The organism is Shewanella halifaxensis HAW-EB4 (assembly GCF_000019185.1).
GTDB lineage: Bacteria > Pseudomonadota > Gammaproteobacteria > Enterobacterales > Shewanellaceae > Shewanella > Shewanella halifaxensis.
In genome coordinates this window covers 1,441,785-1,557,127 of sequence record NC_010334.1, presented here as the reverse complement: position 1 = coordinate 1,557,127, position 115,343 = coordinate 1,441,785, and the positions used below count along the sequence as shown (strand labels likewise).

Genomic DNA, 115,343 nt, shown 5'->3' with positions numbered 1-115,343 from the left:
CAACACCCAGTAGGTTAAAATAACGGTCATCACCACATGAGCTACAAAATAGACCTGCAGCTTTTGAAACTCATCAAAGTCCATGGTGCCAGCGGTGGCCGCCGTCATGGCAAAAATGCCTATAGGCATCAACTTAACGATACTTTGAGTCACCTTATTAAACGACTCACCCAAGAGTTGCATCGGCTTCATTAGCGATTCTTTATTATCGATAGAGATAAGTGCTATACCGGTCGCTACACAAAACAGCACAATCGCGGGAATATAGCTGTTAGAGAGTGAGAAAAAAGGATTTGACGGAATATAGATATCGAGCAGGTTCACAGAATTTGGATCTTCCAGAGCGGTAAGGCTAAAGAACTCCCCCGCCTGCCAGTCAGGAAAAGTGTATTTGATAAGGTACATCGTCAGTAGACCAAATATCCAGATCACCAGCATTAGCTTGCCGACCTTCACCCCCAAGGATTTGGCTTGTTCCATGGTTAAGCTACCAAGGCTAGAAACCAGTGAGACGATGATGTAGGGAATAATGGTCATCTGTAACAGTTTAATGAAGGCATCGCCAATCACAGACATCCACGCCAACATCTCCCCAAAAAACAGTCCGGCCGCAATACCCGCCGCAAATGACAGTAAAACCAACGTCGACATACTCATCTTTTGTTTGGGCTTATCTTGTTCAGCAAGCTTAGCTTCAGACTCTACGTTACTCGTTTCACTGCTCATTCGTGCCTCCTTGCAACGCTGGTTCTGATGAACACTTACTGCAGCAATCATCAATGGCCTCAAGATAGCAAGCTAAATATTGGGCAATCTTATCCTTTGGGTTAAATAAGTTAGCAGCCCGCTGCCTGCCAGCCTGCCCCATCTTAGTTTTCTTTTGCGGTTCAGTTAGAATTTGTGTCATCGCCTTTGCCATTCCGATGGCATCATCGGGATCGAACATAAATCCAGTTTTAGCATTGTCGACCACCTCGGGGATGCCATCGACGTTACTGCTCACCGTTGGTACAGCGCAGGCCATCGCCTCTAGCAATACCATACTAAATGACTCTCGATAGCTAGGTTGGATCATACAATCGGCATTGGGGAGATAATGTTCAACATGGGTTACATCCCCCATAAAGGTGACATGCTTTAAAATTCCTAGCTTTTCACACTGTTGCTTAATGCCATCGATATCCGGGCCACTGCCGAGCAGCACCAAGCGCGCCTTCACCTTTTTGCGTAAAATATAAAATGCTCGGATAACCGTATCGCTATTTTTTAGTGGCCTGAAGTTCGATACATGCATGACGATTTTTTCATCATCAAAAGCCATCTTCCTACGAGTATGAATATTGGCGAACTCTGGTGAAAAAACAGCTAAATCGATGAAGTTATGAATAACATCTATCGCCTTTGTCTTATCGAAATGACTATAAATATAGTTACGCTGATAATTAGATACCGTAGTGACTTTAGTACTTTTATGAATACTAAAACGATTTAGAGGATAGAGCGGCTTATCTTGGCCAACAATGGTGACATCTGTACCATGAATCGTAGTGATTGTGGGAAATTTATGTTCAGTGATCTCACCGGCTAAATAAGCACATAGTGAGTGAGGAATAGAGTAATGTGCGTGGACAATATCGAGCTTAAATTGCTCCACCACCTCAACTATTTTTGCAGTTAGTGCGAATGTATAAAGAGGATCGGAGAACAGAGGGTAATTAATTGCCTCTACGGAGTGAAAAAAAAGATGATTAGAATCTTCTATTAACTTAAAAGGACGCACACTCGAAATAAAGTGCACCTCATGTCCTAACTGAGCCAGTCCTAACCCTAGCTCAGTTGCAACCAAGCCTGAACCACCTATACTGGGGTGGCACACTATCCCTATGCGCATCCTAGACATACACTCCCCTTGCTTAGATGGTTAACAAAATGTTACAGCAAAGAAACTTAACACTGTTAAGCACTTGCTCCAAGTCATTCTTAATAATGCAGTGCAACAAGTATGGTCTATCGAACGTAATACCAACCATTATGTAATCCATCTTGAATTAGTTTGCCAAAAAACACTCCGAGCAGATTAACTTCTTATGCTGATTAGTATAAGAGGCCTACTCGCCCAAGAAGTATTTAACGATTTAGCGTAGAACGGCGGATAAGAAGAGCACTATTTATCCGTTACAAATAACCTTCATAAGTATAATTCTAGCCCATTATGGCTCTCTAGAGTTGAGTCCTCATTGCTTGACTTCGAGCTCAATTAATATTCGCAAAATGCAAAAAAAAATATCTTCGAGTCAAAGAGGGAATATAACCAACTTAAGCTAACATTTTGAAATAAAACGACAATAGCCAGCGGCACATCTTATGCATTATCTCATCACAACAGATAATATAACCGTGAGAGATGCATTATGAGAATATCCAAACCCATTCCATTTAGCTGCAGCTTAGCCTTACTCTTCGGGCTCTTCATTTCAGAAAATGTTAGTGCATCCGACCCATTTAGTGCATGCCCTACTGAGGCTTTCGTTATTCAAAAGCAATCAAACACACCTAAGAGCTATGGCGTGAATCTCGCGACCGGTAGCTATGTTGTGTTATCGGAGGATATGGGGACAGGTAACGGATATAACGGCGTAGGTTTTAACTATCATGACAATTATCTCTACGGTTGGGATTACGCTAGTGGTTCTTTAGGCCGGACCGGTATCGACTATCAGATAGCTGCGCTATCGGTCGTGAAAGACTCCTCTGCTTCAACTGCTGGCAACTTCTTTGTGGGCGATATCGCCATCAATGAGAATGTTTGGTATGGCTATAGGAAAGGTAAGGGGCTATTTAAAATCCCATTGGATAACCCTGCAAGTTACTCCATGACCGTCATTCCAGGGAGTATCAACTTCGCCACCTACAATATTACCGACTTTGCCTTTCATCCTAGCGATGGCTATATGTACAGTATCAGTAATGGCTCAATAGGTAAGCTGTTAAAAATAGACCCCGCCACGGGTGAGGCATCAAACCTAGGTACCGTCATTACATCGGATTCCGGCAGCTTTACCTTTGGTGCGCAGTTCTTCGATCCTAATGGTAATCTCTATTTCAGTAATAACAGCAATGGTTATATCTACAAACTCAACGTGAATTCCCCCTCACCTAGTGCAGTACTGTTCGCCTATGGCCCAGCCTCCTCAAGTAATGATGGTGCCCGCTGTGCTTTAGCCGAAGTCATTATTGGCGATGATGTCGACTTTGGTGATGCCCCTGACAGCTATGGCACCCTCTTAGACTCCAACGGAGCAAGGCACACCATGAGCGAGGACCTATATTTAGGTGCCAGCGTCGATAATGAGTCCAACGGCTACCCATCACCATTGAGTGATGACACGAGTGATAACTCTGACGATGAAGATGGTGTCTCTATGCCGACGGGGTTCGAAGTAGGCGAAAGCGCTATTTTACTGATCACCGCCAAAGGTAGTGACGGCTACCTAAATGCTTGGTTCGACTGGGACAGGGACGGCAGCTTTAGCTCCGATGAGCAGGTCATTACGGGTGAAAGCCTCAATGATGGACAAAACACCCTTAGTATCGATGTGCCGAGCTGGGCAAAGGCTGGCTCAACTTGGGCACGCTTTCGTTTAAGTACTCAACAAGTGATTAACCCAACAGGTGGTGTCGGTGACGGCGAGGTCGAGGATTATGCCGTCACAATAACAGAAACCGGAGTGACCATTAATTACTACCCCTCGTCTTCCACTTATACCACCCTTGCCTATGAGGATCTCTATCCAGATCAGGGGGATTTCGATATGAATGATGTGGTGATTCAGCTACGTCTTATCGAATATGTCAAAAACAATCAAGTAAGACGCATCGGCTTTGAGGCCCAACTGGCCGCGATGGGAGCCGCCTACCATAATGGTTTTGCCGTTCACCTACCCGGTGTCGAACGCAGCAAAATAAAAGAATCTGTCATCAGCTGGTCGATAGATGGCATTGAACAAATGGACTCCCCCCTCGAAACAGGACAGTCTAATGCGGTATTTGTCTTCACCCAAGATCTAAAACAGTACGTCACACTAGAGCAAGGTTGCCAGTACCTTAGAACCGAAACGGGTTGTGAGACCGCCTACAGAACCACTTGGTCATTCGAGATCCCCTTTGAAAGCCCAGTGGATGAGAACCTTGTACCTGCATTTCCCTATGATCCATTTATCTTTGCCACGCCCAATACCGATCATGGTCTGGCTGCGAAAAATGTCGTCGGTGCCAATCCTGGTCGTCAATTAGAGATCCACCTGAAGAATCAGGCTCCTACAGACAAGTTCTCGACTAACTACTTTGGTGCCCGAGATGATGCATCGACCCCTAGCGCTTCTCAATACTTCCAAGATGAAAACGGCATGGCTTGGGCTATCGAGATCCCAGTAACTTGGAAGCACCCGAAGGAGAAAGTTCGTCTGGACGATGCTTATAGCGAGTTCGTCGATTTTGCAGCAGATAGTAGCGGTGCTACCAACCCAACTTGGTATGAAAATGCCACTGAATCATTAACCTTTAACGACTAATGGAGCATGCCATGAAAATCCGATTCGAGAAAATCATCAATATCCCATATGGCTTGATGGTATGTTGCGCGCTGCTTATCACAGCTTGTGGCGGAGGGGGCGATGACGCCGCTCCCGAGACTCCGGTTCCAGTTGAAACAACAACGACAACGACAACGACAACCACGACTACCACAACCGAAGATCCCGCTCCGGACCCAACCTCACTGGACGATCTGGTGGTTGATGCCGATAACAAGCTTGAGTCAGCTTATATGTTGACGATAGATGTCGATAAAGACAGCATTCAAAGAGGTTACTTTTCACTGTGTGATGATTACCAAGCGCAAGGTGATGGCTACTCGGTTAACTTTGATTCCTGTCTTTTTAGAGGGCCACTAACTCAAGGTAAACTCAGCAAAGAGGTCAAAGTAGCCAATCATGAAAGCCAGCTCATTGCCGTTATTTGGTTCTATGAGGGCCAAGCTCCGCAGTATTCTGAATGGCAATATATACAAGACTCAAGCACTCAGGTACTAACCATGAATTAGCGATGAGTTTACTTTTAACCTGAGGTAAACACAGCCTCAGTGGAAACACTAAATGCACCTTAAATCAGCTTTTGCTGCGATGGGATCTCTGGACCATCGCAGTTTTTTTAGCATCAGTCTGCTTCAATTAAAATCCTTACTCATGCCTCACAACATCATAGTTATGATCGCGGCGATACAGTAACCACTCCTCCATAATCTGCCCATCAGGTAACTTACAGACTCCTATCTGCCCGTCTTTGCCTTTCTTTATGGCTAACTCACCACCAAGTGACACACAATAGTCAGATGCGGGGTTGGACATACTTGCCTTAGAATTGGCGCTTCGCTGACTGCAGCCAAAAATCAAAATTAATAGCACGACTAAAACAGCCGCTACACCGAGATGCTTGTTCATCTGTAAACTCCAATTAAGCAAAAGAGCGCCCTTAGGCGCCCTTACAATGTCATATTTAAAAATGCAATTAGAAGCGGTAACCGACTGTAAACATCCAAGTACCAAAATCTTTATTTTCTAAGTCATTCTTTGCTCGCCCTAAGGAGACAGCCTCTGGCTTACTATTGTTATAACCGCTTGCCGAGTACTTCATATCTCTTGCGCCATTTTGGAAGGTGTAATGCACATTAAAGTTAAGCCCATTATCCAAGTAATAGCCCACTCCCACCATTGGGCTGACTACTGTATTGCTTTTGGCTTCTAATCCCATACCAGCTTTATTTAAAGTTCCACCTTGGTTGTATTCAATAACATCAAACCCTGCGTTAGCGCTATATTTGGAAAAATCGGCACCCGCTTTAACGGCTAGGTGGCCAGGGCCTACAGCAAACTGATAACCGACATATAAAGTATGCGCTTTATATTTTTCTGTGGTGTATAAAGATGCATCAAAGCTACGCCAATCAGGGGCAGTATCTCCGTCATCAAATCCAAAACTCTCTGTATTGCTGCGCTTATCTGTTTCACTGGTATAGGTATAACCTAGGATAAAATCTTTATAACCGGCCTCTAGACCCGCAGCCACATTAGTGCCCATAGCCTTGTTTTTTGAGGCACCAACCATTGGGTTGATAGTAAAATCGCTAGCACTTGCTGTGTGTGAAACGGCCATTGCAGAAACAGCTAAAACCGAAGATAACACGCTTGTTAGTAAAACTTTTTTCATGATTCATTCTCTCTATGTAAATAAACTAAGGCTTCTTGCCTGAGTTACCACCTCATCCGTTGTCAGTGGCGATTAATGTCAGTTGAAATTGATGACGTTCTCTTGGTCAAACTGACTTTAAGGTCACTTAACAAACCTGTGATAACTGCGTTCGTAATCACCGATGTCGTTAAGATGAGCACATGGTAAAGAATGATGATTTACCAAACATCACTAAGAAAACTGGTAAAAACTAGAAATCTAAATTGGCCAAAGAGTGGCACGATAGAAAGCTGCTTTTGAGAGCATAAGTTAACGCACATAAATTAGAGTGCATCAGTTAAAAAGCCGGAAAATACCGCTGCAACGGTTAATACAAACTCCTAAGACGTGAAAAATCTAGGCATACAAAATCAGGGATAATAAGAGGGGTACAATTTCATGCCGTTATTCACACAAGTATTAACCCACTGACTTTACACATCGAGAACAAGTTGAGCTTTGAGGCGTGAGGCTTTGGACTTAATAGTCGGAATTAGGAGTTAGGAATAACGTTTTAGTCGTTACAATTTTGTAGTTTTATAGCTCGCACACAGTGCTCATATCATCAAACAGGCTAGAAACCGCTTAACAAGCAAAAGCTCACGGTTTATTTATTACCGAGCCGTGGCAACCACATTCGTTTCAGATCCAAAAAAGCCGCTAATTAATAGCAGCTTGCGCATCTCAGCAGAGTCAAGAGTGAGAAACCAAATAACAGCAGGACTCACAAAAATATAGGGGGCCATCCTTGGCTAGAGAGTCCATGAAACACCTATCTAGTTAACTTATGCCTGTAAGACTCATACCTACTCTAATCACCCCCTGTGACTGACATGGCATCTAGAATCGCTGGAATGATCTGCTTAAAGATCATCAAGGCCATTCTTGGCGGCTCCATATCACCAAAGCCCGAGTTCATCGCAATCACGGTTTGGCTCTCTAAGTCCATTGCCAGAATTTGTCCATGAATGCCGACCATTGCCAAGAACTTATAGGTTTTTCCTTTACCATTAGTAATATGCAGCACTCTAAACTGATCTTGATACCAGCCTTTAGCAAGCTTGGACTCCTTGCCCTGTAACCATGCGTGACGGACCTTGTTGTTGCCTTGCATCAGTGACTCAATAAACGCTATAGGGATCACCTGCTCACCCGCAAAGTTCTTACCGCCGTTGAGAATCACTTGCCCAACTCTGGCTAGATCTCGAGTCGTGATATTTAACCCACCAGATGCCACCACTTCACCATTTCGATTGGCCATCCAACGTACTGGATTTTCCACATCGATTCTATGCCATAATTTTTCAGCAAAAACCTCGGCTAATGGCTTACCCTGCACCTTTTCAACGACCTTACCCAGCAGTTCAGTATTGATATCCAAATAATCATAAACTTTGCCTATCGGGCGATGATTATCTAAGGTCTTGGCATAATCCATAATGTGGCGCATATTTGGATATTTACTATCGCCATTCCAGTCCTGCGCTTCGGTCATGCGATCATCCCAAAGTTTACCTTGAGTAAATTTAACCCCAATTCCCGAGCGCATATCGGCAACCTCTTGCACCGTCGCATCTTCAAAGCCACTATCGATAAGCTCAGGTAGGTAACTCACTATCGGCCGGCTCATATCAAGCTTTCTCTCTGCAACCGATATTGCCGCTAAGATTGCGGTAAATGACTTTGTCACTGACATCTGAAGGTGTGTTTGATTTGAGTCGTAACCATTGAAGAAATGTTGATGTACTAACTTGCCTCGATTTAACACCACCATAGAGTGATTCTTTAATCGGTCTCTGAGTAAAACCTCTAGGCTATGCTCACCGTCCAGATCGTTTGCTTTTAGCGACAATAATTCAATCGGTGTCGACTTCCATGGCTCTGCTGTACGTAGCTTTAAAGGCGTGATATGCATATAAGGTGTGAATCGATATGCATGGGGAAATGTCACCGCGGCATTAGCGGCTTGATCCCAATTATCCTGAGTCACAGCAAAGGCTGTAGCTTGTGTTACAAATCTTGTATCAACAGGCTTAAACTCAACGGCTTGAGTGGGAATAGCTTGGGCTAAAATAAACACACCAACGAGTGTATTGATAAGTAATGTTTTCATAATCACTCCGACTACGGCTAATGGTTAGTGGTTAATCACGGTTTCAAACTCAAAACAAACATGGCCATTATGGTCAAAGAACTCTGAAGAAGTGGTGATCCTGTGAGGTAACTTGGTTTTTAGATACGCGTTAGCCACCTTTCTTGCAGAGTTCTCGCTGGTATCGGCAAATAGACCCGTAGTGGTGAAGCAAGTCAGAAGCTTTGTCCTATCCGCCGATCTCGGCTTAGGAAACGTCATGCGCATCTCTTCGAAGGAAAATTCTGGCGCAGCGGTGCCCATCACCTCATAATTTGCCATCGCTTTTGCCGCCTTATATGCATGTCCTATTGAGCAGCCGCTCACCAGAGCAATGAGCATCATTATCGATAATTTTCTTTTCACAATCAGTCTCCATTTAATTTGATAACCGCAATGTGCCAAGCTATCGATTACTAGAAAACTACTCAGCTCTTAGTATTGCTTAGTAGTCCTTGGAAATTAGTCTGAAATAGGTAATATAGATCCACCGATTAGCCCCAAATGGATCCCACATGGAAGTTAAACTTTCACAAAAGGCACAAGCTGAACTTGGTACCTTAATGGTCAATACACCGGACCTGATTCACCTTCTTTCACTGCTGCCTAAAGAAAACTTAAGCGAATATCCGTTATTGCAAAAAGAGCTAACTAGCAAGCACCCAAATAGCCGAAGCTACAATAAGGCACTAAAAAATAAGACGTTTACTAAAGAAGAGTTTAGAGACCGCATCTTTGCAAGACTGGATGTTTTTGCCTATGAAATGGCAGTTAACCTCAATACAGACTACTTGGTTGAACGAGTGAGCTTGATCGTGGGTGCAGATATCGCTCGCATCGATGAGCTGGAGATCAATGAAATCGGCGCAGATGTGTTACAGCGAATTTTGACCGACTTAAGCACCGATGTTTGCAAACAAATTCAGCCCAAAGGGGATCATCCTTTTCTGGCTGAGCGGGGACGGATTGACCATGGGTTTTGGCGCCATGCCGACAAGGCCTATAATGCATACATCGATGGATATAATACCCAAGCTTCATTAGATGCTTGGTGCCAACTTAACTTACATACACGCTGCCCTCAAAGTTTCATTCGCTGGTTGAAAACCTACGGCAACCCTAAAGAGATTGCCGAATGGATGAGCTATGTAGCTTAAGTCTATCTGTATGACTCTATAAATTTTTAGCTATATAACCACACTTTCATAGTGTGGTTATTTCATTAAAATACTAATCATAAAATATTAGCCATAAAATGCTAACCACATTGAAATGTGAAAGCAGCCACAGTTCTATGACGATTTAAAATGCAAAAGTGGCCTTGTGACTAAGGAGTTGCTAAATTACCCGTTAACGCATAGCGCAAGTCCAACGGCACTCAAGTGTTAGACATAATCGCGCGACTATCGATAATTCAATAACTTAAATATTAATGGAGAATTTGATGATTGTTGTAACCCCTTACTGGGCAACTGTAGCACTTTAACCTCATACCTCTTGCTAGCCGCAGGAGTATGTTTAGCGTAAGCCTCTGATTTAAAATGAGCGGTAATCTCTATTACGCCTTTTAAACCTTGGTAGCAATAAAGCGCTTTGCCCGGTAGTGACAAACACTTTACCGGGGTCTTATCTATCAAGAGTCCCCCAGAATTAATATTCAGGCGCTTTGCGCTGGGGTTTATATGACAAAATCAAACCGTTTTAACCACCTAAAATCCAGTACATTTTCACGTACGGCTTCTTCAGCTAATACGTCATCACCGTTCTGTTCGGCTACGAGTTCGGTTACCAGTGTAGAAAACGCTCCAAGCGTGCCTACGCCGCTAGACAGTGGCTCTTTTTATAGCTTAAAGCAACTTGGCTGGAATCCGTTTTTTCAGCAACAGCTTCTTATTGAAACTCAAGAGTACGCGACTATAGCAAGGGTTAGTGCTCATCACCGTAGCCAGTATCAATTACTCACTGAAAACGGAGAGTCGACACTGGAAATCCATCAAAACATGCCAGATATGACGGTCGGTGACTGGTTACTGTTAGACAGTCAGCAGCATTTTGTCTCAGTACTGGAACGCAGTACATTGTTTAGTCGAAAGGCGGCGGGCTCTAAGGTCGAGCAGCAACTTATCGCTGCTAATCTTGATTGGGTATTTATCGTATCGTCACTCAATGATGACTTTAATATTAACCGCATCGAGCGCTACTTGGCATTGGTTCACGAAGCGAAAGTCACTCCGGTAATCGTGCTGACAAAAGTCGATTTATGTGATGATCTTACGCCCTATATAGAAGCGCTCAGAGAGTTAGATTCGAGTCTATTAATCGAAACCGTTAACGGTCTAGATGAGCAAAGCACTCGGGCACTCTCGAGTTATTGCGTTGACGGTAAAACCGTGGCTTTTATCGGTTCTTCTGGTGTGGGTAAGTCCACCCTAGTTAACGCACTATTAGGCGACAGCAGTCAGTTAACATCGGCAATACGCCAAGACGATAGTAAGGGACGACATACCACCACGAGCCGTTCACTGCATTTGACTCGCAGCGGCGGGCTATTGCTCGACACTCCCGGTATGCGCGAGCTACAACTGGCCGATTGCGAAGAGGGCTTAAATGAAACCTTTGCCGATCTTGTTGAATACGCGCAGCAATGCCGTTTTATCGACTGTCAGCATGAGAATGAGCCCGGCTGCGCTGTTCAGGCGGCAATTGAAAATGGCCAACTAACCGAGCGACGCTTACAAAGCTTTCAAAAGCTGATGCGGGAGCAGGCGTTAAACGGCGCCAGTATTGCCGAGAAACGAGCAAAAGATAAAAACTTAAGCAAGATGTACAAGCGAGTTCAGGGCGAGGCTCGAGTACATAAACGAGGTTAATAGGCCTAATACCTAGACCTAGAACCTAATAACAGGCGTACTTAAACCAAACATAAACAAGGGCGATATCGCCCTTGTTTTATTTTTGCCGTTTCCATGATTAAGCTCCTCTAATACCAACTCAGTATAACAAGCCATCTACCATCTCTATTGCTGCCTCAATTAAGTCATTATCACCATTGCAATAAAGTCATATCACTAAAAAATAATTTCATTCGAGCGTACAGCCGTAAGCTTATGAAATTTTTACCGTAAACAACCAAAACCGAACAAAACCTCAATAAAAATCCAAACAAGCGTTTAAATTTGTTGTTTGAAAGTTTGATCTACAGCTCATTTTGTGACGTAATGTGAACCATACTTCTGGTCGGACGAGCATATAATATGAGCATAAGAACACAATTTAGAAAAATATTGCCAACCATATCAACCACAGAGCAAGAAGCACTCGATGCCGGAGATGTGTGGTTAGAAGGTTCGATTTATCAAGGCGTTCCTGACTTTGCCGCCCTTCGCGAGATCCCAGTTGCAACACTATCAAACGATGAGCAAGCCTTCCTCGATGGCCCTGTTGCCACCTTACTTGATATGGTGGATGACTTTGAAATTCAGCAAAATAAGCACCTACCAGATAACATTCTTAACTTCTTAAAAGAGAACAAATTTTTCTCTCTTATTATCCCGAAATCTTTCGGTGGCCTCGAGTTTAGCCCTTATGCTAACTCCACCATTGTGGCAACCATCGCCGCTAAAAGCTCCGCTGTTGCGGTAACGGTCATGGTACCTAACTCACTCGGCCCAGGTGAGCTACTGATGCACTACGGCACCTCTGAGCAGCAAGATTACTGGCTACCACGTCTGGCTAACGGTCGTGAGATCCCCTGTTTTGCACTCACAAGCCCCGAGGCCGGTTCAGATGCAGGTAGCATTCCAGATATCGGTATCGTCACTATGGGTGAATACCAAGGTGAGCAGGTACTGGGTATGAATGTGACTTGGGATAAGCGTTACATCACGCTATCTTCTATTGCGACAGTATTGGGCCTCGCATTTAAAGTCGAAGATCCGAACGGTCTACTCGGTGGCAAAGAAGACTTAGGGATCACCTGTGCGCTCATTCCAAGATCGCATCAAGGTGTTCAGCTAGGTAATCGTCATGATCCAATGGGCATTCGCTTCTACAACGGTACGACCCGTGGTGAAAATGTGTTTATCCCTATGGACTTCATTATTGGCGGACAGAAGAATATCGGTCGCGGCTGGTCTATGCTCGTTGCCTGTCTGGGGGCTGGACGAGGGATCTCACTACCCGCCCTTGGTGCATCGGTCAGTCAGGCCTCTTTCAAGTCTTCGGCTGAGTATGCCGCTGTACGAGAGCAGTTTGGTTTGTCGATTGGTAAGTTTGAAGGTATTCAAGAAAAACTCGCCGATATCGCTGGTAAAACTTACCTACAAGAAGCGATGCGCGTACTGACCACAGAAGGCTTAGGTCTCGGTTTAAAGCCATCGGTGGTTACCGCTATCGCTAAATACCATATGACCGAGCTTGGTCGTAACATCCTAGAATCGGCGATGGATATTCAAGCAGGTAAGGCGATTCAGTGTGGTCCTCAAAATACCTTGGCCTCTGCTTATGTGGCGCAGCCCATTGCCATCACGGTTGAAGGTGCAAATATTCTGACTCGTAACCTGATGATTTTTGGCCAAGGTGTGATGCGTTGTCACCCACACTTGCAGAGTATGGTCGAGACCATCCACTCAAACGATAAGGGTGCCGATAAAAAGTTTAACAGTATCTTAAGTAAAACGATCGGCTACAGCGTGGGTAATAGTTTACGTGGATTTAAGCTAGGGCTACTGCCTTTTACCGCCGCTGCCAGCTCTAATCTTGCAGAGGTTAAACCTTACGAGCAATCGGTGAATAAGCTTGCCTCAAAGCTTGCAGTCTATGCTGATTTCTCACTATTAGTGCTTGGCGGTAAACTCAAGCAAGCAGAAATGCTTTCAGCGCGCCTAGGTGATGTGATGAGTTACCTGTATGCGGCAATGGCCTCTATCCGTTACTACGAAAAGAAACTTAGCGCAGAGCAGCGAAAAGAAGCGGCGCCTTACTTCCACTACGCCACGCGCTGGTCACTATGCCAGGCAGAGAAAGCCCTGTTGGAGTTCTTAGATAACTTCCCATCATCGGCAACACGCAAGTTTATGCGTTTAATCACCGTCACTTACTCGGCTAAGATGCCAAAAGTCAATGATGATCTTGTTCGTGAGCTCGCTAAGCAAGCTCAGCTCAATACTGAGTTTAAGAAGAACCTGACTCACCTTATTAAGCCTGTGGCTGGTGATGGTAACGATATCAACGAGCAAGCTTATCTTGCAAAAATGGCATGTTTACCACTACTTGCTAAGGTTAAGAAGGCCCTTAGGGCACGAACCTTTAAGGCTGGGGTTAAATTCTCGCTGACCTTAGATGCGGCGCTCGAAGCTAAGGTGATTACTGGCGATGAGCACAAGCAGCTACAAGATTATAATCTTAAACGTGAACGTGCGATTCGTGTCGATGAGTTTGATTTTGATATGAACTTAATTAGCGACAAGCCAGATTTAAAGATCGCTAACTAGTCGTTAGCTAATCGATAGCAGTTTGATAGCTGCTCAGTAATCAGTTATAGACTGTCACTAAAAAGCCACCGCAAGGTGGTTTTTTTAGCTTCGAAATAAGCTAATTGGATTTTTGTTTTTACTAGGTGTTCTATGGTTGTGAGTATTAAATCGATGCTCTAGAGTTATTAATCGCCTGCAGCGGGCACATGTGCAGATACTGCCGTGACACGCTGCAAGTCCATCCTTGGAATGAGGGCTGATTACATTTATTTTGGGATTGGTGTTACAAAGTAGCGCATTTGAACTTGTAGCTTCATAGCTATCAATCGCCTGCAGCGGAGTATGTGCAGACACTGCTGAAGCACGCCTCGAGTACGTCCATGTAGGCTCAACGAAAACATCCATGTGTTCGACGGCTTCAGCCGTATCTACACTTGATAATTGGTGTACTCATTCGGCTGAGAGGTTTGGTTTCTAACTTGAAAATGCCCCAAAGTGTGTTTACCTTTGAGTAAAGGTGTACCTAATCGCCTCCAGCGGGGTATGTGCAGATACTGCTGTGACACGCAGCAAGTCCGTCCTTGGAAGCTCGACCATGACGTCCATGTCATGGACGGTCACGGCCGCATCTACACTGGATAATTGGTGCATTTATTTAGCCGTGGTGGTTCGATTTCTAAATTGAAAATGTCCAAAAACGAGTTAGGGCTTTAGTCATAACTCAAAACCCTAGTAGCGCATTTAGGCCTGCAGAAAACACCCTCTCCCCATCGAAGTTGCCGAAGTATGTTGAAGAAATAGTCGTAATGCCCACACGGATGTGGGCATAGCTTTCGCGGGGCAGGATGCCCCATCGGAAGCGTTAGACTATTTCAATTAAGTATGAGGCTCGTATCTAATGCATGTAACTTCGTCGGGGCGTCATGGTGGATGCAACAGCAAAGGGGTCGGAGCGAATTAACTGGTGAGATGAATAATCAGATGTCGCTGCAGCTGTGGGCTTCGGTTTCAGGGATGAAACCGCAGAGCGGCCATGGATGGCTTTATAGCGTCCCACAGAAGTAGCGACATGTGAACTGACTCATTACTCGCTAAGCTCTTGCTAAGGAGTCACAATATTAAACACACCTTTGGGTTTATCTAACGATGAGAAAAAGCTGACTAAATCAAGCTTACTGCCCTCGATGGTTAACTCATCTGAAAATAGCACCTCTTTTACGCCAGCGTTGCCTATGATTAGGTCGACAAACAGCTCATGGCTGATGTTAAGTGTTGCGTTAGCACTCGCGGACTTAGGCGCAAGCTTGTGATGTAACACGGCATTTTTAAGGCTTAACAGGTAGTTTTTATCGAGATCGATAAAGTTAATATTAAACACAAACTCCTCACCAAAAACCTCTGGACCGATCACCCTCGTTGCCATCGACTGCATAAAGTTATCGAGAGGAGATTGCAGTAAAATCTGCTTCATCGAGGCCAGTTCAATCCCCTTTTCAGGGCTGCCATGTCGCAGCTCATAGGCAGCAGTTAGATATACATCTCGCCACGGTGCCGATTCTGCTTGATAGCCTAACTGATCATAAACCAGCGCCAACAAGGCTTTTGCCCTATCGTTATCATCGTCACTAACCACCAGATGATTAATCAGCTCTGCGGCCCAACGGTACTCTCCAGAGTCCACGGCCACTTGCGTTGCCGCCATAACCTTATCTGCTCCCCCCATCAGTTCAACATACTTAATGGCGGTTTTGGTCGCTGGCAGCGGATCTAAGTTAACTGGGTTGGCGTCATACCAACCTAGATAGGCTTGATACACTGCCTTGGCATTGTGCTTGGCCGTGCCGTAATAGCCGCGCGATACAAATGTGTTAGATAGCGCAGGTGGCATCTGGATCTGCTCGGCAATCTCTTCCGGCGTCAGTCCTGCATTGAGCATACGTACAGCTTGATCGTGGATATATTTATAAGTATCACGCTGCTTCTCCAAGAACTCATTGACTCTCTCTTGGCCCCAAATGGGCCAATGGTGGCTACCAAAATACACCTTGGTATCTCGCTGGGCCATTAGCGCCTCATCAATAGCCCGACTCAAAGTTAAGGCATCTCTCACCTTAGCGCCTCGCAAGGTATAGAGATTATGCATATTCTTCGAGACTAACTCGGCGCCGCAATAAGCTTGCTGCTCAGGCAGATAGAAAGTAAATTCTGCTGGCGCTTCTGAGCCTGAAACAATATGGAACTCGAACGGTACGCCATCTATCGTCATAGAGGCATCTTGCTCTACTATTAAGTTAGGATTCAAGATCCCAAATTGGCCAAATGCAGGTTCTTTACCTAGGCCAGAATCGATATGCCCCCGCTCCGAACGCGGTAGCTGCTTACCATACATATACATGGCGCGGCGACTCATGGCGGTACCTGCAATGACATTCTCGCTGGTCGCCTCATGCATAAAGCCTGCTGGGGCGATGATATCGACTTCCTCAGTAAAGGCCTCTCCCTCAGCCAACAAACCGAGTGCGCCGCCAAAGTGGTCCATATGACTGTGGGTGAATATAATCGCAGAAATCGGCCTTTTCCTTAATCTCTTATTGAGAAAATCAAAGGCGACTTTTGCCGTTTCTGCTGTGGTTAACGGGTCGACAATAATCCAGCCCTTCTCTCCCTCTATCACCGTCATATTGGCTAAATCAAAGCCTCGCAGTTGATAGACGTCCTTTGTCACTTCAAATAAGCCGTCAATATTATTAAGGCTCGCTTGGCGCCAAAGGCTTGGGTTAACACTGGCCGGCGCTTCTCCCTCAATAAAATCATAAGCGCTTCTATCCCAGACAATGCTGCCGCTCGCATCGAACACACTTAGATCTGGCATTCTCGCGATAAAGCCGCGATTAGCATCGTCAAAGTCCTCAACATTATCGAAAGGAAGCAGAGATAATAGCCGTTGATTAGCTTCTATGGTGTGGGAGCTCGCGGCAGTGAAACCTGCGCTATCAGGCTTGTCATCATAATTAGCTGACGCCTTAAATTCTGGTTGGCAGCCAACCAGTAAAAGCGTCGTTAATCCCGCAAGCAGATAGGGTTGCAAAGCCTGTTTTATCGTTATTGTTAGCATATGACCTGATCCGATGGTTAATCCATACGGACAAGCTATTACATTAACGCAACATTGTGGTTATCATTTTTCGCCAACTATCATCCGAAACCTTAGGCAAATCTCAATAGCTGAATTAAGCAATAGGCAATAGAGCGAAAACTTAGCTGAACTCTTGGGCTCTTTGCGAGTTTACTGTTCACGATGCTTTTCACGGTACAGTGAAGGACTGCTTCCCTGCCAAGATCGGAAAGAGCGGGTGAAATTACTCACGTTACTATAGCCTAAAGTGTCGGACAGTAAGCTAATGGGCATATCGGTGTTAATGAGATAATGCAGCGCTAACTCTTGGCGCTTAAGTTTAAGTAACTCTCTAAAACCTGTTCCTTCAAGTTGTAGGTAGCGACCTAAACTACGTTCGCTAATATTGTACATCTGGGCGATTTTCGCCGCCGTAGGCTCTTGGTTAAGCAAGGTAGCATGGATCCCTTGGCTAATTTTCTGTCGCCAACTCAATGCCTGCATATCATGCAGATATTGACGTACAGCCAGTTCATTAGACTCAGCCAATTGAGAGTCCTTGGTCAGCGCCGTCTGCTCCAGAATACTTCTGTCCATCCACATACAATTATCAGTGGCATTCATCACCACAGGGCAACCGAAACAGTCTTGCCATGCTTGATTTGATTTAGGCGCACTACGCATTAATTCAACTCTGCGCACAAAGTGACGATGACCTACCATCTGCTTACCCTGCTGCATCAAGCTGCTAAAAAACGCATCGATAGCTAACTCGCTAATCTCTACCCCTTTTAGAGGACTAATGGTAAACCCAAGCCACTGTGGTGTACGTTGCAAGCGGATCTGGCCACTGTTACTCACCAGTGCGGAATAATCGGGGAGTGCTTCGAAGGCTTGCGCTAATGAGTCAGTACTCATCATAAGTTTCCCCAAAGAGTGAAAATGCATGGGGAACGCATATTGGCCAACGGTTAGACCAAAGGCATCCGATGTTGACGCCTGCTCAGCCGCTCGCCAGAGCCGAGTCATTTTATCTATTTCGACTCGCTCGTAGGGCTGCGCTTCCAATGCATCAAGATCTAACCCGACTCGATGAAATAGCGCCTTAGGCTCGATATTGCTAACACTTAATGCTCTAGCAATCGCCAGAGACCAAGCCGCAATTGTGGTGTAGTTACCAGATCCTAAGTTAGCAGGGTCTAAGCTAGCAGGATTTATGTTAGCCGAGCTCAAGTTAGCGCCTTGCCATGAAATAAGTAACGGGTAAATAAACCAAAATCACAGCGTCTCACCATGACGACGAATATGACTGATACGCCCTTGCTTATCAAACTCTAAGCTAATCACACTGAGGCGGTCGATATCCAGCGACTGGCTCTGACCTGTGGGTTTAATTTTGCCTTTTTCTCGCAGCTTTAGTACCACGACGTTAGGCCCGACTATCATCTGCTGGATCTGCACTTGATTCTCTAGGGTTTGCTGTTTCATTTTCTCAATCAAGCGGGCGCGTAACTTGGTTTTATCGGCAGAAAAAGTCACCTTATAATGGACATACTCATCGATAAAACTCTCTGATAACAAGCTGAGGTAATGGTCGATATCCTCAACCCCGCTATCGAGCCTCTGCCTCGCATTCTTCGCCGCAACAAACTCCAGCCCTTTCTGCTTAAGCTGTGCTTCGCTCAAATTATCTAGAGCAAAGCTAGCCGTTGAAAAAAAGAGACTTAAAAAGCAGAGGGATAACTTGAAAACCAACATATTACGCATACCATGTCCTTATCGTTAGCTGCAGTTATTTTAACTGCACCTCTACTCTGTACAAATTTAACCAGATTATCAGCTTTAATAGATCCCTGTCATCTAGGAATGGGGATGATAAAAAAAGGCTCAAAGGAGAACCTTTGAGCCTTTAAAGCGAGTCACTAACTTAAGTCATGTTAGCCAAGCGATTAGTAACCGTAACGTGTCACTTCAGACCAGTTTTTATCGACCTCTTGCTTAATAAACTGCTGCTTCTCTTGAGTTAGCTTATCAAGTTTAATTCCGACAGCGGCTTGGGCCGACTCTTTGCTGCTAATGTCAGGGTAATCAACCTTAGTCACAGCGAACATCTTCAAGATTTCAGCTAGCGACTCTCGAGCATAGTTAACCTGTTTAATCGACATATCGAGCAGCGCGTTCCCTTCTTTAGGGTTGTGGGCATATAAACCATGAGACGCCATGGCAAAGTCCCAGCGCCACTGTGAGTGACGAATAGCCATAATCGCATCATTCATCAATGGCCACGTTGCACCCGCCTCCCACGCCGCTGCGGCCTCATAATGAGCTTTAACTAACAAGCCTTCGACTTCTCGAGCCTTGGCATCAATTGCCGCCTTACTGTTTTCAAGAGACTTGATGATGGTTTTTTCACTCTTATGGCAGTTTTGGCAAACCGAATCGAAATGATCCAGCGCTTTACTCACCTTATGACTGGTAAAGGTATTACCTTGTTTGTCTGTCTCTTCGGGCATATGACAGGTAATACAAGTCACTCCCGCCTCGGCATGTTCACTTCTCACCCAATGTTCAAACTCAGGATGACGCGCCTTTAGGATCGGTGTTTTCGAGATGGGATGGATCCACTCATAGAAACGGCGGGTATCGTAATACTTCTCGATATCGTCGACATTGTTACCAAAGATCCATGGGATATTGACCTTGTCACTGCGCTCAGGTTGAAAATAGTAAGTCACATGACACTGACCACAAACCTGTGCCCCTTGCATATTGGCATCTTGCTTATCGAACGGTAGATGCACCTTGGCCATCGCATCTTGGGCATGGGGGCGCGGCAGCGCCAACTCAGCCTTGCCATCCACATGACAATCGGTGCAGTACACCACGCTATTAACTTCAGTCCCAACATCAGTAAAGTTTTTGGCAGAAAAACCTTCAATACCTAGCTCTTTCATTAACCTTGGAGCATCGGGTGTTTTGCAGGTCCAGCAGCTAGCCGACAACCCCTTTTCTCCCGCAGCTGGCGGCACGCCGGTACGTAGCGTGTGGGTCACATCCGCCACCGCAAAATGGTGGCCACGGGGGCTGTTGTACTCTTTTGCAAATGAGGAGCCCGCCCATAAAATAATGGCCGCAGGGTAACTGGCGAGCATATCTTCACGCTCGGTTTGCTCAGAGGTCTCCTGCCAACTTTCATACTGCACAGGAAACTTAGCCCGTAGCGCTTTATCTATTTGCTGTTGCGCTTTGGCGCCTGCCGTCTGTGCATTGGCGTTTTCTTCTGCCTGTACACTGGTTATCGGCATTAGCAAGGCTAAAGATATCGACCCGGCGATTTTTATCAGATTTTTTACTGTCATTTGTTTTTCTATCAACCTTATCTGCTTTGTTCTTAACTGTTTTTTATTAAGTTTATTATTAAGCCGTTTTCTTTTAATAATAAAAATTATCCGGGTCGACCATCAATACGCGGTTTAGAGAGGATCGAGGCGTAATTGAATACAAACATAGCAAAAGCTAACGACCAAAAGCCGCCCGAGAGCCATAGCCATAGCTGGTAATGCTCTGGTGCGACAATCGGCATCACAGCACGTAATATTGCAGCGATAGGCAAACAGAGAAAGGCTAACACCATATTAGGGCCTTCGTAGATGTTACGACTGGTGTGGCCTAGGGAGACTCTGGAAATCATTGACAGACAAATCCCGGCCAACGAGCCAATGGCGAACAGGTGCAACAGATGGCGATAGGCCATGGTGTCATCGATGCTCCAAGCCATCGCCAATAATGTAATTGGCAATAGTAAGTATGAGATTTGTAGAGACCAAAGCATCGGCTCTTTGAGTGTCTTAAAGGGGTGCCAACGCGACCAACGCACTAGGTGTAATCCACCAGCAAGGTACAGTAACACTTGCTCCACCTCTTTAGGCATCACCTGAGTAATCGCCTGCACAACTAAGGCCACCATAATAATGATTAAGCTTCTATCAACCAGTGCAATAGGCTCAGGTTTGGTCTCCTTTATGCGAATTGCGGTAAAGAAGGGAATAACACGTCCACCGACTATAGTGATCAGCAGGCCTAACCACCACAACATGGATTGCCAGATCTGCTGACTCAGAGAGAAATCCCGCTCACTCAGGGCGTAGTAACTTAAAAGATTTATCAGCATCGCCACAAATAGCATGATAGGAAAGCCAATATTGTGCCACTGCTTCACTTTATAGATGCTGCGCCACAGCTTAATGGCGGTAAGGCCCAAGAACAGCGAATCCAGCAGCGCCGGAAGCCACAATGGAATAGATACGGGTAGCAGTAAGGCTAATCGCGCCAATAACCAGCAAGCGAACGTGAGCGCTAAAGCCCAGCCTTTCATGCCCGGCTGATTAGTCCAAGTTTGAACAGCCGTGAGCAGGAAACCACACACGATTGCCAGCGCAAAACCAAATAACATCTCGTGAGGATGCCACCATAGGGGAACCACTTTTACCCAAAAGTCTGTCTGAAACAAACTGTATTGAGGATAAAACCAAGTCAGTAACCATAAGGGTACAAATAACATAGCAACAATCGCGCCGCCTAAGAAAAAAGGCCGAAACCCTAAACGAAAAATAGCCGGGATTTTTTCAGTTGCAGCAGGATCGTCAATATTTAGCATCGTTATACCTCACTCATAACACACATTTTAAATACACCTTATCCAGCGTAGTGTATCTGCGTCCATTTATGATAACAATTGAAATTCGATAACATTGCAACTTATGTGAACTTTGTTGCTATCTGACTGTTTTACTTTATATCTTTATAGGTAATAGAGCGAGCAATTATCAAACAATTCATAGTCACTCCATTCTGGCACCTTATTGATCTCAATAAAGATAATGCATAAACAGTATTATAAATGATCAACGCCGACGACGATTTGGCGCTGACACTCTTTTTCAGCAGCAACACTCAGCAGGTTTCCCCCTAAAAACCCTTAGCGCATCTCCTTGTCTATGCTAGATTTAATAGCAATCGATTATGAAAGAACTGGGTAAAAAATGGCACAAGTGGCAAAAAAAATTCTCGTACTGTATGCACACCCCTCCCAAGAACGATCCGAAATCAATACTCCTCTATTTAAAACGACCCAGTTGCAGCCAAACGTAACCGCCGTTGATCTCTATGGTGAGTACCCCACCTTTAGGATCAATATTGACAGGGAACAACAAAGACTCAGAGACCACGATATCGTGGTTTTTATGTTTCCACTGTATTGGTACTCCACACCTGCGATTTTAAAAGAGTGGCAAGATCTGGTTTTAGAGTACAACTTTGCCTACGGTGCTAAAGGTAAAACCCTATGTGGAAAAACCTTTCTGTGCGCCCTTAGCGCAGGAGGGAGTGAGTCAGCATACTGCGAGGAGGGTTATAACCACTTTTCTCTAAGAGAACTACTGCGGCCTCTAGAGCAGATGGCCAACTTAACTGGCATGAACTTCTTAGCCCCATTCGCACTGTTCTGCGCCCGAACCGCCTCAGAGGAAAACCGAGTCGATACTCATGTTCAAAAATGGATTAGAACACTCAGGGCACTCAGTGAGGACAGATTCGATATCGAGTTCGCGCAATCGCTCGAAAAACTCAATGGCCATCTAGACCAACTGATCAGGGAGCACTAATGACAGCTTATTTTATTCAAGCTTTTATCTATTTATGCGCCGCAGTTATCGCTGTACCCATCGCCAAAAGACTCGGCCTAGGCTCAGTACTGGGCTACTTAATGGCAGGCGTTGTAATAGGCCCTATTATTGGCCTAGTCGGTGCTGAAACCAACACACTGCAACATTTTGCCGAGTTTGGTGTGGTGATGATGCTATTCCTTGTGGGCCTTGAGCTTGAGCCTAAAATGCTGTGGAATATGCGCAATAAACTGATCGGATTAGGTGGCCTGCAGGTGGGTCTATCTACGCTTGTGGTTATGGGGATAGCCCTGAGTTTCAACTATGGCTGGAGTATCGCCCTAACCGTGGGAATGATTTTTTCGCTGTCATCGACCGCCATCGTACTGCAGACCTTTAATGAAAAGAGTCTTACCAAAACAGAAGGTGGCAAAAACGCTTTCTCAGTACTGCTGTTTCAAGATATCGCCGTCATTCCTATGCTGGCATTTATCCCGCTGCTAGCTTTACCCGAGTTAGTCGAAAAGGCGCAGTCCGTTACACAAAGCGCCGCCGAGCACCACGATGAGCTGTCGTTAGTAGCGGGGCTACCGGGATGGGCATACGGTATTGTTGTATTAATGGCTATTGCCAGCGTTGTGGTTGGCGGCCACTACTTAAGTCGTCCGCTATTTCGCTATGTTGCCAGTTCGGGACTGAGAGAGATCTTTACCGCAACCGCACTGATGCTCGTTATCGGCATTGCCGCGCTCATGAGCCTTGTGGGTTTGTCTCCCGCGCTAGGCACCTTTCTTGCAGGCGTTGTGCTGGCTAACAGTGAGTTTAGGCACGAGCTTGAGTCCAATATCGAACCATTTAAGGGGCTATTACTCGGGCTATTTTTTATCACCGTGGGCGCAGGCATAAACTTTGACGTACTCCTTAGTCATATCGGCCCGGTGATGGCTATGACGTCTGGCGTGATATTAATAAAGGCTTCCGTACTGTTAGTGCTGGCCTTTATTTTTAAGATCAGGGGCAGCGACCGTTGGCTATTTGCCCTGAGCCTAGCGCAAGCCGGTGAATTTGGCTTCGTGCTACTTAGCTATACCGTGCAAAACCATGTTATCACCAATGAACTCGCGCAGTTGCTGTCACTGGTTGTGGCCATCTCTATGTTCCTCACACCGGGGCTATTTATTCTATTCGATAAAGTCATACTGCCTCGCTATGAAAAAAACGAGAATACTCGCGAGCCCGATGATATTGATGAAAAAGGCACCGTGATTATTGCGGGTGTTGGCCGCTTTGGGCAGATAGTTAATCGTTTATTAGTGACCAATGGTGTGAAAACCATAGTACTGGATCATGAAGTTCAGCAAGTCGAAAACTTAAGGAAAATTAACACCAAGAGCTATTATGGTGACGCCACCCAGCCCGACTTGCTCCATACCGCAGGCATTGAACAGGCTAAGATGTTAGTCATCGCCATAGATGATCCTGAGCGCGCTGTTGGCTTAGTTGAATATATCAAACATACCTATCCTCACATTATTATCATGGCTCGTGCTTTTGACCGAAGGCACCTCTATCGCCTGCGTAACGCAGGAGCTGATTTTATGGTGAGTGAGACCTTCCATTCGGCGCTCAACCTAGGTAAGCATGCGCTGATAAGATTAGGTGTACATCCGTTCAAGGCCGAGCAGCAGCGGGCAACCTTTTATGAGACGGAAACCACCCATAAAGACACCCTGTATGAGGCATGGAAACAGTTTACTGAAGACGATAAGTATCTAGTCCATTACCGTGATATGTTCATTCAACTTGAAGAAACGCTAAGTGCAGCGATGAAAGATGAGCGCTATCGCAGTTTCTCAAAAGTGGAGCGTAGCTGGACTCCACCGCCTAAAGAAAATCATACTGAGTTTTCAAAGGCGGAAAGCGATTAGCGTCGCGCTAACAAGAAGCGGCATAGTCATCAAGCTGTGCCTTTTCGACTAGCAATGGTTCCAGATATTGAACTACTACATTGTTGAAACTAGAAATCGGTAGTTAAAAAAAAGCCCTCGTTACCGCTTGGTAATGAGAGCTTTATCTCTATTGTCGAGTGACAAAAATCTTAGATTTTGGGATTAGACTAAGTTCATCTCTTGAACTTTCTCATGTGCAATCTCAGGTGTCGTCACAACAGGCTTAGAATGTAGATCAGCCTTCAGTTGACCTTTACGATGCTTTAGTGCCGCATCGAGTTTTTTGGCTGCGTTGGTAATCGCTGGATACATAACGGGATCATTACCAGACGCCGAAATACGGCTTCCTTCATAATTGGTTCTGATTTCAACCTGGAATTCGCCATGCTCTTTCGAGATGATAATATCGAGTGCGATCAGGGTTGGAAAATGACTCTCTATCTTCGAAAACTTCTCTTGGACATGCTGCCTTACAACGTCAGTAACTTCAACGTGGTGACCAGAAAGATTTATTTTCATAGGGTTTCCTTTTTACAATGACTTCTTATCTAATACATTTGAGGCTTTCGCTTTAAATTACAAGCTTTATTAAAAATAATTTATACAAAATTTTGAGAAAATCATCCTTAAAAATCGCTGTAGCCCAGTCTGTATAGGGGAAGTACACATTTTGTTATATTAATAGTTTTAATCAAGCAATCACTTAACCATGGTTAAAACATAAGCTAATTGTGGCATTCATCAGGATACAATGCATTAGCAAACAGCAATCTAATCTCGTTGTTCCTCTACTAATTTAGACAAAAAAATTTGCTTTAGCTTGATTTTTATCACTCTTTACTCAAATAAAACTAATTTTATTTTGATGTCTACTTCTAATCAGACACTTACAAGCAAAAATCGTCATATCCGTTAGGATAAAAATCGCTCTGGTTTAAGCAATACTCGCCCCCTTAAGGCCCTTGAATAAACAACACATTTGAGAGCTATATCGCAGTTTGTAATCCCAAGCATTAAACACGAATGGAAACGGTTCTCAATTACACCTTTTAATGTAGAATGCAGTTAACTTTTTAGCGGCTTTTAAACTTACAAGTTAAATTAGGTGTACCTAGAAGTGCAAACAACAAAATTAACCTTACCTAAAACACTGGATTCGGACAGGCTAAAGATAGGCTTTCGCGCATTTTCCGCAATTTTTGCTGGCTATCTTTTAGCCGCCACAGTATCAGGTCTGCTTGCCATAACTCTTCCTTTCTCGGCGATAGACAACGTATTAACGGCCATGATGCTATCGTTTACGGTCTATGCAACAGCTGGGATATGGGCATTTAGTGTGCAAAATCACTGGCGCGCATTAAGCGATCTGCTTCTACTTAGCGGCCTTTTTTACCTGCTTATTCGGCTGATAGGTTAAACCATGAAAGAGACATTTTTTCGCAGCATGACTTGGCTGCACACTTGGGTAGGTTTGCTTGTTTGTTGGGTACTGCTGCTGGTCTTTTTTGCAGGGACATTAAGTTACTATCGTTATGAAATAACACTATGGAGCAAGCCTGAACTTCATAAAAATGTCATCCAGCAATATGACGCTAGCCAAGTTGCCAATGAGCTTGAGCGTGCTCAAAACTATCTAACAGAGCATGCGCCAGATGCACGTGACTGGCGAATCAACTTCCCGACAGACCGTAAACCCTATATGAGCTACAGCTGGCAAACACAGCCAGAAGAGGGCCAACGTCGTGGTAAATTTATTGAACATATCGCGCCAATTGAAGGTAATGACTTGATCAGCGATGTGCGAGAGTCAAAAGGCGGACACTTCTTCTATCGCCTGCATTTCGACCTACATTACATGCCCGCTAAGATTGCTCGCTGGATAGTCGGATTCTGCACCATGTTTATGCTGATAGCCCTCATTAGCGGTATTGTGATCCATAAACGTATTTTTAAGGACTTCTTCAGCTTTAGGCGCAACAAAGGCAGTCGTTCATGGCTAGATGCCCATAATGTAAGCTCAGTGCTTGCCCTGCCGTATCATCTAATGATCACCTACACCGGATTAGTGACCTTGATGATGATGTATATGCCATGGGGAGTGATGACGGCATACGATGGCGACTTTAAATCTTTTAGCAAAGAGTTACGTCCTAGCCGAGTACAAGTGAAACCTGTTGGGATTGAGGCGCAAACCGTCTCAATTAGCGCATTGCTACCACAAGTTAAAGCTATTTGGGCTCAGGATCCTATCAAGCAAGTCGTGATAAATAACCCAAGCGATCAAAATAGCAAAATCAATTTTTATCGAGATACAGGCGAAGCCGTCACTGATAGAAGGACTGCGATTATCTTTGATGGTAGCAACGGCGAACGACTCAACTCTGGTATCGAACCAAATTCTGGTGCGCAAAATACTCACGATACATTAATCGCCCTGCATACAGGACGATTTGCCGAGCCTCTACTACGAGCGCTATTCTTCATCTGTGGTATTTTGGGCTGCGCCATGATCACAACAGGAACCTTACTTTGGGCCGTTAAAATTCGTCAAAAACAACAGAAGCAGCTAAAGCAAGGCGCTAAAGCCAGCCTAGGGTTACGTTTAGTTGAAGGATTAAACTTAACATTCATCACAGGCCTTCCACTGGCTACAGCCAGTTTTTTCTATGCCAATAGATTACTCCCAACCAATCTTGCAGAACGGGCACAATCGGAAATCAACATCTTCTTTATTGCGCTTGTGACCGTAGCACTATTAGCTTGCTTTAATCGCTCTTTGGCGGCCTGGCGTGCAGTGATGATGCTCTCGGCAACAGCTTTAGTTGCCATACCCGTTCTCAATGCCGCCACCTCTAACAGCAACCTACTGGACAACATAAGCCAACGTCAATGGTCGCTGGTCGGCTTTGACGTAATGTGTGTATTTTTCGGCTTAGTACTGTTTTTCGCTCGAACGAAACTAATCAGTAAACAGGGTGTCTTTACTAAGAAAGCAGCTAATGCACGCATTGCAAACCATGAGGTTATGCTCCATACCTCATCAGCAACAAAAGAAGGAATATAGCCGTGATCTTAAGTCTTTTGGGGTTTAGCTATCTTGCATTTGGGTTATTAGCGCTGGCTATGTTTTCTCACTATCGAGATTCATTTGGTAAAGCGCCAAGCCCACAGCAAGCTAAATTACTGCATATTGCTGGTTGGGTAGGTATTACTGGTACGTATTGGGGCTGTATTACCAGCCAAGGCGCCACATATGGCAGCATCCTGTTTTTCGGTTTATTATCATTTGCAGGCCTGTTAGTCATATTAATGCTGAGTTATCGTGCTAAATTTCTGCCTTATTCAATGGCTATCAGTAGCCTATTTAGCACAATTTTGGTGTTAATAAACTAGTCGACAATTTGATTAGCGCAAGCATGATGTATAAAAGCCTTTTACTGTTCAGTAAAAGGCTTTTTATTATTTGTATTAGTAGCAAGCCTATTGATTATCAGCTCATCGCTTCGAAGATGGTTCAGCTTATGTACAGTAAAATGGCTTTAGAATATTAGTCAGATAAATCCAATCTATGACTGAGGTTCTATGCTTGTTTCACACTCTAATCCACTACCATTCAGTACCGAACAGACTCAAGTAAACCAGTCACAATCAAGCCTGTCGCAATCAAGCAAGGCCCCACAAGTTAGCAATGAGTCGCAGCTAACGAGTGTAAAGAGTCTCAACCCTACTCGGCAAACCTTACAACAAGATACTGTAACCCTTAGTCCTAGAGCGATAGAGCTTGCGAAGAAAAACCCTAATACTGATGATGTACAAATGCTACCGGCTGTCCCCGCATTACCAAATGAGGGCGAAAAAATTGAAGTCTATATAGAGTATAAAAAAGCAAAAATGCAGTATCAGATCTATTCAGACATGGCTAACATTGCCACTGGTAATAGCAATGCTGTATCTCCGACAACCGCATACTATCTATCAAATAACGAAGATGCACGTGCAGCAACGGTAAACGGAAAAGCTCAACAACAGCAAGTGGCAACTATGCAAACTTATGTTGATACCACTCAAAGCCTTAATGAATTGAATTAATAAAAGCTAGTCATATAAAATACTTGATGAACTACTTGCAAAAATAACGTTTAGAAACGCTTATTTAAAGTGATGATTCCCCCTAAAAAATGCTGTACCAAGAATCGATAAAATGGTCCCTATCATGCGTACCGCTTTCAGCACTTCTCAACCTTTCTGTCGCCAACTCCAAGATTAAGCCAATCACCTACTGTTGATTAAAATCAAATATCTATAGGCTTACCAAGAGTATGCTCCACGTTAGTTATTTGCATTTGCAACTTATTGACTTAAAGAGTTAGCTTAAACCGCTTCCCCCGAGTCATTAGTCATGCATTTGCATATTCATCTATTAGAAGAGTTAACAGTATGACTTTTAATATCAACCTCAGTTGGAGAGCCTCTGAGGAGCCTATTGCCGATCCCCAAAGCTTTTGCCGTGATCACCAAATTAGTTTTGGTAGCGGTCAGCAGATCCAAGCCTCATCCGCACCAGAATATAGCGGCAATGCGGCCAATGTTAACCCAGAAGAAAGTCTACTCGCAGCGCTAAGTGCCTGCCATATGTTAACCTTCCTAACCATTGCACACTTAAAACGCCTCTCCATAATATCTTATCAAGATAATGCCTATGCAGAACTCGGCAAGAATGAGGCGGGCAAAATCTTTGTGAGTAAGATAATCCTGCGTCCAGAGATCGAGTTTGCCACTGAAGTTGAGCAAGAAGTGCTTACTAAGATCCACGAAAAATCCCACAGCAACTGCTTTATCGCTAATAGCTTAAGCCCTGAAACTCAGTTTGAAATTAAGTACTAAGCTTAAATATTTGACTACCATGTAATTCAGGCATAAAAAAAGCTAGGTAACAACCTAGCTTTTTTGTTCAGATAGCTTAAGTGTTAGCCATCATTCTCAACGAAATCATCGCTAAAGTCAGTTTCCCAATACTTGTACCCTTGTACGGTGGCCTGAGCCGCAGCGCCCATCAAGTTAACTTGGTAGGTCTTTACACCTGATACATCAACCGACTGGTTTGCCGATGCCTGCTCGCCGCTGCCCTCATATTCGGCACTGGCCTCGGCTTGTGCTTGACCTTCATATCCCGACTCTTTAAAACGAGTCAATGCATCACGCTGACTAAAGGCTTGCACAAACGCCATCTGCTTCCAGCCAATACCAGCACCTACCCCACCCGTTGCGAAGCGATAATAGGAGAGCTTGCCACCTTCATGTAGCACACAGATCCCACCACCCGTCGATAAGGCAAACAGATAGCTATTACTACCAGTACATACTACGTAGCCAACAGAGTTTGCAACAGCCGTTTTAGCTGCAGGATGCTCGGTATAGATCTCCTGTAGTGCTGCCTGAGTCTCTTCTCTAGCATGCATTTTCTTAGCTTCAGGGGTATCACCTGTCGCACAACCTGCAAGTAGTACAGGTAGGGCTACTGCGGCTAATTTAAGTTTGCTTAGTCGAAACATAGTTTCATCCTTATCGGTAGATATTTATGAGTGGTCGATACACTCTCGTAGTATGTGGTGATCAAGAACCTGCGCTATTTAACATATAGCATATGAACCAAGTTATTGATTCAGTTATATATCATAATTTTGCTTAACCAATCCTTTATCAAGCTTTATCTCTGAGGTGCATACTCAATTAATCAAGGCTGCTTAGAAACAACCTCGCTATCGACTGCCTCACACTGTAAGTACTGGCCTCCATGTTATTGCTTATCACGACCTATTGATTGCCCTTTGGTGACATCATTATTAAACGAGTTGTTATTAACCTATAAAAAGAGGTTACCCCACGGCTTTGCTTTATAAGCTGTTGCGCTTTTTAAGAAACTTCCAATCTCTGGACTCTAAAAAGAAAGAAGCAAAAATCATATAAACGCCCACTAAAAATAGCTGTAAGATCCTAAGATAAAAGTTCACAGCCACATCTTTATCTGTCGATGATACCGTTGAGCCAACAACGACTAATAGCGCGGACAAAATGCCAGCATAGAGAGGCGCTTTAGCCGGGTCTGCGTAGATCTTTTGGCCGAAGAACAAGGCCGCTAACATCGACATGCCGATATAAAATTGGATCTCGGGCACTATGGTGAGTAAGTTATAAAATACAACTGCGAGTGCTCCCCCAATCCCATTAGTCACCAATAAAAACAGACTCACCTTCACGCTTTTTGCCCCAGCAGCCTGCAAAGACAAAATAGCGATAAATATCATGGTCAGCAGTGCGCCTGAGATTTCTAAGAAGTAAAAAAAACAGATCACAGGAAAAGCAATAATCAATGCGCGAAACGCCTCATGGGTTCGCTCATCATGACTCTGCTGTGCATCGGCTAATTGCTCTTTCTTAGGAGACAGGTCGGGAAGTAAGGCGTGCAGTAACGCAAATATCGCTACAGCGACTACACCAGAAAAACTTAACCCCACGCCAACCAGTATCGCGGCTCCGGGCTGCAGTAAACTCAAGTAAGGCAGTAGCAGCGTCGCCACAATGAAAATAGTGGCGAAGAAGTTCCATTTAGGGTCGCTAAACAGGTAGTAGCCCCATAGCATCATCATGGCGAGTAATGGCAATAACACCATAGGGTAATGAGTCGGACCAAAGCTCACTAACCAAGCCAAGCCGATAGTACAGATCATCGAGATAAGCAGCTCATACACTGTCTGCATTGTGGGCTCTTGCCTATCAACCAAAAACTTAGCCACAAATACCGGCACAATAAAAGCTAACGGCCAGGCCCAAATGGCTGACACTGCAACAGCAAGGCCTATCCCAAGGGTGAAACGCAATACCCTACGGGTGTATATCTCCTCTTCAGTCACACTGACTGCCGTATTTGAATCTGTGTGCACAGTTAGATGACTATCTGACATAGGAGAACCAGCTCACGAGGCGGATCCAGAACTTACCAAATAAATTTATAATACTGTTGTCGCTGGTGTAGACAATCACATCGGCTTGCCCACCGACACGCCTTAGGCCCACCGCTTCATCGGCAGGCAGTACGATCGTCACAGGGAAGCGCTGAGATTGACGCAACCAGCCTGTTTGACCCGACACCTGTGCCAGCTTGCCTGTTTGCTCACTCTGGCCCCAGTCGATACCGTAATCGATACTGCCTACTTTGGCTTTAAAGACTTCTCCTGGAGCATAATCGAGGGCAAACTCAACTTTGTCACCCGCTTTCATATTGCCTAAGCTGTTTTCTCTAAAATAGGCCTCAATCCACACATCTTCAGACGAGATAAAGGTCATCACAGGCTGGCCTGCACTGGCGTATATGCCCTCTTTTAGCCTAAAGTTTGACGCAACCCCATCGGTTGGTGCGGTGATTGATGTTCGTGCTAGATTAATCTGGGCTGTTTCTAAACTTAATAGCGCTGATTTAACATTGGTATTATTTTCCCCTTCCGCTCCTAAACGCTCCTGCGCCTTCGCCAGATCGGCTTTGGCACTCGCTACGCCAGCTTCAGCTTTTGTCAGCTCGGCTCGCGCATTATCGCCATCAGCCTGTGACATAACCGCCTTATCGACCATGGCAAAAATACGCTTTGACTGGACCTGTACATTTTTAAGGTTTGCCACAGCATTGGTCACTTTTGCTTGAGCGGCGGTCACATTGGCGGTCTGGGCGCCGACATTTTGTCCGGCTTTTTTTAGTGATTGCTCCGCTTGATGCAGCGCAATCTCATAATCTTGAGGATTAATTTTGGCAAGCACATCGCCTTGCCTTATTAGGGTGTTGGGTTCAACTAAAATATCGATTATCTCGCCGGACACTTGCGGACTAATAGGTACCACATAGCCGCGTATACGGCCTAAGTCCGTTGATGGGATAAATCTGTCAGCGATAAGGTGAAATACAAATAGAAAACTGACGACGATTAATATGATATTAGTCGCTTTACGGATTTTTGTGTTTTTCTGGTTTTCAGCCTGTTCGACCTCTTTACTGAGCTCATTTTTAGCGGCGTCATTCGCACTCACACCCTTTTCTTCCGTCATAGTCATCCCTTAAGTCGCCGATAAGCCTGTATCTAATTGCCATTAGTACAAGCGCTCAATATTGGTGTCGAATGACACGCTAATCACTGAACTATTTTTTAATCAGTTTAGTGCCTTAAACAGTTAACATTCAATACCTTTATTGAAATATTTAAGAAACCTTTCACCAATAAAAGCGCTTAAGATAATAGACTGATAATGATGAGTGACCAGTGCGAGTTTGGTAACGTAGATAAGAAAATGGACGTTATTAACTTATTGCTAATAACGTCCAAAACGACGGAGTTGCGCCAATATCAATGTAATATAGATTGGCGTAGCCTGTATTTAAAACGCCTTATGAACGTCTTCAGCCATCCCCTTTGTCGGCATAGGCTTTGGTTTTAACTCGCGAACGGGCTGCGCTTGCAAGGCATCCTTTAGATAGCTAATCGCTTTATCCAACTGCGCATCATGACCGCTAAATGTCGCATAGGGTAAGTTGTCGACCTCGATATCAGGGCTTACGCCCCGGCCTTCGATAATCCAACTGCCGTCCATCGCATACTGTGGATACTCGGCCACCCGCGCCATACCTTTGTCAGTTAGCGAGTTACGACCTGATAACCACACTCCTGCGCCTGCTGTTTGCTTACCGATTAACGGTGCGATGCCGAGCGCCTTAACTCCTGCCGAGAAGGTCTCGCCATCTGAGTAGGTAAGTTGATCGGTCAACACCACCAGCTGGCCTCTATAGGTCTGCTGCATATTACCGTTTGGCGTACCATGGGTCGGAGCCCAAAATGCCCATGTACGGCGCAGTAGTTTTTCAATGATCCAACTATCAATATTGCCGCCGCGATTACGGCGCACATCGATAATCAAACCATCTTTATCGATATTGGCATAAAACTCTCGGGCAAAGCTGGCGATATCCCCACTGCCCATGGCGTACAGGTGTAGATAGCCTATCTTGCCGTCACTGTTTTGGGTGACCTCATCACTATTGTGGCGCACCCAATCAATATACCGGAGCTTGGCATTTCTAGCCGCTGTGACAGGCAGAACTATGATCTGGTGGGTTTTACTGCCACGTTTAAGTGTCAGTAACACCTGCTTGCCATCTTGATTGCGCAAAAGCTTAGTCACATCGGCGAGATTGCTAAGTTTTTTCCCATTAATAGCCACAATCACATCACCGACTTTTGCGTCAACGCCCATCTGCATCAATGGGGCGGCCTGAGCAGGTAACTCGGGATCGCCTTGATAGATATGCTCAATAACTACGCCTGCTTTCGTTTGCTCCAATCGCGCCCCTAAGCTGGCAGATTTTGCTTTATCGGTATCTTTAGGTGTATCGCCACCGCGCACTTGAGAGTGCAGAGAGTCGAGCTCGCCCATCATCTGCATAAAGATATCATTGAGCTCATGTCTGTCTGTGAGTCTGTCGACCAAAGGCTGGTATTTAGCCTTGGTTGCCTGCCAGTCTAAACCGCGCATGTTTTTGTCATAGAAAGAGTCTCTATGCATCAGCCAGGCATCTTCAAACATCTGTTGCCACTCGGCTGCTGGCTCAATCGCAAGCTGCCATAGATTAGTTTGCACCTTGGCGTGGTTAAGCTCTTTAGGAAGCTTGTCACTGGCATCGACTATCAACATCTCGCTGCCTTGCTTAGACTGCTTGCGGATAAACAGCTTGCTGCCATCTTGAGACAGTTGGTACTCGCCAACATCTTTTGAGAACGTGTCAACTTTAGGACTTAGCGCATCGAACTTAACCACTTTAAGTGTCGACTTGCCACTCGTTGACCTGTCGAGGAGATAGAACTTATCTTTTGCCATCTGCAGCGAGTCATAGTTACCCGCAGCAATGGGGACTTGCCATAGTCGGCTAGATAAGCCGTCCCATTCGACCTCGGTTTCTACCTCATCGTTATCAGACTTTGATGGCTCAGACATCAACTCGTTAGGCTTTTGAAAGGCAAAGCGCGCATCTTCATTTAGGGCGATGGCAAACACTTGCGTGCGCTTATCAAACATCGGGCCTAAGTTTCTGTCTCCCCAAGGTGAGCTTGGGGTAGAGATAAACTGTCGATTAGACAGGAAATATAACCAGTCACCATCGGCGCTAAAGCTTGGTGAGAAAGACTCATATTTTTCACTAGTCAGAGATCCGCTGCGATCCTTCTTTAGCGAGTACAGCACGATTTGTGGCCGCGCCTTACCTATCTCAGCCTTCGTTAAAGCAATAAAACGACTATCGCCAGACCAGACGATATCGCCGTAGGGCCCAAGTCCTTCGCCTTGGGTGATAATTTTTTTATCGCTGCCCTTTTTAAGATCCAGCAACCAAACGTTGCCGTCGTAGTCATCATGGGCAAGGTAGCGGCCATCGGGAGACAGGTGTAGGTTAAGCCTTAGGCTTTTACCATCTTTAGTCAGCTGCTTAGCGTTATCACTGCCATCGGCGGCAAATTGCCATACTTCTTGCTCACCTGAGGCATCGCTAATACCGTAGATCCAAGCGCCGTCTTGACTCATTACCGCACTGCGAACACGGCTGTGTTTTGGCAATGCAATTTCAACTAAACGTTGGCCATCGGTACCCGCTATCGCAACATGACTTCGAGCGGTGATCACCACCCTGTCGCCCATGGGTGCTAACAGTGTCGAGGTAGCGTACTTCATCGGCTCTTTTACCCAATGCTCACGCTTTTGGGCAAAATCGGAAATAAGCTCAATATCGAGGGTCTGCTCTTCACCTGAATCAATTTCAAATAACTTGATATCGGCGCCCTGCTGAAACACGATACGGCCTTGATTTAAACGAGCCGTGCGAACTTGCCACTCTTTATAATGAGTGTGCTGCTTAATATCACTGCCATCAGTCGCCATCGACCAGATATTGTCATTACCATCACTGTCACTGATAAAATAGAGGCGCGATTGCCATAGCATAGGCTGTCTTACAGAGCCTTGATGAGACTGAGTCAGAGGCATCGCCTCTTGCTTGCTGCCTAATTTAAATTTCCACAGCTCGCCTTTAGCGCCGCCGCGATAAACCTTGGCGTTGTCCCCCGTTGTCTGCAATCCAAATCGAGTGAAATAAACATACTCGCCCTTGTCATCTATCGCACCTTCGATAGCATCGGCTAACGGTAGATCTGCAGTTATCAGGGTTTCGGGATCGACCGTTCTCAATACCCAGTAGTTCGCCGGACCGAAGGCATTATCCGTCGAGTAAAGCACTTTACCATCCGCAGTCCAACCTTGAACACGCACTCGACTATTTTCAAAGCTAACACGCTTAGCTTGCCCACCTGCAATAGGGATCACATAAACCTCAGATGAACCTTCATAGTTGGCGATATAAGCCACGTACTTGCCATCTTTAGAAATGCTTGCCCCAAACTCCTGCGCGGGTAAGCTCGTGAGACGTGTCGCTTGCGAGTCACCTAAAGACTGCGTCCAAAGATCGCCTTCCGCGGTAAAAACTAATGTCTGCTCAGCCAATGCAGGCGCACGAAAATAACCGGGTTTGACTGTGGACTCTGAGGCTAAAGAGGGATAAACATTAAAAGTGCCTAAGGCAAGCATGCAGCATGCAAGTGAGTGACGAAGTTTCATCTGAGCTACCAATCCTATTGTTTTTATTCTTAAACAAATTAATTTCGAGCAAATAAGGTAGCAAATTTTTCACAACGCAGCAGCAAAATACTCCCAAATAAGTATGAGCAAATGTGTTCATCGTAATTGATCGATCATAGATCTGTTGTTGATGGCCAAAGTTGGTGATAACCACTGAGGCTTAATTCATTTCAGCAGCTAACATACAAAAGCAACTAATTATCATGAGCGACTCATTCACAAAAAAGACTAATTCATAAAAAAGACTAGGCTTAAACAAACGCCTTGTTACGCAAAGGTCTGATACATACAACAACTGTCGATTGAGGTGTTAATGCCAGAAGAGTATATCCGTCCGTCACTTAAAGATGATACAAGGGTAAAACGAGCACTGGGTAATATGCCTAAGGTGCACGCTGATAGTTTTTCTGAGCTACAACTGCTCTATCTAAAACACGCGCTATCTAATAACCGATGGCAAAAACATATGGTCGATAGTCGCGGCAGCTTCTACCTGCCTTTTGTTGGCTGGCGTTTTTTCTATGTATTGCTGCTTGGCCGTAATAGACGCGCATATAGCCGCAAAGAGAAGCAAGTGTCATTAGCTCTGTTTGTGCTCTGTGTCGTGGGGTTTATCGTGATCAGCCTCGCGCTTGGCTTGTTACTGCTCTATCTGCTCAAATCAATGTTAGGTATTGACCTTTTTGAGGGGACGTCACTGGGGATCTGGGACTGGTTCCAAGCCCTTTAAGTTTGACGATTTAAAGCGCCATCCCCAAAAAAGCTCTAAAAAAGCCCGCAAAAGCGGGCTATGTTCTGGTGTCTTCAATCGGTACTATCAGAAGGGGCTTTAATGGCCTGACATCACCGCCTTTTTTAGCGTTAAGTACCTTGTATTTAACGGATGGCTTGCCTCTAATAACTGCGGTGTTTGCTCTGCCAACTGCTTAAGCAAACGATAGGCTTCTGCTATCTCTTTCTCCCGGATCAGTCGCTCGATATTGTTCAGTTGCGCCGTTAAATCTGCATCCACAGATCCTGACTCATTACCCTGCACTGCCTGAGTGGCTTTGTGATCCAAGTGCTCATCCGTTGGGTTAGGACTGTCCATCGAGCGCATCATCTGTGGCTTAGGTGGAGACGACATCATCACGGGCCCCCCTTGCTCTATACTATCGCCATTTTTCATCGCTGGATTTATCACAAAAAGTGTCACTACCACCAACACCGAGGCAGCAGAAGATAATGGCCAGCGATATTTGCGCCAAAAAGACTGACTCTGCGTAGGTTTGGCAACTTGGCTACGCGCCATATTGAGGATCTGCTCATCAAGCTCAGTTGAAGGCTGCTCCTTATCGATTTTTTGATAAAGCGACTTAATCTCAGCTTTAACGGCTTCATGCTCTTTATCTGTCATGCTCAGCTCCTTGCCATTTCAAGTCTACGCAATCTTTAAGTCCCTTATAGGCATAACGAATTCGACTCTTTGTCGCTTCTAAAGTTACTCCGGCTATATCGGCGATAATCGCTGCGGTAAAACCCATCTCGATATTGAGCAGAAATGCCTCTTTCTGCACTTGTGGTAAATTCGCCACACAGCCTTTCAGCAGAGTCGACTTTTGTTTATCTAACATCTGTTCTTCAGGATTAAAATCATCGTTACTGAGTTGAGCCTCCGCGTCTTGCTCCGGTTCAAACACCTCACTAAAATTATTTACCGGCTTAACGGCTCTTACGTGATCGATAATAAGGTTATGAGCGATACGATACAGCCAAGTGGTAAATTTGGCGCTGGTTTCGTAACTGCTGGCTGCCTTTATCACTCGGCTCCAAGTCTCTTGATAAAGATCTTCTGCCAACTGTTGATCATAGATTTGACGAACGAAGTAGCGGTATAGCGGACCTTTGTGCTTTCGGTAAAGTAACTCAAACGCTCGAGCACTGCCGGCTGCATATTGCAACATCAAGGCTTGATCGACATCGACCTCATTGGACGATTCGACTGAGGGCAAGGGTTGCTCCACGGTATTTTCCTAAACTAAAATTATCTAATTATTAAGTCTGCATTGAGCACTAAGTTTTGTCTAGTTTAATCCCCGTCTCTACATCTGCCTCTTTGGGGAACAAAAGAGAAACGTAAAGCCCGGTTATATGATGAGTCATTGTAAGAATGGGAGTTGAGATAAGGAGGTAAAATGCAAACAGATCAAACAAAAATGCCACCTAAAAAATTTTCTAGGCGGCATTTGATGTCGACAGGCAAATGCCTGTTTAATTAAGCTAGTTTAGCTTGTAGCGCTGCATCTTTAGCTTGAACGGCTTCAGCAGACTTAGCACGTTCTTCTTTAACGGCTACAGCCAGTGCTTCATCACCAACAGCTAACATTTGTGCCGCTAGATAGCCAGCGTTCTTAGCACCAGCACTACCGATAGCAACGGTCGCTACAGGGACGCCGCCAGGCATCATTACTGTTGATAAAAGCGCATCGTGGCCTTTTAGTGGACCACAATCAATTGGCACACCAATAACAGGGCGAGTAGTAATACCAGCAACAGCGCCAGCTAGGTGCGCAGCAAGACCTGCAGCACAAATAAAGACTTTACAACCCCGCGCTTCAGCATCGGTTACATAAGCATGGGTCGCGGCTGGCGTACGGTGCGCTGAAGTGACCTTTGCTTCAAAGTTGATTTCGAAAGTTCTAAGCACATCGAGGGTGGCTTGCATTGTGGGCAGATCTGAATCAGATCCCATTAATACTGCAACAAATGGTTTGCTCATTTTAAGTCCTTGAGTAGGGCGGTACATTATTATAATTGCGCGCATTATAATGAAAATTAGCACGCTTAGTAAACAGACTTCCCCCAAGCCTGCGGCGTAATTATCCCTAAGCTTTAACTCAACTGCAAATAACTTATTAATACATATGTATAACAAACAAGTAAAATAAGTTCTGGCAAAACAAATAGCCAAGGTGGCTTTTTCTGTGAAAGAGCAAGTACTGAGCCATAAGCCGGCTCCTAACAATAAATGTTACCTAGATCCCACAATCAAAATCCACTCACAGAGCTCCATTAAAACTAATTTAACTATTGATATAATGATTAACTTTGTCCGTGGTTTTTAATAAATAATGCTCATTAAAGATAGCTTAAAGAGAAAAAAAATAGACTCAATGGGGCTAAAAACGCACCTAGCGCTTGTAAGCGTCCCTATGCTATTACTGCTTGTCTGCTGGGAAGGCCTACTTAATATTAATGCTACTTTTTCTCTTGCATTCATCGCAGTTATCTACCTTATCGGCTACGGCCTGAGCTATAACTTTCATCAGCGCCGGTTAAATCGTCTGTGGAAGCATCTACAACAAGTTATTCACCTCAATAATACGACCTTCGAACTGGTTCATATTGCTAACCAATACCCAGATGAAGGTGAGTTTTTAAATGCCTTATTAGCTAAAGCGCTCAATAGCATTGATGCGGCCGAGATGGGTTCAATTATCAAAGTGAATAATGATACCGAAGAACTCTATTTCGAATCGGCCATAGGTATCGATATAGAAAAGCTAAAAAAGATTAACCTCAAGCTTAAAGAATCATTCCAATATCGATTTACAAAAGGTCGCTGTGATCGGGTGGTCGTAATTAATAACATGGCGAATATTAACGCCCACAGCACACTTGAACCGACTGACCAACAAGCATTACTCATGACACCCGAAGCACCAATAAAATCGACCCTGTCGAGCCCTATCCATATCGACGGTAAACTTTATGGCATGCTTAATTTAGATAGCGCCAAGCTCAAAGCCTTTAGCCATTACGATAGAAACTTGGCAGCAGTTTTAACCCATGAGGCCGCTAATGCGATTGCCCTTTATCAAAAGTCCCGTCAAATTAGTCACTTGGCGAACTTCGATAGCTTAACTCAGCTGTATAACCGTCAACGTTTCGAGGCTGGCGAGCAAGAGTGGCAAATAAATTCGGATTTAGGCAGCTACCTAGTCATCTTAGATTTAGATAACTTGAAAGCCATTAATGACACCATGGGTCATCAAGCGGGTGATAAGGCATTACAAGGTTTAGCCGCTGCTCTTAAGCAGCAATGGCACCTGAAACACTTGGTTGCACGGTATGGTGGCGATGAGTTTATTGCCCTATGTCATGGACCACTCGGCCAGATTGAGGACGACCTTAAGCAGATCCGGCGAACTCTGGCAGAGCAGTATGCCTGCGAAATCGCCTCAGAGGATCAGAATGCAGATGTTAAAGTGGAGTTTAGCGTCGGCATCGCCAAATACTGTGGAGATTGGAACAAATGCTTTAAAGCTGCTGACGATTATATGTATCAAAATAAGCGGTTAAATCGACAAGACTAGCTCTATAGTCATAGATGCGAGCACTGCGACAACCAGAAGCTTGACGAAAATTTGAGAAAAAAGCCTCTACAGATGTAGAGGCTTAGTCAGATTAGTCAGTCACTATCCAAAGAAGAGTCGCCATAGCCAAGAGGAGTCTAGATCTTCCTGACATTGCCGGTATTGCGCCGCGTAACGCTTAGAGCGTGCATCAACCTTACCAGCAACCTTGATCAACCAGGCTTTTTGGTTATAGGTTTTGCGTTTATAACCGCCCCAACCTTCGTGATAATTCAAGTATTGGTTGCGAGCATCCCACTTAGACACACCATTGATTTTGTGTGTTTTGTAAATAAACCAACCCATAAAATCCATCGCATCATCAAAATTACTGCGACTCGACCATGAGTTACCAGTCTCTTTAACATAGTCATCCCAGGTCATGGTTTTCGCCTGCGCGTAACCGTAAGCATCACTTGCACGACCGATTGGAATAAATCCCAAAAAGTATTCCATTGGTGGTGCAGCATTATGCTTAAAAGAGCTCTCTTGATACATCATGGCCAAAGGGATATGAACTGGCACTCCCCACTTTTCGCGGGTGTCTTTAGCGGCGCTATACCAAGAGCGATTCTCAGTATAAATAGAACAAAGATTCTCAGGATCTTTTGGTGGAGGGGTGGCGCACCCTGTCAAAAGGGTTGCAAGAATAACAGTCGCAAATAATGCAGGCCAATTCATAAAAAAGAATACCAATAGACAGTGATAGCAAAGCGTTAGTGTCACATTGATAGCGTAAAGATGCAATTAAGCTTTTAGAGAATTGTGTTACAAATCAAGTGGGATAAAGCTGAGACTATAACGGCTAACGCTCCGATTCAAATTCACAATCATGAGCTTCTTGTTGCCAAACTTCTGGCTGCCAAAAGCTATTATCATTACCGCGATAAACTTTGTCGACATTAAACTTGGCGCCAATATGATAGCGCTCATTATGTGCCACATTCACCGTAAGCTCTTTAGGTGTACGGGCAGCAAGCTTAACCTTCAAGCTCGGAGCATCGATTAACTCAGCAAGGGTGAAGGTATGTTTACCCACGCTTAAGCGGTAATAAGGTTTAGAGATAACCGGCTTTCCATCAAGGTGAGTCACCACGACGCGATAAATATCAGCGCCGTGATCGGGTTCCATATACGTAGCAACTGTCCCGCACTGATTAGCGGTATCGGGTTGTGTCGCACAGCCCGATATTAGCAACGCCAATGCGGCAACACTCACTACGCTTTTCAACCCCAGAGTCCCCAACGTTATGCCTTAAAATAGTCAGCTAAAAAATCATCAAAGCTCACGCTAGGCTCAGCTTCTAACCTAGCTTGTTTCTCAAGTGATGCTTGTGCGTCCTGCTCATAGCGCATTGTCACAGCCTCTGATAAAGGATAGCCTTTTAGCTCTTGATGGTACTGCTCTGCAAGCTGTAATACCCAATCACCATGATCAATTTGGTTGTCTTTAAGGCCTTTAATAATTTGGCCCGACAGAGTTGCATCAGGATCGTTGACGGCCTTCTGCCACTTAGCAAGTGCGACTTGGTAATCGTCTTGCCCTTCATCATCAAGTAATTTAGCGATATCGTTTAGATTACCAAATAGTGACTCAAGCCAGCCACTTAGACTCACCTCTTCACCTGCACGAGTTAATTTAAGCCCAGGTTTGCGTCCCTCTAACACCACGGCTTGCAAGTTAGCGGCAATCTCAGCCTCTTCACTTGCATCTGATGCTGGTGATGGCTGCAATAAGCAATTCAATAAGAACAAGTCAAGGAAACGAATTTGTGACTTTTCAATACCTACAGCACTATAAGGGTTAACATCTAATGCTCTAACCTCAATATACTCAACCCCCGCACGAGCAAGCGATTCTGAGGGCTTTTCGTTACCTTTTGCTACACGTTTCGCACGAATTGGGGAATAGAATTCATTTTCTATCTGTAAAATATTGGCATTGAGCTGACGATACTCACCATCAACTTTGACACCAATTTTTGCGAACTTAGCCGAAGGCATATTAATCGCTGATTTCATTCCTTCCAAGTAACAAGCTAAGCTATTGTAACTAATATTTAAGTTGTCTTGCTCTTGGTTGGTATAGCCTAAGTCGCTCATACGCAATGAGGTCGCATAAGGCAGATACAAGGTGCCGTTACCAATGACTTCAAAAGGAAACTCATTGGTCTTTGGATCTTGGATAAATGTGCTGCACAGCGCTGGTGATGCACCAAACAGGTAAGGTAGCACCCAGACTAGACGGCGATAGTTACGAATAAGACCGAAATAAGACTCAGAGATAAACTCCTCTAAACTTAAAGACGTGTCCGATAATTCGTACAATCTGTTCCAGAGTTGGTCTGAAACAGAGAAATTAAAATGCACTCCTGAAATAATTTGCATCTGTGCACCATATCGATAAGTCAGCCCTTTTCGATATAAACGCTTCATTTGTCCGGTGTTAGAGCTGCCATAATCAGCAATAGGAATATCGCCTGCGTCCCCAAGGTAACACGGCATACTAACAGGCCACAGGCGTTGACCGTTTAAATGACGCACACTATAGGCATGAGTTAAGGTCAGATCTTCGACTAATTCATCGATATCTTCAAAAACAGGAGTAATAAACTCAAGTAGAGACTCGCTATAATCAGTGGTGATCCGCGAATGCATTAATGCCGACCCTAGCGCTTTTGGATGCTTATCCAACGCCAAGTGACCCGACTTTTCAATTCTTAACGCTTCACGCTCAATACCTCGGTGCATTGATTTTAGCGCTTGACGACTTGCCGCATCCGACAGCTTGCCTACTAATTCATTGAAAGGTTTCAATATATTACTCTCTAGTACGTGACTTTAACCCATATAGCATGTCAGTCAGACCCGCTATAGCCAACTTAAATTTCAAGTCGTACCAAATTAGCGTTTTTTACAACTGCCACCATAATAAACGATGAGATGATGCCATAGATTTGGCATCATCTCATGGATATATGGACTAACTCAGTCTTTTACAACTGTAAAATTTCAATTGGGTAACCAAGTGTTGATAATTCAGGCTCAATTTTAGCCCTATCACCTACCACTAAAATAACCATATCGTCCAAATTCAACTGTTCTTTAGCCAACTGATTCAGCTCATTTAGGCCAATACTGTTCGTTATCGCCGTTTGTTGCGTACTATAGTTATCGTCCAAATTATAGCGTTGAATATTACGCATCAAGCCTGCTTTTTGATAAGGTGTCTCATAATCGAGTGCTTTTGACTGTGAAATAGAGCTCTTCATAAAGTCTAGCTCTTTTTCCGTCATCCCAGCCTCTTGAAAAGCATTAATCTCTTTAATAAACTCGATCAATGCCTTGGTCGTCACATCGCTACGCACGCTAGCCGTTGCTTGGTAAAAGCCCAACTCTGGACCACCAGAGAAATAGCTTCTTGCGCCATAGGTATAACCTTTATCTTCACGAAGATTGAGGTTAATTCGGCTATTAAATGCACCGCCTAGTGGATAGTTCATCAAATATGACTTATAGAACTCACCCGTTGCATCAAATTTAAGTCCGCGCTTACCTATCTTAATCACAGATTGCGCCGCTTCAGGCTTATCTACGATATAGATTTTTCCACCTTCAAACTTAGGCAGCTCAGCAAGTTTAGGTAACGGTGTTGCAGCACCTTTCCAACTTGAAAGCGTAGCAAGCTTTGTTAGCATCTGTGCTTCATTCAAACTACCTACCGCCACAATTTGCGCATTCCCGGCAGTATATTGCTTTTTATAGAAGGCCTTAACGTCATCCAAAGTCATTGCAGAAACAGTTTCAAGCGATCCACCAGAGCTAACACCAAATGGGCTATTTTCACCATATAACAAGCTGCTAAAGGCCGTTGATGCCAAATAGTTAGGCTCGGTGAGTTCACGCTGTAAATGCTGTAATTTTTGCTGCTTCACTCGCTCAAAGTCAGCAGCGGTAAAGCCTGGCTCAAATAGCTTTTCTTGTACAATCGCCATGGTCTTATCGAGGTTAGCCGTTAATGATGAGATCTTAACTTGGCTTTGATAACCACTAGCACTGAAGCTCACATTGCTACCTAGCATCTCTAACGCTTGCGTTAACTCTTCAGAGCTACGCTTTTGACTCGACTCGTTCATCATGGCAGCCGTCATACCAGCCAGCCCAGCTTGGTTTACATCGAGTAGACGATGGCCACCATTGAGGTAGATCACGATTTCAACCGTTGGTGTTTCTGTCGTCTGAGTACCGATAACCTCGATATTATTGGCAAGCTGACCTTTCCAGAGCTCAGGCATAGTCAACACTGGCGTAGCTCCTGCCGCTGGAATAATGCTTCTATCGAATGCAGAGCTGATCTGTGGCTTAATATCTAAGCTTTCAACTGCAACACTGGCAACCTTTTCAGCAGGTGGTACAAAGTTATCCGCTTTAGCTATCAGCTGAGTCTGCCCTTGAGGCACAACACTCATTACCACCATGGGCTTGTCTTTGATGTATTTGTTAAATACCCGCATCACATCTTCTTTGGTGACGTTTGCATAACGCGCTAAATCAAAGCCAATCATGTCTGGGTTGTCAGAGAAAGTTTCATTAAAGGCAAGACTAGCGACCTTACCTTGTACGCTTTGCAGCCCAAATATCGTGCCCGCTTCAAAGTTTACTTTAACTTTTTCAAGATCATCATCAGTTACGCCGCGCTTTTCAAACTCAGTAATTGAGTCTCGCATCGCTTGCTCAAGTTCAGCTAAATTGCCGCCACGAGCTGGGTTTGCTAATGCATACATAGAGAACTGACAGGCCAACTCTTGGCAAGGGTGGCTCACTCCAGCCTGTACCGCAAGGCCATCTTTGACTAGGTTTTTATAAAACAGTGATGTTTTACCACCACCTAAAATATTAGATAGCAGATCCAACGCCGCTTCATCTTCATGGCGTGCATAAACGGTTGGCATTCCAATACGCAGTAGTGGTAAGTGAACCCTGTCCTCCATCGATAGGTAACGAGTTTCATCAAGAGTCACCAACTCTTTTACTGGTGCATCGACAGCTGGGCCAGCTGGAATTTCACCAAAATACTTATTCACCCAGGCAAGGGTTTGCATCTCGTCAAAGTCACCACCTATGGTTAAGGTCGCGTTATTTGGTCCATACCAGCGCTGGAAGAAGTGCTTCACATCCTCAACATCTGCGCGATTTAAGTCTTCTGGCCAGCCGATCACTGGCCATGAGTATGGGTGACCTTGTGGGTAAAATGCTTGGTTGAAACGCTCGCCCATGCGGCCATATGGACGATTATCGATACGCTGAGCGCGCTCGTTTTTAACGGTTTCGCGCTGTACTTCAAACTTTTCTTCAGTTAAAGCGGGCAAGAAAAAGCCCATACGATCTGATTCTAACCAGAGCATTTTTTCAAGCTGATTATTGGGGACCGTTTCGAAATAGTTAGTTCGGTCGGTATTCGTGGTGCCGTTTAGCGTACCGCCAGATTCAGTCACCATCTTAAAGTGTTGCTCATCACCAACATTTTGTGAGCCTTGGAACATCATATGTTCAAACAGGTGGGCAAAGCCTGAGCGCCCTTCTAATTCACGGCCTGACCCCACATGGTAGGTCACATCCACATGGACCAAAGGATCGGAGTGATCTTCATGTAAAATAACCGTCAAACCATTAGCCAGTTGGTATTTTCGGTAAGGGATCCCTACTTGCTCTCCACTAAAGCTTACCGTTTCAACTAGCGTTACCCCTTCTGGTAGAGATGTTTCGCTCTGTTGCTGTCCTGCGCACCCCATTAATGCAGCGCTAACGGCCGCTGCTAATATCCATTTTTTCAATGACTCTCTCCTTTTTCCAACTGGCTGTTTTTTCTAACATTGACCATGTTGTTTATTAATCCAGCTAGTATTACCTACTACAGATAAAACAACCAGCATTGAAGTTTGAATTAATTTGCCATCAAACCTGTGGTTTTTTATAACAATTAATGGCAAAAAACGTATTAGTTATCGACTATGACATCTGGCTGTAAGTTCCTTAGCATATGAATTAACACTTTTTTTCACACCTCCAACCCAAACAAGCCTACAATGTTGCAACAGAGTTAAAAATTAAAGTTATTAAAACAAACTCTCTTATCACAATAAGTTATAACAAAATCGGTTTGTGATGCCAGTATCACTATCTATAGAATGAACGGCAACTGGGTAACTATATGTAAATATTGATAGCGATTGCCTAAAACTAACACTGGAGTGAACAAAGATTCACCCGTAAAGTAACTTTAGAAAACTAAAATAGTTGGAATTTCGATAATGTGGCAAACAATTAAAAATATCCCATTTTGGCAAAAAGTATTAGCTGCCTTTATCTTAGGTGCTGGCGTCGGTGTCATTTTCGGCGAATCAGCAACAGTACTAAAACCGCTGGGCGATCTATTTATTAGTGCGATTAAGATGTTAGTCGCGCCGCTAATTTTCTGCGCCATCGTTGTCAGTATCACTTCTTTAGGCTCTGAAGTCAGTTTAAAGAGACTGAGCTTTAAAACCTTAGCCATGTTCATGTTTACTGGCACCATCGCTTCACTGATTGGCTTAACTATCGGCTCAGTTATCGACATGGGCGGCTCGATGGAACTTGTTGCTACTGAAGTTCGTGAGCGAAATGTACCAGGCTTTGCTCAGGTGCTTCTAGATATGATCCCTGTGAATCCATTTGCCTCTCTTGCTGAGGGTAAGGTACTGCAGATCATCATATTTGCCGCTTTGATTGGTGTTGCGATTAATAAAGTTGGCGAAAAAGCTGAGCCCTTAAAACGCACTATAGAAGCCGGTGCAGAAGTCATGTTCCAGTTAACCCGTATGGTGCTACAACTTACTCCAATTGGTGTATTTGGTTTAATGGCTTGGGTTGTAGGTGAATACGGCTTATCGACTCTACTGCCACTGGGTAAATTTATCGGTGCTATTTATCTTGCTGCATTTATCCACATTATCTTCGTTTACGGTGGCTTGATTAAGTTTGCCGCTAAGCTAAGTCCTGTTCAATTTTTCCGTAAGGCAATACCAGCACAAATAGTGGCATTTACCACAGCGTCAAGTTTTGGCACCCTGCCGGCAAGTACTCGTTGCACCGAGTCTATGGGCGTTTCTAAGCGTTATGGCTCTTTTGTTTTGCCCTTAGGCGCCACCATGAACATGGATGGCTGTGGTGGTATTTACCCTGCAATTGCCGCGATTTTCATTGCGCAGATCTACGGTATCCCACTGGATATGACCGACTATATGCTTATCGCCGTGACGGCAACAGTGGCTTCAGTCGGTACCGCAGGCGTGCCGGGGAGTGCCATGGTGATGCTAACGGTAACCTTAGGTGTTGTAGGCTTGCCGCTCGAAGGTATCGCCTTTATCGCAGCAGTTGACCGTATCATCGATATGATCCGCACCGCCACTAACGTCACAGGCGACATGATGACAGCCGTTGTTATTGGTAAGTCAGAAGGGCAGCTCGATGAGGCGCAGTTTTATGCACAAGAAAACGCTCCGCTAGAGCAGGCCAGTAACTAAACAGCGTTTTTCATCGAATAAAAAGGCCGCAATCGCGGCCTTTTTAATTTATACTTTTCAATATTCTACAAAAATAACACCTTATTGGGGCGCTTAGATATGACAAAACTCTTCATTCTTCCAATCTTGCTGTCACTAGCATGGGCGCTCTTTCTTAACTATAACGGCGTACCATTAAAGCAGGGAAAGACAGGTTTTCTCTATATCATCGGCATCAGCCTAACCGTCATTTTTGCACTGGCACTTTTACTCTGGCTCACTGCGGGACAAAATCTTAAATCTTAAATCTTAATAAATGGCGCATCCAATTTGAAATAACTCACAAGCAAATATGCGGCCTATACCATAGTTTAAGTATAAAGAATCCACCTCCTGAAGAAGGTGGCTTTGCCCATATGTTACAAAGCAGACTCCCTAGAAGGGAGCTTTCCTATCCTGCTTTAACAAGACGCCATAAATATGTCCCTATAGGCTCTGCTAAATCATCCTGATTTAGAAGCTTGCACAGCACTTCTAGCAAAGCTTAACTGCATCGCTGAGTCTAACGTGGATATGTTTGAATGAGCTTATAAGCCGTGTATCGCAGCGATGCGATAAGCGAGCCTCCATGGACACTTTCTCTTCAACAAAAAGTCGGCGTGCTAATAAGGCATTAAACATGGCCTACTCCATAACTTTCACTCATTTTATTTCAGGCAAAGCCTAATTGATGATAATCACCTCCTGAAGTAGGTGGTTAAGGGCTGAAAATAAAAAAATCCTGCTATAGAGCAGGACTTTTTATTAAACACTTCAGCCTATCCAAGTACGGCTAACAAGACACCTGCCGCCACCGCACTGCCAAGTACCCCAGCGACATTCGGTCCCATTGCATGCATCAACAAGAAGTTTTGGTTATTGGCTTCTAGGCCAACCTTATTCACCACTCGCGCCGCCATTGGTACCGCTGACACACCAGCAGCACCGAGCAGTGGGTTAATCTTACCGCCAGAGAGCTTGCTCATCAGTTTCGCCATTAGCACACCAGTGGCTGTACCAATCGCAAAGGCAACGGCACCTAACACCAAAATGCCTAAGGTTTCCATCTGCAAAAACTGTTCGGCTGACAGCTTCGAGCCCACCGCAAGACCTAAGAAAATGGTCACTATGTTGATAAGCTCATTCTGCGCCGTGCTCGATAATCTATCGACCACACCAGACTCTCGCATCAAGTTACCTAAGCAGAACATGCCAACCAAAGGTGTTGCTGCAGGTAGGAACAAAATAGTTAACCCAAGCACCATCAAAGGGAAGATAATCTTCTCTTTCTTACTAACTTCACGCAGCTGCTCCATCTTGATTTTGCGCTCAGCCTCTGTCGTTAGCAAACGCATAATTGGTGGTTGAATAAGCGGTACCAAAGCCATGTACGAGTATGCCGCTACCGCTATCGCTCCGAGTAGATCCGGCGCGAGCTTAGAGGCTAAGAAAATGGCTGTTGGCCCATCCGCCCCTCCAATGATGGCAATCGCAGCCGCATCTTTCATTGAGAACTCAAACCCTGGTACCCAATTCAGCGCAATCGCACCGATTAAGGTTGCGAAAATACCGAATTGAGCCGCAGCACCAAGTAACAGCATCTTAGGGTTAGCGATCAACGCACCAAAATCGGTAAGCGCACCGACTCCCATAAAGATGAGTAGCGGAAAAATTCCAGTTTCAATACCCACATAATAGGCAAAATAGAGCAGTCCACCTTCCTCGGTAAATCCACCATTAGGGATGTTAGCCAATATCGCGCCAAATCCTATGGGTAACAGCAGTAAGGGTTCAAACTTCTTAGCAATGGCTAAATATAACAATAGGCAACCAACACCCATCATCAACAATTGGCCTGAGGTAAAATTAGCAATACCAGACTCAGACCAAAACGCAATTAATCCTTCCATGGTGATCCCTAGGCTAATGCCAACAATTGGCTACCAACCGATACAGCGTCACCTTCTTTAACCCAAACCTTCGAGATCACACCATCAGCTTCGGCGCGCACTTCTGTTTCCATCTTCATCGCTTCGAGGATAATTACCACGTCGCCCTCTTTTACACTATCACCAGGCGAGACATGCACTTTAAAGATGTTGCCTGATAGAGGCGCGTTTTGCTCATGCTTTACCGCTGATAGATCCACCACTGCTGCAGCCTGTGTTGGAGCAGTAAAAGGCACCACGTTTTCAGCGGGTGTGATCTGACTGATATCACCACCTTCGGCAACTTCCACCACAAAGCTCTGCCCCTGCACGGTAACAGTGTATGTTTCAGGGCCTTGCTTACTTGCAGCGGCAATCTCAGCCTTTTTGGCTTCCTCTAGCGCTTTAGCCGCCACTTCAGGCTTTGGCTCAAACGCATCGGGGTTATTACGGTTGCTAAGGAATTTGAGACCAATTTGCGGAAATAACGCATAAGTGAGTACGTCATCATCTAGCTCTTGAGCAAGTGCAATACCATCGGCAGCGGCTTTCTCTTTTAACTCCAGACGTAATTTGTCTAACTCAGATTCAAGCAGGTCTGCTGGGCGACAGGTGATGGCTTCACGCCCCGCTAATACGCGCTGTTGTAACTCCGTATTTACTGGCGCTGGCGTTGCACCATACTCACCTTTTAACACGCCTTCGGTTTCTTTGGTTAGCGACTTGTAACGCTCGCCAGTGAGTACGTTAATCACAGACTGTGTACCAACGATTTGCGACGTTGGTGTCACCAATGGTAAGAAGCCCAAGTCTTCACGAACGCGAGGGATCTCCTCGAGTACAAGATCTAACTTGTCAGCGGCGCCCTGCTCTTTAAGCTGGCTTTCCATGTTTGTTAGCATTCCACCTGGTACTTGAGCGCGAAGAATTCGTGAATCGATACCCTTTAACTCACCTTCAAACGCTGCGTACTTTTTACGTACTGTTCTAAAATAGGCCGCAATTTCCTCAAGCAGGGCCATATCGTAACCCGTTGCCCTGTCTGTACCTTCAACCATAGCAACTAAAGTTTCAGTTGCGCTGTGACCGTAGGTCTGGCTCATTGAAGAGATTGCCGTATCGAGCACATCGATGCCCGCTTCAATGGCTTTTTGGTAGGTTGCCGTGCTCAGGCCTGTAGTCGCGTGGCAGTGCAGAGATAAAACCAAATCGGTTTGCGACTTGATTTGGCTAATAAGCTCAAATGCTTCAAACGGCTTTAATAGCCCTGCCATATCTTTAATGCATAAAGAGTGACAACCCATATCTTCAATACGTTTTGCCATATCAATCCAAGTGTTTAAGTTATGCACTGGACTAGTAGTATAAGAGATTGTGCCTTGGGCATGACCGCCTACTTCGACAACCGCTTTAACCGCTGTTTCTAGGTTGCGCACATCGTTCATCGCATCGAATACACGGAATACATCAACACCATTGGTATGGGCTCGCTCAACAAAGCGGTGTACCAAGTCATCAGCATAGTGACGGTAACCGAGGAGGTTTTGTCCTCGCAACAGCATCTGCTGTGGAGTATTAGGCATAACTTTCTTTAGTTCACGGATCCGCTCCCAAGGATCTTCACCCAGATAGCGAATACAGGAGTCAAATGTGGCTCCTCCCCATGATTCTAACGACCAAAAGCCCACTTTATCGAGTAATGGTGCTATGGGTAACATATCTTCGGTACGCAAACGAGTAGCGAGAATGGATTGATGTGCATCTCTTAACGCAACATCAGTTAAAGCCAGTGGCTTGCTCATACAAAAACTCCCTACTTATATTATATTTTTTTTTCGGTGCTGATGAATTGCAGCAGTAATAACCGCCGCCATTAATGGGCTCACGGCAGATTGACTCGGTTGTGGTTGACTCTCTGGAGCAGAACTCGCCTCTAGCGCTGCAGGCCCAAATGTTCGAGCAACCAATTTCATAGCAAAAATAAGGGTACTTAGAAAAACAAATACCAGTGACATACCTAGTATCATAATCCCCAATGCGTCATATAACTGCTCAGATATTGAAGCCATCTCTTCCTCTTATCGATATTTGATTTGTGAATAAACATGGATGACACTCAATAAATATTCACCTACCATTCACATATTATGCAATTTATTCCATTCATTTTAGATACTGCTTCGCTGTCAAATGGTGACCACCGCTAAAAACAATAACTAATATATAACAAAATAGCGAGCCACTTGTAAATTGGTCGTACCATAAATACGATCATTAATCGCCATCGACTAATAAAATCACATAAAATCAACTAGAAAACTGAACATCCGATAATATACAGTCTTTTGTAGCCATTTTTTCTAATTTAACAGTGCATTTACGGGAAAATGAATTCAGAAAAAAGAACAGATTGGTGCGAGGAATACAGAAGTGACAATTTATGCAGTTTAGCAAAACAAAATTTCAATCATATTAGTTGGCAGGTACATCACAGGCATTAATAGCTAGGTTTTGTAGCCAATTAAGAAGCGACCTAATCATAAGGCAAAGAGCTACAGGACTATGGAGTGGAGCGAGTTATAGCATTGAGGAGAAATCAACAATCGAGTCGATGCGAAGCAAATTGCAGATACAAAAAAACCGCAACGAGTGCGGTTTTTTTGCATGTAATGATGGCGGAGAAGGAGGGATTCGAACCCTCGATGGGAGTTAAAGCCCATACTCCCTTAGCAGGGGAGCGCCTTCGGCCACTCGGCCACCTCTCCGTCAATTCATGGTGCGCGTGGGAGGATTCGAACCTCCGACCGCCTGGTTCGTAGCCAGGTACTCTATCCAGCTGAGCTACACGCGCAAAATCGGTACTACTTATATCAATGGTTTCATATGGTGCGGATGGGAGGATTCGAACCTCCGACCGCCTGGTTCGTAGCCAGGTACTCTATCCAGCTGAGCTACATCCGCTCATATAAAACTTAAACATCACAATCATTCTGAGGACAAAAAACCGCAACACTGTTGCGGTTTTTTGTTCAAATGATGGCGGAGAAGGAGGGATTCGAACCCTCGATGGGAGTTAAAGCCCATACTCCCTTAGCAGGGGAGCGCCTTCGGCCACTCGGCCACCTCTCCGTCAATTCATGGTGCGCGTGGGAGGATTCGAACCTCCGACCGCCTGGTTCGTAGCCAGGTACTCTATCCAGCTGAGCTACACGCGCAAAATCGGTACTAATTATATCTAATATGTTTTATATGGTGCGGATGGGAGGATTCGAACCTCCGACCGCCTGGTTCGTAGCCAGGTACTCTATCCAGCTGAGCTACATCCGCTCATATAAAATCTTAAATTCTTTTCACTCTATGGTGCGGATGGGAGGATTCGAACCTCCGACCGCCTGGTTCGTAGCCAGGTACTCTATCCAGCTGAGCTACATCCGCATATAGAATGCTTACTGCTATAAATGATTTAATGGTGCGGATGGGAGGATTCGAACCTCCGACCGCGTGGTTCGTAGCCAGGTACTCTATCCAGCTGAGCTACATCCGCTCACTAAAACATTTATCACGACAATAGAAATGGTGCGGATGGGAGGATTCGAACCTCCGACCGCCTGGTTCGTAGCCAGGTACTCTATCCAGCTGAGCTACATCCGCATCGTTGTCTATTGTAAGAAATGGCGGAGAAGGAGGGATTCGAACCCTCGATGGGAGTTAAAGCCCATACTCCCTTAGCAGGGGAGCGCCTTCGGCCACTCGGCCACCTCTCCGTTTCTTGGCGCACATATTACTGTCTGCCGAAAATAAGTCAAACCCTTTTTAAGAAACCCTCCCCCGTTTGAGCTGTTTTTAAGCAGCTTGCTTGTATAACAGTCTAACTCGTCCTATAAATTGGATTTACTGGGGATTTATGGAGGTTTACATCCCCCATAAAAATAATAAAGCCCGTTATTAACTGGCTTCTACTGGTTTCAAAAAAGGCTTAATTGATCTCATTCAGATCAAAAGTTACCGTCATCGATTGGCGTAGCTGATTTTTCAGACTGAATGGGTTGGTCAATCTCTTCACCATAGACAAAAACGATTAGGTACGGAGACCTCTTCTTTATGAGTGGATGCATTTACACCCAATCTGGCTAGGTTAGCCCTTAGATCGCCTTAGCAGCTTTTAGCGCCGAAGCCTCAAAACCCAAAGCCCAGAAATAAAAAAGCCAGTTATTAACTGGCTTCTAGAATTCTTATTTGATCTCATTCAGATCAAAAGTTACCGCCTTCTGATGGCGTACCTGATTTTTCAGACTGAATGCGTTGGTAAATCTCTTCACGATGTACAGAGACTTCTTTAGGTGCATTTACACCAATTCTTACTTGGTTACCTTTAACGCCTAATACAGTGACAGTTACTTCATCACCAATCATCAGTGTTTCACCAACACGACGAGTCAATATCAGCATTATGTTGCTCCTTTAGTTCCTAATTCTGCTTATACGGCATAAATCCGTTATATTTGTATTATAAGGTTAGCTTAGTACAAATTAACAGTATTCTATGAGAAAAGCGTTAAATAATTACACCTTTCCAGTATTAAATCACAGTTATGCGCTTGAAACCTTTTTAACCATATTAAGAATAACTTTTACCCGATAACAGCGATTATCAGCTGTTAACATTAAACTAGCATGAATTAGAACATTGCCCAGATGTAAGACTACAATATACAAACTTAAGCCAAACAACTCTCTAATTCAGTTTATAAAAAATACTCAGGCTCTTAAGCTTTCAGATATGCCACATCACTAGAAACCGATACCAAACTGACTTTAAAACGCTGCATTTTATACCAATCACATATTTAGCTCGATTGGTATTAGCTACGTGTGCGTGGTTGAAAAGAGTCTATAGCAGTTTGCTTATTCCATAAAAAAACGCCCATAAAGGGCGTTTCTAAATTTAAGGTATCCGACTATTTAAGACAGCTTAGCCGTGATCCATGGGATAACTTGCTCTAACGCACCGTCTAAGTTCTCTGGCTGGCTACCGCCTGCTTGAGCCATATCAGGACGCCCACCACCTTTACCACCAACTTGAACAGCGATAGAAGCGACTAACTCGCCAGCTTTAACTTTACCAGTTAAATCCTTCGTCACGCCAACAATCAAGTTAACCTTGTCTTCACCAGCGATAGCTAAAACCACAATACCAGATTGAAGCTTCTGCTTAAGCTCATCTTGTAGGCCACGCAGCGCGCCCGCATCGACGCCTTCAAGCTTCTTAACTAAAACCTTTACGCCATTAACCTCGACAGCTTCACCTGCAAGATCGGCACTGGTCGCCGCTGCAAGCTTGTCTTTTAGTTGAGACAGCTCTTTTTCAAGCTGCTTAGTCTTATCAAGCTGTGCTTTTAGCTTAGCGACTACTGAAGCGCTATCACCTTTTAATAGGGTCGCCGCCTCTTCTAGTTGTGCTTGCTGCTTAGCAACATATGCCATTGCCGCTGCACCCGTTACCGCCTCAATACGACGAATACCGGCAGCGATACCACCTTCAGAAGTGATCTTGAACAAACCGATATCACCGGTACGACCTACGTGAGTACCTCCGCAAAGTTCGATAGAGAAGTCACCCATAGTCACAACACGTACTTCAGAATCGTACTTCTCACCAAACAGTGCCATTGCACCTTTCTCTTTGGCGGTTTCGATATCCATGACTTCGGCGGTCAATTCGTGGTTACGACGAATTTGAGTATTCACGAGCTCTTCTACTTCTTTAAGCTCATTGGCTTTAACACCTTCAAAATGAGAGAAGTCAAAACGTAGACGCTCAGGATCGACCAAAGAACCTTTCTGACTCACGTGAGCACCAAGCACTTGGCGAAGAGCCGCATGTAAAAGGTGAGTCACAGAGTGGTTAAGCTCAGTTCTATGACGTAGCTTCTTATCAACGTTGGCAGTTAATGACTGACCCGCTTTAATTTCGCCAGTGACTACACGGCCGATATGACCAATTGCTTGGCCATACTTTTGTGTATCAATAACAGTGAACTCGATGCCATCTGCAATCAATACACCTTTGTCACCACTCTGGCCGCCCGACTCACCATAAAATGGTGTGTTATCGAGAACGATAACCGCTTCGTCACCCGCAGTAATAGTCTCTGCAGCTTCACCTGATTTGAAGATAGCCGTTACAGTAGCTTGGTTATTGAGTTCGGTGTAGCCTGTAAAGCTACTTTGCTCGTCAATCTTAAGACCTTCGTTATAGTCGGTATCAAATTGACCTGCAGCTTGTGCACGCTTACGTTGCTCGGCCATGGCGGCTTCAAAGCCCGCTTCATCTACAGTGATTTCACGCTCACGACAAACATCAGCGGTCAAATCGACAGGGAAACCGTAGGTGTCGTATAGTTTAAATGCTGTCTCACCGTCTAACACCTTGGTCGTTAGTTCATTGAGTGCCGCATCCAAAATACCTAAGCCACGCTCCAATGTACGCGCGAACTGCTCTTCTTCAGCTTTAAGTGACTTCTCTACGATAGCCTGAGTCTCTTGTAAGCCTTTAGCTGCATCGCCCATCACTTCAATCAATGTTGGTACCAACTTATAGAAGAAGCTTTCAGTAGCACCTAGCTTATTACCGTGGCGCACTGCGCGGCGGATAATACGACGAAGCACATAACCACGGCCTTCATTCGACGGCATGACACCATCTGCAATTAAGAAAGCACATGAACGGATGTGATCGGCAATGACGCGAAGTGATTTGTTCTCAAGATCGGTCACGCCAAGAATAGCAGCCGTTTTCTTGATCAAGGCTTGGAAAATATCAATTTCATAATTTGAATGTACACCCTGCATAATGGCAGCGATACGCTCAATCCCCATACCCGTATCAACAGATGGCTTAGGCAGTGGTTTCATCTCACCGTCAGCTTGACGGTTGTATTGCATGAATACGATGTTCCAGATCTCAATGAAACGGTCGCCATCTTCTTCCGGTGTGCCAGGACGTCCGCCCCAGATATGATCGCCGTGATCGTAGAAGATTTCAGAGCATGGACCACAAGGACCTGTGTCACCCATTTGCCAGAAGTTATCTGATGCGTAAGCTGCGCCTTTGTTATCGCCAATGCGAATAATATTTTCCGCAGCTACGCCAATTTTCTTATTCCAAATTTCAAATGCTTCGTCATCTGTCTCATAGATGGTGACGCAAAGGCGCTCTTTCGGTAGCTTTAATTCTTCAGTAAGGAAAGTCCAAGCAAAGTGAATGGCTTCTTCTTTAAAATAATCACCAAAGCTGAAGTTACCTAACATTTCGAAGAATGTGTGGTGACGTGCAGTGTAGCCAACGTTATCTAAATCGTTGTGCTTACCGCCCGCGCGTACACAGCGCTGTGAAGACGTTGCACGAGAATAGCTACGCTTATCTGCACCCAAAAACACATCTTTAAACTGGTTCATACCCGCATTAGTAAATAGTAGTGTTGGATCGTTCGCTGGAACGAGAGAGCTACTATCAACTACCTGATGACCATTTGTGCGGAAATATTCCAAAAAAGCACTTCGCAGTGCTGCAGTGGTTTGATACATGAAACCGTCCTGAATTAGGTTGTGCAAATAGCCCTTAAAGAGCTGAGAGATAAATTTTTATGGATAGCATTATAAGCAGAGTCATGGCTAACAACCAGCCCTGTTGATACAAAACTGTGTCGCTAATAGATAAATTGCAGTGAGACTACAGCAAGAGTGCAGTAAGACAGGAGCGAAATCAGCTTAATCACTCGCCATTGCTTGTGTGCATAAGCAACCAAACAACGCAACAGACCTTGATGTCGTGATTATAAGGTAATGCTAATTACCAACTATCTAGAGCTGATTTCAGATAAAGTATTGCTTGAAGTTTGCCGAACAATGTTAGCTCAGGGGGGATTGAAGGGATAGGTGCGCTAGACAGAGTACAGCTTAGATGAAGTTTGGTCGTCACTTTTAGTTAGCAGCTATTAAAACAAAATCGCGGCGTGCTAATAGCACACCGCGATATTCACTATCCATTGCCAATATCTATTGCTAATTGCGACCCAGCCTTACAACGCTAGGTCACTTAACTAGCAAATTGGTCTTAAAAAACTTCGCCAGTCTCTAAGTCAACGTTGTCACCGGCTGTATCTGCAGCATCTGGAGCAATTTTCTCACCATTGCCTAACAGCATAGCGCGTAGTGTCGTTTCAATTTCGTCAGACACTTCAGGGTTTTCGATTAGGTATTTACCCGCGTTTGCACGGCCCTGACCAATCTTGTTACCTTTATAAGCATACCAAGCACCTGATTTTTCAATTAGTTTATGCTGTACACCAAGGTCAACTAGCTCGCCGGTACTGTTAATACCTTGTCCGTAAAGAATTTGGAACTCGGCTTGCTTGAATGGTGCAGCAATCTTGTTCTTAACCACTTTAACGCGGGTTTCGTTACCTATCACTTCTTCTCTATCTTTAATCGCACCAGTACGGCGGATATCTAAGCGAACTGAAGCGTAGAACTTAAGTGCGTTACCGCCAGTAGTCGTTTCAGGATTACCGAACATAACACCAATCTTCATACGAATTTGGTTAATAAAGATAAGCAGAGTATTTGACTGCTTAAGGTTACCCGCAAGCTTACGCATTGCTTGGCTCATCATACGCGCCGCAAGGCCCATGTGAGAGTCGCCAATCTCGCCTTCAATTTCAGCCTTTGGTGTCAAGGCTGCTACTGAGTCGACAACGATAACGTCAACTGCGCCGCTGCGTGTTAATGCATCACAAATTTCAAGAGCTTGTTCACCCGTATCAGGCTGAGAACAAAGTAGGTTGTCGATATCCACACCTAGCTTTTTCGCATAAATCGGGTCTAGTGCATGCTCAGCATCGATAAAGGCACAGGTTTTACCTTGCTTCTGAGCCGCTGCAATAACTTCTAGTGTCAGTGTAGTTTTACCTGATGATTCTGGACCGTAGATTTCAACGATACGACCCATAGGCAATCCGCCAGCGCCTAAGGCAACATCCAAAGATAATGAGCCAGTAGAAATCGTTTCTACGTCCATTGAACGGTCTTCGCCTAGCTTCATGATTGAGCCTTTACCAAACTGCTTCTCAATCTGGCTTAAAACTGCGTTCAGTGCTTTCTCTTTATTTGGATCTGTCTTCATTCTGATATCCTCTGGATCACAGTGCAACACGGTATGGGCACTGATTTATCATTAGGGTGATGACTCATTTAAGCCTTGGCTAGAGCCTCAATATGAAACTAGTATACTGTACAATCATACAGTATCAAGTGCTGTGTAAAAATATTTTATAAACACTACTAAATCAAAAGGTTGAAAGCTATGAGCATTTATATACTGTAATTTATTACTGAAACACGGTAAGAATTACGACTAAACTCGACAAAAAATTGGTAAGATTGGCTTCAATATTGTGTAAGGCGCTTTTAAGTGCCAAAGTGAATGACAGGCAAAACAAATCGATGACCGCTATTGATCCGCAAGGCTTAGAAAAACACACCCCTATGATGCGTCAATATCTGACGTTAAAAGCCCAACATCCTGACATGTTGCTCTTTTATCGAATGGGGGATTTCTATGAGCTCTTCTATGAAGATGCCAAAAGAGCTTCAGAACTACTTGGGATCTCATTAACCGCACGAGGAAAAAGTGGTGGTGACCCTATTCCTATGGCAGGCCTGCCCTATCATGCGGTTGAAGGTTATTTAGCGAAGTTAGTACAACTACGAGTATCAGTCGCGATTTGCGAACAGATTGGTGATCCTGCAACGTCTAAGGGACCGGTTGAACGTAAAGTGGTACGCATCGTTACCCCTGGTACCCTAACCGATGAAGCCTTACTCCAAGAAAGACAAGACAACTTACTTGCGGCGCTTTACCAAGGTAAAACAGGCTACGGTTATGCTACCTTAGATGTCGCATCGGGACGTTTTGTCATTACTGAACTTGCCAATACCGAAGCACTAGAAGCTGAGTTACAGCGGACAAACCCAGCAGAGCTCCTCTATAGTGAAGACTTCTCTGAGATGAGTCTAATTGCTGCAATAAATGGCACTCGCCGTCGACCAGAGTGGGAGTTCGATTACGATACTTGCCATCGATTATTGCTCAATCAGTTCGGCACGAAAGATTTAAAAGGCTTTGGTATCGAGGACGCTAGACTGTCACTCCAAGCTGCAGGCTGCTTGATGCAGTACGTCAAAGATACTCAACGTACCGCACTACCGCATATCAACTCGATTGTGCGTTTTAACCAATCTGACAGCATAGTGCTAGATGCTGCAACTCGTCGTAATCTAGAGTTAACAGTGAACTTGCAAGGCGGCCGAGAAAACACCCTCGCCTCCGTGCTCGATAACACCGTGACACCTATGGGGAGCCGCATGTTACAGCGCTGGCTCCATCAGCCGCTTCGCGACCATGACATTATTCGCGCAAGACAGGTCTCGATTGAAGAGTTACTAGGTAACGCTAACTATGAGATTCTATCGGAAGATCTTAAGGCCATCGGAGATATTGAGCGAATTACCACACGTATCGCACTGCGTAACGCTCGTCCTCGTGACTTTGCTCGCCTGCGTCAAGCGCTCGCATTATTACCTCAGTTGCAACAAACGCTAACTCAAGCTGCTGCTCCGCACCTTAAATATCTATCACAAGTGATTGGTGAATTCCCCGATGAACTCGAACTACTATCGCGAGCCGTAGTCGATAATCCTCCGATGCTTATTCGTGATGGTGGTGTGATCCGTGAAGGCTACAATGAAGAGCTCGACCAATGGCGTAAACTCAGTGAAGGCGCAACCGATTACCTTCACGAGCTTGAAGCGCGCGAGAAACAGCAAACCGGAATTTCAACATTAAAAGTCGGCTACAACCGTGTCCATGGCTATTATATCGAAGTCAGCCGCCGAGAATCTGACTTAGTTCCACTCAGTTACCAACGTAGACAGACACTAAAGAATACTGAACGCTATATTATACCAGAGCTTAAAGAGCACGAGGAAAAGGTATTATCTAGCCAAGGAAGAGCGTTAGCGCTTGAAAAACAGCTTTGGGAACAACTGTTTGATCTTATCTTGCCTAAATTACATGAGCTGCAAGATTTTGCGAGAGCCTCTGCTGAACTAGACGTGCTATGCAACTTTGCTGAACGTGCAGAGAGCCTAAACTATCACTGTCCTGACCTATCAACTGCTCCTGGGATCCAGATAGAAGCAGGTCGCCACCCAGTTGTAGAGCAAGTTAGCCAAAGCCCGTTTATTGCCAACCCTGTTACGTTAAACAATGAACGCAAGATGTTAATTGTGACCGGCCCCAATATGGGCGGTAAATCAACCTATATGCGTCAAGTTGCGTTAATAACCCTAATGGCACATATTGGGTGCTACGTGCCTGCAGAGCATGCCGTTATTGGCCCAGTTGATAGAATATTCACTCGAATTGGTGCATCTGATGATTTAGCCTCTGGCCGTTCGACCTTCATGGTCGAGATGACCGAAACAGCCAACATCTTACATAACGCCACGCCTAACAGTTTGGTGTTGATGGATGAAATAGGTCGTGGTACATCGACCTATGATGGTCTGTCACTCGCTTGGTCTGCTGCGGAGTATTTAGCGAAACACCTACAGGCAATGACGCTATTTGCGACCCATTACTTTGAACTGACTCAACTACCAGAGCTACTATCAAATGTAGAAAACGTGCATTTAGATGCCGTCGAGCATGGTGATAGCATTGTATTTATGCACGCCGTACAAGAGGGTGCTGCGAGTCGCAGTTATGGCCTACAGGTAGCCGCTCTTGCAGGTGTGCCTAACTGTGTGATTAGCGCTGCAAAGCATAAGTTGCATCAGTTAGAAAGTCGCGATCATGGAAAAGAGTCCTGCGATGCCCAGCAGCCTTTACAGCAAAGCATAAGCTTTTCAGCACCAACGCCATCTCCTGCTTTAGAGGCGTTAGCCAAGCTAAACCCTGATGAGTTGACGCCAAGACAGGCATTAGATTACCTCTACAATCTTAAGAAATTGGCATTGTAGTCATCAAAGCTATCGTGCATTAAGCCAAAGTGCACTAAATCAAAATTCAGTATATTTTAGACACAAAAAAAGCGCAGTTGATAATCAGCTGCGCTTTTTAATTATCTTACATTTACTTTTTACACTCTAAAAATTGCCTCTACAGAAAGGCCCTGCGCCCCAAGTAAATCTTTTAAACGCTTAAGCGCCTCAACTTGGATTTGGCGTACTCTCTCACGAGTCAAACCAATCTCTTTTCCTACATTCTCTAGAGTCGACGGCTCATACCCTAACAAACCAAATCGGCGCGCTAGCACTTCTCGTTGTTTGGTATTGAGTTCATCTAACCACTTAACCACAGACTTAGATATGTCTTCATCCTGAACCTTATAATCGGGTCCTACGTTATCATCATCTGCGAGTACATCTAATAAGGCTTTATCGCTTTCACCACCCAGTGGTGTATCGACAGAGGTAATTCTTTCATTAAGCTTGAGCATACGGCTAACATCGCTACTCGATAAATCGAGTTGTTCTGCGATCTCTTCGGCCGTTGGCTCGTGATCTAGCTTATGTGCTAATTCTCTCGCCGTACGCAAATAGACATTAAGCTCTTTGACTACATGGATGGGTAATCGGATTGTACGAGTCTGATTCATAATTGCTCGTTCAATCGTCTGCCTAATCCACCATGTTGCATAAGTTGAGAATCTAAAACCACGCTCGGGGTCAAACTTCTCTACAGCACGGATCAAGCCCAAATTACCCTCTTCGATAAGATCGAGCAGCGCTAAGCCTCGATTGTTATATCGACGAGCAATTTTTACTACCAACCTGAGGTTACTTTCAATCATACGATTGCGAGATTTTTCACAGCCTTTTAAGGACTTTCGTGAAAAATATACTTCTTCCTCAGCACTGAGGAGGGGGGAAAAACCAATTTCGCCTAGATACAATTGGGTTGCATCTAAGTTTTTTTGTAGATCATCTTGTACTTGCTGTTCTAATTCAGCCTCTTTCACATCCTGTTTAGTAAGTTTATTCGTTGACTCATCAGAGTGGTTCTTGGTTTGCTCCACTACAACGGCACTATTTAATCTGCCCATAATATCTCTCCCGAATTTTTACATTTAACTACTGCACTTTACTATCCTCCGATTTGCCAAATTGGCAGCCCAACAACTATTGTTTAGGCAAAAATTTAACTGGGTTTACTGATTTTCCGTGGTATCGGATCTCAAAATGTAGCATGACCCGATTTGTACCAGTACTGCCCATTGTTGCAACTGTCTGTCCAACATTAACAGCTTGTTTCTCTTTAACTAAGATCTTATCAGCATGAGCATAAGCACTTAAATAGTCATCGCTATGCTTAATGATAACTAAATTACCGTACCCTCGAAGTGCACTACCTGCATAAACAACTCGACCGCTTGCAGCCGCTTTAATTGCATCACCTCGATTACCCGCGATCTTTATTCCTTTATTTCCCTGCTCTTTGGCTGAGAAAGTTCCAATCACCTGACCTTTCACAGGCCACGACCATCTGCTTACCTTCTTTGGAAGCTCGGCTGGCTTGTGGACAACTCGGTTAACATCTTGTTGATTGCTTGTTACAGAATACGCAGGCTTCGAATTTGGATCAAGCTGTTTTTTTGACCCCTCATTTTGACTAGCAGCAGAACTCGAATTAACACTAACTGATTGTTTTTCATTAGATTTAGCATATTTAACAGAGGGGAAAGGCGTTGAGTTCGCTGTTTTTTTGACGCTTTGGCTATTTGTAACATATTTTTTAGAGCTTAAGCTCAAAACTTGCCCAGGGTAGATGGTATAAGGCTTTGGCAGACGATTACTCTTTGCAATATCGACAAAATCTTTATTAGAGCCCCATGCGATTGAATATAAAGTATCGCCTTTTTTAACCACATAACGGCTGCCCGTTATCGATCCTTTACTGATCGAAGGAGTGGAAGGGCCATTTAACGACTCCACTGGTGCGGGCCTATCAGCCTTAAAGCTACAACCAGATAGCATCAATGTTATGCAGACACTTAAAAAGCAAACCAACCTCATGATTAACGCATCACCCCAAATCAACCTATTTCACTGTTTTATATTTATCAGTTTATGAATAAAACTATGCCAGCTCACCATTGATAAGCGGTACGAAGCGTACATCTTCTACAACTTCAGACCTGTATTTATCACCACTGCGTGTCACTTTTAATAACTGCTGAGCGATTTCCCCTACAGGGATCACTAATATGCCACCATCTGCTAATTGAGATACTAGAGCATCAGGGATTGAACTCGCTGCAGCAGTAACCATGATCGCATCATAAGGTCCTTTGCTCGGCCACCCTTCCCAGCCATCGCCATATTTAAAAGCGATATTATGCAGATCGAGTCTTTTCAATCTCTGCCTAGCTTGGATCTGTAAACTCTTGATCCGCTCCACCGTAAAGAGTTGTGGCACTAACCGTGCGAGAATAGCGGCTTGATACCCTGAGCCCGTTCCTATCTCCAATACTTTAGTGGGCTTAGTTTGCAAGATGATCTCAGTCATTTTGGCAACAATGTAGGGCTGAGAAATAGTTTGTCCCTGCCCAATAGGTAGCGCCGTATTTTCATAAGCTTTGTGACCCAGAGCTGCATCAAGAAATTGCTCCCTCGGAGTGTTTGCCACAGCCTGTAATACTGCCTCATTGCGGATCCCAGCCTCATACAGACTTCTTGCAAGGTTCAATGCTGATGTTGAGGCAACTGGGGTCATATTTCTGTTTTCCAATATTTAATTTATTCGAATAGTGGTGATACTGTCACGGAGCTATTCGTTAACTCTGCACGACCCTCGTAAACCGGGTCGTGCGTGAACTAATCGTGGATCTGGGTTAACCAAGACTCTAAGGCACTCAGTTGCTCAAATGCCGTTAAATCGACCGTTAATGGCGTGATAGACACATAACCGTTAGCTACGGCATAAAAGTCTGTACCATCACTGGCATCCTGCTCGTCGCCCGGAGGTCCTAACCAAAAAATCTCTCTACCAGCAGGATCTTGGGTCCTCACCATGCCTTCAGCTCTGTGCCTTGCACCAAGGCGGGTAATCTTAATGCCTTTGACTTCAGCCAAAGGAAGATCCGGCACATTAATATTCAAGATCTTATCTTGTGCAATTGGGCTATCTTGCAAGGCTTTAACAATTTTTAATGCATAATGAGCCGCGGTATCATAATGTTTCAACTCATGACCAACTAATGAGATGGCAATGGCAGGAAAGCCCAAGAACCGCCCCTCCATTGCTGCTGCAACGGTGCCTGAATACAGGGTATCATCACCCATATTGGCACCCGCATTAATACCTGAGACCACCATATCGGGTTCATCTTGGTACAACTCTCTAATTGCAAGGTGCACGCAGTCAGTCGGCGTGCCACTTACCGAGATAAAACCATTATCTAAGGTATTCAGTCGTAGCGGATTGGTCAAGGTTAACGAATTACTCGCTCCAGAGCAGTTTCTGTCGGGCCCTACGGTGAGCGTTTCTGCTATCTGGTTTAATGCGGTCGTTAAGGCAGCAATACCTTCTGCGTTCACCCCATCATCATTACTGATTAAAATCTTCATTAATCGGCCTCAGCGCTTCTTTGATCAGCTAGCATCTGTTGACGCGCGACCTCTTGAACATCTTGATACTGGAATAACTCACGTAGTACTGAGGTTGCATAAGACCCAGATGGTAATGCAAATTTAAGGGTAATGGTATCTTCATCTACTTGATATTGCAGATGTTGCGGCTCAAGTAACAAAGCACGTCTCTCTTGGCTAAGACCTGCATGCTCTAAACCGTCTTTGTCAATTGCGAGTGACTCAAGTGCGTCAGCCTCACACTGCGCCGCTTCAGACTGAGCAAGTGGTAAGCCACGCCCCCACAATGGTGCTGAAAGCTGAATATCTTTATTATTTAGACGCTCTATTAACGTTTCATCCCACTGCTCGGCAACAAAGTAACTTTTACTGCCTGCAAGCATGACACAATCACCTGCTAAGGCTTTAGTACCATGCTGCGCTAAACGACCTGAACAGGCCATATTAAACACATTCGAGCGAACTGCCGACAAATACATACTGCGCTTATTACGATCTTTAACTTTACGGCCAGTAAACATCTGCCGACCAAACTCTAAATTTTTACCATCATGCCCAAATCGCTGCTCACCAAAATAGTTTGGTACGCCCTGCCCTTTGACTAAGTCAATGCGTCTAATCACATCACTCATATCGCTGACATTACGCAATATTAAGGTAAAGCGATTACCAGCCAGCGCGCCAATCCGCAGTTTTTTACTATGTCTTGCAGCGTTAAGCACTGTAACTTGGTCGCTATTGAGCTGCTGCCAGTCAGGCGTTTCTTTACCTGGAATACGTACACCAAACCACTGCTCTGTAACCGCATGCTTATCTTTTTGCCCGGCATAAGTCACCTCTTTTGGGTGTACATGAGCAAAGATCGAGATCCTCTTAACGATTTCAAGGGTATTGAGCCCATCTTTACGTATGTGTAGCAGATGATGCTCCCCCTCACCTGTCGGCGCGAAAGGTAAAATCTCCTGCACTTGGAAATCACTATTGTGGGTACGTAGATCGGCAGTTGAAGTTGGCTTGCCGTATAAATAATGTAATTCACTCATATCGCTAAATTGTCTCGCTAAAGTATCTTGCTATCTCATAAAAATCTATTGCCACTATTGCTAGCTATAGCTTCTTGCCCACACGATTGGCTAGGCTTTTATCATCAACACCACAGCTTCAACTGCTATGCCTTCTTTTCTGCCTGTAAAGCCAAGTTTTTCCGTTGTTGTCGCCTTAACATTGATATCATTGATATCTGCAACTAAATCTGCCGCCAATACTTTGCGGATAGCTTCAATATGAGGAGCCATTTTCGGCGCCTGAGCAATAATAGTGACATCTAAGTTAGATAAGCTAAAGCCCATATCTGTGGCTAACTGATAGCAATGCCTTAAGAGTACACGACTATCGGCACCTTTAAACTCTGGGTCTGTATCTGGGAAATGTTTGCCAATATCGCCCAGAGCCATCGCCCCAAGAATCGCATCAGAGATTGCGTGCAGGGCGACATCTCCATCAGAATGGGCGATTAAGCCCACTTCATAAGGCACATCGACACCGCCGAGAATAAGTGGCGGCTCACCACCAAACTTGTGTACGTCAAACCCGTGACCTATTCTAATTTTCATCGGTGTTCCTGTTATTCAATGGGTTACAATAGTAGCTTGTTAAACTGCATTTTTGAGAAAGAGTGACGCAAGCTGAAGATCATCTGGATGAGTCACTTTAATGTTATCGGCACGTCCAGAGACAATCCCGGGCATAACTCCGGCCCACTCCATAGCAGATGCCTCATCAGTGATAAGCGCACCAGCCGCTAACGCATCAGTTAAATTTTGCATCAAACTTGAAACTGGAAAATACTGCGGCGTTAATGCATGCCATAGTCTTTCTCGGCAAACCGTCTCGCTAATTAAGCCTTTCTCATCGGTGCGTTTCATCGTGTCACGCACTGGCGCAGCTAGAATAGCCCCCTGTGGGAACTCATTAACTGACGCAATAAGCTTATCAATATCTCTATGTGTTAGACATGGCCGCGCAGCGTCATGCACCAATGCCCAAGCACCGGCCTCTGCAATTTTTAATCCTGATAAAACAGAATCAGCACGTTCCTTACCGCCAATGACACACTCAAGCTTTGGATGTTTCACTTGAGGCAATTTAGCAAAATAGTTATCAGCAGGATTAAGTGCGACGATCACCTTATCGATATCGGGATGCGAAAGAAGGCAATCTAAGGTGTGGCTCAAAATACTCTGTTCATTAAGCTGTAAATACTGCTTAGGAATTTCTGCGCCCATACGACTACCAATTCCGGCAGCGGGAACAATCGCAATAATTTGCTCGGGTGTTTGGCTCATGATAGAGCTCCATGTAATAGCGACATCTTTCTCTAATCGGCGTTGGACTTAAATGATGACACAAACAATCAATGGAGATTAATCATTTGATGGTTTGTCACGCTCGCCTCCAACTACGCGAAAGAAGGTCTCTCCCTCTTTAACCATACCTAACTCATTGCGAGCACGCTCTTCTAACGCCTCTGTACCACTACGAAGATCGCTAATCTCTTCTCTCAGTATTTGGTTACGGGCAACTAGTTGCGCATTACTTTGCTGTTGCAGCTTAATTTGCTCCTGCAGATGAAAAGATTCAGCGAGGCTCTTATCCCCAAACCAAAGGCGATATTCAAGCATGGCAAGTAGAGCGATTAATACAATAAGAAGGCGTTTCATGATTATCAATAGAAAGAAATTGAGAATATTAAACAGATAGTACAACAAAAAAGGCCACCGAGTGGTGGCCTTTTTAAAGTTTATAGCGATTTATGCTTGACCTTTGATCTCTTTAAGACCGTTATAAGGAGCTTTTTCGCCTAACTGCTCTTCGATACGAAGCAGCTGGTTGTACTTAGCAACACGGTCACTACGGCATAGTGAACCCGTCTTGATTTGACCAGCAGAAGTCGCTACTGCTAGATCGGCAATGGTTGCATCTTCAGTTTCACCACTACGGTGTGAAATCACTACTGTGTAACCCGCATCTTTCGCCATGCGAATCGCTGCTAAAGTTTCTGTTAGTGAACCGATTTGGTTAAACTTAATCAAGATTGAGTTAGCAATACCGTTGTCGATACCACGCTTCAAGATCTTAGTGTTAGTTACGAACAAGTCGTCACCAACAAGCTGGATCTTGTCACCCATGATTTGAGTCTGGTAAGCCCAACCATCCCAGTCTGACTCATCTAAGCCATCTTCAATAGAAGCAATAGGGTACTGTTCAGTTAGCGACTTAAGGAAGTCAGAGAAACCGTTAGCCGAGAAGACTTTGCCTTCACCAGATAGGTCGTACTGACCATCTTTGTAAAACTCAGATGCCGCGCAATCTAGCGCTAGTGTTACGTCAGTACCTAACGTGTAACCCGCTTTCTCTACAGCAACCTTGATGATTGCAAGTGCGTCAGCGTTTGATGCTAGATCTGGTGCGAAACCACCTTCATCACCCACAGAAGTGCTTAAGCCTTTAGACTTTAGTACGCTCTTAAGGCTATGGAAGATTTCAGCGCCCATACGTAGTGCTTCACGGAAGCTCTTTGCGCCAACAGGTTGAACCATGAACTCTTGGATATCAACATTGTTATCTGCGTGCTCACCACCGTTTAAGATGTTCATCATAGGAACAGGCATAGAGTACTGGCCTGGAGTGCCATTTAGATCAGCGATATGCGCATATAAAGGAACACCTTTAAATGCTGCAGCCGCTTTAGCAGCAGCCAAAGAAACAGCAAGAATCGCGTTAGCGCCTAGCTTATCTTTGTTTTCAGTACCATCTACGTCAATCATGATTTGGTCAAGTTCAGCTTGCGCTGTCGCATCTTTGCCCATCAAAGCATCACGGATAAGTCCATTGATGTTTTCAACAGCTTTTAATACACCTTTACCCATGTAACGTGCTTTATCGCCATCACGAAGCTCTAGTGCTTCACGGCTACCTGTAGATGCGCCTGACGGTGCAGCAGCCATACCCATGAATCCGCCTTCTAAATGAACTTCAGCTTCAACAGTTGGGTTACCGCGAGAATCCATGATTTCGCGACCGATAATGTTAATAATCTTAGCCATAATGCCCTCGATTTAAGTTTTAAAGATAAATTTAAAGATAAAAATAAAAAGAATTCTATTCATCCAAACGGATACCAATTGGTATAAAAAAGTGGTCGATTCAGAGTTGTTTTTACAGCTAAACTCAAAGCGAATGAGTGCAAGAATACCGATCCATTTTATACACCTTGAACGCTGAAGTGGCTAGCCAAAATACGTCTAAAAAACGGACTTGCTCTAGCGCAAAGAGCGTAAACGTAGAGTCACGATGTTGCTCACTCGTTGCCTTGCCTCTGTGGCGCTAAACTGTCATAAAAAACCACACATTTATACCGATTGATATTACGTCGTCACAAAAAAATCGCCATAAACAAAAAAACCGCTTCCATGCAATGGAAGCGGTTTCGTTTTATTTAGTCTTCTAAATCACGTTTTTGGTAGGTATAAGCGGCAGCTACAAACCCTTCAAATAACGGTTGGCCATCACGAGGAGTCGATGTGAATTCAGGATGGAACTGACCTGCTACGAACCATGGGTGATTCGGTAGCTCAATCATCTCAACCAGTGAGCGATCTGATGAAAGACCACTAAAGATCAGGCCTGCTTTTTCAAGACGCTCTTTATAGTTGTTGTTCACTTCGTAACGGTGACGGTGACGTTCAACACAAGTAGTAGACTTATAAGCTGCAGCCGCTTTAGTGCCTTCTTCAAGGTGACATAGCTGAGCACCAAGACGCATTGTGCCGCCTAAGTCTGACTCTTCATGACGCTCTTCAACTTGACCATCTTCGTTGATCCACTCAGTGATCAAACCAACAACTGGGTGCGGCGTGTTTTTGTCAAACTCAGTTGAGTGTGCACCCTCAAGACCTGCAACATGGCGTGCAAACTCAATCAACGCAACCTGCATACCTAAACAGATACCGAAGTAAGGTAGGTTATTTTCACGAGCGAACTGAGCCGCCATGATCTTACCTTCAACACCGCGCTCACCGAATCCACCAGGAACCAAGATACCGTCTAAGCCTTGTAAGACTTCATCGCCCTTAGCTTCTACGTTTTGTGAATCAATATACTTGATGTTAACTGACACGCGGTTAAATAAACCTGCATGCTTTAGTGCTTCGTTAACTGACTTATATGCATCTGGTAGTTCAATGTACTTGCCTACCATACCAATAGTCACTTCACCCACAGGGTTAGCTTCTTGGTAAACAACCTTTTCCCACTCGGCTAAATCAGCTTCTTTACAATCGATGCCGAAACGCTTTGTCACAAGTTGGTCTAGACCTTGTGCTTTTAATAACGCAGGGATCTTATAGATACTATCTACGTCTTTTAGCGAGATAACTGCACGTTCTTCAACGTTACAGAATAAAGAAATCTTTGCTTTTTCATTTGCAGGAATAGCGCGATCACCACGACAAACCAAGACATCAGGAGCAATACCGATTGAACGTAGCTCTTTAACTGAATGCTGTGTCGGTTTAGTTTTCACTTCACCTGCTGCACCTAAGAAAGGTACAAGAGTCAAATGCATAAATAGGGTTCTATCACGGCCAAGCTCAACGCCTAGCTGACGGATAGACTCTAGGAATGGCAGTGATTCAATATCACCCACCGTGCCACCGATCTCAACAATCGCTACATCATGACCTTCGCCACCAGCAAGTACTTTCTCTTTGATAGCGTTAGTGATGTGCGGAATAACCTGAATGGTTGCACCTAAGTAGTCACCACGACGCTCTTTACGTAGAACTTCTTCGTAAATACGACCCGTAGTAAAGTTATTACGACGATTCATCTTGGTACGGATGAAACGCTCATAGTGACCTAAATCTAGATCAGTTTCAGCGCCGTCTTCTGTCACAAACACTTCACCGTGCTGTGTCGGACTCATGGTACCTGGATCGACGTTAATGTATGGATCCAGCTTCATAATGGTTACGTTTAGGCCGCGAGCCTCTAATATTGCAGCCAATGATGCTGCTGCAATGCCTTTACCTAGTGATGAAACAACGCCACCAGTAACGAAGATATACCTTGTAGTCATGCTGAACCTGAGAAAATGAGTTGGAAATACGTGCTTGTAAGAAAGCACTAGGACGGGGCAATATTATACCAAAGCAACTGCGATTCGACAAACTACAATTAGCTTTAAATCTAAGTTATTTATTTCTCTCATCCTGTTTAACGCTATCCCAGTAGCCATCGAGCTCCTCTAATGTATGCTCATTCATGGCACGGCCATCCGCTTGAGCATAGGCTTCAACACCCCTAAACCTTCTTTCAAACTTATGATTTGCTTGCCTTAATGCCTTTTCAGGCTCAACACCTAAGTGTCTTGCAAGGTTCACAACGGCAAACAATAAGTCGCCCATTTCGTCTTGCACTTTTTGCACATCTACCGTTTCTTGCTCGACTTCAAAAATGACTTCATCAATCTCTTCATGGATTTTTGCCACCACGGGCGGCAGTTCAGCCCAGTCAAAACCCACTCGAGCGACACGTTTTTGAATTTTTATCGAACGCGACAGCGCGGGTAAACTCAGCGGAATATCGTCTAGTACAGAGTCGAGTGCTCTTTCACTACGCTCGATAGCTTTTAACTGTTCCCAATTTTGCTTGATCTCATCTGTACTCGTTGTCGCTAATCCTTCAAATACATGGGGATGACGGCGAGTTAATTTATCGCATATACGTTCAACCACGGTATTGAAATCAAAAAGCCCCTGCTCTTTGCCCAGTTGACAGTAAAATACCACCTGAAATAGCAGATCCCCTAACTCGTCAGGCAACTCATCAAGCGCCATACGCTCAATGGTATCGGCGACCTCGTAGGCTTCCTCTATGGTAAAAGGTACGATGGTTTGAAAACTTTGCGCCCTGTCCCAGGGACAACCTGTTTCTGGGTCACGCAGTTTTTGCATAATATTAAGTAGCGGGGTCGTATCGCCGACTAAGCTTGTCATTTTATTTTCCTACTTTCCGATATCGTTTATTTCGCACAGGGCTGAATACATGTTTGCCAACGTTTACTTTAAAAGTAAACCATATAAAAACGGCAACCATTGGGTTGCCGCTAATTTTCTAGTGATACCTATCGGTATTAAAGCCTTCTGGCCTGCATCACCCCTTCGACCTGATTTATTTTCGATAACACTTTAGACAAACCATCTAAGTTATATAGCTCAAGCTCCAACTCGATTATCGCGGTTTGAGTTTTCACATCAGAGGTCGAACTCATCGCCATCACATGGGTTTTCTCTGCCGCAAGTACCGAAGTTAAGTCTCGCAGCAAACCTGACTGATCATTAGCTAGAATACTTAAGCGAATTTTGTAGCCACCGGAATAATTCTCGCCCCAGACCACTTCCACAGAGCGTTCAGGAGAGGCGCGAATTAACTCTTTAACCTGATCGCAATCGGCCCTGTGTACCGAAATACCACGGCCCTTGGTAATAAAACCAAAAATCTCATCGCCAGGTACAGGCTGACAACACTTAGCAATATGGCTCATAAGGTTGCCGACGCCGTTGACTTCGACTTGGCCCTTACCGCTTTTTACTGACTTGCTTTGGCTCTTTTTAACTAAATCTTCAACCGCGGCTTCATCACTTAAATCTTTAGTGCGCAGACGACTTTGAACATGATTAACCACTTGGTTAAGGCGGATATCGCCGCCACCGATACCAGCGAGCAGATCATCCATGCTCACTAAGTTAAAGCGCTCTACGGCTGATTGTGCATCTTTAATCTGTAGATGAATTTTAACCAATTCGGTTTCAAGCATCTCACGTCCAGCAACAATATTTTTATCTCTATCTTGCTGCTTAAACCAGTGCAAAATTTTCGATCGTGCACGCGAGGTGCGAATATAGCCTAAATTAGGGTTAAGCCAATCTCGCTTCGGGTTAGGGTGTTTAGAGGTGATAATCTCAATTCGCTGCCCAGTTTCCACTTGATAGGTAAACTGCACAATGCGGCCATCAACTTTAGCGCCAATACACTTATGCCCAACATGGGAATGAATATAGTAGGCAAAATCAAGCACCGTTGAGCCTAAAGGCAAATCAACCACTTCACCGCTTGGGGTAAAGACATAGACTCTGTCTTCAAAGACTTGACTACGCACTTCATCGACTAAGTTACCGCTTTCAGCCACATCTTCTTGCCACTGCAGGATTTTACGTAGCCAGTTGATTTTCTCTTCATAGCCGCTTTGCTTACCGCTTGCGCTACCTTCTTTATATTTCCAATGCGCCGCCACGCCAAGCTCAGCATCTTCATGCATCTGCTCAGTACGGATTTGGATCTCAACCGTTTTATCTTCAGGCCCAACAACAACCGTATGAATAGACTGGTAACCATTTGGTTTTGGGTTAGCGACGTAATCATCAAATTCGCGTGAAATATGCTGCCAAAGTGTATGCACCACACCTAAAGCACCATAACAATCTTGCAAGCGGTCGGTGACTATCCGCACCGCACGCACGTCAAACAGCTCGTCGAACTTAAGCTGCTTGCCTTTCATCTTCTTCCAAATACTGTAAATATGCTTTGGTCGACCGTATACTTTTGCACGGATCTGATCTTTGTCTAAACGAGCCTGCAGCTGGCTGACAAAGTCATCAATAAAGGTTTCTCTATCAAGTCGCTTGCCATCAAGCTGTTTAGCGATATCTTTATAGGTCTGTGGATGCAGATAGCGAAACGAAATATCTTCCAGTTCCCACTTAAGCTGTCCAATGCCCAATCTGTTAGCCAGCGGTGCATAAATATCAGCAATTTCACGGGCGATAAGGACTTTAACTTCCTCATCGGCATTCTTAATCTCTCGCAGTAAGCAGATGCGCTCGGCAAGTTTAATCACCACCGCACGCACATCTTCCACCATGGCCAATAACATCTTGCGGATATTATCGATCTGCGGTTCACCATTACGAGTCTGATTATCAACTTTTAGCGCGCCAATGGCATTCATGGTCTCAACACTCGAGACTAATATGGCTAGTTTGCCGCCAAAACCTTCTTCAATATCTTCTTGAGTGATAAGCCCTGCATCGAAGACGACAAATAAAATCGCGGCCTGTAAGGTTTCAATATCCATATTGAGCGGCGCAAGAATTTCTATCATCTCACGCGCACGCTTTAACACGGTAACGCTCGCCTCTTGCTTTTGCCCCACAAGCAACTCGACCTGTTCAATTAAGGCCAAAAGAGTTTGAGCTTCTGAAGCATCACTTATATAACGTTGCACCCACTCTTCGAGTTGAAAATCAGGGTCGCTAAAATGTGCTTCACGAACAGATACCATAGTATTTAATCCCTTTACATACCGCAGATAGAGATTAACAAAAGTTTAACTCTACCTTTTAAATTGATAAGCACTATATTCGCCATTCAGCCGTTATTGTCAATGCGCAAAAGTAGACAATTGCTACTAAAAACACCTATAGTGCCAGACTTTGATTTGTATGAGTTATATTTAAGCAAAAGGTTTCACTAAATGTATCTAATTGTGTCTTTTTGTTTAATTTTTTAACTCAAACAGTGCCATTGACTCCAAGTGATGGGTTTGTGGAAACATATCCACTAATCCGATCTTTTTAAGCTGATAACCTTGCTTTAAAATCACCTCGCTATCACGGGCAAGGCTCGCTGGATTACAAGAAACATAGACTAAGGCTTTCGGCTTTAGTTTCTTCAGAGATTGCATGCTTTCGTATGCCCCCGCGCGAGCCGGATCGATAAGCATCTTATCAACTTTACCAAGCCAGGGTTCCTTCGACAGATCGGCGCTCAGATCGGCATGATAGAAAGAGACTTTATCTAAGCCGCTCTGCTTAGCATTAATTCTTGCCTGCTCAACCATAGCCTGCACACCTTCAACCCCAATCACCTCGGCGCCATCTTTCGCCAATGGCAAACTAAAGTTGCCAATACCGCAGAACAGATCTAATACCCGTTCGTCCGCCTTTGGTGATAGCCACTCAACCGCCTGACTGACCATGGCTTGGTTAACCTGAGCGTTAACTTGGATAAAGTTACCTGGCGAGAAGTTAAGTTTGACTTGGTTATCATCAAAACCATAATAAGGCTGCTCACCCGCTCCATTTAGGTGCTCGCACTGAGCATCATCATCTTGCAACAGCACTATGACCTGATGCTTATTCGCAAATTCAACTAACCTAGCCTTATCTTTATCCGATAACGCCTTAGTCACACGCAGCACCACAAAGTTACCGTTATCGGCTTGAGTCAGCTCAACGTGGCCTAGGGCTTTCTTACCGCTTAACTGGTTAAGCATAAATGCCAAGTCTGGAATTAACGCCGACAACGGCTCGGCTAACACAGCGCAAGATTGGATCTCAACCACGTCACTGCTGCTACTGGCTCTAAATCCAAGGCTTATGTGCTTGGTATTTTTATCAAACCAGGTCGCTAAACGGGCTCGGCGGCGATAATGCCAAGCGTTATCACTTAGGGTGTCACATACTTCACCAGCCTGGGTTTGAGCAAACTTATTCACCAAATCGACTAAGGTACTGGCCTTATGCTTACGCTGTGCATCGATATCAAGGTGCTGCAGATCACAGCCACCACATTTGTCGAAATGTGGGCAAAGAGGTGAAACCCGCTGCGCGGAGGCTTTATCAATTTTAAGTAACTTAGCTCGAGCAAACTTTTTCTTTTGCTCAGTCAATTGCACCGATACCGTCTCACCTGGCAACGCACCATTGATAAATACGATCTTGCCATCGTGGTGAGCGATACCAGCACCGAGGTGATCTAGCTGAGTCACCTTTAATGACAATTTTGATGATAATTGTTTAGATGTATTTGGTTTTGCTTTAAAAAATTGTGCCATTTTGCTCTCTAAATAGATAAAAATACTGGCCAACACAGGTTAATATCTGGCAGTCTATCGATTACTCACACTATATTTAATGGTAACCCATACAAAGAATGAATGATGCCAACAATATGACCAAATACAGCCTTCGTTCATGGGTTCTGGTATTGGCGTTAGCCCCTACAATTTTAGTGGGGATCTTATTAGGTGGCTATTTTACCATAAATAGATTCTATGAACTTGAAGATACGCTCATAGAACAAGCAAGTAATATCATCGAACCCTTGGCAATTGCCTCTGAAGTCGGCCTTGAGAGCAAAGATTTCGAAACCACGAAAAGACTGATCACCTCTGCACAATTAAATAAAGCCTCATTGGTGCAGTTTATTGCCATCTTCGATGATAATAACCGAGTAGTAGTAACCTCCCATCATTATAAAAATCATGAAGTTATGCGCTTCGATAAACCATTAGACTCGATGCTACGCACCGAACTTGAACAAGTCGGCGACAGCATGATTTTGCGTGCGCCAATTTTTAAGAGCAGTAATGCTCCAGTGCAAGGCCTTGATAAAAGCCAGCAAGCTGATAGTGACATCATAAAAATTGGTTATATCGCCATCTTAATCAATAGGGAAAATGCACTACTACAGCAGCACCGAGCCGCTGTCGCCGCCTTTATTATTGTATTAATCGGTGTGCAGCTAAACCTATTCTTTACCTTCCGTCTGGTTAAAAACGTCACGCAACCGATCACAGAGATGGTGCGGGTCGTTGCCAAAATTCGTGAAGGCAAGCTCGATACCCGCTTAACGGGCAACTTGATTGGTGAGCTCGACCTGCTTAAACGCGGTATCAATGCAATGGCGGGCTCGCTTTCGGAATACCATGATGAAATGCAGCAAAATATTGATCAAGCGACTTCAGATTTACGCGAAACGTTAGAGCAGATTGAGATCCAAAACGTCGAGCTAGACATGGCAAAGAAACGCGCTCAAGAAGCCAGTCGGATCAAGTCAGAGTTCTTAGCGAATATGTCCCACGAACTAAGAACGCCACTTAACGGTGTGATTGGTTTTGCCAAACAACTATTAAAAACCCCACTGCACTCTAGCCAGCAAGACTATATTCGAACCATTGAACGCAGCGCGACTAACCTGCTTAGCATCATTAACGATATTCTTGATTTTTCTAAGCTCGAAGCCGGTAAAATGGTACTGGAAAATATCCCCTTTTCATTGCGTGAAACCTTAGAAGAAACCGTCACTCTGCTATCGAGTAGTGCTCGAGAGAAAGAGTTAGAGTTTGTTATCGATGTCGACTCGCGCATCCCAGAAGATGTCACTGGCGACGCGATGCGCTTTAGCCAAATCATTACCAACTTGGTCGGTAATGCGATTAAATTTACCGATAAAGGCAGCGTGCAATTAAAACTGCAACTTGAAGAGATAAAAGAGCAAAAGGTTCACCTTAGATGTGAAATCATAGACACTGGTATTGGCATTGACAAACAACAACAGTCCTCACTATTCCAAGCTTTTGGTCAGGCAGATTCATCGATATCACGCCGCTTTGGTGGCACCGGGCTTGGACTTGTTATCACTAAACGCCTCATCAATCGCATGGGAGGGCAGATAGGCTGTTATTCAGAGCCTAAACAAGGCTCCACCTTTTGGTTCTCTCTGCCGCTAAATATTAGCCAATATCCTATTCACGATACCTTGCCGCTAGCAACCCTTGAGGGCAAGAGTATCCTGCTATTTGAGCCGAGCAATCTTTCACGTCATGCCATAGAGCGAATGTTGCAACGCTTGGGCCTAAGAGCCACTATCGCAAAAAATATCAAGCAGCTAGAGTTTATTGTGACGCAATCTAATAATGTGTTTGATTTTGGTCTAATTAGCTGCCGTGCTGTGGCGGCATCCCATCAGCCAGCAAATACCCTTAAACTCGCAAAATCTAAGATCGATTACCTGCTACTCATCTCTGATTGTGCCGAACAAGAAGAGGTGTTCTCTCTAGTACGCCCTTATGTGGATAAACAGCTTTCAATGCCCGTTGGTGAAAGACTACTTTCAAGTTCGCTACTCGATCCGCATTCGAGCTTAATCAGCGAAGCGTTACTCCCTATCGACGCGACACCTACGCCCGCAAAACGCGAGAATTTAAGCGTTCTAGCCGTCGACGATAATCCAGCCAATCTAAAACTTATTGATACCTTATTAAAAGAGTTAGTGACCCAAGTGCAAGTGGCTGATAATGGTGAGTTAGCAGTAAAGCTTGCTAAAGAGCGTAGCTACGATCTTATCTTTATGGATATTCAGATGCCGGGTACCGATGGTATTACCGCCACCAAGCAGATAAGGCACAACTCCTCAAACCGTAATACACCTATTATTGCCGTTACAGCACATGCTATCGCCGAAGAAAGAGAGCGTATCTCCTCAAGTGGTATGGATGGCTACTTACCCAAGCCCATTGATGAAGCGGCACTTAAAGGGGTGATCACTCGCTGGAAGACCAGACCTAAGTTTACCCACTTTGATCAACGGACATTGAATTGGGAGCTATGCTTGACCCAGGCCAATAACAAGCCAGACTTAGCGCTAGACATGCTTAAGATGTTATTAAAGTCACTACCAGAGACTGTTGAGCAGATAGAACTTGCTCTTTCAAGTTTAGATGATGATAAAATGCTCGCCTGCATCCATAAGCTCCATGGAGCTTGTTGCTATTGCGGCGTACCGACAACTCAGAAACTTTGCCAGGAAATAGAATCTGGGTTAAAGCGCGGCGAGACAATAGAGAATGTAGAACCGGAAATACTAGAGTTACTTGATGAGTTAACTAAGGTAGAATCTGCCGCTAATCAAGTGATCTCCCAGCTATCAGTGGATATATAAGATGACAAACAAACAGGGATTTTTTAAACGCCTAAAAGCACTAGAGTTACCTCAAAAAAAGCTTTTTGCGGTTGCCCTATGCCAACGTATGCTACCTAATTATCAGCTTTTTTCAGAAGTATGCGAATTTGGCGACCCCAAGGTACTCGATACCTTGCTTAACTTGCTTTGGCAGTCGATGTACGACAACAAGCTCAAACTGAATATCGATATTTACCTCGAACGCCTTGAAGCCAATACGCCAGAACCAAGCGACTTCGATGTTTACGGTGTTTACCCTGCAATGGATGCCGTCGTTGCATTAACTTCACTTATCAGTGCACTACAGAGCAAGGTAGAAGAAGATATTGTCAATATCAGTAAGCTGTCATCAGCGACGGTAGCTAACTATATCGAAGCGACTTGTGAGCAAGAATTTGATAATGAAGATGCCTTAGATGACTACATCTTCGCCCATGAAGTGATGCTTGAAGAGAAAGAGATGCAAAACTCTCTACTGCAAATTATCGAAGATAACCTATCGATGAAAGCTGACTTTGTGAAAGAGTTACGTAAGGAAATCGTTGAAATTGGTGTGTCTAACATTGGCATTGAAGCCACAAGATAACTCACCAATACAGTAAAAATTAGCGCATTACGACTCATCGTTTTGCGCTCCCCCTCCCCCCACACAGAGGCTAATATCTAGCTAAAGTCTCTACTCAAATACATTTATGATCCGCCTTAAGCTAGCTATGCATCGAGAATAAACCTTCCGCCTTAGATTGCATAAATTCGATAAACAGTTTCACCTTTAGGGGTTGATGGCTGCGCTGATGATATAAAATCGAAATTCGTCTTTTTTCACCAATCCACTCTGGCAGTAATCTCTGTAATTTCCCGGCTCTGAGCTCTTCTTTAACAAAGAGTTCCGGTCCATAGAGAATGCCGCCGTGATCAACCGTCGCCTCCACTGCGCCATGCAAATCGCTTAATGTCAGCTTGGCTTTACCATCATAATAAAATGATCCACCATTTGGGTGCTTTAGCGACCAATTATAGAGTGGCCATACTTTAATTAAGGCGTGCTCAGCAAGCTCTTGGGGGTGAGTGAGTACAGGCGCACTGTCGATATACTGTTGAGAGGCAAATAAACCATAATTAAGCACACCCAATGAGCTAGAGATCCAAGATGAATCTGGTTGGGTACCGCCCACTATCGCTACATCGACACCTTCATCAATTAAATCGATCACGTTATTGTTTTGCGTAATATGCAACTGAATATCCGGATACTGCTCGCAGAACTCATTGAGCGCCTTGATAAAAATCATCGAGATAATCGACACAGGGGCAGCAATACGTAACGTCCCCTCAGGCTTATCAACCGTAACCCCGCTGATGCTGTCAAACTGAGAGATAATCGACTGATACTGCTGAAACAGCGCAATGCCCTCTTCAGTTAGCCTCAGCTTACGAGTATTACGCATCAATAACTGTTTATCTAATACCGTCTCCAACTTAGTCAGCTTACGGCTCACTGTGGCAATCGGCATATCGAGCTCTTTAGCGGCCTGAGAAAAGCTGCCCGCATTCACCAGATGCACAAATTGATAGATCAGCTGTAATTCCAAACCAAAGTTGGTACTCATGGAGATAAATCCTACTACTTAAGATAAAACGGAACTGAACTCAGGCTCAAGCTCAAGCTCAAGCTCAAGCTCAAGCTAAGACTAGGCCTAGCCCTCATACTCGCCACAATATTATACCAAAACATAATTTGTATCGTGTTCTAGCGCAATGTTATCGAGATTTACCCTATAGCTATTCCGCAAGGCTTTAAGCTAAGCGAGTATGGGAGCGTATAATATCTCGCTGCCAGCCAGTCGCTCTGTGACGTCAGGCTCCAAAAGTAGGTGTCACCCAAGTCACGCAGATCATCAGCCGCTGCGCCAACGTCGTCAGACAGCTTTATGCAGAAGTGGAGCTTGAGAGTATCAATTATCAAGACGCCTACCGTCGGCATTAGACCGCTCCAAAGGTCGCACAGAGTAAGCGCTTACGGATAAGCGCTGATAATCCATAAGCATAGAGTTAGACTGCGTCTAACAACTAACGTCGTGGCGCTTCGCCCACACCCGAGCGAGAAGGAGCCCATTGTTATTTTTAAACTAAGAGTAGTAATCAGCAAAAGTGGTTCCAATTGCCTGCGGCAGGCGTATGTGCAGACACTTCTGAGACTCGCTGCAAGCACGTCTGACCGCCAAGGATGGTGGAAATGCCAAATTCTGTATGGAACAGAATTGGCCTTGTGAGTTCACGAAAACATCCCTGTTTTCGACGGTCTCAGCCGTATCTACACCGAATTTATAACAGCGCAACCTTTTACGGCTAAAGCCCTAAATAGTTATTGGACAAAAGCTATTCACCACGGCGAAACCATGTGCTAACAAGCGAGAGCTAGGGATAGCGAACTGGCCGTTAAACACGGATGTTATTGGAACACCGAGGCCACGAAGAAAGGCAATAATTAGCAGTAAGCTCAGATGTCGCTACTTCTGTGGAACGCTGTAAAGCCGTCCTTGGCCGCTCTGCGGTTTCATCCTTGAAACCGAAGCCCACAGCCGCACCGACATCTGACTATTCATCTCTGCGAATTAGCTCACTCAGATATTGGTGGTCACAGTTAACTCTTACTATTGCTGAAACGGTTTTGGACAGAAATATGTTAGTGCTAAGGCTCTAAAGGCGAGCGCTGGCATTAGGAAATGTATCGTAATTTGATATGCAGTAACGCTCTAAGAATGGGCAGAAATTGTTGGCAAAGATGTTAATGAACGAAAATAGCCAACTGTATTTTATCCTTACTTATTAGCTTGTTATATGTTTATTTGCTCAACTATTTCTTTACCGAACTTATCCATTTTGCAATCACATTTTGGACAAGTCCAACCACCCCACATTAGTTGCTGAATATTCTCTGGTATACGTAAAGCTGGCATTTTCTCATCACAGTTTGAACAGAAGACCTTATCTAAATTGACAGCCATTTTTGAACGCTCTGTATTCGACATGATCAACGTCCTTATTAAATTACACTCTAAACTTGAACAATATATAACGCCGCATTAAGTGGAGAGCAGCTACCACCCTACCTAAACCATTGTGCCATCACACTGTAACCGAAGAAAACTGAGAATGCCAAGCGTTGGGAATCCGCCTTAAACGCTTCGTTCAACGAATAAGGAAAAGGACGCGGCTGCGCGCGGCCTATCCTTATTGTATGGGTAATAACTAAAAAACGTCTAACAGTACAAAGTGTTTTGGTTGCTAGCTTACATTTTGCTAATCTGGAATAATCAACCAAAAATATAAAACATTTATGATTCATATTTCTCAAGTTGCACCATTAATAGACAGGCAATTCAAGCAGTTGCTGCCGAAAGAAGCTGTTCAGTTTAAAACTTACAAAAAAGATCGCGGTTTTTTAATCTACTGTATCGACCCTTCTCGCTTTGAAATTGTTGAAACTGGATTTTCCAATACTTCATCAGTCGGTGATATGGCGAGCATCAAAAAGCAAGCGCACAAAGCACTAAAGCGCGAATTCCCAAGGAGTAATATGGTTTGGGTTACATACTACAAAAACGTAGACTCTCCTTCCCACATTGACGACTCAAATTCACACCAAGGCTCGTTATTTTGATTTCTATATAGCATAACCGCTTATTGAATAGCAGCTCAAAATAACTGAGACAGCCATTATTAGTTGCAGTACTTATCGTCCTCAATCACTACTCAAATGGGCAAAGCTTTTGACTCATACATTGCCTAAGCTCTGCAATTACAAGCTGAACATGACTTGCGAGCAAAATATCAGCAATTGAAATAAAAATCACGCAGCAGAAACGCCAAATATCGGTCTGGTAGCGTAACAAGGTTTGAGTAAAGTTAACGGGTGAAAATTCAGAACTTTTAGAAGAAGCAAGAAAATCACTCAAAACAATGGAAAGCGAATTTGAAAAGCTAATCATTAAAGCTCAAGACTTGGGTGAAGTGGGTAAAGAGAAAGATGCTAAACAACTAGCACGCCAGATACAGATCTCAGGTCTGCGCACTTACGCTAGAGTATACGATGGTAATGTACCATTAGATTAGATGATCGAAGATTTGTTTACACACTATCCTTTCTCGCAATGAATTTGAATTTGCTGAAATATTCTTACTTTTTGCATATATTATTATGCGATTAAACATAACTTGAAGCATGATTAAGTTCGTAGATTTGTTTACGAGCTTCGATTACAGAAATGTCATCGCAGAGCTTACTGCTCCTGTCTTTCATAAAGAACGGCTGCGAGTCACTGCTGTACTACAAATAAAGTTGTTCCTTCACATCTGCCCCATAGGGAGCAGGGAAATATCATTATTATGTAGGGAACATCATTGAGCATATGAACACGACATTCGGACATCCTGTCCTGTACCTGCTGCAGGCGATTAATAACCATATAGCTACAATGTAGAACTCGCTTCCCTGTAGCAACCGCTCTGACAGAAATGTAATCAGCCTTCATTCCAAGGCTAGACTAGTCTCCCCTTTAGCTCTTTGAAAAACTAATCTTTGATTCCTAAGCCCACTAATAACAGTTTTATCTATCAGATTAACTTCACTTGAAACTGAAACGCATACATGTGATTAATATCGAGTGATCATACAACAGTTGTTTACTGTATAGATAAACAGTATATACTGTTTAACTATACAGTGTTTTGATAAAGGACATCACTATGCTTTGCCAACTCAGCATCAACAACTTTGCTATTGTGCGTTTCTTAGAGCTCGACTTTAAAGCTGGAATGACCAGTATTACGGGTGAAACCGGCGCGGGTAAATCGATTGCTATCGATGCTCTCGGCCTATGTTTAGGTAATCGAGCCGACGCCAATACCATTAGACCTGGTGCCACTAAGGCCGAAGTAAGTGCCCGCTTTTTATTAGATGATACTCCAGCAGCAAAACGCTGGCTTGAAGATAACGACCTTGAACTCGATGACGAGTGCATCTTGCGCCGCACAATTAGCAGTGATGGCCGCTCACGCGCCTACATCAACGGTAATCCCGTGCCGCTAACGCAAATCAAATCCCTTGGGCAGCGGCTTATCGGTATTCATAGCCAACATGCTCACCACGCTATGCTAAAGAGTGAGCATCAACTCACCCTGCTAGATAGCTATGCCAACCATAAGATGCTGCTCGACAGCGTCAGCGCTAGCTACCACAGATGTAAGACTATCGAGAAACAACTGCATCTATTAGAGATGTCCCAGCAGGAGCGTTTAGCGCGCAAACAGCTACTGCAATATCAGGTTGAGGAGTTAAACGAATTCGCTATTAATGAAGGCGAATTCGAGTCTATTGAGGCTGAACATAAGAAACTGGCTAACAGCACTGCTTTAATCGAGCTTTGCCGTAACCAACTGCATATTTTACAAGAGAGTGATGAGGGTAATGTTGAGTCGCTATTAAATACCTCGATCAGTCAGGGGCAAGATCTTGAAAGCTACGACCCTGAACTCGGCGGTGTCCTAGCCATGCTTAACGATGCGCTTATTCAGGTACAAGAAAGTAGTAGTGAGATAGAGCGTTACTTAGATGGCTTAGAGCTAGACCCTGAATATTTTGCTCATTTAGAGCTGCGCCTTTCTAAGACGATGCAGCTTGCCCGCAAGCATCAAGTGATGCCAAATGAGCTCTATACTCATCACCAGAGTTTGCTAGAGGAGCTTGAAGACTTAGGTTCTGACGACGACAAGTTAGATGATATTAGTGAACAGTTAAAGGCGAGCCAAGAGGCTTATCTGCAACACGCTAGAAAGCTCAGCCAAAGCCGCAGTCGTTATGCTAAAGAGCTTGATAAACAGGTGACCCACTCCATCCACGAGCTCAACATGCCTAAGGGTAAGTTTACCATTGCGGTTAACTTCAATGAGGCGGTTATCACCCCAAGTGGCTGTGACAGCATTGAGTTTTTAGTCTCGACCAACCCAGGTCAGCCTCTGCAGCCTATTGCAAAGGTCGCCTCCGGTGGCGAGTTGTCGCGTATTGGTTTAGGCATTCAGGTGATCACCGCCAAAAAGGTCTCGACGCCGACACTGATCTTCGATGAAGTGGATGTGGGTATTTCAGGGCCTACCGCGGCCGTTGTTGGCCGTATGCTGCGCTCACTTGGTGAGTCGACTCAGGTGTTTTGTGTGACCCACCTGCCGCAGGTGGCGGGTAATGGCCATCAGCATATGTTCGTCAATAAGAGCAGCAAAGCAGGTCAGACTGAGACCTCTATGGTGGCACTGGACAAAGCTCAACGCATCGAAGAGTTAGCGCGCTTATTAGGTGGCGATACCATCACCAGTAATACCTTGGCGAATGCGAAAGAACTGCTGCTCAGTTAATCCCTTTTATACCGGACTAAAAACAAAAATGCAGAGCCTTCGCTCTGCATTTTTTATGACTCGATATTTTAAGCGATTAAGCATCAAGCGAGGTAATAGGCTAAACCCTGTAAGCAGAGCATGGCAAAAATACCCGCTAATACATCGTCAATCATGATGCCAAAACCACCGTGGACCTTAGCATCGAGCCAGCGAATGGGCCAAGGCTTTAAAATATCAAAGAGACGAAACAGCAGAAAACCAATAGCCAACCATTGCCAACCCGCAGGGGCAGCAATCATGGTGATCAATAGCCCAGCAATTTCATCCCATACTATCGCGCCATGGTCGTGCACGCCCATGTCTTTCGAGGCTTTATCGCAGATATAAAAACCTGCAAGCACACTAATAACCGTCAGTGCGATATACCAAGGCAAGCTCAATGGCGCCATCAGCAGAAAAACCGGGATAGCTGCCAGCGTGCCAAAGGTGCCTGGCGCCTTAGCCACTAGCCCAGAGCCAAACCCAAGGGCGAGAAAGTGAATAGGATTCTTCAGTGATAGCTTAGCTAATACTGGATCTTTAGAGAGTAGATTCATTAATTAAAGTGCTCAAAGCCCAAGTTGACCGGTTCGAACGGCTGATTACCGGCAACTAATCTTAACTGACCACCGGTACACACTTGACCGATCTGGGTAAATTTCACTCCCGATTCTGCCAAGGAAATTTCTAGCATGCCTTTTTGCGCTTCGGGTACGGTAAACAGTAACTCGTAATCTTCGCCCCCTGTCAGCGCGTAACTGAGTGCTAACTCAGTTGAGACGCTGCGCGTCAATGGCTCAGACATAGGAATGTTGTCGACATTAATCACAGCCCCCACATTCGAGGCTTTTAGGACATGTTGGATATCTGATACAAGGCCGTCTGAGATATCAATTGCGCTGGACGCTATCGTACGCAGTGACTGGCCAGCCAGTACCCTTGGAGTCGGTCTGTAGTGACGATTAATCAGGTAACTCCGGTCCTCGCTGCTCACTTCAACTTTATTACGCAATAAGTCTAAACCAAGTGCCGCGTCGCCTAATGTTCCGGTCACATAGATCCAATCACCGTTTTTAGCACCACTACGAGTCAAGCCTTTACCTTTCGGAAGCTGGCCATTAATCGTGATAGTGATTGAACGTGGGCCGCGCGTGGTGTCACCACCAATAAGCGCCACTCCGTAGTACTCTGCAATCTCAAACAAGCCTGCGCTAAAGTCAGCCAACCAGCTTTCATCAACTTCAGGTAGAGTCAGTGCCAGAGTCATCCATGCAGGCTCTGCACCCATTGATGCAAGATCCGACAGATTAACTGCCAATGACTTAATGCCCAGCTCCTTTGCTGGCATATCAGGGAAAAAGTGCACATTTTCAACTAAGGTGTCACAAGAGATAGCAATACACTTGTTTTCAGCAGGTTGAACAATGGCGCAGTCATCGCCAATACCTACCGCAATGTCTTTGCGAGACTGGGCGCGCCCAGTAAAGAAACTTTCGATTAATTGAAATTCTTTCACAATACTAATCACAAATAAGAGGAAGGTTCAGGGAGATGAGATAAGTGTCGATCAGACCGTTACTCTAGCAAAGATTAAGAAATTACAGCGGCTTTGCTCTGAGTGAAAATGCGCGGACTGCTCTTGTCTCCCCATCGGGTATAACAAAAACGGCATCCTAGGATGCCGTTTCTACTATCTATTGCGTGCTACCAGCTTGTCGAGAATGCCGTTAACAAACTTATGTCCATCTTCTGCGCCGAATGCTTTTGCAAGCTCGATAGCTTCGTTAATCGCTACCTTATAAGGCACATCCTTGCGGAATGTCAGTTCATAAGTTGCTATGCGTACAATCGCTTTTTCTACTGGATCCACTTCGTCGAGTGGACGAGTCAAAAATGGAGTGATTAACTCATCTAATTGACTTTTCTTTGTTGCAACGCCACCTAATAGCTCACGAAAGTAAGCGATATCAACGCCAGCAACATCTTGTTCAGTTAGAAACTCATGCTCAACATCAGCAATATTGTTACCACTTAGCTGCCATGAGTAAATGGCCTGAACGGCTAAACGGCGGGCCTTACGGCGCTCTGAAGGCTTCATTAAATTGTCCTAAATTACAGCTGTTCTTCAAGTGCTTGCAGAACGTTAACCATTTCTAGCAGACCAAGTGCAGCTTCGCCGCCTTTGTTACCTGCTTTAGTACCCGAACGCTCAATAGCTTGTTCAATGGTATCAGTGGTTAATACGCCGAATGAAACAGGAATATCGAACTCAAGTGCAACTTGAGCCAATCCTTTATTACATTCACCTGCAACAAAATCGAAATGAGGTGTACCACCACGGATTACCGCACCTAGTGCGATGATTCCGTCAAATTTTCCACATGCCGCGACGCGACGTGCAGCAAGTGGCAGTTCAACAGCGCCAGGTACTTTAACTACAGTGATGTTTTCATCTGCAACTTGACCAAAACGCTTAAGAGTGTCTACCGCGCCATTGAGCAAACTATCAACAACAAAGCTGTTAAAACGTGAAACTACGATCGCAACTTTGGCGTTTTTCGATTCGATATTACCTTGAACTACGTTCATTTATCTTACCTAAATTAGCTTAATTACCCAGCATAGGGACGGAAGAGGCGGTATGATACCACAGCACTCCGCGCTGATCTCTATGCAATTAATAAGAAAAGTGTGAATTTAAGCCTCAAGCTGACAATCAACCTGAGGCCAGTATTTATTCTGCAATATATTCAGTTACTTCTAAACCAAAGCCTGAAAGAGAGTGATAGCGCTTTGGTGAGCTCAGTAGACGCATCTTAGTGACGCCCACATCTGCTAGAATTTGCGAGCCGACACCCACTTGGCGAGACGTACCCTGCCACTTCGCCGCAACAGGTGTGCTGCCATTGTCTTCAGCTTCAAACGCTTTAACTTTTGCTAAGATATCGCTGCTATGCTCATGGTTACCTAATAACACCAACACGCCGCCTTCATCACCAATACGCTTCATGGCTTTTTCGAGTGGCCAGCTACGCTGCTGATCGCGCTCAGAATGCAGTAGGTCATTAAAGGTATTTTGCAGGTGAACACGTACCAAGGTGTTTTCAGTGACTTCACCTTTAACCAATACATGATGTAGTTGGTTGTCGATTGTATCGCGGTAAGTCAGCATGTCGAACTCACCAAAGCGAGTTGGTAACTTACATTTAGCTTCACGAACGACGCTGGTTTCTTTGGTGTTACGGTATTCGATAAGGTCGGCAATCGTGCCCATCTTCAAACCGTGCTTCTGGGCGAAGATTTCAAGATCTGGGCGACGAGCCATGGTGCCGTCATCATTTAGGATCTCAACAATTACTGACGATGCTTCAAAGCCTGCAAGGCGTGCTAAATCACAACCGGCTTCAGTATGGCCTGCGCGAATGAGTACGCCGCCTTCTTGTGCCATTAATGGGAAGATATGGCCAGGTTGCACGATATCTGATGGCTTAGCATCTTTGCCAACGGCAGCGAGTACCGTTACAGCGCGGTCTTGCGCTGAAATACCCGTTGTTACGCCCTCTGCCGCTTCAATCGAAACGGTAAAGTTTGTCGAGAACTGCGCGTTATTGTTAGTTACCATTAAAGGTAAGTTAAGCTGCTGACAGCGCGCTTTAGTCAATGTTTGACAGATAAGGCCACGGCCAAATGTCGCCATGAAATTCACAGCTTCAGGCGTCACCATGTCGGCAGCCATGATAAGGTCGCCTTCATTTTCTCTGTCTTCGTCATCCATCAGGATCACCATCTTACCTAGACGAATATCTTCAATGATCTCTTCTATACTATGTAACGCCATGTTCAGACCTTTATTTTTTATCACTGTATTCTAAGTTACATACGCTAATAACGATGTTCTCAAAAATAGTGGCTAATGTAATGATTATTCTTGTTTCTATTGCTTGTTATAAGCGTCATTAAGGCAAATTTAATCGTCAAATTAGCCTTAAGCCAGTCTTTATCGTAAAAAACCTGAGCGTGCTAACAGTTCCATGGTCACTTCAGACTTGGGGCCATTATCTTGCTCTTGGCTGGGGTAACTCATTAGTCTCTCTAAATGACGGGCGATTAAGTCCACTTCAATATTGACGCTATCACCGGCTTTCAGATCCACTAACGTGGTTTCGCCCGCAGTGTGCGGTACTATGGTCAGTCTAAATCGATGGCCTTGCACCTCATTGACAGTCAAACTCACGCCATCGATGGTAATCGAGCCTTTATGGGCGATATAACGACCCAGCTCAACAGGCGGTGTTAACCAAAACTCAATCGCTTGGCCACGAAACTGCCTGTCGTCCACATGAGCAATACCGTCGACGTGACCACTAACCATGTGCCCGCCTAAACGGGTTGTAGGGGTAACCGCTTTTTCAAGATTAACGGCTTTTCCCACCGGATAATGAGAGAAACCCGTCAAACTGACAGTTTCGGCTGAAATATCTGCCACATACCCGTCGGCCATCAACTGAACAACGGTCAAACACACACCATTGGTGGCAATACTGTCGCCTAGTTTTACGTCTGACAGATCCAGCTTGCCACTGGCAACCGTTAAACGAATATCATCACCGCGGCGCTCTACTTTTCTTAAGTGGCCAACAGACTCAATAATCCCTGTAAACATAAACTAATTACTCACTCTTAACGTTAAGCGGGTATCTTTACCCACTTTGCGCTCATCGATTAGGTTGATACGCGGTATGTCGGACATGGCTTGAAAATCATCTAATGCAAGCAAGTTACGCCCCTGCCCACCTAAGATTTTCATCGCTTGATACAGCACGATTTCATCAACTAGCCCTTGGTTAACAAACGCGCCTGCAAGTGTTGCTCCGGCTTCAACGAGTACGGTATTACAACTCTTCCCCAGTAAGCTTAATAAGGCTTGCAGATCGATACGAGCATCAACTGCTGGCAATACCTGACTTTGAACATGTGCAGGCCAAGCAGCCTGAATACTCTCGGGATATGCGATTGTTGAAACCAATAGAATAGGACTTGCGCTGTTAAATAAGTTTAGCTCTGTACCCAGGCGAGCCTGACTGTCTAATACTACGCGCAGTGGCTGGTGGATCTCTGCTGGTGCAAGTTGACCTGCAAGCGAGCCTAACTCGCTATGACGCACATTTAAACACGGATCATCGGCAAGTATGGTTTCGACACCCGTTACCAAAGCGCAATGGCGTGCTCTAAGTCGCTGTACATCGCTACGCGCTTCAGGTCCGGTGATCCACTTAGATACACCGTTAGACAAAGCGGTCTTACCATCGAGGCTAGCCGCAAGCTTAACGGTCACCCAAGGTAAGCCTTTTTCCATACGCTTTAAAAAGCCTAGGTTCACTTGCTTAGCTTCTTCGGTCATCAAGCCGACATCGACTCGAATGCCCGCATCGCGCAGCATGGCAATGCCACGGCCTGAAACTTCTGGATTAGGGTCGGTAACGGCTATCACCACACGGCTTACACCATGCTCGATTAACGCTTTAGCACAAGGAGGAGTGCGGCCATAGTGGCTGCAGGGTTCTAGCGTGACATAAGCGGTGGCGCCTTTGGCGTCTGCCCCTGCCATATTTAACGCATAAACTTCGGCGTGAGGGCCACCGGCTCGAATATGGTAGCCTTCACCCACGATCTCGCCATCTTTAACGATAACGCTGCCCACACTTGGATTTGGGCGGGTGGTGTACATGCCCTTTTGTGCCAACTCAATGGCAAGGCTCATCATTTGACTGTCTTCGATAGACCACATAATGGCGGCAATTCCGATTGTTCGATTGATGGAGGGCTATACGTTGAACTTAGCCCATGTAGCATAGGTTACTTTTGCAGTTTAGCGATCGCATCACCAAACTCTGAAACATCTTCAAAGGCACGATAGACAGAAGCAAAACGAATATAGGCAACTTTATCTAAGTTGACTAAATGATCCATCATCAGGTTACCTATCATTTCTGATTTCACTTCACGCTCACCGGTCGCGCGTAAAGTCGATTTAATCTTAGTTAATGCCTGCTCAATTTGATCCATAGACACAGGTCTTTTCTCTACGGCTCTTAACATACCACCGCGCAGTTTTTCTTCATCAAACGGCTGGCGGCTGCCATCTTGTTTCACTACCCGAGGCATCACAAGCTCGGCACCTTCAAAGGTGGTAAAACGTTCATGGCATTGAACACACTCTCTACGTCGACGAACCTGATGGCCGTCAGCGACTAATCGCGAATCAATCACTTTTGTGTCAGTTGCGCTGCAAAATGGACAATGCATTTAGCCTCCGTTTAGAAATTAGTTAGTTTCACTCACTGGATTTAGCTAAACCTCAGTTCAGAAAGTATGCTCGAATCAAATGTATACTCGAATAAGAACAAAAATGGCCGCATAAATGCGGCCATTGGAGTCTACCTGATTTAACCCTTAAGGTTAACCGTAAACAGGGAACCTAGCGCACAATTCCAGAACCTGAGCCTTAACACGCTCGCTAACGGCAAGATCTGAAATATCATCTAAGATATCGCACATCCAGTGAGTGAGTTGCACAGACTCTTCTTCACCAAAGCCACGACGGGTAATCGCAGGAGAACCGATACGAAGACCTGAAGTCACAAATGGTGAACGTGGGTCATTAGGTACAGAGTTCTTGTTCACTGTGATGTTCGCATTACCTAGAGCTGCATCAGCATCTTTACCAGTAATATCTTTGCTGATTAGATCAAGCAAGAATAGGTGGTTGTCAGTGCCGCCAGATACCACATCGTAGCCACGCTCGATGAAAGTGCGTGCCATCGCCTTTGCGTTAACAACCACTTGCTCTTGGTAAGTGGTGAACTCTGGATCTAGCGCCTCTTTAAATGCAACCGCTTTAGCCGCGATAACATGCATCAATGGACCACCCTGACCGCCTGGGAAGACCGCTGAGTTTAACTTCTTATAGATATCTTCATCGTTAATCGCAGATAAGATCAAGCCGCCACGAGGGCCAGCGAGTGTCTTATGCGTCGTTGTTGTCACAACGTGAGCGTGTGGCATTGGGCTTGGATAGATGCCTGCAGCAACAAGACCTGCAACGTGCGCCATATCAACAAACAGGTATGCACCTACTTTATCAGCGATTTCGCGGAACTTACCCCAGTCAACAATGCCTGAATATGCACTGAAACCAGCGATGATCATCTTTGGCTTGTGCTCAACCGCTAGACGCTCAACTTCGGCGTAATCAATCTTGCCGGTTGTTTCATCAATACCGTACTGAACTGCGTTATATAGCTTGCCAGAGAAACTCACATGAGAACCGTGAGTTAAGTGACCACCGTGTGCTAGGCTCATACCTAGAACGGTGTCGCCACCTTGAAGCAGCGCCATAAATACCGCTGCGTTAGCTTGTGAGCCAGAGTGTGGCTGAACGTTGGCATAAGTTGCACCAAATAGCTCTTTAGCACGTGAAATCGCTAGCTCTTCAACAATATCTACATGCTCACAACCGCCATAGTAACGCTTACCCGGGTAACCTTCAGCATACTTATTGGTTAGCTGCGTACCTTGGGCTTCAAGAACGCGAGGACTGGTGTAGTTTTCTGAAGCAATGAGTTCGATGTGCTCTTCTTGACGGCGTGTTTCATCTTCAATTGCTGCAAATAGTTGTGGATCGTAATCCGCGATATTCATATCTTTTTTCAGCATTACTCACTCCAGCTGTAAAGTCTTGTAATAGGGTTGCGCGGTATTCTACAGCGCATTTGATCACAATCCCAGCATTTACAACATGAAATTACTTGCATTTCTAGATGAGAGAGTTTCGTAAAAAGCACCAATACGAGTAAAAAACACCCCAAGTCTCATCATTCTATTCAAGAGTTAACTCGTAAATAAACAGCTCGAATTCAGATTTAAGTTCTGCATCGAATCGAGTAGAATTAGCGCCATTCAACGTAGAAAAAATACAATCGAAGAGAAATAACATGGCTCAATTTGTATATAGCATGCTTAGAGTGGGCAAGATTGTTCCGCCTAAAAAACAGATCCTAAAAAATATCTCGTTAAGCTTTTTCCCTGGCGCTAAAATTGGTGTTTTGGGTCTAAACGGTTCGGGTAAATCGACCCTGCTTCGCATCATGGCGGGTCTTGATACCGAAATTGAGGGTGAAGCGCGCCCAATGCAAGATCTCAAAATCGGATACTTGCCGCAGGAACCTAAACTCGATCCAAACCAAACCGTGCGTGAAGCGGTAGAAGAGGCAGTTGCTGAAGCTAAAAATGCTTTAGTGCGTTTAGATGAAGTTTACGCACTTTACGCCGAGCCAGATGCCGACTTTGACGCCCTTGCTAAAGAGCAGGGTCAGCTAGAAGCAATTATTCAATCGCAAGATGCCCACAACCTAGAGATGGTATTAGATAGAGCGGCCAACGCCCTACGTCTTCCAGATTGGGATGAGAAAATCGAAGTCTTGTCGGGTGGTGAGCGTCGCCGTGTAGCTATTTGTCGCTTGCTGCTTGAAAAGCCTGACATGCTATTACTCGACGAGCCAACCAACCACTTAGATGCCGAATCCGTTGCTTGGTTAGAGCGCTTCTTACAAGACTATAGTGGCACCGTAGTGGCAATTACCCACGATAGATACTTCCTCGATAACGCCGCAGGCTGGATCTTAGAGCTTGACCGTGGTGAAGGTATTCCATGGGAAGGTAACTACTCTTCATGGCTTGAGCAAAAAGATGCTCGTCTACAACAAGAATCATCCACTGAAAGCGCTCGCCAAAAGACGATTGCTAAAGAATTGGAATGGGTTCGTCAAGGAGCCAAGGGCCGTCAGTCTAAAGGTAAGGCGCGTATGGCTCGCTTTGAAGAGCTTAATACTAACGACTACCAGAAACGTAACGAGACTAACGAGCTATTCATTCCGCCAGGACCACGTTTAGGCGATAAGGTTATTGAAATTAATAACCTAACTAAGTCTTATGGTGACCGCGTACTTATCGACGACTTGACTTTCTCTGTGCCTAAGGGCGCTATCGTCGGTATTATCGGTGCTAACGGTGCGGGTAAATCGACTCTATTTAAGATGATCTCTGGCGCAGAGCAGCCAGATAGCGGCACGGTTGAGCTAGGTGAATCGGTACAAATTGCCTCGGTAGAGCAGTTCCGTGATTCGATGAACGACAAGAACACCGTTTGGCAAGAGATCTCTGACGGCCAAGACATCATGCGCATCAACAACACCGAAATTCCAAGCCGTGCCTATGTTGGCCGCTTTAACTTCCGTGGTGGCGATCAGCAAAAGATCATCGGCACCCTCTCTGGTGGTGAGCGTAACCGTGTGCATTTAGCGAAGCTACTGCAAGCGGGCGGCAACGTACTGCTACTCGATGAACCCACCAACGACTTGGACGTTGAAACATTGCGTGCACTAGAAGAAGCGCTACTTGAGTTCCCTGGTTGTGCCATGGTGATTTCGCACGACCGTTGGTTCCTCGATAGAATCGCGACTCACATTCTAGATTACCGCGATGAAGGTAAGGTGAACTTCTACGAAGGTAACTACACCGAATACTCAACTTGGTTGAAAGACACCATGGGTACCGATGTGGTTGAGCCGCACCGCTTAAAGTACAAGCGTATGGTTAAGTAACTTTTACCACTCGATTTGAAAGGAGGCCTCGGCCTCCTTTTTTATTGCACTAATTTATTGTACTGATTTGTTGTACAAGCCCTCCCCAAGAATTCCCACCCCATAACGAATCGCGCCCCTCTAAGACCCAAAACAACACAAATATTTCGCATCTCAATAACAAAAGGCTTAATAATTATGCCAAAATACCATTTGGTATAAATTAGCCAATTGAAATAGCAGCGGTTCCTATCGCTAGAATAATAACAACACGCTATCAATGGACGATAAAGCAATGGACGATAAAGCGAAGCCCACGCCGCAGGAAAGTCGTACTCACGAAAACTCACCGGGTACTGCAGTGGAGGCCAAGACTCAAGTTAGTACTCAAACCAAGAAGTCCACCAGCTTCTTAAACAGTATTAATCACTTTCGCGGCATCGCGATTATATTTATCGTCATGGCCCACTGCTATCGCCCCGCTGGCTGGCAAATAGAAACCTTTGCCGACAAAGCATGGTTCAACTTAATGATGAATGGCACGGTGTTTTTTGTGTTTATCTCAGGTTTTCTATTCCACCATGTGTTTTATCATCGCTGGGACTATAAGAAGTATATGAAGAGCAAAACCAAGTTTGTTTTTCTGCCCTACTTATTACTGTCACTACCGTGGATTGTCTGGCACCTTACCGTCGGCACCGATCCTATGATGCATAAAGAACTTGCTGATATTACGATGCCAGCCGAGGCTGCAGGTTGGTATGTGATTACAGGTCGCACCCTTACCGCTTATTGGTATATTCCCATGGGCATGATGCTGTTTGCGCTATCGCCTTGGGTTATGTACCTGATTAAAAAACAGCAAGTGCTCTACTACGCTATCCCCTTGCTGCTTATCGCCATTATGGTGCACCGCCCCATATCCAATCTGAATGCGATTCAATCTTTAGTCTATTTCCTACCCGTTTATCTGCTAGGCGTTTGGGGCTCAGCCCATCGCGATAAGTTGTTTCCCTTTATCGATAAATATTGGCTGCCGATGCTACTCACAGGAATTGCCCTGGCACTCATTCAAGCGCAATACTTTGGAGCCGGTACGCTTAATAAAGCCCCATTTGAAATGACAGTGCCCGACTTAATGCTGCCACAAAAAATCTTACTCACGCTGGTGATATTGGCGATTTTGAACAAGTTTGAGCATATCTCGATTGCGCCGCTGCAAAAGCTGGCCGAGGTCAGCTTTGCGATTTACTTTATTCACCCTTGGATCACCACACCTTGGTGGATGATCTACGATAGCCCAGATCTATTAAACCTCGCTGGCCAGGGCAATATTTTTACCACCTTAATCGTCACCTTAGTGATTGTCGCGATCTCTTACATTATTGCCATCGTCATTAAGAAGTTACTCAGTAAACGTAGTCGCTACCTGATTGGTTGGTAATAACAAGCATTCGTTCAAAAATGAAACAGGTATAAACCAAAATAAAACTAACAACAAAGAAGTATCAATATATGTTTAAAACCCTACTCTATGCCACAGCGCTGCTAAGCTTACCGGCGCAGCTTAGCGCTCACGAGCCATTAGCTTATCAGTTTGATGGGCCATACCTTATTCAAGAACAGCAGAATCAAGCACCGACCGCATTCTGGATCTGTAATGCGAACCTTAAAACCACTAAGACCAAGCAACAGGTTGTTAAACGACCAGAAAACTGTGGCCAGCTGCCCCAGCCTATCCTCAGTGATGCAATAAAGCAGGTGATGCCTGACAGCTATGATGGCGTCAAAAAGGTCGTCGCCCTTAGCGATGTGCACGGCCAGTACGATGTATTAATCACCTTGCTTAAGAATCAAAAAATCATCGATGCCGATAATAACTGGGCCTTTGGCGCTGGCCACATGGTGATGACAGGGGATATGTTTGACCGCGGCGATCAGATAAACGAAGTGCTGTGGTTTATGTATCAGCTAGACCGTCAAGCCAAAGCCGCCGGCGGCATGTTACATCTACTAATGGGTAATCATGAGCAGATGGTGCTAGGAGGCGACTTAAGATATGTGCATGAGCGTTATGACTTAGCCAGCGAACTACTACACAGAAGCAACGACGCCCTCTATGGCGAAGACACCGAAATTGGCCAGTGGCTGAGAAGCAAGAACACCTTAGTCAAGATTAATGACGTGCTGTATATGCACGGCGGCATCAGCAATGAATGGCTTGAGCGTAAGTTAACCATCGAGCAGGCAAATCAGTTATTTCGCGCTAACATCGGCAGGCCGAAGGCGGAACTCAAACAAGATGAGCTATTAAGCTTTCTGTTTTATGGCAATGGCCCAACCTGGTATCGCGGCTACTTTTCAGAGGCTTTTACTGAGGCTGAGCTTGATAAAATACTGGCCTATTTTGACGTCAAGCATATAACCGTGGGTCACACCTCACAAAAACAGGTACTTGGGCTATTTAATAATAAAATCATCGCCATCGACAGCAGCATTAAGCGCGGTGAACAGGGAGAGCTGTTGCTTATCCAGCACAATGAGTTAACTCGCGGCCTCTATGATGGTTCTCGCCAACCGCTCTAGTTCTATCCCGCTATAGCGGCTGATGCTATCCAAATAAAGCCAACAATTTTTGTTGGCTTTATTTTTACAGGCTGACTTTAGCCGATAAATAGAGCTTGCTGAGTCAATTGATAAAACCATAAACGAAACAGTTAACGCTACAAGTGTTGCAATAAGTTAAACTATCAGGCAACTTGATCTAAAAAAGTAAAATATTAACTTCTACTTTTCTTTACTTTACATTGCTTTACCCTACAAGGCTGAAATTTTATCTAAAATAATTCCAACTTTGGCTGTGTAAGTAATCACTCATGAAACCTTTTTATTACCTTGTTCCCATTATGCTCGTTGTGGCTGGTGCAATCTCCTACAGTAGTTTCTCTGAAGCGAAACGAACTGACAGCAAGGATCGCCCTGTTCGTACGGTTCCAGTAGTAACAGGTATTGTTGAGCAGCATGAGCTTTCACAATCTCTTTCTCTAATAGGAAAACTCGATGCCGAGCAATCGGTTTTTATCGCACCGCAAATCGCGGGTAAGATCAAATCGATTCGAGTCAGTACCGAACAAGAGATAGACCAAGGTCAACTATTAGTGCAGCTTGATGATGCCAAAGCACAAGCAGCCCTAGCTGAGGCAGCGGCTTACTTGGCAGATGAGAAGCGTAAGCTGAAAGAGTTTCTGAAGTTGATCGATCAAAACGCCATCACCAAAACAGAAATCGATGCGCAAAAAGCCAGCGTCGATATGGCCAATGCTCGCTTAGCCGCCGCGCAAGCCGATCTTGATTATCATTATCTCAGCGCGCCCTTTTCTGGCACCACCGGCCTTATCGATTTCAGCCGAGGCAAGATGGTCACTGCCGGCACAGAGCTATTGACCCTTGACGACCTCTCAAGCATGCGTCTTGATCTGCAGGTGCCTGAACATTACCTATCACAGCTCAGTGTGGGGATGAAGGTCAGCGCCAAGAGCCGCGCATGGCCAAATCAAGTCTTTATTGGCAAAGTGCTCGCCATTGACTCGCGAGTAAATCAAGACACCTTAAACCTTAGAGTCAGAGTTCAGTTTGACAATCCTACTCAACAGCTAAAACCTGGCATGATGATGTCTGCCACCATGCTGTTCCCTAGCGTGTCTGAACCGGTGATCCCTGTACAAGCGCTTGAATACTCAGGCACTAACCGTTTTGTGTATGTGGTCGGTGAAGATGGCATTGCCAAACGCACTAAGGTGACACTTGGGGCTCGTATCGAAAATGAGGTATTAATTACAGAGGGACTCACCATTGGCGATAAAGTCGTGGTGCAAGGCCTAGTCAATATGCGTGATGGTTTGCGAGTCGATGACTTAGCCGAGTCAGCTGTGGCACAAAAAGAAGATAAACAGCAAGAAATGGCAAGAGGAAGCATCTAAATGTGGTTGTCTGATGTTTCAGTAAAACGTCCTGTCGTCGCTATTGTATTGAGTTTATTACTGTGTGTTTTTGGCGCCGTGTCATTTAGTAAACTTGCCGTACGTGAGATGCCTGATGTAGAGAGCCCGGTGGTCACCGTGATGACCACTTATGAAGGCGCCTCTGCAACCATCATGGAAAGCCAAATTACGACCACCCTCGAAGGCGAGCTAACCGGTATTAGCGGCGTCGACCAGATCCAATCGATAACCCGAAACGGCATGTCCCGCATTACTGTGACCTTCCTTTTAGGTTGGGATCTAACCGAAGGGGTGAGCGATGTGCGTGACGCTGTCGCCCGTGCTCAGCGTCGCTTGCCCGATGAAGCGAAGGATCCTATCGTTTCAAAAGATAACGGCAGCGGTGAGCCTTCGGTTTATGTCAATTTAAGCTCGTCGGTAATGGATAGAACCCAGCTAACTGACTACGCTCAGCGTGTATTGGAAGACAGGTTTAGCCTTATCTCAGGTGTCAGCAGCGTCAGTATATCCGGTGGTCTATATAAGGTGATGTATGTGCAGCTCAACCCTGAGCTAATGGCAGGACGTAACATCACCACCCGCGACATTGTTAATGTGCTTAATAAAGAAAACGTCGAAACGCCAGGTGGTGAAGTGCGTAACGACACCACTGTGATGGCGGTACGTACCGCGCGTTTATACCAGAGCCCTGAAGATTTTAATTACTTAGTGCTACGCACCGCAGCCGACGGCTCACAAGTGTATCTAAAAGATGTCGCCAATGTATTTATTGGCGCTGAGAACGAAAACTCTACCTTTAAAAGTGATGGTGTGGTCAACATCAGCTTAGGCGTTGTGTCCCAATCCGATGCCAACCCGCTAGAGGTCGCCCAAGATGTGCATAAAGAGGTCGAGCTCATTCAAAAATTCTTACCCGATGGCACCAAACTTATCGTCGACTATGACTCAACGGTATTTATCGACCGCTCAATTGATGAAGTATTCAGTACCTTAGCGGTAACGGCGCTGCTAGTTATCTTAGTGTTATATATCTTTATTGGCCAAGCCAGAGCAACCCTGATCCCTGCGGTAACGGTTCCAGTGTCATTAATTTCAGCCTTTATTGCGGCAAACGTATTTGGCTATTCAATTAACCTTCTGACACTGATGGCGCTTATTCTGTCTATTGGCCTAGTGGTGGATGATGCCATCGTCGTGGTTGAAAACATCTTCCATCATATCGAAAAGGGTGAACCCCCTATTCTAGCTGCCTATAACGGCACCCGAGAGGTGGGTTTTGCGGTGATAGCCACAACGGCAGTGTTGGTGATGGTGTTTCTGCCAATCTCCTTTATGGAGGGCATGGTTGGCCTGCTCTTTACCGAGTTCTCTGTCATGCTAGCGGTTTCGGTGCTGTTCTCATCGCTTATCGCTTTGACCTTAACACCGGTATTAGGCAGCAAGTTACTTAAAGCTAACGTCAAGCCAAACCGTTTTAACCTCTGGGTCGAGTCTGGATTTAGCAAGCTTGAGCACGCCTACCGCAATATGGTGGCTAAGGCAGTAACATTCAGAGTTGCTTCACCGTTAGTCATTATTGCCTGTATCTTAGGTAGTGCTTGGTTGATGCAACAGGTACCCGCTCAGCTTGCTCCACAAGAAGATAGAGGGGTCATTTTTGCCTTTATAAAAGGCGCCGAAGGCACCAGCTATAACCGTATGGCTGCCAATATGGAAATTGCCGAGAAGAAGTTGATGCCACTACTTGGTCAAGGTGTAGTTAAATCTTTTAGCATTCAAGCACCCGCCTTTGGTGGCCGAGCGGGTGACCAAACAGGCTTTGTGATCATTCAGCTTGAAGACTGGGATGAGAGAACCATTAATGCTCAGCAGGCCTTAGGCGTTGTAGCCAAAGCGCTAAAGGGTATTCCCGATGTCATGGTTAGGCCATTGCTACCCGGTTTTAGAGGCGGTTCGAGTGAGCCAGTGCAATTTGTACTGGGAGGCTCCGACTATGAAGAGCTCTTTAAGTGGGCAAAGCTGTTGGAGGAAGAGGCACTTTATAGCCCTATTTTCGAAAGCCCTGAAATTGACTATCAAGAAACTACGCCAGAGCTTGTGGTCACAGTCGATAAAGAGCGCGCAGCAGAACTTGGGATCAGCGTAGCTGAAGTGTCCGAAACCTTAGAGATCATGCTTGGCGGACGCAGCGAAACCACCTTTGTCGAGCGCGGAGAAGAGTACGATGTCTATCTTCGCGGTGATGAAAACAGCTTTAGTAACGTGGCTGATTTAAGCCAGATCTATATGCGCTCAAACAAAGGTGAACTTATCACCTTAGATACCATTACTCATATTGAAGAGGTCGCTTCGGCGCAAAAGCTAAGCCATAACAACAAGCAGAAGTCCATTACCCTAAAAGCGAATTTGGGCAAAGGTTACACCTTAGGAGAGGCGCTAGATTTCTTAGATGAAAAAGCGATTGAGATGCTACCCAGCGACATTTCGGTGGCTTATACGGGCGAGTCTAAAGACTTTAAAGAAAACCAGAGCAGCATATTTATTGTATTTGGCTTAGCCTTGCTGGTCGCCTATCTAGTATTAGCTGCGCAATTTGAAAGCTTTATCAACCCACTGGTAGTCATGTTTACCGTTCCTATGGGGGTATTTGGCGGCTTCTTAGGTTTGTATTTGACTGGCCAAGGGCTAAATATTTACAGTCAGATTGGCATGATAATGCTTATCGGTATGGTAACTAAAAACGGTATATTGATTGTCGAGTTTGCCAACCAATTGCGTGATAAAGGACTTGAGATTGAGCAAGCGATTATCGATGCATCGGTAAGACGTTTACGGCCTATTTTAATGACGGCCTTCACCACCTTAATTGGTGCAATTCCATTGATCCTATCGACAGGAGCGGGTTCTGAAAGCCGAATTGCAGTTGGCACTGTGGTGTTCTTTGGTATGGCCTTTGCGACTTTTGTTACCTTACTGGTGATCCCTGCAATGTATCGCTTGATCTCGGGAGCAACGAAGTCACCTGGTTTTGTAGAGTCTCAGCTAGATAAAGCTATTGAGGAACAGCAAACCTTGTCGCCACAATAGCAAGCAATGATCTTAAGCTATCTCCAATAAAACCGATAAGGGAGCCAAATCCGGCTCCCTTATTAATTGTTAACAGTTAACTGTTAACTCTAATAGTCGATTAGCGTTCGGCTAGCCTTTAAAGCTAATATCCCACTCCCGCAGAATCAGCTTCTCCCGCATCCTAGCAAATTTTACCTATACTCATAGCTATCTAAGGTGCCAAATGGCAGATCTCACAACTCGGGTCGTGCTTATGCTAAAACCAAAATCGCAATCACAGCAGCAGAATAATCAAGTTAATGCCAAACAACATGATCCTGTGGTGTATGAAACCGTCAGTATCAATGGCAGATTTATAGCTGAGCGTCGTTATAGCAATGACAGAAGAGCTTGCCACCACAACCACTGGCTAAACATTTACGATCGCCGCCAAGTAAAACTTCGCCGCATGCAACACGTTGATATCTTCATCTAAGTTTATACCTTACCAGACTTCGTATCCTCTATAGCCTACGCGTTAGTCGTGTAAAAGGCTGCGGGAAAACCTTTTCTATGCGATAGTGTCTTTCTATCGAATTACAGCCCTTTATAGTGGCATATGTAACCTGCGTAACATGCTATTTTAATGAGTATACAGTGAAGAAAATTGCCCTATTTGTCGATGTACAAAACATCTATTACACCTGCCGCCAAGCATATGGCCGTCAATTCAACTACCGCAAACTCTGGCAACACTTGGGCTATGAAGGCAACATTAGCGCCGCCACCGCCTACGCGATTCATCGTGGCGATGATGGTCAACTTAAGTTTCAAGATGCATTAAAACATATTGGGTTTGAAGTAAAACTTAAGCCTTTTATTCAACGTAGTGACGGTTCAGCTAAAGGGGATTGGGACGTAGGCATCACCATAGATATCATGGAAGCGGCAAGTGAGGTCGATTGCGTTATCTTGCTATCTGGAGATGGCGACTTTGATCTTTTAATGCAAAAAATTAAGCAAAAATATGGTATTGAGACACAAGTTTATGGCGTACCAAGCTTAACCGCCAAATCACTCATCGACTCTGTAGAGCAATTTCACGAAATTGATGACAGTTTATTACTCTAACTGACCTTAGGTAATTATATAACCTAAATCAACGGATCTGCTCACTAAGGTTAAATCAGAGCCTATGGTAACCTAAAGCACTGATATAAAACAGAATTCACTCATTGAGTTAAATAAATCGTTATGGGCAATTAGCGCGCCAACTTTATAAGCTAAAGCCATTTACGTCATAAAACTACAAGATCGGGAAGATAGATCCAACTTTCGTGCTATTTATCACCAAGCGCTGTCGATTATTAGAGCGAGATCACACCTTTATCCCATTAGTGTTGGTACTTTCATTACCAGAAAAGATAACAACTTTTAACATTAAGCGTATAGGTGATTCTTATGGCTGCTAAATTTTTCATCCCATCTGTCAATATCTTAGGGCAAGACGCCGTTACTGAAGCGATTGGCGATATCAAGTCACTCGGCTTTAAAAATGCATTAATTGTTACAGACAAACCTCTGGTTGATATTGGTCTAGTTGCCCAAGTCACTGACAAGTTGGCGAGTAACAATATTAACGCTGTGATCTTCGATGGTGTTCAACCTAACCCGACAGTTGGTAACGTCGAAGCGGGTCTTAAAATTTTAACCGCTAACAACTGTGACTTTGTGATCTCTTTAGGTGGCGGCTCACCTCATGACTGCGCTAAAGGTATTGCACTGGTGGCAACCAACGGCGGTAGTATTAAAGATTATGAAGGCCTAGATGTTTCAACTAAGCCACAACTTCCACTCGTTGCAATTAATACCACCGCTGGTACTGCGAGTGAAATGACACGCTTCTGCATCATTACCGATGAAGAGCGTCATATCAAGATGGCGATTGTAGACAAGAACACCACACCAATTCTGTCTGTTAACGATCCTGAACTCATGCTCCTCAAGCCTGCTGGTCTAACAGCAGCAACGGGGATGGATGCACTGACTCACGCTATCGAAGCGTATGTGTCTATCGCTGCGAACCCTATTACAGATGCCTGCGCCATTAAAGCTATCGAGCTTATCAAGGCTAACTTAGTTGAGGCCGTTGAAAATGGCCAAAGCATTGAAGCACGCGATCAGATGGCTTATGCCCAATTCCTTGCAGGTATGGCATTTAATAACGCCAGCCTTGGCTATGTGCATGCAATGGCACACCAGCTAGGCGGCTTCTACGACCTACCCCACGGTGTGTGTAACGCACTGCTACTGCCACATGTTCAAGCTTACAACGCACAAGTAGTACCAAGCCGTCTAAAAGATGTGGCTAAGGCTATGGGTGTCGATGTGTCAGCCATGACTGACGAGCAAGGTGCAGATGCTGCAATTACCGCGATTAAAGCACTATCTGTAGCAGTAAAAATTCCAGAAAACCTCACCCAATTAGGTGTGAAGGCTGAAGATATTCCGACACTTGCTGACAACGCACTTAAAGATGCTTGTGGTTTCACCAACCCTAAGCAGGCGACTCATGAAGAGATTTGCCAAATCTTTACTAACGCACTTTAATTCAGAGGCACTTTAATCCAGAGGCTCTATTAACTGAGCAACAGGTGACGGTAGCAGGCAATTTTTGCTCCCAGCAATTAGCTTGCTATCGCCCACTTCTCACTTCAGAGTCCAATACAAACACACATACCGGAACATAATCATTTGTAAATTTTACTTTTTATAAGTAAAAAGATCTGAATTGACGCAAAATTCAGCACAATATCACTATTTAATACTATTTCAATCTTCGTAGTGCGATACAAATGGATACACATTTGGTATAATCAACGGGTTCGCTTTTTCCCTGCAAAAGTTAAAGCAAGCTTAGAAGCCCACTCCTCGGAGTGGGCTTTTTCCTTTCTAGCCTTTCAAATACGGATGCAATTTGCTCCCCAGTTGTCTATTCAGGGCAAGTCATAGCCACCTGTCATTGACTTTGTTTCAGGTAAAGCCTAATAGATATATAGAAGTCGATCTCTGGCATAAAAAAGGCCTGCTATCAAAGCAGACCTTTAGCTTACTCAACAAGATAACAGTACAGTAACGCTCTAGTGACTCGCTTCTTTCGGCTCTTGCTCCTGAGGTTGCTCGGACTCTTTAGGCAAGCCTTTCGCCTTTTCACGCATTTTTTGCATGATTACGTAAAACACTGGTACCAGCAGGGTACCTACGATAGTGGCCGCTAACATACCGCCAAACACCGAGTAACCAAGGGCACGGCGACTCCCCGCCCCCGCGCCTGTAGCGATAACTAAAGGCAACACCCCCAATAGGAAAGAAAAAGCCGTCATCAGCACCGCACGAAAACGCAGCCTTGCCGCCGTCTGCGCAGCGTCAAGGATACTCTTACCCTCTTCGTGCAATTGTTTAGCAAACTCAACAATCAAGATGGCATTCTTACAGGCGAGGCCGATAAGCAGCACCAGACCAATCTGGGCATAGAGGTTTAAATCCGACCCAACGAGCAAGATGTTGAGAAATGCCCCCAGTACCGCAATAGGTACTGCGAGAATAACGGCAAATGGAATCGTCCAACTCTCGTACTGCGCCACTAAGAACAGGTAAGTAAACACTAATGCCAACGAGAAAATAAGCGGCGCTAGATTACCCGCTTTGATCTCTTGATAGGTTTGCCCTGTCCACTCGAAGGTATATCCTGCCGGAAGTGATTCATTGGCAGCACGCTCCATCGCAGTAATTGCATCACCCGAACTAAAGCCGGGAGCGGGGAAGCCATTGATAGTTGTGGAACTAAACATGTTGTAGTTATTCATCACGTCAGGCCCCAAAATTGGCGTCACTGTCACCAAAGTACTTAATGGCACCATCTCACCGGTGTTAGAGCGGACGTAGAAGCGCGAGATATCTCTGTCGGAATTACGATACTCAGATTCCGCCTGCAAGATAACCCTAAATACCTTACCAAAACGGTTAAAATCATTGACGTACATAGAGCCAAGCATAGTTTGCATGGTCGAGAAGATCTCATTTAACGAGATCCCAAGTGCTTTAGCTTTATCCCTGTCGACATCGACAAACATTTGCGGCACATCGGCGCGGAAGTTACTAAAGGCCATGGCAATTTCTGGTTGTTCATTGGCCTTCATAATCAAGGCGCGCATCACAGAAGCCAACTCTTGTGGTGTACGGCCTTGAGTGTCTTGCAATACAAACTCAAAGCCACCAACACTACCTACCCCTGGAATTGGCGGCAGTGAGAATGCCATCGCCTTCACTGCAGGATTGGCCGCATATTTAGCTTGCAACTTAGCCACAATCGCCGACTCAACCATGTCGGGAGATTCACGTTCACTCCAGGTCGACAGAGTAACAATCATCAAACCACCATTTGATGATACTGAACCGGTTAAAATACTAAAGCCACTGGCATGAATCACATTCTCCACACCAGGTTCGGCAAGTGTTAGTTCAACCAGCTCTCGCATCACGTCTTCGGTACGGTTAAGTGATGCGCCATCGGGTAGCTGAATATCCACCATAAAGGCTTTCTTGTCTTCCATCGGCACAAAGCCCGACGGTAAGATTTTGGCAACCCCACCAGTGACAACAATTAGACAAATATACACAACACCGACGATAGCTAACTTACGTGTCAGCAACGACACTAGCTTCATATACTTGCCAGTAAATCGTTCAAAGTACTTATTAAAGACTGCATGAAAACCCTTGGTGTGTGTCTTAGGCGGGCGTAGTAATGATGCACAAAGCGCTGGGCTTAAGGTTAGTGCGTTAATTGAAGAGATCAGTACAGAAATACAGATGGTCACAGAAAACTGAGCATACATCTGCCCTGTGATCCCCGGCATGACCGCCGTTGGTGCAAATACCGCAAGCAATACCAAAGTCGTCGCAATAATCGGCCCAGTGACCTCTTTCATCGCCTTAGAGGTCGCCTCTTTTGGCGATAATCCTTCATCTTGCATCAGACGTGTAACGTTCTCCACCACTACAATCGCATCGTCCACCACGATACCAATTGCGAGGATCAGTGCAAACAGAGAGACGGTATTGATGCTCATATCAAAAGCAAGCAAGAAGGCAAATGTACCGATAAGCGAAACAGGAATAGCAATCGCAGGCACTAATGTTGAACGCACGTCCTGTAAGAAAATAAATACAACCAAGACCACCAGTGAAATAGAGATAAACAGAGTTTGCACCACCTCTTTAATTGAGGTTTCAACAAACTCAGTTGTATCGTATAGAACTTCATATTCTAGATCGTTTGGAAAACGCTCAGACAGGTTTTCCATTTCGGCCTTAATGGCTTTACCGACTTCTAATGCATTCGCATCGGGTGACTGATAGATAGCGATAATCGCCGAAGGTTTGTTATTTAGCTTACCTTGAGCATCATAGGTTTGGGAGCCAAGCTCAACTCGTGCGACATCGCCAACAACGACTTTAGAGCCATCATTATTAGCCCGGATCATCACATCATAAAACTCTTTAGGATCTTTAAGGCGACCTTTGGTCTGCAATGTGTACTGAAATTGTTGCTCTGGATCGACTGGTGCGGCGCCAATTCGGCCAGCAGCCACTTGAATATTTTGTTCTTGCAGCGCAGCAATTACATCCGTTGCTGTTACCCCAAGACTTGCCATCTTATCTGGATCGAGCCAAATACGCATAGCGTAATCCAGTGCACCAATGACTTGCACCTTAGACACACCATACTGACGGGCCAGTGCGTCTTTAACGTTTAAGCCAGCATAGTTAGTAATAAACAGAGAATCAAAAGTTTCATTAGGTGAAACTAGGTTGACCACCATCAGCATGTTAGGGCTTTGTTTTTCGACTTTAACCCCTTGACGCTTCACCTCTTCAGGTAGACGCGGCATGGCCTGCTGCACTCGGTTTTGTACCTTCACCTGAGCCATATCGGCATCGGTACCAACCTCAAAGGTCACATTTAGCGAGTAGCTACCGTCGTTAGCACTTTTTGACTCCATATACAGCATGCCTTCGACGCCGTTAACTTCGGCTTCTAATGGTTGCGCTATGGTGTCTTTAACAATATCGGCGCTGGCACCAGAGTAACTAGTTGAAACGCTCACCTGAGGTGGCGCAATTTCTGGAAATTCTGAAACCGATAACACTGGAATAGCGATCAAGCCAACCAAGGTCAAAACGGTTGAGATAACAAAGGCAAACTTAGGCCTATTAATAAAAAAATCACTAATCATGACATTCCCCTGTTCAACAAAGGCTTAGTCACAACCAGCAAACTTAGAGCTTCTGTTCTAATAAAAAACTTACTCATCATGACATTCCTCGTTATACAAAGGCTTAGCCAAAACGGGGAAACTTAGGTCTTCAGCTCTAATAAAAAACTCATTCATCTTGACTGCTCCGACTATGATTTTTCATCTTCTTTGAAAGGCACCACTTCTTGCTCTACTGGGTTCACTTTCATACCTGGACGAATTTTCTGTAACCCCTCCACCACAATGCGTTCACCATCCTCTAGACCACTGAGCACACGCCACTCAACACCGAAACGGTCGCCCAGTTCGACGATACGTTTCTGTACTTCATCTTGATCATTAAGCACCATCACGAAACGGCCTTGTTGATCTTCCTGCACCGCAGCTTGAGGAATAAGTAGTGCATTTTCAGTAATGGGGGATTCAATCACTAGAGTGACAAACAAGCCTGGAAGCATCAGCTTGTCATCATTTTTAAATGTAGCGCGAACAGGCAAGGTACCTGTTGCGGCATCGACTCGGTTACCAATAAAGTCGATATAACCAACCTCATCAAACATGGTGCCGTTCGGTAGACGAAGGCGCATGACAATATCGGTAATTTTAACGTCTTTTTCGACAGCCTTAGAAAAGTTTTGTTGGGCTGAAATCAGCTTTTTTTCTGCAACTTGAAAGCTTACCCACATAGGCTGAAGCTGCACTAGGCTTGCCATTTCTGATTGTGGTGTAATGATATCACCGGTACTCACCTTTGAGTGACTGATCCGGCCTGATATTGGCGCATATACCTTGGTATAACTTAATTGCAGCTCTGCAGCTTGCACGGCGGCTTCGGCTTGTACGACTCCTGCGGCAGTGGTGAGTTTACGGCTAGTTAGCTCATCCATATCCTGCGCACTGATCATGCCATCAGGCAATAATCGGCGTCCACGTTCCCAGTTCATCACCGCCACATCCCTTGATGCAACAGCTTGCTTTAATACTGCATTTTGCTGTGCTAACTCAGCTTTATAAGTAGATGGATCGATTTCAAACAATAGATCGCCAGCGGTAATATCATCACCTTCAACGAAAGTACGTTTGAGCAACTGGCCATGAATTTGCGACTTGATAATCACATCTTCAGATGCCTGTGTACGGCCGACAATTTCAGATTTGGGCGTGATCAGCTCTGTATGAGCTGTGTTGACAATAACGCTTGGCAGCATAGCTTGTTGCGGTGCTGGCGCATCACCACAGGCTGACATTGCCGTGGCGCTAAAAACTAACATCCACAACTTAATTTTTGAAACTGATGAACCGGCCATTTAAGCCTCCTGATAAATAGGATATGTGCTTTATTTTTGTTCTGAAATTATAAGCTTAACCAATCAACAAATGAAACCTTTTATCCATAAAGCGTCATAACCATTAACATTAAAGAACGATTCAGCCTATAACCGTCAACTTCGTCCCTCATCAAACTAAACCAAGCAGAGCACTTAAACTGATGCTTTATTAGCCGAAGCCACTAATGAGCTTACCTCTATCGACAAAAGTGCGATCTGGAACAAGGATATTGAACTGAATGTCATGGTAAACAATAGGTACAGCAACTAAAGTGTTAACTTGGCGTTATATTAAAGCGCTATAGAATAGTAGATATTTAGTTAGCCCATTTTTGCTCGAACTACATATAAAGTACGCTCAAACCACACACGTGGTTGACCAAGATAAAAAACAATGCCTAAGATGGTATTAGTCACAGCGAACAGGTAGGTAATTTATGACAGCAATCTCTCATGTATACAACTACACAGTCCGATGCCCTCAAGTTAAGGATCCCGCTCACCCAACAAGCTGGCGCAATCATATTGAGTTAAACCGCTCTTGCGAAATCGCACTAGACAGAATTACTAAGTGGCACGGCCATTCTGGCAACCGACTGTTTGAACATGATGGGTATGTTGTTAGAGAATGCGAACAGGAGCAAGCCTACTTCGCGATGCAAAATAGTCGCCTAAATGATGACAAACATGCGTTGGTGACCTTTAAAGTGTTTATGGATAACAAAACCAAAGATGTATCAGTACAAGAGATCATGGAACATGTTATCGAAGACTATAAGTCTCGCTTAAGTAAGCTTTAATCATAGTCGGCATGCTTTAGCCCATAGAGCATGCCGCTTTTTATCTTTACACGTTTAAACGGACCTAGGTCACACTTTTCACTTTATACCTTATATTTAGCTCACACTTCCCCTACAACCTCTTAATTCCCGTGTTTGTAAAAATTTTCAACAAAAAACACAATAACCTTAAATTTCAATATGATAAGCCTACACTTTGGGATTACTTAGGTTTTCAGGCTAGCAAAGCGTCTAATTGCCGTTTTTCATATCTACTGCTACACTTTTCAGGCTTCTTTGTGGTAGCTATTCTCTATGTAGAACAATTGATGACCAGAGTGAAATTAACTGTGTTTGAGCGTCACAACAGGCTAATACCTATATTTATTTTACAGTTTTATCGACTTAAGGATTATAAAGCTCATGCATGAAATGGCCAATATTGTCATCGTTGGTGGTGGCGCAGGTGGAATGGAGATAGCAACAAAGCTCGGTCACCAATTAGGGCGTAAAGGCAAAGCCAGGGTCACCTTAATTGACTGCGCCGAGAGCCATATTTGGAAACCACTACTGCATGAGGTTGCTACTGGAGCACTAGACATTGGTATCGATGCGATCAGCTATCGCGGTCATGCCGCAAGCCATGGTTACCATTTCCAGCAAGGTGCGATGACTGATATCGATAGAGAAGCTAAGCAAGTTATTTTAGCGCCAATTAACGATGATAAAGGTCGTGAATTACTCCCTGCACGCCGCATCGATTATGACTACTTAGTTATTGCCATTGGTAGTATCGCCAATGACTTTAATATTACTGGCGTACGTGAGCACTGTGTATTTTTAGATAGCACCGAACAGGCGATGGAAATTCGCACCATGCTACTGAATAAATTCATGCGCTATGCTAGCCACCATCAGCTCGATGATAAAATCAAAATTGCCGTCGTGGGTGCAGGTGCAACCGGTGTCGAGATGTCGGCTGAGATGCACCATGCGGTCGAACAACTACGCGGCTTCGGTTATAAAATCGATAGCAGTCTATTGGAAATAACCCTTATCGAAGCCGATGAACGCATTCTTCCGAAGGTCGAGAAAGAGGAGATCTCGGCCTCTGTCGCTAAGGAGTTAACCTCTATTGGCGTGAAAGTGATGACCAGCACGCGTATTAATCAAGTCACAGAAGAAGGCCTACACACCTCTGAAGGCGAATTTATTCAGTCAGATATGGTGATCTGGTCGACAGGTGTTAAAGCTCCTGACTTCTTAAAAGAGATCGGCGGCCTTGAGAGTAACCATATCAATCAGGTAATGGTACAACAAAATATGCAGACCACCCGCGATCCAGCCATTTTAGCTATCGGTGACTGCGCAGCGTGCCCACAAGAAGATGGTAGCTGGGTTCCACCACGCGGCCAATCTGCACGCCAGATGGCATTAATGACTGCTGATAATATTAAGTTATTGCTAGCAGGAAAACCCGCCTCAAACAATTATGTCTATAAAGATTTAGGCGCCTTGGTCAATTTATCAAAATTCCACACGGTCGGTAATCTCATGTCATTCATCGGTGGTGGCATAATGGTCGAAGGTAAGATTGCTCGCTTCGTCTATACCTCACTCTATAGAAGACACCTTATCGAGCTACACGGCCCAATTAAAGGCACCCTGCTTATGTTTGCCAAAGGGATCAGTCGAATCGTACACCCACATTTGAAGCTACACTAATAAGCTTTGTGAATGTTGCTGGTAGTCTGGTTTAGCACCAGCAACATTTTCTGCCAAATTGAGTTGGCTTGCTCAGTTTTCCTAAACTTTAAACAAAAGTTTATTGGAACTTGCAGCTCTGCTACACCTAAAAGCCAAATCAAACTTCGTTTGATGATAAAGCCCTCAAAGAATCGATATATTTTTGGCTAAGAGTGGCATCCAACAAAAGTGGTTCCAATGGCCTGCGGCCAGCGCATGTGCAGACACTTCTGAGACACGCTGCAAGCACGTCCCTGTGAGCTCTACGATGGCATCCATGCCATCAAAGGCCTCAGCCGTATCTACACCGAGTTAGAAAAGCACAATCTTTAATATTTAGAGTTATGGCTAAAACTGTGATTACCGAGGGAGCCTGACGGAATAAAAGCCAAGCGACTTTGTCGTTCACTATATAGTCTAGCCTATCATGCTAGATTTCCTTATTTAGGGATGCAGCTCGTTTAACTCGAAGCTCTCTGGTATTCATCACCTCACGCTTCCAGATATTTCGGATCGTGGCACTGCTTACTGTGATGTTGTGATCCCTTTTAAGCTCAGTCATTAGTTGAAGGGAAGTACGATATGGATTGTTGAGTGTCAGCTTGACGATTTTCTCTTCTGTCACCTGAGGAATGCGATTTTTGTTTCTTTTTAAGGGCTTGTTGATACGTTTAAGCCCCAGCACACCCTCTTCTTCCAGCACCTTTTGATAGGTATAGATACTTTGCCGAGAGCACCCCGCAACTTGAGCAGCTTTGGTCACGCTACCTAAGGTTTGGGCTAGCTCGATCACATCCAACTTACGCTGAACCTCCATTCCGAACTCAGAGCCTCTTGGTGGTTCTTCTAGCTCTGTTATATGAAGTTTTCTATGGCCAAAATAAACCGAAAATGTCCCATCAAACTGACTGCGAATTTCAAGCTTTTGATTGACGATAGAATATCGAATTGGCGAGTCGATAACGTACATCTTGTTGTTATAACTAAAGGTATGGTCTCGTCGTACCTTCCGATATTCCTTGTACACACAGATAGTATCTAAGTCGATATGCTCAGGAACGGCTTTGAAGGCTGACAACTTACTTTTCGCTTTCACGGTTATTTTCTGTTGCCAATATATGGGGATAAACACCTTCTGAAGATACTCATTCGCACTGTGCATATCGGTGATATTGTGAAGCCTAAGCTCAGGAACCAGTCGGTCTTGGAACGTATCAAAACAGCGTTCAACTCGACCTTTTCCTTGTGGAGAATTGGCGAAGATGATTTCGATCCCTAACTCCTCACAAGCACGTTGCATCTGAGAGAAGTGACAGCGCTTGGGACCACCAAAAATACCTGCTCGGTCGACGTAAAGCGTCTTAAAGAGTCCTCGCTTCTCGATGTAAGCCTTCATGACTTTCATGCAACCTTCCGTCGTTTCTGAAGGGTAAAACTCAGCATGGATATCACTCGTTGCGTCATCGATAATGGCAATCAAACACGATCGACTATCACCAAACCAACGATGAGGGCTACCATCCATTTGCAGCATTAGCCCAGGTGATTCCATACGCTCTCTGTACTTTCTTACTTGACTGCGTCGACGTTTGGCTCGTTTAACATGTTTAATCTCGTGAGCCCAACCTCGCAATGTTTCACGCTTAATGCTCAGTCCTTCATTTTCAGCGAGCAATTCGGCAAGATGCTGTAAATTGAAGTCGTAATACTTGGTTTGAATGAGGTGTAGCACCTGTTTTTTCAATGACTCAGGCGTTCTATTGATGGGTGCACGACCTTTATTACCATGCACGATAAAGCGGATACCTTCAGCCCGATAACGACTGAGGTAACGTTCAATTGTTCGACGGGATTTATTGAGGAGCTGAGAGGCACTGTTGATGCTGATCTTACCTTGGGTGACTTTGGCGATCACATCAACGATAAGTTGAGAGCGAGAATCCATGATGATCATCCTTAATAACCCCTAAATAGTAATTAAAACTATTAAAGGATTATGTATAAAAATGGATCCGTCATTTTCCCTTGGTAATTAGCAAACCGACAAAATCGGTTGGTAGTTAAGATACGACATAATCGCTTGGTGATCACAGAGTTATGGCTAAAACCCTAGCTCGTTTATGGACAGAAACAAGTTAAAGTTAAGGCTCTAAAAGCCACTTCTGACATTAAAAAATGTATTACAACTGGATGCTCGATAACGTCTTATTCGGTTTATGGGTCAAAAT

The 115,343-nt window shown here is 44.8% G+C and carries 88 protein-coding genes and 10 tRNA genes (1 of these 98 only partly in view); 32 read left to right on the top strand and 66 right to left on the bottom strand.

Annotated elements, in window-relative coordinates:
- Positions 1-726, bottom strand: the start of a protein-coding gene (locus SHAL_RS06555) for a cation:dicarboxylate symporter family transporter (protein WP_012276386.1). Its footprint begins 1,485 nt before the window's first position; the window shows 726 of its 2,211 coding nt (coding positions 1-726); the start codon lies at positions 724-726; its stop codon lies off the left edge, out of view.
- Entirely contained in the window at positions 716-1,900 is a 1,185-nt protein-coding gene (gene bshA, locus SHAL_RS06550) for an N-acetyl-alpha-D-glucosaminyl L-malate synthase BshA (protein WP_150102068.1), read from the bottom strand. The genes SHAL_RS06555 and bshA overlap by 11 nt, the downstream gene beginning before the upstream one ends.
- A gap of 511 nt (positions 1,901-2,411) precedes the next feature.
- Here bshA and SHAL_RS06545 point away from each other — a divergent pair.
- The gene (locus SHAL_RS06545; protein ID WP_012276384.1) at positions 2,412-4,571 is read left to right on the top strand and encodes an LruC domain-containing protein; all 2,160 of its coding nucleotides are present in this window, start codon (positions 2,412-2,414) and stop codon (positions 4,569-4,571) included.
- An 11-nt stretch (positions 4,572-4,582) separates the two neighbouring features.
- Entirely contained in the window at positions 4,583-5,101 is a 519-nt protein-coding gene (locus SHAL_RS06540) for a hypothetical protein (RefSeq protein WP_012276383.1), read from the top strand.
- Positions 5,102-5,237: 136 nt separating this feature from the next.
- Here the strand turns inward: SHAL_RS06540 and SHAL_RS06535 are convergent, their stop codons facing one another.
- The 4 genes from SHAL_RS06535 to SHAL_RS06520 all read right to left on the bottom strand — a co-directional run bounded on the left by SHAL_RS06535 (position 5,238) and on the right by SHAL_RS06520 (position 8,782).
- A complete protein-coding gene (locus SHAL_RS06535) occupies positions 5,238-5,498 on the bottom strand; it encodes a putative hemolysin (protein WP_012276382.1) in 261 nt (86 codons plus the stop codon).
- Positions 5,499-5,565: 67 nt separating this feature from the next.
- The gene (locus SHAL_RS06530; protein WP_012276381.1) at positions 5,566-6,264 is read right to left on the bottom strand and encodes a hypothetical protein; all 699 of its coding nucleotides are present in this window, start codon (positions 6,262-6,264) and stop codon (positions 5,566-5,568) included.
- A gap of 832 nt (positions 6,265-7,096) precedes the next feature.
- On the bottom strand, positions 7,097-8,398 hold the full coding sequence (locus SHAL_RS06525; RefSeq protein ID WP_012276380.1) for a serine hydrolase domain-containing protein: 1,302 nt from the start codon (positions 8,396-8,398) through the stop codon (positions 7,097-7,099).
- Positions 8,399-8,422: 24 nt separating this feature from the next.
- Positions 8,423-8,782: a hypothetical protein gene (locus SHAL_RS06520; RefSeq protein WP_150102067.1), complete on the bottom strand. Its 360-nt coding sequence runs from the start codon at positions 8,780-8,782 to the stop codon at positions 8,423-8,425.
- 149 nt (positions 8,783-8,931) lie between these two features.
- Between SHAL_RS06520 and SHAL_RS06515 the strand changes: the two genes are divergently transcribed.
- From SHAL_RS06515 to SHAL_RS06505, 3 genes are all read left to right on the top strand, one after another.
- Positions 8,932-9,573, top strand: a complete 642-nt coding sequence (locus SHAL_RS06515; RefSeq protein ID WP_012276378.1) for a hypothetical protein — start codon at positions 8,932-8,934, stop codon at positions 9,571-9,573.
- A 525-nt stretch (positions 9,574-10,098) separates the two neighbouring features.
- Entirely contained in the window at positions 10,099-11,286 is a 1,188-nt protein-coding gene (rsgA, locus tag SHAL_RS06510; protein ID WP_012276377.1) for a ribosome small subunit-dependent GTPase A, read from the top strand.
- 384 nt (positions 11,287-11,670) lie between these two features.
- Positions 11,671-13,908, top strand: coding sequence for an acyl-CoA dehydrogenase (locus tag SHAL_RS06505; protein ID WP_012276376.1), 2,238 nt, complete (start codon positions 11,671-11,673; stop codon positions 13,906-13,908).
- Between the two features lie 1,084 nt (positions 13,909-14,992).
- Here the strand turns inward: SHAL_RS06505 and SHAL_RS06500 are convergent.
- The 5 genes from SHAL_RS06500 to SHAL_RS06480 all read right to left on the bottom strand — a co-directional run bounded on the left by SHAL_RS06500 (position 14,993) and on the right by SHAL_RS06480 (position 21,662).
- The gene (locus SHAL_RS06500) at positions 14,993-17,005 is read right to left on the bottom strand and encodes an alkyl/aryl-sulfatase (RefSeq protein ID WP_012276375.1); all 2,013 of its coding nucleotides are present in this window, start codon (positions 17,003-17,005) and stop codon (positions 14,993-14,995) included.
- A gap of 171 nt (positions 17,006-17,176) precedes the next feature.
- On the bottom strand, positions 17,177-18,238 hold the full coding sequence (locus SHAL_RS06495; protein WP_012276374.1) for an AraC family transcriptional regulator: 1,062 nt from the start codon (positions 18,236-18,238) through the stop codon (positions 17,177-17,179).
- Positions 18,239-18,283: 45 nt separating this feature from the next.
- Positions 18,284-18,772, bottom strand: coding sequence for a nuclear transport factor 2-like protein (locus tag SHAL_RS06490; RefSeq protein WP_012276373.1), 489 nt, complete (start codon positions 18,770-18,772; stop codon positions 18,284-18,286).
- Positions 18,773-18,954: 182 nt separating this feature from the next.
- Positions 18,955-20,364 (bottom strand): ammonia-forming cytochrome c nitrite reductase subunit c552, encoded by a 1,410-nt coding sequence (locus tag SHAL_RS06485; protein ID WP_012276372.1) that lies wholly within the window; start codon positions 20,362-20,364, stop codon positions 18,955-18,957.
- A gap of 86 nt (positions 20,365-20,450) precedes the next feature.
- Entirely contained in the window at positions 20,451-21,662 is a 1,212-nt protein-coding gene (locus tag SHAL_RS06480; RefSeq protein ID WP_012276371.1) for an NnrS family protein, read from the bottom strand.
- A gap of 385 nt (positions 21,663-22,047) precedes the next feature.
- On the opposite strand from SHAL_RS06480, the gene SHAL_RS06475 reads away from it, so the two are divergent.
- Complete coding sequence (locus SHAL_RS06475; RefSeq protein WP_012276370.1) at positions 22,048-22,668, top strand: NAD(P)H-dependent oxidoreductase; 621 nt, start codon at positions 22,048-22,050, stop codon at positions 22,666-22,668.
- Positions 22,668-24,596: a monovalent cation:proton antiporter-2 (CPA2) family protein gene (locus SHAL_RS06470; RefSeq protein ID WP_012276369.1), complete on the top strand. Its 1,929-nt coding sequence runs from the start codon at positions 22,668-22,670 to the stop codon at positions 24,594-24,596. The genes SHAL_RS06475 and SHAL_RS06470 overlap by 1 nt, the downstream gene beginning before the upstream one ends.
- 183 nt (positions 24,597-24,779) lie before the next feature.
- On the opposite strand, the gene hpf is transcribed toward SHAL_RS06470, so the two are convergent.
- Positions 24,780-25,136, bottom strand: coding sequence for a ribosome hibernation-promoting factor, HPF/YfiA family (gene hpf, locus SHAL_RS06465; protein ID WP_012276368.1), 357 nt, complete (start codon positions 25,134-25,136; stop codon positions 24,780-24,782).
- Between the two features lie 598 nt (positions 25,137-25,734).
- On the opposite strand from hpf, the gene SHAL_RS06460 reads away from it, so the two are divergent.
- The 5 genes from SHAL_RS06460 (at position 25,735) to SHAL_RS06440 (ending at position 29,501) form a co-directional block, all read left to right on the top strand.
- A complete protein-coding gene (locus SHAL_RS06460; protein WP_012276367.1) occupies positions 25,735-26,034 on the top strand; it encodes a hypothetical protein in 300 nt (99 codons plus the stop codon).
- Positions 26,035-26,037: 3 nt separating this feature from the next.
- A complete protein-coding gene (locus SHAL_RS06455; RefSeq protein WP_012276366.1) occupies positions 26,038-27,681 on the top strand; it encodes a PepSY-associated TM helix domain-containing protein in 1,644 nt (547 codons plus the stop codon).
- Between the two features lie 2 nt (positions 27,682-27,683).
- A complete protein-coding gene (locus SHAL_RS06450; protein ID WP_150102066.1) occupies positions 27,684-28,010 on the top strand; it encodes a DUF3325 domain-containing protein in 327 nt (108 codons plus the stop codon).
- Between the two features lie 189 nt (positions 28,011-28,199).
- On the top strand, positions 28,200-28,706 hold the full coding sequence (locus SHAL_RS06445; RefSeq protein ID WP_012276364.1) for a hypothetical protein: 507 nt from the start codon (positions 28,200-28,202) through the stop codon (positions 28,704-28,706).
- A 348-nt stretch (positions 28,707-29,054) separates the two neighbouring features.
- Positions 29,055-29,501 carry an OsmC family protein gene (locus tag SHAL_RS06440; RefSeq protein WP_012276363.1) on the top strand — a complete coding sequence of 149 codons (447 nt, stop codon included), beginning with the start codon at positions 29,055-29,057 and terminating at the stop codon, positions 29,499-29,501.
- An 83-nt stretch (positions 29,502-29,584) separates the two neighbouring features.
- Here the strand turns inward: SHAL_RS06440 and SHAL_RS06435 are convergent, their stop codons facing one another.
- The 4 genes from SHAL_RS06435 to SHAL_RS06420 form a co-directional block, all read right to left on the bottom strand.
- The gene (locus SHAL_RS06435; RefSeq protein ID WP_012276362.1) at positions 29,585-30,169 is read right to left on the bottom strand and encodes a lipid-binding SYLF domain-containing protein; all 585 of its coding nucleotides are present in this window, start codon (positions 30,167-30,169) and stop codon (positions 29,585-29,587) included.
- 342 nt (positions 30,170-30,511) lie between these two features.
- Complete coding sequence (locus SHAL_RS06430; protein ID WP_012276361.1) at positions 30,512-31,579, bottom strand: DUF2955 domain-containing protein; 1,068 nt, start codon at positions 31,577-31,579, stop codon at positions 30,512-30,514.
- Positions 31,569-32,711, bottom strand: a complete 1,143-nt coding sequence (locus SHAL_RS06425) for an HlyD family secretion protein (RefSeq protein WP_012276360.1) — start codon at positions 32,709-32,711, stop codon at positions 31,569-31,571. Before SHAL_RS06425 ends, SHAL_RS06430 begins: the two co-directional genes overlap by 11 nt.
- A 327-nt stretch (positions 32,712-33,038) precedes the next feature.
- Positions 33,039-36,317, bottom strand: a complete 3,279-nt coding sequence (locus SHAL_RS06420; protein WP_012276359.1) for a S41 family peptidase — start codon at positions 36,315-36,317, stop codon at positions 33,039-33,041.
- A 334-nt stretch (positions 36,318-36,651) separates the two neighbouring features.
- Between SHAL_RS06420 and SHAL_RS06415 the strand changes: the two genes are divergently transcribed.
- Entirely contained in the window at positions 36,652-37,068 is a 417-nt protein-coding gene (locus tag SHAL_RS06415; RefSeq protein WP_012276358.1) for a hypothetical protein, read from the top strand.
- Positions 37,069-37,167: 99 nt separating this feature from the next.
- Here the strand turns inward: SHAL_RS06415 and SHAL_RS06410 are convergent, their stop codons facing one another.
- From SHAL_RS06410 to purE, 3 genes are all read right to left on the bottom strand, one after another.
- A complete protein-coding gene (locus tag SHAL_RS06410; RefSeq protein WP_012276357.1) occupies positions 37,168-37,734 on the bottom strand; it encodes a hypothetical protein in 567 nt (188 codons plus the stop codon).
- Positions 37,724-38,281 carry a sigma-70 family RNA polymerase sigma factor gene (locus SHAL_RS06405; RefSeq protein ID WP_049763912.1) on the bottom strand — a complete coding sequence of 186 codons (558 nt, stop codon included), beginning with the start codon at positions 38,279-38,281 and terminating at the stop codon, positions 37,724-37,726. Before SHAL_RS06405 ends, SHAL_RS06410 begins: the two co-directional genes overlap by 11 nt.
- A gap of 311 nt (positions 38,282-38,592) precedes the next feature.
- Entirely contained in the window at positions 38,593-39,096 is a 504-nt protein-coding gene (gene purE / locus SHAL_RS06400) for a 5-(carboxyamino)imidazole ribonucleotide mutase (protein WP_012276355.1), read from the bottom strand.
- A gap of 352 nt (positions 39,097-39,448) precedes the next feature.
- Between purE and SHAL_RS06395 the strand changes: the two genes are divergently transcribed.
- Positions 39,449-40,693 carry a sensor domain-containing diguanylate cyclase gene (locus SHAL_RS06395; protein ID WP_012276354.1) on the top strand — a complete coding sequence of 415 codons (1,245 nt, stop codon included), beginning with the start codon at positions 39,449-39,451 and terminating at the stop codon, positions 40,691-40,693.
- Positions 40,694-40,795: 102 nt separating this feature from the next.
- On the opposite strand, the gene SHAL_RS06390 is transcribed toward SHAL_RS06395, so the two are convergent.
- From SHAL_RS06390 to SHAL_RS06375, 4 genes are all read right to left on the bottom strand, one after another.
- Positions 40,796-41,413 (bottom strand): transglycosylase SLT domain-containing protein, encoded by a 618-nt coding sequence (locus SHAL_RS06390; RefSeq protein WP_012276353.1) that lies wholly within the window; start codon positions 41,411-41,413, stop codon positions 40,796-40,798.
- 124 nt (positions 41,414-41,537) lie between these two features.
- Positions 41,538-41,963, bottom strand: coding sequence for a hypothetical protein (locus tag SHAL_RS06385; RefSeq protein ID WP_041416273.1), 426 nt, complete (start codon positions 41,961-41,963; stop codon positions 41,538-41,540).
- A gap of 17 nt (positions 41,964-41,980) precedes the next feature.
- Positions 41,981-43,549, bottom strand: coding sequence for a glutamate--cysteine ligase (gene gshA, locus SHAL_RS06380; RefSeq protein ID WP_012276351.1), 1,569 nt, complete (start codon positions 43,547-43,549; stop codon positions 41,981-41,983).
- Between the two features lie 179 nt (positions 43,550-43,728).
- A complete protein-coding gene (locus tag SHAL_RS06375) occupies positions 43,729-46,566 on the bottom strand; it encodes a M16 family metallopeptidase (protein ID WP_012276350.1) in 2,838 nt (945 codons plus the stop codon).
- Positions 46,567-47,040: 474 nt separating this feature from the next.
- Here SHAL_RS06375 and SHAL_RS06370 point away from each other — a divergent pair, with 474 nt between their 5' ends.
- Together SHAL_RS06370 and SHAL_RS06365 are read left to right on the top strand one after the other, a co-directional pair.
- The gene (locus SHAL_RS06370; RefSeq protein ID WP_041415874.1) at positions 47,041-48,294 is read left to right on the top strand and encodes a dicarboxylate/amino acid:cation symporter; all 1,254 of its coding nucleotides are present in this window, start codon (positions 47,041-47,043) and stop codon (positions 48,292-48,294) included.
- A gap of 99 nt (positions 48,295-48,393) precedes the next feature.
- A complete protein-coding gene (locus SHAL_RS06365; protein ID WP_012276348.1) occupies positions 48,394-48,579 on the top strand; it encodes a hypothetical protein in 186 nt (61 codons plus the stop codon).
- 512 nt (positions 48,580-49,091) lie between these two features.
- On the opposite strand, the gene SHAL_RS06360 is transcribed toward SHAL_RS06365, so the two are convergent.
- From SHAL_RS06360 to recA, 16 genes are all read right to left on the bottom strand, one after another.
- Positions 49,092-50,222: a sodium ion-translocating decarboxylase subunit beta gene (locus SHAL_RS06360; protein WP_012276347.1), complete on the bottom strand. Its 1,131-nt coding sequence runs from the start codon at positions 50,220-50,222 to the stop codon at positions 49,092-49,094.
- An 8-nt stretch (positions 50,223-50,230) separates the two neighbouring features.
- Positions 50,231-52,042, bottom strand: a complete 1,812-nt coding sequence (gene oadA, locus SHAL_RS06355; RefSeq protein WP_012276346.1) for a sodium-extruding oxaloacetate decarboxylase subunit alpha — start codon at positions 52,040-52,042, stop codon at positions 50,231-50,233.
- Positions 52,043-52,057: 15 nt separating this feature from the next.
- A complete protein-coding gene (locus SHAL_RS06350) occupies positions 52,058-52,309 on the bottom strand; it encodes an OadG family transporter subunit (RefSeq protein ID WP_012276345.1) in 252 nt (83 codons plus the stop codon).
- Positions 52,310-52,913: 604 nt separating this feature from the next.
- Positions 52,914-53,005 (bottom strand) — tRNA-Ser (locus SHAL_RS06345).
- 9 nt (positions 53,006-53,014) lie between these two features.
- A tRNA-Arg gene (locus tag SHAL_RS06340) sits at positions 53,015-53,091 on the bottom strand.
- Positions 53,092-53,124: 33 nt separating this feature from the next.
- Positions 53,125-53,201: transfer RNA gene (locus SHAL_RS06335), tRNA-Arg, on the bottom strand.
- Between the two features lie 76 nt (positions 53,202-53,277).
- Positions 53,278-53,369, bottom strand: a tRNA-Ser gene (locus SHAL_RS06330).
- Between the two features lie 9 nt (positions 53,370-53,378).
- Positions 53,379-53,455: transfer RNA gene (locus tag SHAL_RS06325), tRNA-Arg, on the bottom strand.
- 35 nt (positions 53,456-53,490) lie between these two features.
- Positions 53,491-53,567: transfer RNA gene (locus SHAL_RS06320), tRNA-Arg, on the bottom strand.
- Positions 53,568-53,598: 31 nt separating this feature from the next.
- Positions 53,599-53,675 (bottom strand) — tRNA-Arg (locus tag SHAL_RS06315).
- 32 nt (positions 53,676-53,707) lie between these two features.
- Positions 53,708-53,784, bottom strand: a tRNA-Arg gene (locus SHAL_RS06310).
- Positions 53,785-53,814: 30 nt separating this feature from the next.
- Positions 53,815-53,891 (bottom strand) — tRNA-Arg (locus SHAL_RS06305).
- A gap of 21 nt (positions 53,892-53,912) precedes the next feature.
- Positions 53,913-54,004, bottom strand: a tRNA-Ser gene (locus SHAL_RS06300).
- A 487-nt stretch (positions 54,005-54,491) separates the two neighbouring features.
- Positions 54,492-54,689, bottom strand: coding sequence for a carbon storage regulator CsrA (gene csrA, locus SHAL_RS06295; RefSeq protein WP_006082602.1), 198 nt, complete (start codon positions 54,687-54,689; stop codon positions 54,492-54,494).
- A 513-nt stretch (positions 54,690-55,202) separates the two neighbouring features.
- Positions 55,203-57,827: an alanine--tRNA ligase gene (gene alaS / locus SHAL_RS06290; protein WP_012276344.1), complete on the bottom strand. Its 2,625-nt coding sequence runs from the start codon at positions 57,825-57,827 to the stop codon at positions 55,203-55,205.
- Between the two features lie 529 nt (positions 57,828-58,356).
- Positions 58,357-59,424, bottom strand: a complete 1,068-nt coding sequence (gene recA, locus SHAL_RS06285; RefSeq protein ID WP_012276343.1) for a recombinase RecA — start codon at positions 59,422-59,424, stop codon at positions 58,357-58,359.
- A 320-nt stretch (positions 59,425-59,744) separates the two neighbouring features.
- On the opposite strand from recA, the gene mutS reads away from it, so the two are divergent.
- On the top strand, positions 59,745-62,324 hold the full coding sequence (gene mutS, locus SHAL_RS06280; protein ID WP_012276342.1) for a DNA mismatch repair protein MutS: 2,580 nt from the start codon (positions 59,745-59,747) through the stop codon (positions 62,322-62,324).
- A gap of 119 nt (positions 62,325-62,443) precedes the next feature.
- Here the strand turns inward: mutS and rpoS are convergent, their stop codons facing one another.
- From rpoS to rlmD, 13 genes are all read right to left on the bottom strand, one after another.
- Entirely contained in the window at positions 62,444-63,409 is a 966-nt protein-coding gene (gene rpoS / locus SHAL_RS06275) for an RNA polymerase sigma factor RpoS (protein ID WP_012276341.1), read from the bottom strand.
- A gap of 76 nt (positions 63,410-63,485) precedes the next feature.
- Positions 63,486-64,382 (bottom strand): peptidoglycan DD-metalloendopeptidase family protein, encoded by an 897-nt coding sequence (locus SHAL_RS06270; RefSeq protein ID WP_398364934.1) that lies wholly within the window; start codon positions 64,380-64,382, stop codon positions 63,486-63,488.
- A 61-nt stretch (positions 64,383-64,443) separates the two neighbouring features.
- Positions 64,444-65,079, bottom strand: coding sequence for a protein-L-isoaspartate(D-aspartate) O-methyltransferase (locus SHAL_RS06265; protein ID WP_012276339.1), 636 nt, complete (start codon positions 65,077-65,079; stop codon positions 64,444-64,446).
- 101 nt (positions 65,080-65,180) lie between these two features.
- Positions 65,181-65,933 (bottom strand): 5'/3'-nucleotidase SurE, encoded by a 753-nt coding sequence (gene surE, locus SHAL_RS06260; RefSeq protein WP_012276338.1) that lies wholly within the window; start codon positions 65,931-65,933, stop codon positions 65,181-65,183.
- Positions 65,933-66,997 (bottom strand): tRNA pseudouridine(13) synthase TruD, encoded by a 1,065-nt coding sequence (truD, locus tag SHAL_RS06255; protein WP_012276337.1) that lies wholly within the window; start codon positions 66,995-66,997, stop codon positions 65,933-65,935. The genes surE and truD overlap by 1 nt, the downstream gene beginning before the upstream one ends.
- Before the next feature lie 90 nt (positions 66,998-67,087).
- Entirely contained in the window at positions 67,088-67,567 is a 480-nt protein-coding gene (ispF, locus tag SHAL_RS06250; protein WP_012276336.1) for a 2-C-methyl-D-erythritol 2,4-cyclodiphosphate synthase, read from the bottom strand.
- Between the two features lie 39 nt (positions 67,568-67,606).
- The gene (gene ispD / locus SHAL_RS06245; RefSeq protein WP_012276335.1) at positions 67,607-68,299 is read right to left on the bottom strand and encodes a 2-C-methyl-D-erythritol 4-phosphate cytidylyltransferase; all 693 of its coding nucleotides are present in this window, start codon (positions 68,297-68,299) and stop codon (positions 67,607-67,609) included.
- Positions 68,300-68,377: 78 nt separating this feature from the next.
- Complete coding sequence (gene ftsB, locus SHAL_RS06240; RefSeq protein WP_012276334.1) at positions 68,378-68,674, bottom strand: cell division protein FtsB; 297 nt, start codon at positions 68,672-68,674, stop codon at positions 68,378-68,380.
- Positions 68,675-68,764: 90 nt separating this feature from the next.
- A complete protein-coding gene (gene eno / locus SHAL_RS06235) occupies positions 68,765-70,060 on the bottom strand; it encodes a phosphopyruvate hydratase (RefSeq protein WP_012276333.1) in 1,296 nt (431 codons plus the stop codon).
- A gap of 392 nt (positions 70,061-70,452) precedes the next feature.
- Positions 70,453-72,093, bottom strand: a complete 1,641-nt coding sequence (gene pyrG, locus SHAL_RS06230; RefSeq protein WP_012276332.1) for a CTP synthase — start codon at positions 72,091-72,093, stop codon at positions 70,453-70,455.
- A gap of 115 nt (positions 72,094-72,208) precedes the next feature.
- Complete coding sequence (mazG, locus tag SHAL_RS06225; RefSeq protein ID WP_012276331.1) at positions 72,209-73,012, bottom strand: nucleoside triphosphate pyrophosphohydrolase; 804 nt, start codon at positions 73,010-73,012, stop codon at positions 72,209-72,211.
- A gap of 137 nt (positions 73,013-73,149) precedes the next feature.
- A complete protein-coding gene (relA, locus tag SHAL_RS06220) occupies positions 73,150-75,357 on the bottom strand; it encodes a GTP diphosphokinase (RefSeq protein WP_012276330.1) in 2,208 nt (735 codons plus the stop codon).
- A gap of 216 nt (positions 75,358-75,573) precedes the next feature.
- Positions 75,574-76,911, bottom strand: coding sequence for a 23S rRNA (uracil(1939)-C(5))-methyltransferase RlmD (rlmD, locus tag SHAL_RS06215; protein ID WP_012276329.1), 1,338 nt, complete (start codon positions 76,909-76,911; stop codon positions 75,574-75,576).
- Between the two features lie 116 nt (positions 76,912-77,027).
- Here rlmD and barA point away from each other — a divergent pair, with 116 nt between their 5' ends.
- Together barA and SHAL_RS06205 are read left to right on the top strand one after the other, a co-directional pair.
- On the top strand, positions 77,028-79,799 hold the full coding sequence (barA, locus tag SHAL_RS06210) for a two-component sensor histidine kinase BarA (RefSeq protein ID WP_441295994.1): 2,772 nt from the start codon (positions 77,028-77,030) through the stop codon (positions 79,797-79,799).
- Position 79,800: 1 nt separating this feature from the next.
- The gene (locus tag SHAL_RS06205; protein WP_012276327.1) at positions 79,801-80,406 is read left to right on the top strand and encodes a YjaG family protein; all 606 of its coding nucleotides are present in this window, start codon (positions 79,801-79,803) and stop codon (positions 80,404-80,406) included.
- Between the two features lie 121 nt (positions 80,407-80,527).
- Here the strand turns inward: SHAL_RS06205 and SHAL_RS06200 are convergent, their stop codons facing one another.
- Together SHAL_RS06200 and SHAL_RS06190 are read right to left on the bottom strand one after the other, a co-directional pair.
- Positions 80,528-81,430 carry a LysR family transcriptional regulator gene (locus SHAL_RS06200; protein ID WP_012276326.1) on the bottom strand — a complete coding sequence of 301 codons (903 nt, stop codon included), beginning with the start codon at positions 81,428-81,430 and terminating at the stop codon, positions 80,528-80,530.
- A 1,227-nt stretch (positions 81,431-82,657) separates the two neighbouring features.
- On the bottom strand, positions 82,658-82,852 hold the full coding sequence (locus SHAL_RS06190) for a hypothetical protein (RefSeq protein ID WP_041415871.1): 195 nt from the start codon (positions 82,850-82,852) through the stop codon (positions 82,658-82,660).
- A 308-nt stretch (positions 82,853-83,160) separates the two neighbouring features.
- Here SHAL_RS06190 and SHAL_RS06185 point away from each other — a divergent pair, with 308 nt between their 5' ends.
- The 3 genes from SHAL_RS06185 (at position 83,161) to recN (ending at position 86,231) form a co-directional block, all read left to right on the top strand.
- Positions 83,161-83,484, top strand: a complete 324-nt coding sequence (locus tag SHAL_RS06185) for a hypothetical protein (RefSeq protein WP_012276325.1) — start codon at positions 83,161-83,163, stop codon at positions 83,482-83,484.
- A 299-nt stretch (positions 83,485-83,783) separates the two neighbouring features.
- On the top strand, positions 83,784-83,936 hold the full coding sequence (locus tag SHAL_RS23210; RefSeq protein ID WP_012276324.1) for a hypothetical protein: 153 nt from the start codon (positions 83,784-83,786) through the stop codon (positions 83,934-83,936).
- 633 nt (positions 83,937-84,569) lie between these two features.
- The gene (gene recN / locus SHAL_RS06175; protein WP_012276323.1) at positions 84,570-86,231 is read left to right on the top strand and encodes a DNA repair protein RecN; all 1,662 of its coding nucleotides are present in this window, start codon (positions 84,570-84,572) and stop codon (positions 86,229-86,231) included.
- 83 nt (positions 86,232-86,314) lie between these two features.
- Here recN and SHAL_RS06170 read toward each other — a convergent pair whose 3' ends face one another.
- The 9 genes from SHAL_RS06170 to glyA form a co-directional block, all read right to left on the bottom strand.
- Positions 86,315-86,809, bottom strand: a complete 495-nt coding sequence (locus tag SHAL_RS06170; RefSeq protein ID WP_012276322.1) for a phosphatidylglycerophosphatase A family protein — start codon at positions 86,807-86,809, stop codon at positions 86,315-86,317.
- The gene (gene thiL, locus SHAL_RS06165; RefSeq protein ID WP_041415870.1) at positions 86,809-87,768 is read right to left on the bottom strand and encodes a thiamine-phosphate kinase; all 960 of its coding nucleotides are present in this window, start codon (positions 87,766-87,768) and stop codon (positions 86,809-86,811) included. Before thiL ends, SHAL_RS06170 begins: the two co-directional genes overlap by 1 nt.
- Positions 87,769-87,942: 174 nt before the next feature.
- On the bottom strand, positions 87,943-88,350 hold the full coding sequence (gene nusB, locus SHAL_RS06160; protein ID WP_012276320.1) for a transcription antitermination factor NusB: 408 nt from the start codon (positions 88,348-88,350) through the stop codon (positions 87,943-87,945).
- A 14-nt stretch (positions 88,351-88,364) separates the two neighbouring features.
- Positions 88,365-88,841 (bottom strand): 6,7-dimethyl-8-ribityllumazine synthase, encoded by a 477-nt coding sequence (ribH, locus tag SHAL_RS06155; protein ID WP_012276319.1) that lies wholly within the window; start codon positions 88,839-88,841, stop codon positions 88,365-88,367.
- A gap of 145 nt (positions 88,842-88,986) precedes the next feature.
- The gene (gene ribBA, locus SHAL_RS06150) at positions 88,987-90,090 is read right to left on the bottom strand and encodes a bifunctional 3,4-dihydroxy-2-butanone-4-phosphate synthase/GTP cyclohydrolase II (RefSeq protein ID WP_012276318.1); all 1,104 of its coding nucleotides are present in this window, start codon (positions 90,088-90,090) and stop codon (positions 88,987-88,989) included.
- Between the two features lie 159 nt (positions 90,091-90,249).
- Positions 90,250-90,915 (bottom strand): riboflavin synthase, encoded by a 666-nt coding sequence (locus tag SHAL_RS06145; protein WP_012276317.1) that lies wholly within the window; start codon positions 90,913-90,915, stop codon positions 90,250-90,252.
- Between the two features lie 3 nt (positions 90,916-90,918).
- Entirely contained in the window at positions 90,919-92,040 is a 1,122-nt protein-coding gene (gene ribD / locus SHAL_RS06140) for a bifunctional diaminohydroxyphosphoribosylaminopyrimidine deaminase/5-amino-6-(5-phosphoribosylamino)uracil reductase RibD (protein WP_012276316.1), read from the bottom strand.
- Between the two features lie 68 nt (positions 92,041-92,108).
- Positions 92,109-92,558 (bottom strand): transcriptional regulator NrdR, encoded by a 450-nt coding sequence (nrdR, locus tag SHAL_RS06135; protein WP_012276315.1) that lies wholly within the window; start codon positions 92,556-92,558, stop codon positions 92,109-92,111.
- A 153-nt stretch (positions 92,559-92,711) separates the two neighbouring features.
- Positions 92,712-93,968, bottom strand: coding sequence for a serine hydroxymethyltransferase (gene glyA, locus SHAL_RS06130; RefSeq protein WP_012276314.1), 1,257 nt, complete (start codon positions 93,966-93,968; stop codon positions 92,712-92,714).
- Positions 93,969-94,246: 278 nt separating this feature from the next.
- On the opposite strand from glyA, the gene ettA reads away from it, so the two are divergent.
- The 8 genes from ettA (at position 94,247) to yiaY (ending at position 105,552) form a co-directional block, all read left to right on the top strand.
- Positions 94,247-95,914, top strand: coding sequence for an energy-dependent translational throttle protein EttA (gene ettA, locus SHAL_RS06125; RefSeq protein WP_012276313.1), 1,668 nt, complete (start codon positions 94,247-94,249; stop codon positions 95,912-95,914).
- 274 nt (positions 95,915-96,188) lie between these two features.
- Positions 96,189-97,337 (top strand): acyltransferase family protein, encoded by a 1,149-nt coding sequence (locus SHAL_RS06120; RefSeq protein ID WP_083758309.1) that lies wholly within the window; start codon positions 96,189-96,191, stop codon positions 97,335-97,337.
- A 71-nt stretch (positions 97,338-97,408) separates the two neighbouring features.
- Positions 97,409-98,479: a metallophosphoesterase gene (locus tag SHAL_RS06115; RefSeq protein WP_012276311.1), complete on the top strand. Its 1,071-nt coding sequence runs from the start codon at positions 97,409-97,411 to the stop codon at positions 98,477-98,479.
- A 290-nt stretch (positions 98,480-98,769) separates the two neighbouring features.
- The gene (locus SHAL_RS06110; protein ID WP_012276310.1) at positions 98,770-99,873 is read left to right on the top strand and encodes an efflux RND transporter periplasmic adaptor subunit; all 1,104 of its coding nucleotides are present in this window, start codon (positions 98,770-98,772) and stop codon (positions 99,871-99,873) included.
- Complete coding sequence (locus SHAL_RS06105; protein ID WP_012276309.1) at positions 99,874-102,981, top strand: multidrug efflux RND transporter permease subunit; 3,108 nt, start codon at positions 99,874-99,876, stop codon at positions 102,979-102,981.
- A 205-nt stretch (positions 102,982-103,186) separates the two neighbouring features.
- Complete coding sequence (locus tag SHAL_RS06100; protein WP_041415869.1) at positions 103,187-103,438, top strand: hypothetical protein; 252 nt, start codon at positions 103,187-103,189, stop codon at positions 103,436-103,438.
- A gap of 161 nt (positions 103,439-103,599) precedes the next feature.
- On the top strand, positions 103,600-104,073 hold the full coding sequence (locus tag SHAL_RS06095; RefSeq protein ID WP_041415868.1) for a LabA-like NYN domain-containing protein: 474 nt from the start codon (positions 103,600-103,602) through the stop codon (positions 104,071-104,073).
- A 330-nt stretch (positions 104,074-104,403) separates the two neighbouring features.
- A complete protein-coding gene (gene yiaY / locus SHAL_RS06090) occupies positions 104,404-105,552 on the top strand; it encodes an L-threonine dehydrogenase (RefSeq protein ID WP_012276307.1) in 1,149 nt (382 codons plus the stop codon).
- Positions 105,553-106,082: 530 nt separating this feature from the next.
- Here the strand turns inward: yiaY and SHAL_RS06085 are convergent.
- Together SHAL_RS06085 and SHAL_RS06080 are read right to left on the bottom strand one after the other, a co-directional pair.
- Positions 106,083-109,241: an efflux RND transporter permease subunit gene (locus SHAL_RS06085; RefSeq protein ID WP_012276306.1), complete on the bottom strand. Its 3,159-nt coding sequence runs from the start codon at positions 109,239-109,241 to the stop codon at positions 106,083-106,085.
- Between the two features lie 170 nt (positions 109,242-109,411).
- On the bottom strand, positions 109,412-110,569 hold the full coding sequence (locus SHAL_RS06080) for an efflux RND transporter periplasmic adaptor subunit (RefSeq protein ID WP_012276305.1): 1,158 nt from the start codon (positions 110,567-110,569) through the stop codon (positions 109,412-109,414).
- Between the two features lie 458 nt (positions 110,570-111,027).
- Between SHAL_RS06080 and SHAL_RS06075 the strand changes: the two genes are divergently transcribed.
- Entirely contained in the window at positions 111,028-111,390 is a 363-nt protein-coding gene (locus SHAL_RS06075; protein ID WP_012276304.1) for a hypothetical protein, read from the top strand.
- Positions 111,391-111,792: 402 nt separating this feature from the next.
- Entirely contained in the window at positions 111,793-113,094 is a 1,302-nt protein-coding gene (locus SHAL_RS06070) for an NAD(P)/FAD-dependent oxidoreductase (RefSeq protein WP_012276302.1), read from the top strand.
- A gap of 451 nt (positions 113,095-113,545) precedes the next feature.
- Here the strand turns inward: SHAL_RS06070 and SHAL_RS06065 are convergent, their stop codons facing one another.
- Positions 113,546-115,069 (bottom strand): ISNCY-like element ISShha1 family transposase, encoded by a 1,524-nt coding sequence (locus SHAL_RS06065; protein ID WP_012276301.1) that lies wholly within the window; start codon positions 115,067-115,069, stop codon positions 113,546-113,548.
- Positions 115,070-115,343: the final 274 nt, after the last annotated feature.

Excerpts from the sequence above, each read along its gene's own strand:
- bshA (WP_150102068.1), bottom strand. The coding sequence starts at position 1,900 with ATGTCTAGGATGCGCATAGGGATAGTGTGCCACCCCAGTATAGGTGGT.
- SHAL_RS06545 (WP_012276384.1), top strand. The coding sequence starts at position 2,412 with ATGAGAATATCCAAACCCATTCCATTTAGCTGCAGCTTAGCCTTACTC.
- SHAL_RS06540 (WP_012276383.1), top strand. The coding sequence starts at position 4,583 with ATGAAAATCCGATTCGAGAAAATCATCAATATCCCATATGGCTTGATG.
- SHAL_RS06535 (WP_012276382.1), bottom strand. The coding sequence starts at position 5,498 with ATGAACAAGCATCTCGGTGTAGCGGCTGTTTTAGTCGTGCTATTAATT.
- SHAL_RS06530 (WP_012276381.1), bottom strand. The coding sequence starts at position 6,264 with ATGAAAAAAGTTTTACTAACAAGCGTGTTATCTTCGGTTTTAGCTGTT.
- SHAL_RS06525 (WP_012276380.1), bottom strand. The coding sequence starts at position 8,398 with ATGAAAACATTACTTATCAATACACTCGTTGGTGTGTTTATTTTAGCC.
- SHAL_RS06515 (WP_012276378.1), top strand. The coding sequence starts at position 8,932 with ATGGAAGTTAAACTTTCACAAAAGGCACAAGCTGAACTTGGTACCTTA.
- rsgA (WP_012276377.1), top strand. The coding sequence starts at position 10,099 with ATGACAAAATCAAACCGTTTTAACCACCTAAAATCCAGTACATTTTCA.
- SHAL_RS06505 (WP_012276376.1), top strand. The coding sequence starts at position 11,671 with ATGAGCATAAGAACACAATTTAGAAAAATATTGCCAACCATATCAACC.
- SHAL_RS06500 (WP_012276375.1), bottom strand. The coding sequence starts at position 17,005 with ATGCTAACAATAACGATAAAACAGGCTTTGCAACCCTATCTGCTTGCG.
- SHAL_RS06490 (WP_012276373.1), bottom strand. The coding sequence starts at position 18,772 with ATGCGTAATATGTTGGTTTTCAAGTTATCCCTCTGCTTTTTAAGTCTC.
- SHAL_RS06485 (WP_012276372.1), bottom strand. The coding sequence starts at position 20,364 with ATGACAGTAAAAAATCTGATAAAAATCGCCGGGTCGATATCTTTAGCC.
- SHAL_RS06480 (WP_012276371.1), bottom strand. The coding sequence starts at position 21,662 with ATGCTAAATATTGACGATCCTGCTGCAACTGAAAAAATCCCGGCTATT.
- SHAL_RS06475 (WP_012276370.1), top strand. The coding sequence starts at position 22,048 with ATGGCACAAGTGGCAAAAAAAATTCTCGTACTGTATGCACACCCCTCC.
- SHAL_RS06470 (WP_012276369.1), top strand. The coding sequence starts at position 22,668 with ATGACAGCTTATTTTATTCAAGCTTTTATCTATTTATGCGCCGCAGTT.
- hpf (WP_012276368.1), bottom strand. The coding sequence starts at position 25,136 with ATGAAAATAAATCTTTCTGGTCACCACGTTGAAGTTACTGACGTTGTA.
- SHAL_RS06455 (WP_012276366.1), top strand. The coding sequence starts at position 26,038 with ATGAAAGAGACATTTTTTCGCAGCATGACTTGGCTGCACACTTGGGTA.
- SHAL_RS06445 (WP_012276364.1), top strand. The coding sequence starts at position 28,200 with ATGCTTGTTTCACACTCTAATCCACTACCATTCAGTACCGAACAGACT.
- SHAL_RS06440 (WP_012276363.1), top strand. The coding sequence starts at position 29,055 with ATGACTTTTAATATCAACCTCAGTTGGAGAGCCTCTGAGGAGCCTATT.
- SHAL_RS06435 (WP_012276362.1), bottom strand. The coding sequence starts at position 30,169 with ATGTTTCGACTAAGCAAACTTAAATTAGCCGCAGTAGCCCTACCTGTA.
- SHAL_RS06430 (WP_012276361.1), bottom strand. The coding sequence starts at position 31,579 with ATGTCAGATAGTCATCTAACTGTGCACACAGATTCAAATACGGCAGTC.
- SHAL_RS06425 (WP_012276360.1), bottom strand. The coding sequence starts at position 32,711 with ATGACGGAAGAAAAGGGTGTGAGTGCGAATGACGCCGCTAAAAATGAG.
- SHAL_RS06420 (WP_012276359.1), bottom strand. The coding sequence starts at position 36,317 with ATGAAACTTCGTCACTCACTTGCATGCTGCATGCTTGCCTTAGGCACT.
- SHAL_RS06415 (WP_012276358.1), top strand. The coding sequence starts at position 36,652 with ATGCCAGAAGAGTATATCCGTCCGTCACTTAAAGATGATACAAGGGTA.
- SHAL_RS06410 (WP_012276357.1), bottom strand. The coding sequence starts at position 37,734 with ATGACAGATAAAGAGCATGAAGCCGTTAAAGCTGAGATTAAGTCGCTT.
- SHAL_RS06405 (WP_049763912.1), bottom strand. The coding sequence starts at position 38,281 with ATGTTGCAATATGCAGCCGGCAGTGCTCGAGCGTTTGAGTTACTTTAC.
- purE (WP_012276355.1), bottom strand. The coding sequence starts at position 39,096 with ATGAGCAAACCATTTGTTGCAGTATTAATGGGATCTGATTCAGATCTG.
- SHAL_RS06395 (WP_012276354.1), top strand. The coding sequence starts at position 39,449 with ATGCTCATTAAAGATAGCTTAAAGAGAAAAAAAATAGACTCAATGGGG.
- SHAL_RS06390 (WP_012276353.1), bottom strand. The coding sequence starts at position 41,413 with ATGAATTGGCCTGCATTATTTGCGACTGTTATTCTTGCAACCCTTTTG.
- SHAL_RS06365 (WP_012276348.1), top strand. The coding sequence starts at position 48,394 with ATGACAAAACTCTTCATTCTTCCAATCTTGCTGTCACTAGCATGGGCG.
- SHAL_RS06360 (WP_012276347.1), bottom strand. The coding sequence starts at position 50,222 with ATGGAAGGATTAATTGCGTTTTGGTCTGAGTCTGGTATTGCTAATTTT.
- oadA (WP_012276346.1), bottom strand. The coding sequence starts at position 52,042 with ATGAGCAAGCCACTGGCTTTAACTGATGTTGCGTTAAGAGATGCACAT.
- SHAL_RS06350 (WP_012276345.1), bottom strand. The coding sequence starts at position 52,309 with ATGGCTTCAATATCTGAGCAGTTATATGACGCATTGGGGATTATGATA.
- csrA (WP_006082602.1), bottom strand. The coding sequence starts at position 54,689 with ATGCTGATATTGACTCGTCGTGTTGGTGAAACACTGATGATTGGTGAT.
- alaS (WP_012276344.1), bottom strand. The coding sequence starts at position 57,827 with ATGTATCAAACCACTGCAGCACTGCGAAGTGCTTTTTTGGAATATTTC.
- recA (WP_012276343.1), bottom strand. The coding sequence starts at position 59,424 with ATGAAGACAGATCCAAATAAAGAGAAAGCACTGAACGCAGTTTTAAGC.
- mutS (WP_012276342.1), top strand. The coding sequence starts at position 59,745 with ATGACCGCTATTGATCCGCAAGGCTTAGAAAAACACACCCCTATGATG.
- rpoS (WP_012276341.1), bottom strand. The coding sequence starts at position 63,409 with ATGGGCAGATTAAATAGTGCCGTTGTAGTGGAGCAAACCAAGAACCAC.
- SHAL_RS06265 (WP_012276339.1), bottom strand. The coding sequence starts at position 65,079 with ATGACCCCAGTTGCCTCAACATCAGCATTGAACCTTGCAAGAAGTCTG.
- surE (WP_012276338.1), bottom strand. The coding sequence starts at position 65,933 with ATGAAGATTTTAATCAGTAATGATGATGGGGTGAACGCAGAAGGTATT.
- truD (WP_012276337.1), bottom strand. The coding sequence starts at position 66,997 with ATGAGTGAATTACATTATTTATACGGCAAGCCAACTTCAACTGCCGAT.
- ispF (WP_012276336.1), bottom strand. The coding sequence starts at position 67,567 with ATGAAAATTAGAATAGGTCACGGGTTTGACGTACACAAGTTTGGTGGT.
- ispD (WP_012276335.1), bottom strand. The coding sequence starts at position 68,299 with ATGAGCCAAACACCCGAGCAAATTATTGCGATTGTTCCCGCTGCCGGA.
- ftsB (WP_012276334.1), bottom strand. The coding sequence starts at position 68,674 with ATGAAACGCCTTCTTATTGTATTAATCGCTCTACTTGCCATGCTTGAA.
- eno (WP_012276333.1), bottom strand. The coding sequence starts at position 70,060 with ATGGCTAAGATTATTAACATTATCGGTCGCGAAATCATGGATTCTCGC.
- pyrG (WP_012276332.1), bottom strand. The coding sequence starts at position 72,093 with ATGACTACAAGGTATATCTTCGTTACTGGTGGCGTTGTTTCATCACTA.
- mazG (WP_012276331.1), bottom strand. The coding sequence starts at position 73,012 with ATGACAAGCTTAGTCGGCGATACGACCCCGCTACTTAATATTATGCAA.
- relA (WP_012276330.1), bottom strand. The coding sequence starts at position 75,357 with ATGGTATCTGTTCGTGAAGCACATTTTAGCGACCCTGATTTTCAACTC.
- rlmD (WP_012276329.1), bottom strand. The coding sequence starts at position 76,911 with ATGGCACAATTTTTTAAAGCAAAACCAAATACATCTAAACAATTATCA.
- barA (WP_441295994.1), top strand. The coding sequence starts at position 77,028 with ATGACCAAATACAGCCTTCGTTCATGGGTTCTGGTATTGGCGTTAGCC.
- SHAL_RS06205 (WP_012276327.1), top strand. The coding sequence starts at position 79,801 with ATGACAAACAAACAGGGATTTTTTAAACGCCTAAAAGCACTAGAGTTA.
- SHAL_RS06200 (WP_012276326.1), bottom strand. The coding sequence starts at position 81,430 with ATGAGTACCAACTTTGGTTTGGAATTACAGCTGATCTATCAATTTGTG.
- SHAL_RS06190 (WP_041415871.1), bottom strand. The coding sequence starts at position 82,852 with ATGTCGAATACAGAGCGTTCAAAAATGGCTGTCAATTTAGATAAGGTC.
- SHAL_RS06185 (WP_012276325.1), top strand. The coding sequence starts at position 83,161 with ATGATTCATATTTCTCAAGTTGCACCATTAATAGACAGGCAATTCAAG.
- SHAL_RS23210 (WP_012276324.1), top strand. The coding sequence starts at position 83,784 with ATGGAAAGCGAATTTGAAAAGCTAATCATTAAAGCTCAAGACTTGGGT.
- recN (WP_012276323.1), top strand. The coding sequence starts at position 84,570 with ATGCTTTGCCAACTCAGCATCAACAACTTTGCTATTGTGCGTTTCTTA.
- SHAL_RS06170 (WP_012276322.1), bottom strand. The coding sequence starts at position 86,809 with ATGAATCTACTCTCTAAAGATCCAGTATTAGCTAAGCTATCACTGAAG.
- nusB (WP_012276320.1), bottom strand. The coding sequence starts at position 88,350 with ATGAAGCCTTCAGAGCGCCGTAAGGCCCGCCGTTTAGCCGTTCAGGCC.
- ribH (WP_012276319.1), bottom strand. The coding sequence starts at position 88,841 with ATGAACGTAGTTCAAGGTAATATCGAATCGAAAAACGCCAAAGTTGCG.
- ribBA (WP_012276318.1), bottom strand. The coding sequence starts at position 90,090 with ATGGCGTTACATAGTATAGAAGAGATCATTGAAGATATTCGTCTAGGT.
- SHAL_RS06145 (WP_012276317.1), bottom strand. The coding sequence starts at position 90,915 with ATGTTTACAGGGATTATTGAGTCTGTTGGCCACTTAAGAAAAGTAGAG.
- ribD (WP_012276316.1), bottom strand. The coding sequence starts at position 92,040 with ATGTGGTCTATCGAAGACAGTCAAATGATGAGCCTTGCCATTGAGTTG.
- nrdR (WP_012276315.1), bottom strand. The coding sequence starts at position 92,558 with ATGCATTGTCCATTTTGCAGCGCAACTGACACAAAAGTGATTGATTCG.
- glyA (WP_012276314.1), bottom strand. The coding sequence starts at position 93,968 with ATGCTGAAAAAAGATATGAATATCGCGGATTACGATCCACAACTATTT.
- ettA (WP_012276313.1), top strand. The coding sequence starts at position 94,247 with ATGGCTCAATTTGTATATAGCATGCTTAGAGTGGGCAAGATTGTTCCG.
- SHAL_RS06120 (WP_083758309.1), top strand. The coding sequence starts at position 96,189 with ATGGACGATAAAGCGAAGCCCACGCCGCAGGAAAGTCGTACTCACGAA.
- SHAL_RS06115 (WP_012276311.1), top strand. The coding sequence starts at position 97,409 with ATGTTTAAAACCCTACTCTATGCCACAGCGCTGCTAAGCTTACCGGCG.
- SHAL_RS06110 (WP_012276310.1), top strand. The coding sequence starts at position 98,770 with ATGAAACCTTTTTATTACCTTGTTCCCATTATGCTCGTTGTGGCTGGT.
- SHAL_RS06105 (WP_012276309.1), top strand. The coding sequence starts at position 99,874 with ATGTGGTTGTCTGATGTTTCAGTAAAACGTCCTGTCGTCGCTATTGTA.
- SHAL_RS06100 (WP_041415869.1), top strand. The coding sequence starts at position 103,187 with ATGGCAGATCTCACAACTCGGGTCGTGCTTATGCTAAAACCAAAATCG.
- yiaY (WP_012276307.1), top strand. The coding sequence starts at position 104,404 with ATGGCTGCTAAATTTTTCATCCCATCTGTCAATATCTTAGGGCAAGAC.
- SHAL_RS06085 (WP_012276306.1), bottom strand. The coding sequence starts at position 109,241 with ATGATTAGTGATTTTTTTATTAATAGGCCTAAGTTTGCCTTTGTTATC.
- SHAL_RS06080 (WP_012276305.1), bottom strand. The coding sequence starts at position 110,569 with ATGGCCGGTTCATCAGTTTCAAAAATTAAGTTGTGGATGTTAGTTTTT.
- SHAL_RS06075 (WP_012276304.1), top strand. The coding sequence starts at position 111,028 with ATGACAGCAATCTCTCATGTATACAACTACACAGTCCGATGCCCTCAA.
- SHAL_RS06070 (WP_012276302.1), top strand. The coding sequence starts at position 111,793 with ATGCATGAAATGGCCAATATTGTCATCGTTGGTGGTGGCGCAGGTGGA.
- SHAL_RS06065 (WP_012276301.1), bottom strand. The coding sequence starts at position 115,069 with ATGATCATCATGGATTCTCGCTCTCAACTTATCGTTGATGTGATCGCC.